The following is a 112,320-nucleotide window of genomic DNA, read 5'->3' as shown; positions in this document are numbered from 1 at the left end:
CGAAACCCGCGTGGTGCCCGGTGGTTTGACCCGTGTGGCACTGCGTGAAGGCTCCCTGGTGGTGAATTCCTCCCAGGGCGGCGGTACCAAGGACACCTGGGTGGTCGAGGATTGAAGGAAGCTTGCCATGTTAAGTAGAACTGCCTCGGATCTGTATTGGATGTCGCGTTACCTGGAGCGGGCGGAAAACCTCGCACGGATGCTCGACATCAGTTATTCGCTGTCGCTGATGCCGCAGGACGGTCGCGGTGATGGTCTGCACGAATTGGCCATGCCGCTGCTGATTACCGGCACCCTCGACGATTACCTGGAGCGTCACGGCGCGTTGCATGCCGAACGGCTGCTGCACTTCTTCGCCCTCGATGCGGCCAATCCGGCGAGCATCTACAGTTGCCTCGGTGCGGCGCGAGCCAGTGCACACGCGGTTCGCGGACGCATCACGGCGGACATGTGGGAGAACATCAATGCGACGTGGCTGGAGATTCGCGGAATCGCCGAACAGGGTCTCAGTCGCTATGGCATGAGCCGTTTCTGCGAGTGGATCAAGGAACGTTCGCACCTGTTCCGTGGTGCGTCGTACGGCACAATCATGCGCAACGATGCGTTTCGTTTTATTCGTCTCGGGACGTTTATCGAGCGTGCGGACAACACCTTGCGACTGCTCGATGCCCGTTACGAAATGGCTGGCGATCAGGCCGAAGCGGTCAGCGACGGCACGGCCCACGCCTATTACCAGTGGAGTGCCTTGCTGCGTGCCTTGTCGTCATTCGAGGCCTACACCGAAATCTACCGCGATGCGCCGGGCGCCAGACATGTCGCCGAGTTGCTGCTGTTGCGTGCCGACGTACCGCGTTCACTGCGTGCCTGCACCGAAGAGATCGATCAGATCCTCGCGCAACTGCCCGGCGCCAATGGCCGTCCGGCTCAACGTCTGGCGGCAGAGATGGATGCGCGCCTGCGCTACACCGGCATCAACGAAATTCTCGAGGAAGGCCTGCACGCCTGGCTGACCGAATTCATCCCGCTGGTGCGCCAGTTGGGTAACGCCATTCACAGTTCCTACTTGGAGGCTGCATGAGACTTTCCATTAGCCACGAGACCACCTATCACTACGAAGATCAGGTGCGGGCGAGCATCCAGTACCTGCGACTGACCCCCCACGACAGCGAGCGTCAGCACGTGTTGAGCTGGCAACTCGATCTGCCGCGCCCGGTGCGCGCGCAGCTCGATCCGTTCGGCAATATTCTGCACGTGCTGACCATGGACGAGCCGCACGAAGCGATCATCATCGGCGCGCGCGGGCAGGTCGATATCGATGAGCTGCGCGAGGCGGAGCATGAGAGCCAGTCGGCGTTGCCGTTTCTGCGTTTTACCCGGTTGACCGAGGCGGACGAGGCCTTGCGCGCGTTTGCCGAAAAGTCCTGCAAGCAACGGCGCGATCGCACGGCGCTGATTGATTTGATGCACGGTTTGAATCAGCACATGACCTACACGCCCGGTTCGACCGAAGTAGACACCAGCGCGGCGGAAGCTTTCGCCGGGCGTGCCGGGGTTTGTCAGGATCACGCTCACGCATTTTTGGCCTGCGCGCGCAGTCTCGGGATTCCGTCGCGTTATGTGTCGGGGTATCTGTACAGCGAGGATTGCGAGCATCTGGCCAGCCATGCCTGGGCGGAAGCATGGCTGGATGACGCCTGGTACAGCTTTGACGTGACCAATGAGCTGGCGCGGCCGGAACGGCATTTGAAGCTGGCGGTGGGTCTGGATTATCTGGATGCCTGCCCGGTACGCGGCATGCGCCGTGGCGGTGGGTGTGAGCAGATGCATGCGAAGGTGTTCGTCTCGCCGACGCCGATCATCTCCGTCCAGCAACAGTAACGGGCTCACACAAAACCCTTGTAGGAGTGAGCCTGCTCGCGATAGCGGTCTGACAGTTGAATTATCAGTGTCTGACACTCCGCTATCGCGAGCAGGCTCATTCCTACAAGGAAATGTGCTCAGGGCTTAACTTTGCGTCCGGCCATGTGCTGGAGATACCCCACAAGCATTTCCAAATCCCCCTCCGGCAAAACCTCTACCGAAAACCCCGGCATCTTCGCCTGCGGCCACTGCCGCAGACTCTGCGGATCGCGAATGTAACGCTTCAAGAAATCCACGCCGAAATACTCGGTCGGGTTATACGGAATGTTCAGGTCCGGCCCGAATTGCGCGTCCCCCGCGCCGTTTAACCGGTGACACGCCAGACAGTTCTTCTGAAACAGCGCAAACCCCAGATTCACCGGGTCATTCGCCTTCAACGCAGGATCCGGTAGCAGGGCCGGGAAGCGTTCGGCCACGGGTGCCATGCGCTTGATGCTCGCGACCTGGAATGGCCATTGCTCCGGGCTGATATTGCCGGCCTGCGGATCGGTCCAGACCAGATAGAACGGCCCGGCGCTGTGCTTGCCCTCAGACAGCGCTGGCCAGGGCTGAGCCGGATCCTCAATGGCCAGCCAGGCCCGTGCGCCTTTTGAATTGAGCAGCGGCGCTGCAGCCAACTCGGCGGCAAAGCCGTCCAGTGCCACCGCTTGCAGGTGATCTTGCGGTTTGATCCCGGTCAGCAGCGCAGCCACGGGCACGGCGCGATAGGTCATGTCCTTCTTGTAGGACACATCGTTTTTGATGGTGAGGGTTTGTACCTGAGGATGCTTGAGCAATGCCTCTGTCTGCCAGGTGCGGCTGCTTGCGCCCAGTTGCAGATCCAACTGTGCGGCAGACAAGGGCATGCTCAGCAGCATGGCCCCGAACACAATAAGCGCTTTCAAATGGTCGCCGTCCATGTCGTGGGAGTGCGCCAAGGTTGGCACAGCCACGCTGGCCCGGGTAGCGGGCCAGTCACATTTTCAGTGGCGATAAACAGCACCTGCCGCTCGATTCAGCCGATGACCTTGGTCAGATTCGGCAAAATCAACAACAGCGTCGTGGCGAAAAGAATGAGTCCTGCTTGACGAACTTTCGGTTGCTTGAACATGGCTTGACCGCCTTTATTGTTATTTCCTGATGCTTGCCTGCATATCCATGACGGCAAGCGCTGCACTTCCTGTTGAAGAACGTCTGCCTCGGCAAAACCCGACGACCCTGACGTACATGTTCTACATTAGGGGCCACGTCACGCTTGGCTTAGATCCATTTCATATGGAGCGCTTGCCATGTGCGATAAAAAAGGCATGAGGCTTATTGCCAGCTTCTTTGCCGCCCGCTGGCTAGACAACTCGCCGACCTGAACCGGTTCACCTGACAGTTAATGACCGTCCGTCTGAGCGTGTGGGTCAAGCGCATTGAGCACTGTGGTCATTGAATCCATTGCCGCTCGGGCCAAGAGTGGGGACACAAGCAATCACTCCCCGCACAGGTTCGAGGACGTCATGACCCAAGCTTTGATATTCGATGCGTTACGCACGCCCCGTGGCAGAGGCAAGGCCGATGGCGCCTTGCACAGCGTCAAACCGGTGAATCTGGTTGCCGGTCTGCTGACCGCGCTGCAAGAACGCACCTCGCTCGATACCAGTCAGGTCGATGACGTGGTGCTCGGCTGCGTCACGCCGATTGGCGATCAAGGCTCGGACATTGCCAAAACCGCTGTGCAAGTGGCCGATTGGGATGTCAGCGTTGCCGGTGTGCAGATCAACCGCTTTTGCGCCTCGGGCCTGGAAGCGGTCAACCTCGGCGCGATGAAAGTACGCTCGGGTTTCGAAGATCTGGTGGTGGTCGGCGGTGTCGAGTCGATGTCGCGGGTGCAGATGGGCAGCGACGGCGGCGCCTGGGCGCTCGATCCGCAGACTAATCTGCACAGTCATTTCACTCCGCAAGGCGTCGGTGCCGACCTGATCGCTACGCTTGAGGGTTTCAGTCGTCACGACGTCGATGCCTACGCGCTGCACTCGCAGCAGAAAGCCGCACGGGCGCGGGCTGACGGTTCGTTCAACAAGTCGTTGGTGTCGGTGCAGGATCAGAACGGCATCATCCTGCTCGACCACGATGAGTTCATCCGCGCTGAATCGACCCTTGAAGGCTTGGGCAAGCTCAAGCCGAGTTTTGAAATGATCGGCCAGATGGGTTTCGACGCCACGGCGTTGCGGGTCTACAGCCATGTCGAACGAATCAATCATGTACATACACCGGGCAACAGCTCCGGGATCGTCGACGGTGCTGCACTGATGCTGATCGGCTCCGAAGCCAAAGGCCGGGCGCTGGGGTTGCAACCCCGGGCGCGCATTGTCGCCACGGCGGTCACCAGCACTGATCCGACCATCATGCTCACCGGCCCGGCACCGGCGACGCGCAAGGCACTGGCCAAGGCCGGGTTGCGCGTTGAAGACATCGACCTGTTCGAGGTCAACGAGGCGTTTGCCTCGGTGGTGCTGAAGTTCATCAAGGACATGGCCGTCGACCCGGACAAGGTCAACGTCAACGGCGGCTCGATCGCCATGGGGCATCCGCTGGGCGCCACCGGTTGCGCGATCCTCGGAACGCTGCTCGATGAACTGGAAGCGCGGCGCCTGCGCTATGGCCTGGCGACGCTGTGCGTCGGTGGCGGCATGGGCATTGCCACCATCATCGAACGCCTCTGAGCCCCGAATTCAAGGAACCTTGTTATGAGCGAAGCCATCCGTTACGAAAAAGGCCAGGACGCCATCGTCGTGCTGACCATCGACATGCCGGGCCAGAGCGCCAATACCATGAACGCCGTGTACCGTGAGGCCATGGCCGCCTGCGTTGCACGCTTGGTGACTGAAAAAGACCAGATTGCCGGGGTCATCATCACCTCAGCGAAGAAAACCTTCTTTGCCGGCGGTGACCTCAACGAACTGATCAAGGTCGGCAAGCCTGAAGCCAAAGCCTTCTATGACATGGTGCTGACCCTCAAAGCGCAGTTGCGCACCCTGGAAACCCTCGGCAAACCGGTGGTTGCGGCGATCAACGGTGCGGCGCTGGGCGGTGGTTGGGAAATCTGCCTTGCCTGTCATCACCGCGTGGCTTTGGAGGATGCATCGGTGCAACTCGGTCTGCCGGAAGTGACCCTCGGCCTGTTGCCGGGCGGCGGCGGGGTGGTGCGCATGGTGCGCATGCTCGGCATCGAGAAAGCGCTGCCTTATTTGCTTGAAGGCAAGAAGGTGCGGCCGCAACAGGCATTGCAGGCGGGGCTGATCGATGAACTCGCAGCGGATCGCGATGAGTTGCTGGCCAAAGCACGAGCCTGGATCGTGGCCAACCCGACAGCGGTGCAGCGATGGGACGTGAAGGGTTATCAGATTCCGGGCGGCACGCCGTCGAACCCGAAAGTCGCGCAGATGCTGGCAATTGCACCGTCGATTTTGCGCAGCAAGACTCAAGGGACGATGCCGGCGCCGGAAAAGATCCTCTGCGCGGCGGTGGAGGGCGCTCAAGTCGATTTTGATACCGCGCACTTGATCGAAACCCGTTACTTCACCGAACTGACCACCGGGCAGATTTCGAAAAACCTGATCGGCACGTTCTGGTTTCAACTCAATGAGATCAACGCCGGTGGTTCGCGGCCGCAGGGCTTTGCGCCTTACAAGACGCAGAAGCTCGGCGTGCTTGGCGCAGGAATGATGGGCGCGGGTATTGCGTTTGTCAGTGCTTCGGCGGGTATTGAAGTGGTGCTCAAGGACGTCAATCTGGCTGCTGCCGAAAAAGGCAAAGCACACTCTGCCGCGTTGCTGGACAAGAAAGTCTCTCGCGGACAGATGGATGCTTCAAAGCGTGATGAGGTGTTGGCGCGGATCAAGCCGTCCGAAAATGATGCCGACCTCGCGGGTTGCGATCTGATCATCGAAGCGGTGTTCGAAGACCGCGACCTCAAGGCCAGGGTCTCTGCTGCAGCCCAGCGAGTTGTTGGCGCCGAAGCGGTCATCGCCTCCAACACGTCGACGTTGCCGATCACCGGTCTGGCGGCTGCCGTACCGGATCAAAGCAAATTCATCGGCCTGCACTTCTTCAGTCCGGTGGAAAAAATGCCGCTGGTGGAAATCATCAAGGGCGCGCAGACCAGCGATGAAACCCTCGCGCGCGGTTTCGATTTCGTTGTGCAAATCAAGAAAACCCCGATCGTCGTCAACGACAGTCGCGGCTTCTTCACTTCGCGGGTGTTCGGCACCTTCACCAACGAAGGTATTGCCATGGTCGGCGAGGGCGTGAGTGCGCCGATGATCGAGACCGAAGCGCGCAAAGCCGGGATGCCGGTCGGACCTCTGGCGATCTCTGACGAAGTTTCCCTCAGCCTGATGAGCCATATCCGTCAGCAAACAGCCAAGGACCTACAGGCAGAAGGGAAACCGCTGATTGAGCACCCGGCCTTTGCCGTGATTGACTTGCTGCTCAACGAATACAAGCGTCCGGGCAAAGCGGCGGGTGGCGGTTTTTACGATTACCCAAGCGGTGCACAGAAACATTTGTGGCCCGAACTGAAGACGCGATTCGAGAAAACCGACGGGCAGATTTCGCCCAAGGATGTGCGTGATCGGCTGCTATTTGTACAAGCCATTGAAACCGTGCGCTGTGTGGAAGAGGGCGTGCTGACCTCGACAGCGGATGCCAACGTCGGCTCGATTTTCGGTATCGGGTTTGCGCCGTGGACCGGCGGTGCGTTGCAGTTCATCAACCAATACGGGGTGAAAGATTTCGTCGCTCGCGCGCAGTATCTGGCTGAGCAATATGGCGAGCGTTTTGCGCCGCCCGCGCTGCTGCTGGATAAAGCAGCGAAAGGTGAAATGTTCTAACGGCAACGAGCATTCCAGGGCTTGCCTTGCCAAGGTGTTTCAGGGCAGGCTCTGGGGTGTTCATTATTCCCATCACGTGTCAGGTATTTTTTATGTCGCTACGCATCTGCATTCTGGAAACCGACATCCTGCGTCCGGAACTGGTCGATCAATATCAGGGTTACGGGCAGATGTTTCAGCGCCTGTTCTCGCAGCAACCGATTGCCGCCGAGTTCACCGTCTACAACGTGATGCAGGGCCAATACCCGAGCGACGACCAGACGTTCGACGCGTATCTGGTCACCGGCAGCAAGGCCGATTCGTTCGGCACTGATCCGTGGATTCAGACCCTCAAGCAATACCTGCTGACGCGTTACGAGCGCGGCGACAAACTGCTCGGCGTGTGCTTCGGCCATCAACTGCTGGCGCTGCTGCTCGGCGGCAAGAGTGAGCGCGCCACGCAAGGTTGGGGTGTCGGCACCCATAACTACAAACTCGCGGCCAAGGCGCCGTGGATGAGCCCGGTGCGTGAGGAACTGACACTGCTGATCAGTCACCAGGATCAGGTCACAGCGCTGCCGGAAAACGCCACGGTGATTGCTTCCAGCGATTTTTGCCCGTTTGCGGCTTACCACATCAACGATCAGGTGTTGTGCTTCCAGGGCCACCCGGAATTCATCCACGATTACTCGCGTGCGCTGCTGGATCTGCGTCAGGAAGCGTTGGGTTCGCAGATCTACAGCAAAGGCGTAGCCAGTCTGGAGCAGGAACACCATGGCGCTACGGTTGCGGAATGGATGATGCGGTTTGTCGCGCACAAGCCAGAAACTGTCTAAGGCCAAAAGCTTCGCGAGCAGGCTCGCTCCCACATCAGATTTTCGGTGCGCCACCGATCAATGCGGGAGCGAGCCTGCTCGCGAATGTTCCAGACAACTCGGTCCGCTCTACAACCACCCGGACTTCTTGAAGCTCGCCCACAAACTCACGCATCCCACCGTAATAAACCCCAGCACACCGAAGTAGCCATAGTGCCAACTCAGTTCCGGCATGTTCTGGAAGTTCATCCCGTAAATCCCCGCCACTGCCGTCGGAAACGCCAGAATCGCCGCCCAGGCAGCAAACTTGCGCTGCACCACGCTTTGCCTTGAAGCCTCGAGCAACACACCGATCTCGATGGTCTGGCTAGCGATATCGGCCAGTGTGCTCAGGTCTTCCATCTGCCGGGTTACGTGGATCTGCACATCGCGGAAGTACGGGCGCATGTTCTTGTCGATAAACGGGAAGCTCAGCTTCTGCAGTTCCTCGCCAATTTCGACCATCGGCGCCGCGTACCGGCGCAGGCGCACGACATCGCGGCGCAAGCCATGCAGCTTCTGGATGTCACGCTCGTTCAACGCGCTACACAACACGTTGCGTTCCAGTTCATCGATTTCGGCATGAATGGCTTCGCCCACCGGTTGGTAGTTCTCGATGACGAAATCGAGCAGCGCATACAGTACGAAATCTTCCCCGTGTTCCAGCAAGAGCGGGCGTGCCTCACAACGTTGGCGGACATGGGCGTAGGACGCCGAGTGACCGTTACGTGCCGTGATGATGTAGCCCTTGCCGGCAAAGATGTGCGTTTCGATGAACTGCAGAACGCCGTGTTCGCGGATGGGCGAGTAGGTGACGATAAACAAAGCGTCGCCAAAGGTTTCCAGCTTCGGCCGACTGTGTTTTTCCAGGGCGTCTTCAATGGCCAGTTCGTGCAGGTTGAACTGACGTTGCAGATTGGACAGCTCCTGAGCGTCCGGCTCTTCCAGACCGATCCAGACAAAGTGACCGGTTTTCGCGGCCCAGGCGGCGCCTTCGTCGAGGGTAATATTGGTGACTTTCTTGCCTGCGCTGTATACCGCAGCAGCAACAACTCGACCCATGGTGGTGATTCACTTCTTCTTGGCAGGTGGCAGGGAATACAAGGCTTCAGCTTAGCCGTGTCGCTGCTTGAGAGTCAGTGAAATCTGTACAGTTCACCGGGCAAAAGAAAACCCGCACAGGGCGGGTTGTCTTCTTAGGCGGCTTGCAGTTGCCGGTCCATCGATTCAATGCACTCGCGCATCTGCTCGCGGCACTGATGGATGAGCATGGGCATGTCATCCATGGTCAATCCGACTGTAGGAATCGCCGGCAGCGAGCGTATGAGGATTTTCCCGCTGCGCCAGCGATTCAGGCGCATGTGCTTGATGTAGCTGCTGACGCAAACCGGAACGATCGGCACACCGGCGGCAATCGCCATCTGGAACGCGCCTTTTTTGAAGGGCAGCAATTCTTCGCCGAGATTGCGCGTGCCTTCCGGGAACACCCAGATCGAGGTGTCTTCGTTCTGCAAGGTATTGGTAGTGGTGAGCATCGACTGGCGCGCCTTGTGCGCATTGCCACGGTCGATCAACACATTGCCGGCCAACCAGAACAATTGCCCGAACAACGGAACCCACTTGAGGCTCTTCTTGCCAATGCACACGGTACGACGCGGCACTACGTTGCCGAACACGAACAAGTCATAGTTGGACTGATGGTTGGCGATGATCACGCAGCTGTCAGGTTTGTTCATCAATCCACTGACATCGGACTTCACCCGTAAACGCAAAATACACATTGCCGGCAGCGCGTAGAGGCGGGCGCACAGTCGGCTGTTGTCCGGATTGAACGGGCGGCAGATCCCGAGAATCACTCCGAGCACGCCGGCCAGAATAAAGTGCAGGCCCATCAATAACATACGAAACACGAACAGCATTTTCAGGCCCCACCGGGACAAAAGGTGGCGCAGTGTACGGATGTGCACTGTTTTCGGCAATTGCCACTATAGAGTCCGGAGATAGCCGATGTTTAAGCGCATGTTTCCGAATGGAGGGTCAGACCTGTCCTAGAGCGGCCGCAGACTTTTAAACCAGGCGCGCAAGAAAAAGCCCGACACGACGGTCGGGCTTTTCTTGAAGAGATAAACGGGTGGTTAACCCAGGTGTTCCTGATCCTGGATGATCGCGTTATCCAGGGTTTCCAGCAGCGCCTTGCGTACTTTCAACTTGGTATTCTTGTGCGCGAGCATGTTGATCTTCTTCAACTGACGCGCAGCGGCGAGGGCGGCAGCTTGCAGCTCCTCGGCGGCAACCACCTTGTCGAGGAAACCGGCATCTACAGCGCTTTGCGGATCGAACATCTCGCCGTTGATCACCGAGCGGTGGAACGCCGAGCGACGCAGACGATCACGCGCCAGTTCGATACCGGCGTGGTGCATGGTCATACCGATCTGCACTTCGTTCAGACCGATGCTGAACGGTCCGTCGACACCGATACGGTAATCGGCAGACAACAGAATGAAAGCGCCCTTTGCCACGGCATGACCTGGGCAAGCGACGATCACCGGAAACGGGTGGGAGAGCAGGCGACGCGCCAACGTCGACCCCGCAGTTACCAGTGCCACCGCCTCTTTAGGGCCGGCAGTCATCACTTTCAGGTCATAGCCGCCGGACAGAATCCCCGGCTGACCGGTAATGATCACGATGGCACGATCAGTTACCGCCTGATCCAGCACCGCGTTGAATGCCGCAATCACGTCCGGAGAAATGGCATTGACCTTGCCGTTGCTCAAAGTCAGGGTCGCGATACCGTCTTCGAGGTGGTAGGAAATCAACTCACTCATGACGCTATTCCTTGTAAGAAAGATGGGCAGACGTTACCCACCGCCGCAGGCCAGGTAAAGCGCCGTGACTGACCCGCCAGTCACCGTTTCCCGGCCCGTCCAGCGTGGCGAGGCGTTCTGCTTCTATATAGAAGGGCCGCGCCCACCGAAGATTGGCCGGTTTGCCATGGGCTGCCAGCGGGCAAAACGACTTTTTCTCTTAACCGCATGAAAATTCTGAAAAAAAGTTTGCCATCGCAAAAGCTTTCGACTACATTAGCGCGCCTCGACAGACAGAACATGTTTGAAGAGATACGGTGAAGTGTCCGAGTGGCTTAAGGAGCACGCCTGGAAAGTGTGTATACAGGAAACTGTATCGAGAGTTCGAATCTCTCCTTCACCGCCACATTCAGTAAACGCAAACCCCTGATTTTCCTAGAGAAATTCGGGGGTTTGTGGTTTTTGGTGTCTGAAAAAAGGCCATATGGGACTGAGATGGGACTGGTGCGCTATTTTGGTGCGAAAGTAGAGCCGCCGAATGGTGGCTGATCGTCGCCAGCGATACGATGAGCTAGCCTTTTGCGAACCGAACTCCAAGGACGACTTTCATGCCATCTGATTCTGATTCCAACGTTGCCGCGGCAGATGCTCTGACATTGCTTCTACATAACCAGCATGCCCTGGCGGCGGCGATCGAGGAGGTCACCAAATGGCTTTCAGAAAATGGTGTAGGGGACGTTGCCGATAACGCGCTCGTGGCCATCGAAACCCTCGACACAAATGCCAAAGCGATCACTGAAGCAATTACCCGACTACGGCAGTCTTAGGGGCTTGCGCCATTACGCACCATGAAGGGTTGGCACAACATGGAAGGCATATCCGGTTCGACCGTTTTATTGATCTGGAAACATCCATCGAGTAACTTCTCGCCCTTCACGAAAGGCAGAAAACGGCCAAAAGCAGTCGCCCGGGATTGCCGTCTTTCGACCGATAGCAGTCCTCGCCGGAATCGGCTTCGATGTCTAGTACAAGGACACACTAAATGAGCTTGCTGACCACTTTTGGGCCTCTCGAAGATATTCCCCTAGACAACATCGAGAAGCTAAAGGAAATACTCATCCGGTCTGACAAGAGCAGAATGCTTGAAGGATTGGTCATTGAGGCTGTGTTCAATGAGTACCTCGGCAAGCTGGTTGCTCAAGGAATCGATATTTTACCGGTTTCTCTCGTAAGGACTCTGACGGTAAAGGAAAATCAACAACAGAAATACGTAAACTCTTGGTGGGTGTGGGACCACTCCGAGACCGGTCAAGCAGCAGCGGATCTGCGCCATCGTCTTGCCCCTTCGTCCGGTCGGATTGAGTTCCTGTTTGATTGCTACTACGACGAGATGAGACGTGATTTCTTCATTAAGAAATGGGGAGAGCAAACCAACATCCCTATTCAGTCTTTCATGATGAAAAAGCGAAAGCAGTCGTCTCCCCAGTTCAGTACTCCAGCGGATTCGGTGATTGACGAGAATCGATCTCAGCAGGCCTTCTGGGCCGGTCTTTCCAGCCACTATAGCGATGATCTCTTTAAGCAGGTCGTCCTTCATCGGCTGTTTAAAAACTGTGCGATACAACCTTTTTTCGAAGGTGTCTGGGATATTGACAGCTTGGCGCGATGGCCAGACAACTCTCTCATGCAGTTAGAGGTGAAGCACAAGTACCCACGTATTGAGAAAACCTCCGAGAAACTCTTTTTTGGCATTAACATTGGTCAGTTGCAAGTAATGCAGGATTTGGCACGTCGAGGAATCAAGACGCTGCACATGATAATGGTGAAGCCTATCTGGGACAAAAATCTTGGGACGGGCTATCTCCTAAACAGCATTGGAAACCGGAAGAACGTATTGCTGTTGGCAAAGTTATTAGATGAAGGTACGTTGCGCGAGATTCGATCCAGGCCGTCATGGAAGACGGGAGAAGAGCAGTCCTTCACCGGCAAGAATGAACAGAAGGTCCGCTACGTTGGCGCGTCTGAGTTTCAACTCCTTGGCACGCTTGATGATCCAGTTGACGCTGTGGCAAGAAACATCGCCCTTGCCGCCACAGGCGCCCTCAACCAGCCTGTCACTGATGAGCTTTTGCGTGATAACCAGATTCAGCGGTAAAAATAGCGGAGACAGATCACGATACTGATGCTGGTGAGGGAATCCTAGGAGGAATCTGATGGCAGCAAGTGACTGCTTCTGGCCGTTTGCTGCCAGTTACGACAGGCAGCAATAGGCGAGAAGCGGACTTCACTCAAGAATAGGCCCGATGGAATGGAGCTAGCCGGCGTGTCGGACCCAACGGACTTTAGTTCCTGTCGATCCATCTAATCGCTGTATAAGGTTTTTTTCCCGCATTCCAGAAAATACTGACGTCGCTTGCTCTGAGGATAGAATGCCTCCGAGATCACGCAGTTGAGCATTATTTATGGAGCCGTGATTATCAATGAAACCCAAGACCAACTCCTCAACAGGTTTGTTCGCCTTGTAATATAGGGTAACTACAACATAGTTGCCAGACTCTTGAACTACTGGATTTACCAATCCCCATCCGTTCATTTTCTGAAAAGCAGTATTCATCCCCTCGCCCAAATCTTTGTTCGGCATACTGCCATACTTTGAAAGTAGGCGAACGATTTTGGGATTCCTAGAAGATCGATTATCAAGGATGTTCTCAACGGTCACCAATCCAGGTAACCGGCCGGGACTTTTAAATTCAACTCTATTGTTGAAGACGCTTACTAGTACGTTGTCAGATATGGAATAATCTCGATGAATAACCGAGTTCACCAAAATCTCCCAAATTGTCTCGTCGGGGAACGATATTGGCTGATACCCATCTATTGTCCAAGCAAAGCACTTCTGCAGGAAACTCTTGATGATTTCGAAAGATTGCAGTATTTGCTGGTGCAATGAGGCTTCAATACTAACGTTGTCTGAAGTCAAAGCATCTCGATCAATTTCATCCTCTTTAGTGTCATACCTAACAATTCTGATGGCGCATTGATGTGGCATCATCGATGAAGGGTTATCACCAAATAGGAGCACTGATGAGGCTTTGGGAACCCAAGACTCGTCATGAACTAGATGTTCTTGAAGTAGAAAATCCAATGGGTCTTTATTTGTTATCGGCAACTGATATAAGTAGTCTCCTAGTGCAGCGCTTTTTTCAATATCGTCTACTCTGGCAGTTATAACGTCCATATCTTCAGCCGAGACAGTGCCTTTAGCATGCGCCAGCTCCATTAGCTTAATGCTGCCTTTAACAGGAAGCGATTGCGCGCCTTTCCTTACGTAGACCGTTTTGTCCGCTGTTTCATGAACCTTAAGTCCTTTATTTACGCTAATTTTAAGAACGTATGCTCTAGACATGGATTTTCGTTTCAAGAACGTAAATCTAAAATCTACAGAAGGATTCAGAGATACTATTGACTCAATGTGTTGATTATAAGCTTCACGTGAGTCAGCTCCAACCCAGCGTTTAAGCGGGTCTGGGTCAACTTTCTCGTCAGCGATACCGATAAGAACATCACCACCATCTGAGTTAGCAAAGGCCACTACAATTTTCTGAATGCTTGCGGGTTTTACCTCGAAGGCTTTCCTGTCGAAAAAGTCACCCTCATCTTCCGTGCAATAAGAAAATGCCTCTACATCGTCGATTTCCCGCAGCATATAAACTCCATGTTTTTTTGATTTGGTTCTTTTAAGAAACTCAAACGTGAGTGACCTAAATGATATCAAAAAGACTTCTTTCTCGGAAAATCTTGATTACCACCAAAAGATTCAGGAGGTAGGATGGGTTGAAGCCTGTTCATTCATCCAGTATTTATTTGAGGTTTGATGCACAGATTGAAATGCTCATGACGAGGATGCTGGGTGCACCGAATGTTCATTTTTGTCAGATTCAGCCTTAAGGTAAGTGCCCGCTGTTGGCCGACACCGGTCGCTTGCCGATGTCCGCTTCTGGCCGATAGCGGCCTTTGAAGACTGATACGTGGAATTCCAGCCTATGTTCAATCGGCCCCCACACCTGGCTCAGGTGTGGGGGCCTTTTTTTGTGGCCGTGGAAGCCGGTCCCCCCAGGGCTGGTCTACCATTCCCTCGATATCTGGTTGATCCCTGGACGTGGGAGTACGCATGACTGATGCATTGGCGGCACTGAAACTGCCGAACGCAGTGGAGGTGCAAACCCTGAAACTGCTGCACCAAATCGAACTGGCGCACACGGCTGACGACCTGTTTCGCGCCAGTGATCGTGCCGAAGGGTTTGTGCTGGGCCTGGAGACGGTCAAGGTGCTGAAAGCGGCCAGTATCGAAGGTTTGTATAAGACCTTCGAGGCAGCGGCCACGGCGCGGCGTCAGGAACACGAGCAGTGATCGGCGAAGGTATTCACGAAGAGGTGTTGCGCGCCCTGGTCGAACAACACGCGGTGCGCGAATGCCTGGTGGCCAGGATCAACGGCGGCCCCGACTGGGGCCTGTCGATTCGCCTGGGTGGCAGCGGCGCACGCTGGGTGCCGGTGCGCTCGCGACGTGAGTCACTGCGCACCTGGGCCAGCTTGACCGCCGTGGGACGTTTTGCCGACAGCGTGGGCCTCAGCGGATTCAATGTAGAGCTGTAACCGGTGACAGCTTCAAGGCCATTTGCAACATCCCCACCACGTCGGGTCCGTCTTCATTGATCCACGTCCCATAGTGCTGACGGATCATGTTGCCGTTGGTATGGCCCATCTGTTCGGCGATCCAGTCGATCGACGCCACCCCCGTGGTCAGCAACTGGCTGGCGTAGGTGTGCCGGCACTGCCCGGGGCCGCGATAGCGAACGCCGGCGGCGAGCAAATGCGCCTTGAAGAAGCGATCGCGCACCACGAAGTCGTTGGCGTGCGGCAGGCCACTTTTGGTATTCAGGAACACAAAGTGCAGTTTGTGTTTCCGCACCGTCTTGTTATCCCGCTCGACCACCTCTATGGTTTCCGCCTTGCGGTGGCGCGTCAACGCATCGATCTGGCGCAGGGCGTCCCACGCCGGGGCCAGCAGGCGCACGCGACGTGTCGATCGGCGGGTTTTCGTCACGCGGTACGCGCCGCGCACCTTGGACCGGCGAAAGGTCACGGTGCCTTGCTCCAGGTCCACGTCCTCCCATGCCAGCGCAATGGTTTCCGATACCCGTGGCCCCGCCCAAATCATGAATTGAATCATCAGCAGCTCCTGCGTCCGATTGGTGGGTGTCTCAAGAATCTGCTTTATCTCCGCCCTGGTGAACGGGTCCGGCGCTTCCGGATCGGGTAATCGCACAAACAAACCCTCTGTCGGATCATGAGCCACCTTTTTGCGAGTGCGGTACAGCCGAAAGACTTGGCGCACGTTACTGATGACGTCCCGGATAGTCTTGTTCTTCAGGCGCTTCGACAGCGTGTCCTGCACCCACTCCTGCAAATCCAGATGATCGATCTGGTCGATCTGCACCTTGCCCCAGCGCGGTCGCACATGTACCTCGGCCTTATTGGCATATCCCCGATAAGACGTCGCAGCAACGCTGTTGCTTTTGATCTTCAGCCACAGGTCGAGGTAGTGACCGAAGGTGTTCTCGACCAAGGTGGCCGAATCAGGAAAGTGCCGGCTGTAATTGAAAGTGCCAGCCTTGATCTCGTATTCAATGATGTTGACCAAGTGCGCGGCCCGCTCCCGGTTGGCTGCGGTATTCCCGCCGGGTAAAAGCTCCCGGTACCGCTTGCCGTTGTAACGAAAATAGACCCGCACCGAATTGCCACGGGCCTCTACGCCATGTGCCATACACGTCCCTACACGATGAACTGAACCACTGATCAGCAGAGCAAAAGCAGAAAGGCCCAACATCGGGCCTTTCTGTGTTGCCGTAGGTTGGAGTGTTGCTGATCAGTCCTGACGAAGTAACCAGAACAATCCGGCGCTTTTTCTAGGTGGAGAAGGGATGCCGGACCGGGCTTCCTCAGCTCTGCGGAGTGTCGCAATTACTTGCCGTGCTTTGCTGCATTTGCGGTGGTTGCCGTGGGCGCGGGATTTGCCACATTGATCACAGACGCCGGTGAGGTCCAGATTCCAGGGAAACGATTTTCTTCTCTTCATCGTGTCCCCCCGATCACAGCCGAAACGATTGAAGCGTTAGGTGAGGCTGACTTTCGGATTCAGTCTGGGAGCTGCCGGCGTCCGGCGTTTCGCAAACAAACCGATGCCGAGGTCGATTGGCCAGGGTCAGGGCGCTTTCCAGAGAATGTGCGGTTCTCTCGCATAGCTCGTAGGCGTCCCCGCTAACCCATTGCTGGACAGGAATTACCTGGCAGTCGAGGCGGGATGCGTCGGTGCACAGGTATAAAAACAACAAAGCCGTTGCCTGCATGGTGCTTCTCCTTTGGGCGACCGAGAATTGCAGTTCCCAATCGCCCGTCATTCAAATCAGCGCGCGTAGCGCCGTGGCTTGTTCTTCTTCGCTTCTGCCCGTACCGCCATCAGCTCAGCCCACTCGGCAGACTTGCGCTGCTGTCGGATCCGACTACAGGCCTGATGCTTGCGGGTGGATCGGGCTTTGCCGCAGATGTCGCAGCAACTGGGGAGGTCAAGCCGATGGCTCGCCATGGGCGGGCGTGTGCGTGCCACAGAATTGGCTAAGGGTTGCATCAGGCGTCCCCCAGCAAAGCGCGGGTGAGGGCGTTGCGCTCGCTCTGGCGAGTCAGCTTGTTCAACGGCTGCACACTGGTGCGACCATTGCGAAGCTTGACGATCGCCGTTGCGCTGTCGAATTCAGCAATCTTCCCTTCGCGAACGCTGAAACTGACGCTGTGCCCGGTGCTGCGGGCAGCGACGAAAGTCACGTCGTCGCCGACTTTGAAGGCGTTCGTGGTAGCCTCTATGCCGCTGCCACTTGGGTTTTGTGCTTGCATGGTGCTTCTCCTTTGGGGTGGTCGGTGTCGAGGGGTTGCAGCCCCTCGGCACCAATTCTTTTCGGCATGAACTCGTTGTTCAGCCGGCGCGGCGAGCCAGGTGAATCGCCAAATCCTCCAGCTGCTCGCTCCCAGCGGCCTCCCTCTGCCACTGCAAAACCTCATCGATCTGTTTGCTCGAGCAGTCATCGACAAGCAGCGTCCGCTCACCGCGCTCTAGCCTGACTTCCATGATTCCGAGCAGGCCGTGATGTGAATACGCATCCGCATGAATGATCCCTGCCTGTTTGCCTTCAGCCAGTTGCTGGGCCTCGATCGATCTCAGCTTCGTCGTCTTGCCCGTGCCGGCGTCGCCGGTTATGACGTGTACTTGCATGGTGCCTCTCCTTTGGAATGTGCCCAGCGTTGCAGCGCTGGTTGCGGTTTACGCGCTCTGAAAAATCCAGCAGCGCACGGTGGTGGGTTTGTTGAACATCGCGTTGCCGGCGGCTTGTGAGGCGCGCACGGCGCTGTAAACGGCCTTGTTGGATTCCAGCCATTTGTGGCTGCGGCTGTTGATCAGCAGCCCGCGCAAGGTTTTGAGGTCGGCGAGGTTCTGCCGATGCTCGCTGGCCTTCTCGGCGAACTCGTTGAGGTTGATCGCGATAAGTTTCGGGTCGGTGCTGTGGTTGACCTGCGGGCCTTCGCCCAGGCTTTCGAGGTATTCGTAGACTTCCCAAAATTCGGCAACCAGCGGGTGGTCAGCACTGATCGCGGCTTGCCGCTCCAGCGCCATGACCATCAGTGCCTGGTGCGTCGTGGCGACGTGGTTGTCATCGAGCGGGCAGACCAGGCGCAGGCAATCGACCAAGGCCATCAACTGGCTGTGGTTCTTGATGATCCGTTCCACTCGGATTTCTTTGAGCCGGCGCAGTTGCTGTTCATGAACGAGCACGCGTTCGGCGAACTTGGCCATCACCTGGGCTTCGGCACGAACGGCCAGCAACAGGAAGTGACTCAGTTGCTCGACCGGGATCAGGTTCAGGTTGTCAGCGGCTGCGCGGCTCTCGGTGGTGACTTCCGGACGCGCAAAGTGGGATTTGATAATCCGGGTCAGGATCGCTTCGGACGCGCTGACATCGGCGTTCTGGCTGATCGCAATCGCGCCCCGGAATGGTGGTTCGTACGTCTCGTTGCCGCTGGTCTTCATGCCTTTGGTGCCGAGCGTGCCGCCGCCATAGAAGTCTTTCAGCTCGTCCCAGTCGAAGCCCTTGGCGTGTGCCTTGTCCGGTTCGTTGCGATCGCCTTCGATCAGCACGACCGGCATGTTGGAGACTTGGCCCATGGCGCGCTGCCGGCCGGCACGCGTAGATTTCGACGGGTCAAAACCTTCATGCTCGCGGCCGAGTAGTTTCCACAGGAAAGTCAGCAGTGTGGTCTTGCCGGCGCCGGCTTCACCGGTGACCTCAAGGAACGGAAAGGACTTGTACTGCGCGCGGATCTGCTCGGCGAACAGCGAGCCAAACCAAAACGCGAGGGCGACGATGCCCTTGGCGCCAAAGCACAGCCACAGCATCGGCAACCAGTCGGTGCGGTACTGCTTGCTGTCGCGCTGAATGTGCATGGCGATCGACTTCTGCAGTGTCTTCAGCCGCAGCTTGCCGAACTCGAAAAAGTCCTCCTTGTTCACCACGCTGACAATGCCGCCGCGTACCGCGAGGTCGCCAAAGACGTAGCAGCCGTGCAATTTGCTGTAGCCGATAAAGTCGATGGTCTCGACGGTCTTCAGGCCGAACAGCTGATCCTTCATGATCTTGTCGAGTTGCTGCCCGCTGCCGGTGAACACGGCGCCGGCGGCCATGCTGAGCAAGCGTTTCTTGAATTCGCTGGCGGCCGCGACCTGGCCACCGGTGAAGGTGTTCTTCACGCTGCCACTGTCGTGCGGGAAATCGACGCGGAAGTAGTACCAGGATTCGTCGGTGACTTCGTTGCGCTGGAAATACAGCGCTTGCGGGTAGCAGTTGGCGATTTCCACCACGCCGCCGCATTGGCGCAGGGCCTTGTCGCGCCGCTGTTTATCGTTCAGCAGCTGGTCTTCGTGCCGCTCGGAAGACTCCAGCGCCTGCATGGCTTTGTTGAATTTCTCCAGATCCATCTTGAACCAGTAGAGCCGGCTGTCAAAGCCGAAGTGAAACTCGTGGCGCTCGCGCCATTCGTACATCAGCACGCCTTTCTCTGACGCGCTTTCGGCGATCAGCAAGGCACCGTGGTAGCGAGCGGTGGCCAGATCCTTCTCGATCTGCTCGGCACGTTCGCTCTCGCCGTCGATGAAAGCCCAGCGCTGATGCAGATCGTTCCAATCGACCTTGCGGCTGTCCGACTGCGGGATCTGCGCTGCTTCGCACTCGTAGCCCAGGGCGCGAGCCTGACGCACCCAACGCTTGGTGTATTTGTGCGCGCCGGGTTCGTTGTCCAGTGCCCAAATAAGCTTGGGCAATTTACCGCCGCGCAGGCGTGCCAGCTCTTTCAGAGACTCTTCAGGGAAGAAGGCCGACGACATCGCCGACACCGCCGCAATGCCGTTATGCACCAGAGCGATGGCGTCGAAGATGCCCTCGACAATCCACAGCTCTTTGACGTCCAGCAGCTCGACACATGGCGGGCACCACCAATACCCACGTGGGCTATCGCCAGGCTTGAAGCGCGCTTTCATCTTGCCGAACCGGTGCGGCCGGTCGATCAGGCGTTCCCAGTAGCCACCTTTCTCCAACGCAAAACGCACCGTCGCGCTGCCGGCATTCAGCTCGCCGGAGAAATACGTTTCTTGCGTAAACCAGCCTTGAATCAGATCGAGGCGAAAGCCACGGGCAAACTCCAGATAGGCACGGGCGGTGGCGCTGGGGTGTTGCTCGCTCGCCGGAGCGCGCTTGCTCCAGTCTTCGAACAGGTCTTCGTAGATTTCTTTAACGTGCCAGGTCTGGCCACACTTGCCCCGGCCGCAACGGATCATCCATGGGTCATCGTGGAAGGCGTACAACTCCTTTTTCTTGCATGCCGGGCATTCGCCCTGGCGCATGTATTTGCCGGCTTTGTGTTTGAGTCCGTAGTCGGATTCAAGGCGTTGCAGAATGTCGGCGCGCAAATCGTGTTTCATGTTCATCGGGGCTTACTTCACTTCGCCGAGACTGTGTTTAAGGGCGCCAATCAGGCGTTTTTGCGCGGCCATCACCGGGAAGGCCGACAGCAGCGAGCCGTGCCGTAAACCCTCGGGGATCATGCGAAAGCGATCGTCATACCAGTACTCGTTGAACTGCATCGAGTACTGGGCGCGCAGTGCCTGGAGCAGGGCTTCGGCCTGTGCACGGGGCAGTTTCGCGGTGATGGCGATGTCGATTTCCATGATCCACCTCGGATTTCAGGCAAAGCTCACCCAAACCCACGGGAAGCGGGGCAGGGCGGGGTGTTTAAAAAGGGGTTACTGAGGGTGGTGCTTGTGCGCGGAACCGCGCTGGGCGAGCAGGCTTTGGGGCAGCAGCCTCGCCGGTACCGGGTAGCGCAGATCGGCACGGGTGTCGATCAAGTGCACGACCGTGCAACCGGGGCTGTTGCCCCAGTCCACGCCGATCCACTTACGCTGATTGATCACCTGCAGTTCGGTCCAGGCGTTGTGCACCAGTCGCTCCGCCATGAAGACAGGCACCTCCAGCGACGTGGCCAAGTGGCGAACGCAGTTTTCATAGAGCAGGTCCGAGTCCACCAGGTACTGCGCTTCGTGCCGTTGCAGGTAAGCGAACGCGGCACGTTGCATGCTGCTGCGGTAGTCGTGGGTCAACTGATCGTGATTCATTGCGCACACTCCATTTCCATTTGGTCGAGCAGGTCGGGTTGATCGTTGGCGGTCTTCATCGCGGCGCGGCGCAGGGCAATGTCGGCGATGGGCAAACGCACCGATGGGTTGGCCATGCCGCTAGGACTCATTTCGTGAGTCATTTCGAACTCGGCACGCACTGACCAGCCGCAGGCCTCGTTGGTGCATTGCAGATAGGCCACCCGCAGGAAAATGTGTGTGCCTTCGCTGGTGCGGATACGCATGCGACCGAGGCAGTGCGGGCAGACGAGTTTGTAGGTACTCATGGCCGATTCCTTCAGAGCGTTTCTGCCGCTTCGAGCGCGATATTCAACGGTGTGATCGCGTCGCCGATGGCGATCCTGATGTCACTGCCTGAGAGCGAATCGTTGGTGGTCGCGACGATTTCTTTTAAGGTGTTCAGCCGCTGCTGGGCACTGGCCAGCAGGTTAATCAAATGTGTTCTGTTTACTTCGGAGATGTAGGTCATGGCGACTCACTCAAAAAAGGATGTTGAAAGCTTGTTGCAGCGCTTGCAGGAGCGGAATGACGCACTGGTCGCAATCATGCAGGGCCGCGAAGTTCCTAAGCTGACTGCTTCGGGTGAGGTGCCTGGGCTGATCGTAAGCGCCGAAGACATTCGGTTTGCCGTCGACGACGTTGCAACAGCGTTGAAAGAGATCAAGGCACGGCTCGGCAAAGGCTGAGTACGTTGGCTCATGCTGAAACCCCGCGACCATGTAGCTGGATGGTCGCCAGCACTTCGGCGTAGCGGGCGGACATGTAGTGCACCAGAGCGTTGATGATTGCTTGGGCTTCGCAGGACTCAATGACACCGTCGTCGAGTGCTTTGGCAATGATCTGATCAACCATTCCGCGCTTGGCGGCGGCTTTGACTGACCGGTTGTACAGCTCGACGTTGTCCAGATCCGCCGACGCTGTCAGCGGGACGAACATGCCGCCGTATTTGGCTGCGATGTAATCCGGCAGGAAGGTCGTTCCTGCTACCTGTTCGAGACGATGAATGTGATCATCACTCAGCGGGCGACTACCGGCGTTTTCATAAGCTTGGTTGTCGAACTTTTTGAGTGGCATGCCGAGGTCTGCGGCAGCGTAAATTCGGCCACCTTCGTATGCGCCGATCACTGCGCTTACGACATCCTTTCGGCTTGCTAGAACTGGGCGTTTCATCTTCTGGTTTCTCCTTGGCTTCGCCGGCCCTACAGTTGATCAACAGCCTCAGATTCATTTGGCTTTGCATTGGGATCGACAAGGATTCCGGGCAGCACTTCTTTCCCTATCAATCGGGAAATGTCTCTCAGGATGCTGAACGACAGGCGTCCACGTGGCAGCGAGTCATGGCCGGCCCACCGTTGAACCACTTGAGTAACCGTGCGCGGTTCGTAGCCGTGGCTGATTGCGAACTGGCGGAAGTTGCTTCCGTTCTCAATCAGCCGCGCCTGGATCTGGCGCTTTTCCATGGCTTGGCTCATGGTTGATGTGTTCCTACTTGGTTAAGATGTACCTGTTTGTTCGCAGTATACGCACCCAAACGAGTGCGTCAACCGGATCATATGAAAAAATGAGTATAGCCACGCGCCTGCGCAGTGTTCTCGACCACAAAGGCTTGTCGATAAAGGAAGCCTCTGACCTTGTAGGAATTCCCTACAGGACGCTACAGAACTATCTTCTTGATGAGCGGGAACCCAATGCGAAAGCTATGGGTGCTATTCGTACCCATTTGGGTATAAGTGTGGATTGGTTGCTCACAGGCGAGGGATCTATGTTTCACGGTGTGTCGGTCGAGGGGGTAGGTCCTGAGTCGGCAAACATGCAAGAGAAGGCCATGCTTGAGCTGTTTCGCTCCCTGGGCGATGCGGGCAAGCGGGAGATACAAAGCGCTGCTGAGGAAAAGAAACGCTTAATGGATGTCGAGCAGCGCCTCAAGGATTTGACTGAAGCCCTTGCCGATTCTAAAAGGCCAGCATAGTCTGTACCCATTAGGCACGGATTAAATAAAACAGTTTGAGTTGTATCGTTGATTTTTGCATTTGTGGTGCGAACAAAAGGATGCAAGAAAAATTCCTGACTGTTCGTTTAGTTTTAAAATTTAAAATTAATCGATTATAAAAGAGTACTTATGGATATCCCTCTTATCTCCTCGATTTACGTTGAAAAGTTGTTTGGATTGTATTGTTACAGGTTGCCCGAAGCGGGAGCGCTAACCAACGCTTCAATTTTGTATGGAGATAATGGTGTTGGGAAAAGCACTATTCTACGCTTGGTTTTTCATTTGTTATCATCTGCGACTGATCGCGGACATCGTAATGCACTTTATAACGCACCTTTCGGAAGGATTGAGGTTCTTCTCGATAGTGGTGTTTTGTTAAGTGCGGCGAGAGAGGTTTCAGAGGAAGGAGAGTTTTATGAAGGGCTAAACAAAGGATTGGTTCTGACTATTCATAAAGATTCGCAGCTCTTGGGGGAATTTGTTTTTGATCCAGAAAAGCGTAATAGAGCGGAATATGTTAGTCGCGGCGATATAGGCCAGTCGGTGAGTCTCGAATCTATTAATGTTGAATGGGTTCATAATGTAAAAAGAAATTCCTTCTACAAGAAGGGTGGCGTTAGGCTAGGAGATTCAGATAACTACGTCCACAGCAAGCAGGCTTACATGGATGCATTGGCTACCCATGCTCCTACGATGTTCATACTAAATGCTGATCGACGATTGGACTGTGATGCGGTTTCGGATCCTAGCGATGAAGTAGAGCTTCGGCGAGTGATGAGATTCGAAGAGCCAAAGCGCATTAATGATCTGGTTGTACGCTCCCGAGAAATAGCATTGTCTCAGGCCTTGAACTCTGCGGCAAAGTGGGTTTCGGCAAAGACACTTCAAAGTGTTAATCTAGGTGCTGAAAATGTCCATACCGTATATGTTAATGTATTAAAGCATTTGGTTTCGACTTCTAATCCCAACTCTGAAGAGGCAGTTCCGAAGACTGAGGATTTGCTAAAATTGATTTCCGAGATCGAGACGAAGACTGCTGAGCTATCGGTTTACGGTTTGGCCGCTCCTCTATCGTTGTCAGAATTTAGAAAATCATTAAGTGCAAGGGCACGGCCTAAGAGAGTGTTGGCTGCTGGTTTACTTAAGCCCTATTTAGATAGTCTAAAGGGGCGAATTGAAGCAGTTATTCCTATTTATACCGTTCTTCACAGGTTTATTGGAATTGTTAATGATTTTTTAACCGATAAAGATATCGAGTATAAAGTTGGTAGTGGTTTTAGGATTATTAGTACCCATGGGGGGACGCCTTTAGATGCTGGAAATCTGTCGTCTGGAGAACAGCAGTTGCTGCTGTTGTTTTGTTATGTCCTGACTGGTAGGGATAAAGCCTGCGTCTTTATGATCGATGAGCCAGAAATTTCATTGAATATTAAGTGGCAGCGTAAACTGGTGAGGACGCTTTTGGAGGTGACGGAGGGGGCTAATATACAATTTGTTTTTGCGTCACATTCGATTGAGTTGTTAGCGCAGCATAAGGATCGAGTGGTTAAGGTGGTAAATAAAAATGGCCAATGAAACTCGTCGCAGCATAGAGGAATTATTGGCTAGATACGAACTTGAGCCCGAGTTAAGAGATATATATGTTGAGGGGCAGTACGATAAGGATATCTTTTCGGTGTGCTTAGGCGGAGTAGGTAATTTTTCTGAGGTTATCTATGATGTTGGTACTGTTAATGTCCCAAGTGAATTGCTTGCAGAATTTAATCTTACAAATGGAAATAAGCAGCGTGTAATTGCTTTGGCTAAAAAGCTGTCGGTGCTTGATTCAGAATGCGTATTTCGTTGTATAGTGGATAGGGACTTGGATCATTGGTTACAGGGGTTGGAAGATGTTCCAAGGCTCAAGTGGACGGAACATACATCAGTTGAGTTGTATTTTTTTACTAAAGAAATAATTTCACATATCCTGTTAACCGCTACACGCTCTAAGATCAAGGATATTGATCTTTATATGTCGTCCCTGACTGAGGTTTTGAGGATGATGTATGCAATGCGCTTGGTCGATAAAGAGCTTAACTGGGGGCTGGAGTGGCTGGAACCTGCCAAGCAGTTATCCGAATTGGCTGGAGCGGTTCAGTTTAACTCTGAGATATATGTCCGCAATCTCCTGGCAAGTAATAAAAAATCGAAAGAGTCTTCCTTGTTCAATGAGCGTCTTATCGTTTGGATGGAAAGGCTTAACGGTGACCCTCGAAGCTATATGCGTGGTCATGATTTAGTTTTTCTTTTAGCGTGGACGGTTAAAGAGTTCAATGGGGTGAAGGAATTTCAAAGTCAGGTGGCAATGGAGCGAGCTTTTGTGCTGGTTGCAGACAAGGCTCCGGATTTGTTAAGTCTCGTCAGATAGCTCAAAAACTCAGAATGGCTGAACCGTGCGGTGTAGTTCTCGCTTCACTGCACGCTTGGCTGTCTTCTCTGTCGAATACAACCACCGCAATCGCCTTGGCTTACTCTGATCTCCAGCAGTCACTGTCTTTTCTTTTCCGGTTTTCTGGTCGCGATAATACGCAATGATTCCTGTGAAATCCCCCTTGTTCTCTTCTGCCAAGTCTTCAACGGTATCTTCCGGCAACTTACTTTCCAGCTCCAAACTGACGGTGTAGCCATTGTCCGCACTGAGAGTGTGCTGAACATTCCCGCCGTACCAGATGATTTCGTCGATCTCAGGCTTTACACCTTCCAGCGTATAGGTCAGCTCAGGTATCAGATCCGGTCTGCCCATCGCCAGGGAATAGCTGAGCGTCGCGCTGCCACGTTGCAGTCGGTTGAACTCGGCCCGCGCGGCGCGCAGGGCAGACTGTCGGTCGCTGTAGGTGTGGCGCAGATCCTTGAGGTTTTCGCCGCCACCGGCGATGGCTTCTTGTTTCTTAGCGCTGTTCACATCGTAGAAGTAAGCGCGCACGCCGTCGTAGCTATCTCGGTCTGCTTGCAGGTAGCGGTGCTGGTCGCCGTCGGCGCGGGTAAGCGTGATGTGGGGCAGCTCGGCGCCGCTGGCGGTCTTGCCGCCGCCGGCCGGAAGGCACAGCAGGCAACCAGCTTTGACTGTGACCACGGCGTCGAACTCTTCGCCGACACGGCTGATCAGATTGGCGTCGGATTCGTTGGCCTGGTCCAGTTGAAGGATGGGCAAGCCGTCGAGGGCGCCGGCGATGGTTGCGGTCAGGCCGTTGCCCAGGGCGATATCGCCCAGCACGTCGCCGAGCGTGGTGTTGCTCCAGCTGCGTTCGCGCTTGGTCTTGAGGCCTTTACGCAGGTCGGCCGAGCGAGCGCGAATACTCAGCACGTCGGGCGCGCCGGAATGCTCGGTTTCATCAACGGTGTAGGTGCCCTTGTCGACCAACCCCGTATCACTCCAGCCCAGCCACAACCGAACCACCGCGCCCTTGGGCGGGATGGCGAGCAGTCCGTCGTGGTCGCTGAGGGTGATGCTCAGTTGATCGGCCTCAATACCGCGATTGTCGGTCAGGTCGAGGCTCATCAGGCGCGGGCTGATCAGTTGGGCGATGTCATTGCCGTCCACGGTGATACGGAACGCCGGCACCGGGTAGGCGGCCTCGCGCTTGTAGCGCTCGATGGTCTTGTCCAGAAAACCGGTGACGCGGGAGAGGGCGGCGTCGATCACAGCAGCGCCCTCATGATGCTGACGCCGGCGCTGGTACCGGCGCCGATCAGGTCGATACGATCGTCATCGATGCGCTTGAGGCTTAGGGTGAATTCGATGCGGCGTGGTGTACCGTCGCGGAAGAAGATTGTCTTGGTCTCGCTCAGACTTTCGATGATCCACAGCCCATAAATGCGGCCGCTGCCTTCGACCATGGGCCATGCCTTGCCGGTGTTGGCCATCAAGCGCAAGGCGTCGAGGCTGAGGGCGCTGCCGGCGAGTTCCGGCAGGATGATGCCGGGCAAGGTGATGGAGTCATCACCACGGCCGACGAACTGGCGAGCCGGCGCGGCGCCGACGCGGTTGCTGCTGGCGTGGCGCCATTCGGTTTGGCGTTGCAGTTCCTGGTAGGCGGCGGTGGAGAGGCTGAAAACGAACATGCCCAAGGCAAGCATCATGGCGGGTTACTCCAGGTCGGACAGTTTGCTGCGCTGGCGGGCGCTCTTTTCGCTGGAGACGCGGGCCAACTCGGCGCGCACGGCGCGGGCGATGGCGCGCTCATCCATGCCGGGCGTGGTGTGGATGTTGATTTCGTAGGTGTCGTGGCTGTCGTAGGCAGCGGCCGGTGCCGGACTGATAGGCGCGCGATTATCGATCGACACTGAAGAGGATGCGGCGGCGCCGGTCGGCAACTGCGGCAGCCCGATGGCGCCGAGCGGGCCAGCTACGGCGCCGAGCGCCCGTTGCCCGGCCGACACGACTTGTTTGCCCATGTCAGTGATGGCGCCCAGCGGGCCATCCTGGCCACCTTGCAGACCTTGGGTCAGCCCGGCCATGGTGAAGCCGCCGAGCGCGGTGAACACGCGGGACGGGCTGTGGATGCCGAGCTTTTCCTTGAACATGTTGATGGCCGAATCAGCGATAGAGCTGACGGCATTCGTGATCTGCCCCAACCCCGCGAGCAGTCCGTTGACCAGGCCGTTGACCAGCATGTTGCCGAACTCGGTAAAGCGGCTCGGCAGATCTACGCCGAGGTAGCTCAGTACGCCAGCGAAGGCCTGGTAGATCAGGCCGATGGGGCTGAAGTTGGCGAGCGTGTTGAGGATGCCGCCGATACCGCCACTGAAGCCGGCTTTGATCTCAGTCCAGGCGTTGCTGAAGTAGAGTTTCACCGCGTCCCAGTTGCTGTAGATCAGGTAAGCCGCACCGGCGAGCACGGCAACGACTGCACCGATGGCTAGCGCCACCGGGTTGGTGGCGAGGCCCCACAGTGCAATGCTAACCGTTCGCAGGGCGGTTACCAGTGCGCCGCTGAGTGTGCTGGCCAACGTGCGAAGGCCTTGGCCCAGCATGGGGAGGGAATTGCGGGCCAGACCGGTGATGGTGGGGGCGAGCTTTTGCATGATTCTCAGCGTGCCACCACCCTGCATGCCAAACATCGCCATGCCGTAACGAATAACGGCAAACGGGCCGAGCAGGCTGGCCATCCCGATGGCCAAGCCACCGAAAACGAACGACAAACCCGCGACCAGCGCCACGACTTTGACCAGGCCACCTGCAAGTTTCGGGTTTTCCCGCGCCCAGGCGCCGACGTTGTTGGCGACTTCACCGAGGGTGTTGATCAGCTCTTTCAAATCCGGGGCAACAGCCGCGCCGAACTCGGCCATCGCGTTGGTGAAGCTGCCTTCGGCGGCTTCCATGACGTTGGTCAAGGTGCTGAGTTGTTCATTGACGCGGGTACGCAAGTCGGCCTGGTTCTGGAGCTTCTGCTGCACCTCTTTGTAACCCGCCAGCCCCTTGTTCATCATGGTGTTCAGGGTGGTCATGGTTTCCGAGTCATCACCAAACAAGTCCTTGATGGTCTCGGTACGGTCTTCGTCGTTCAGCCCCTTGAGCTTTTCGACCTGGGCGAACAGGTTCTCCAGCCCGGCGAAGTTGCCTTCCTTGTTGGTGAAGCTGAATTGAATCTTCTGGCCCTTTAGCTGGCGGATCTTGTTGACGTCGTCGACCTTGTCCTTGTTCAAGCCCGCCTGAAAGATTTTGCGGAATGCGTTACCAGCGGCGCCGCCTTCCATGCCGGCCTGATCCATCATTATCAGCAGCGGGGCCAGTTCATTCGCGGCCTCGATCCCTGACTTCTTGATGGTGTCCATCACCGGAGCAATTTTGCTGAAGCCTTGGAGCATGTTGGTCGAGTCGACGCCCGAGTAGAAACCACGCTGTATGGTGTCCATCAACGCCATCATGTCCTTCTCGGAGGTGCGCGTGGCGTCCTGCATCTTGGCCGCGAACTCGGCGGCTTCGGCCACCGGCATTTTCAATTGCACGCCCAGATACGCGGCAGCTTCGCCGGTACCGCCGAGGATGCTTTGCGCGCTGAGACCTTGGCGCCGAAGCATGGTCATCATTTCTTGAAAATCAGCGGTGGTACCAGGCAAGCGGTCGCCGAGTTTGGTGGCGAGGTCGGTGATCTTCTGGAAGTCCTCGGCCACCTTGCCGGTGTTGTCCATCATCGACACTTTCAGCTGTGTGGCTGAGTCTTCGTTCGGTGCAAATGCGCCCACGGCTTTGGCCAGCGGGCGGCTGGCCGCGTAACCAACGCCCAACCCGGCCGCACCGTTGACCGCCATGTCACTCGCAAGGCTTTGCGTCTTCGCCAGTTTGGCGCGTTCGGCGGCCATGCGTTTTTGCTGGGCATTCAGCGCGACCAGCCGTTTCCCTTGTTCGCTGATCGTGGTGTTGGTGGCGCCGATCTGCTCGCGCAGTTGGCGTTCGTGGGTGCCGAGGTCTTTGGTGCTGATCCCTGCGCTGTACAGCTTCGAACGCAGGGTCTGCAACTGTTCGGACTGCTGCTGGTGCTGCTCCTTGAGCCGCTGAGCCTCACGCACGGCGGTGCGAAAATCCTTGGCCAGGGCCTTGGTCGGAACGCCTGTGGCGGCAAACTGCTGACTGAGCGCGCGCACTTTGTCGCGGGCTGAGGTGAGGGCGGTTTCGGTCTGCTCAGCGGCGGTGCGCTGGGTCCGCCAGGCGCTGACGTCTTTCTGCTGGGCGTTGAGTTTCTTGAGGCGGTCGCGCGCGTCCTTGAGTGCGCGCGCCGCGCCGATGCTGCCCTTGTCGATGGCCTTCAGGGGGCCGCTCGCCCGGTCAATCGCATTGAGCAGGACCTGAAGTTTTAGATCATTCGCCATCGGTGGAGCTCCGCACCTTGGCGCGCTCGCGCCAGTCCATCAGTTCTTGCAGGCAGAGCTGATCCATATCAGCCGGTGCCCAGTGAAAAACCACGGCCAGATCGGCCATGGCGTCCTCTACGCAACGAGGGAGGCGTCCGTCCTCACCGACTTCTGCAACAAAAAATGCGCGACCTTGTTGCCGCAGGCGAGCAGGTCGGCCGGGTCCATGCCGGCGGCTTCTGTGGCGGTGATGCTCGGCGAGGTGATGCGCGGCAGTACCTTGAGCAGGGCGGCGACATCGAGGTTCAGCAGATCCACCAGGTGCACACCGCGCAGCTCACCGGAACACGGCTTGCGCAGGGTGAGGCTGTCGATTTGATTCTTGCCGCGCAGGATCGCGGTATCGAGGATGACGGTATTGTCATCGACTGCCGGCAGGGCTTCGGTATTGGTTTCTTCGGTGTTCATGTGCTGCTCCAGGTAAGGGATTTAGGGAATGGTTCAAAGGCCGATGGCGGAACGCTGTTTCTCCAGCATGTCCACGCCGTTGACCTTCTCGATGAAGTTGAGCAAGTCGATCTCGATGATGTCTTCGTTGTCGACGATCAGCTTGTAGTAGCTGCACGTCGTGGTGATGCTGTGTTCGGTGTCTTCACCAGGTGCCGCGTCGCCCATCTCGATGGTTTCGTGACGGCCGCGCACGATGATTTCCACGGCGCTGATTTCGCCGGTGTCGTCCTGCTGGAACGAGCCGGCAAAGCGCAGCTGCACGCCGGACGCGTTGACGCTGCCAAATTGTCGAAGCGCGATCAGATCCAGCCCGCCGGTTTTCCATTCGAACTGGATGCCGTCGTCGGAGAAGCCGAGGTCTGCCTTGACCGGGCCGTTCATGCCGCCGCCGCGGTAGCTTTCCATCTTGCGACCGAGCGGCGGCGGGGTGACGCTTTTGGCAACGCCCTGGTAGGTGTTGCCGTCGTTAAACAGGTTCATGTTTTTGAGTTTGCGAGGCATGGCCATGGCGTTGGTCTCCGGGGTACGAACTCCCCCGCAGGGGAGCGCCGATTCAGGCGTTCACTTTGCTGGCGAACTGGATCAGGTAGCGGTCGGTGATGCGCTGGCGGAGGGTCAGGTCTTCCAGCGGCGGCACGGGCGTGTAGTCATAATCGAGGTAGAGCTTGCCGGCCTTGAGCGTGTCCTTGTCGTTGATGTCCTCTGGATACCAGCAGTCGCCGCCGATCAGGTAGCCGCTGCCGACCATTTCGCGAAACTTGGCTTTGATGCTCTCGATCATGTCGCGCACCAAGGACGGGTGCATTGGCTTATCCACGGCCCACATCTGCGCTTCGGCCATGGTGTCGGCCAGAATCTGCGCGGTGCGGGTGTAGTTCTCGAAGGCGAACAGCGGATCGTCGCTGCACGTGCGGCTGCCCCAGAAGCGGAAGCCGCCTTCGTTGATCAGGGTGGTGACTTCGTTGCCGTTGAGGTAATTGGCATCGGTGGCCGGGTTTTGTAGATCCCAGAACACGTCGGCGCTGATGCCCGTGACGCCGTTCACCGCGACGTTGGAAAGGGTTTTGTGCCAGCCCACTTCCTGATCGATCTTGGCGCGCAGGCCGAGTGCACGGGCAACGGCCGAGGCCTTCACGGTGGTGCTGGTGACGGTGTCCCAGTTCTGGAAGTCTGGCCAGATCACCATGACTTCCCGGGCGCCGAAGTTCTCGCGATAGGCGACGGCTTCTTCCTTGGTTTTGCAGTCCCAGGCACTGACGTAGGAGAAGGCGCGCAACTGCTGGGCAATGCTCGCCAGCGCCGTGGCCACGGGTTGGCTGTCTAGACCTGGCACGCCGAGGATGCGCGGCACCATGCCGACTTTGGCCTTGGCGGCGAGCAACGCTTTCATGCCGGTGTACTTGCCGTCGGCGGTGGTGGTACCGATCAACGCGCTGGCCGTTTCCGCCTCGGTGGCGCCTGCTTTGACGCGCACGACGATGGTGTAGGGCTTGGTCTGGTCAGCGATGGCTTGCAGGCTGGCGGCGAGGGTGCCGGTGGTACCGGCTTTGCCGACGGCGGTCTGCACATTGGTGAGCAGCACCGGCGTGTCGAGCGGGAAGACGGTAGCGTCGGCATCGTCGGCCGTGCAGACCATGCCGATGACGGCGGTGGGGATGGTGCGAATGGGGCGGGTGCCGTCGTTGAGTTCGAGCACCCGCACGCCGTGGAGATAATCGGCCATGGTTTTGCCTGCGCAGTAAATGGGATGACAGTGCACAGGCTGCCGCGCGCGCGCCGGATGGGCGAGCGTGCGGGCTTGTAGTAAGAGGAATTACAACGTGTCGAGTATTACTGAGTGTTCTCGGCAAGCCATTCAGGCTCGGTAGGTCGGTGCTCAATCAATGGAAACTGCGTGCCTTGTGGCCAGTCACGAAGCTGACGCCGGTATGCCTGCAACTCGGTGTACTGCTCTGCTGATAGAGTGGTGGAGTCGCCTTGCTCGACCTCATCGCGGTGACGTGATACCAGCGGATCGGTAAGTGTCAATTGCCCGTCGCGCCAAGCACGCTCGATTGATTCCAGCGCTTCGACATCCAGCGGCGGCGGATCTATCGCAACGGGATAACCGTCAGGATCAGGGATAATCAATTTCCCATCACTCTGCGCGGCTACAAGGCCTGCGTGAAGTTCATCTGTGATTTCCCTGGCACCGTTCGGAATGGTGCAGCCTGGACTTCCCATTTGCCCATGAATGTCCGAGTCAAAAAAACCACCCCGAGTATCATCGATACGACTGTAAAACTTGCCCATGTTCAATACCCGATAGCCATGTAGTCAAAGTAAAAGTTGGCGTTCGCTCCACGGGAAATAGTGGCGCCCGACTTGTCCCGTCCATTGTGTGAGTACGCAGATCCACCGGTTTGCCAGGGTGTCAGTACCAACGCGACACACGCATTGGGAAATGAAACAGGAAAAGTTAGTGGGATCGTTGCCGCATTCGACGCGTTAGAGACATTCCCCGCCTTAATGATCAGCCCCGGTAGCTGCTGATTCGCAGCACCAGTGCCCATCACCGCGGCAAATTCCGGCGCGTACTTCAGCGCCGCAACACCTTCCTCAAACACATAGTTTGTGTCGCCGCACGCAATCACGCCGTTTGATTGCATGGGAATGGTGACGCTGTTCAGGCTCCTTGCCAGCGCGACAATGATGTCCGCACCCTGTCGAGTCACCACGACATCACCGGTCCCGATATTCTGAATGTAAAACTTCGAGCCGCTAGGACTTGCGCTCAACAACGGCAGCGTGAGGGTTGCCGGTCCAGTCACGACAATGCGGCGACCAGCCAAAGTCGGAGACAGTGCAGCAGTCGGTGCATTGATGCTAGTTTGCCCACTGAAATTGCCCAGCGCCCGCTGCACAAATGCGGCATTGACCGCTAATAAGCTGGCGTCGAACTGGGCAGGCGTGGGTACGGTTGGTGTACCCAAAAATGCCGGAGAGTACAGTGCCGCGAGACCGTAGGTGACGTTTTGAAATGTCAGCGACGTGGTACCCAGAGCAATCGTCCCGTCAGTGATCAACTGCCAACGGCTGTCGGCCAAGGTCGCACCCTGTTCGACCGATACCAACAGCGCCGACGTTACTTCGGCACTGCTGTCCGCATCCGCTGCACGCACCCAACCTGCCTGTGCCGCCACCCAAATGCCGTTGTCCTTGGCGGAGGTTTGGTTTTTCACCAGCACCCTGTCACCTGCTGCCAACGCGACGCCGTCTATGGTCTGCAACCCTGTCAGCGCGATGTTGGCGGTGGTAGCCACCCGCACTGACTGTTTGTTATCGAGCTTGTATAGCTCTTCCAGAATTTTCGTATCGACGTATTCACGAGTTGCCAGTACCACTGACGGATCGATCTTCAACTGAATGTTCGACGTGCCGCTGGTGATGATGTGCATCCGCACGACCTGGTTACGGCCGGAACCTTGTGCGAGCAATGGCTTGTAGCTTGGCGCTACGTTGGCGACGGCCGAGAACACACCATCTTTGTCTTCGAGCGCCAGTTCGCGGATCCACCACCCGCCGACGTCAGGAGGAAGAACCAGTTCGGCGATAAGGACATTGTCGTCGGTCGGCGAAACACGCAGCTGATTGAGCTGGGCGCGGTACCGCTGATTGATCAGCTTGGTCTGCGCGGGGCTGGGTACCGGATCGGTGCCGTTGGCATCACCGATCAGCATGTAACGCGGCTCCCAAGGAATGCCGAGGGCGTCGCAGTTGGTTTTCTTGGCGGCGCCCAGCGTCGTCAGCATGCCGCCGAAAATAGAGTTCTGATCAATCATGGGGGTACACATCCAGTTCGTCGAGGGTGAAAAGACTCACGCCGCTGTAACTCCGGACGGATACGTCGATGTCCGGGTTGTTCCAGGGATACACGTCGATTTCGTCACCGTCGTAAACGGCGAACCCAACGAATGCGTCGAGCCGGGTTTCAAGAATGATGTCGAGGCCGGTGAGGTGGCGGGTGAGGGGTTTGGCGTCGTCGATCAGCCACACCAGCTCCTGATACATTGCCTCGGTGATGCCGGAGTCGAGGACGCCGATGCGCAGCGTGAAGGTGCCCGGTGTACCAGGCGGCACGGTCTGCCACCATTCCGCGACCTCGATCAGGTAGCCGAGCGGTTCAACGACGCGCCGAAGAGCGCTGATAGTGCCCTTGTGGGAGTGCACGTAGTACGCGGCACGGCAGGCGGCACGCTTGGCGGCTTCTGACCATTTGCTGTCCCAGCGATCGACCGAAAACGCCCAGGCCAGGTACGGCAGTAAGGGCAGGGGGCATAGGTCAGGGTTGTAGAGCGTGCGCAGTGGAATCGGCACGCGCTGGATTGCTGCCAATGCCTGTGCGGCTTGGCGTTCCAGTGGTGTCGAGTTGCCTGGTAGAAGTGGCTGGTAGGTCATCACTCAACCCCCAATGTCAGTTCTACGCTCGTGCAATACGGCGCCTGGTACTTGGTGGCGACGATGTCTTCCCAGTCTTCCAGCACTACTTTGCGCACGCCCTCGACGTGCAGCGCGGCATGCACGATGGACTCGGAAACCTCCAATGCTAGGCGCCGGCGCTGATGCACAAACTGGAGCAACTGGGCTTCGGCTGCTGCGAGGACCAATTCAGTTTCGGGACCGTTGCTCAGCGGGTAAATCTTGGCTTTGATCTGGTAATTGATGATCTCCGCACCCTGAACGGTCAGGCGATCCGCGACGGGGCGGCGGTCGTCGTCGCTGAGGTACGTTTTGACCTTGTCGAGCAGTGCCGGCGACGCGGTGCCGTCGCCCAGCACGGATTGCACGGTGACTACCGCTTCGGCCGGCGCGGGGCTTTCGGCGGTGGCATCAGCGACTTGGCCGTCAGCGGACCGGGCGTGAAAGATGTAGCTGTTGCGCGGGCCGGCGGTGCTGAGGCCTTCCCAGGCCATTTGTGCACGCTCGCGCAAGCTGTCGTCGCTTTCCATCAGCTTGGGGAGGGGCGGTACGGCTGTCGGGTTTGCAGCTTGAATGACCAGCCGCTTCACGTTGAAGTTGGCGGCAAGCTGTTCGAGGTCGGTGCCCTTGGCCAGGGCGAGCATATTGGCAACGGATGCTTCATTGACCCGCTGACGCCAGACAGTTTCGCGGTAGGCGTTTTCCTCGAGTAATTTGGTCAGCGGCTCCGATTCCATGTTGAGCCGGGCGGCAATCTCGGCTTGTTCCTCGGCGGGCCAGAGGCTGACGGCGTAGGCCTTTCGCTCGGCGAGAATCTGCTCGTAGTCGATCTGTTCGACGATCTGCGGCGCCGGCAGTTGACCGAGGTCGATAGCGACGAAAGTGTTCATACGCTACCCCCCAATTGCAGAGGCACGCTCAGGCTCAGCGGTTGGTTGTTGTCGACAATGGTGCCTTCAAATTCCAGCAACGCCTGGCCCTGAAGGTTCGCGCCGATGAACTGGATACGGCTGAGGCTGATACGGGTTTCCCAGCGCATCAGGGCCATGACGGTGGCGGCGTACACCTGCAATAGGGTGAAGTCGTTGAACGGCTGATCCACCAACTCGGGGAGTAGGCTGCCATATTCGCGGCGCATGACGCGGGTGCCTATACGAGTGGTCAGGATGTCGGCAATTGACTGGGCGATATGTTCGACCCGGCCGAGGGCCGCGCCGGTTTCTCGGTTCATCCCGGTTTCCCCGTTTTCGCGTTGCCTGGCATGACACCGCCGTGCAGGTGCTTAACCAGACTGATGCCGGCCGCGATGACATCTTCGGACACGGTGACCATACCGGTGACGTTCTGGTTGCCGGTCTGGGTGTAGTCGCCCTCGTGGGTGATCGGGCCGACGATGAGGATGCCGCCCGTGCTGGTCAGGTTGGTGGTACCGCCGTCGGCCAGCTTGGCGTTGAGGTGGTGGGCGACGCTGTCGTACTCGATGACGGTGCCGTCGCGGTAGGTGCAGCGGTGCAGGCCTTCGCGGTCGCCGTTGGCCGGGATGTTGTCGCTGAACAGGCCGGTCAGGACGATGCCGTTTCCGAGCTGGCCGGAGGGGCTGAAAAGGATGATCTGCTCGCCTTCGGTGGGTGGGTTCCATTCGCGGTCGGCGCCGGCTCGGGCGGCTACCCATGGGAGCCAGCCGGTGGTGAGTGATCCGGTTTTGACCTGCACACGCGGGGGCTTCATCTGGACGGCAGCGATGGTACCGAGGCGGATGAGGTTTTCGATCAGGCGGGCGAGGGTGGCTAAGTCGTTCATGCATGGATCATGATTGACACGCGCGTATGACACTCGTTGCGGAGCCTGTATAGGCGGGACCTACAAAGATTTTTATGACGTGATCATCTCGGATCACAATTCAGTAAACTACAGCTGATCGTCCGAGAAACTCGAAGCGTTTAAGCATAAGGAGATGGATATGGATAAAAGGTACCAAGTATTTGTAAGTTCTACCTATACGGACTTGAAGGAGGAAAGGCAGGCTGTAACTCAGACATTGATGGAAATGGATTGTATTCCAGCGGGTATGGAGTTATTTCCTGCCACTGATTCCGAACAGTGGGAGTTCATAAAGAAAATAATCGACGATTGTGATTATTATCTGTTAATTATTGGTGGTCGTTACGGTTCAATTAGTTCTGAGGGTGTTAGTTATACGGAAAAGGAATATGATTACGCTGTCGAGAAAGGCATAAAGATTGTTGCTCTTATTCACGGCAGTCCAAATAAGTTGTCCCTCGAAAAATCAGAGGGCACTGAGGAGGCAAGAGAGAAATTAGAGGAATTTCGAAATAAAGCGTCTACGGGAAGGCTTGTGAAATATTGGCAGGCAGGAAGTGAGCTGCCAGGGCTTGTCGCTTTGAGCCTCACAAAAACGATAAGGTTGTTTCCCGCAGTAGGTTGGGTAAGAGCAACTGAAGGTTCGAGCGAACAGCTCTTGAAGGAAATTAATCAGCTTCGAAAGGACAATTCCTCTCTTGTCGCACAGATAGCGAAAGTCAAATCGGTGAAGGAGGCTGTTTATAATGTCCCTGATTTGGCCGGTCTGGACGATTCATTCAAGTTGTCGGGGACTTGGTTCAATGGATCTAGAACGCTGGGGTGGGACGCCACGCTGAGCTGGAGGGAAATTTTCTTCTACGTTTCTCCTTATTTGGTTAAATATTATGAGCAGAGTGCTGTGAAAGAAGTTCTCCGCGCTGCCGTAGTTTCTCAGTTTGACCTGCCTTCACGATCCAATAAACTAGATGATCAAGCTTTTCAAACAATAGCCATTCAGCTTCAAGCACTGGGCTATGTGAAAGTCGACGTGATGAAAGCAAGTGACGACAAAACGTACTCTTTTTGGAAGCTTACCAGCGATGGGGAAAGAGCGATGGTTGAGTTGCGAGCGATCAAAAAGCAACCTACTGGGAAGGTCGACGAGAAAACTGACTAGCCGAGTAATAATTTAGGCGGAAAGTCAGCATTCTCTGACAAGTCACGGAAACATGAAGTGATGGAGCAAGCTGTCTCTTATCAAATCGAGATCCATCTCGGTAAAACCGAGTAATGCACGGGACTGATATGTCGTATCCGGTGCGGTTGGTTCCGCACGATCCTTAAGTCCGTGCTGGTGCACCTTGGCTATCCGGGCTACTCGCCCGGTGAAACCGACGCTGATAGCATTACTATCACCATGCATCTGTAGAAAGCTAGCCGTGCGCAATTTCTGAAACATCTTCACCTTCCGCTTCACCCGCCCTCGCTTCCCGCGCAGATTGCGCTGTTTACGCGGGGCATACCTGCTGCCGTCTGGGTTTTGCTGCGCAAGGATTCGCCGCTGCTGGCTGCGGCGTAATGCTCGACCAACGCTCCGAGCCAGTTTGTTGCGCGCCGCCGGTTCAAGCTGCCCAAGCAGCCCCGCCGCCCAATCCTCCAGCGTTTCCAGTCGATCGGTCATTTCGGCAGCACCCATTCGCTACCGGTACCCTGTGCACCAGGTATCCAGTTCGGATCAAGAAAGTCAGCAGCCCGTTGCGGCTCACCGGGATGGCGAATGGTGGTGTTGCCCTGTTCATCCTTGCCCACCACTACACGCTCCGTCAGCGGCAGGGTCAGGCTCATATCCACTTTGCTGTTGTCGAGAATGTCAGCCTCGAACTGAATGCCGTCTGCGGCCTTACTCAAGTTTTCCAGCAACTCGGACTGGTGGACGCTCAACCAACCGAGCAGCGGCAGCATGACGCTGTCAGGATGCCCTGCGAAGTCGGTGAGGATGACCTGCAAATCGAAGCTGTACTCAAAAGACATCGTCTGCGCGGCTGTACAGCGGATCTTGCCGTTGTCGATGAAGATCAACAGTCGGTCGGGGTTGTGCTTGAGTTCGCCCACGGTGGCGAGCAGATGCGCCTTCAGGCTGTCGGGCTTGTTCATGGTCGGGCCTGCTGGTGTTGGTAAACTATATCCACTTGGCTCGCACAGTCTGCCCAAGCGGCCTCGACGCGATCTTGATCGGTGAGCTGATCACCGTTACTGCGCGGGCTGGTCGCCGGCAGCGTGCACGGCACGACGGCCGGACAACCACTGACGATAAGCGTCGGCGCCGGTGAGGGCGGGGCGTTCGCGCAGCCGGCGAGCAGCATCAGGCAAAAGCTGGGCAGCCCAATTGCGTAGATCGACGTTTTCACGTTTCAGAGCCTCTATGGTGAGTTCGCGCTTTGCCAGGCCTTGGCGCAGCTGATCCTGTCGTGCGCGCAGGGTGGTCTGGGCGTTGCGTTCTTTTTGCAGTGTGTCGCGCAACGCGTTGGCGTTGGCGAGGTTGCGTTCGGCTTGTTCTTGAGCGCTGCTGGCATCTTTTTCGGCCAGTTGTGTGTCCTTGTTCGCGCCGCTGATGCGCAGCTCCTGGCTCCAGATCAGCAGCCCCAGCGCTGCAAGCAATGCAACGCCGAGCAGGGCCTGCCGCAACGTACTCACGCCCGGTACCAGCCAAGCTGATTCATGTCGCCGATGTCCATGTGTTGGATTGGGCCGCGAATGATGATGACTTTCCGCTGAGGATCTTGGATGCGAAGCGCGTCACGTAGCTGCACCATGTCTTGCTGATCGCTGTTTTCTGGCACGACCAGCAGATCACCGTCCTGCACATTCAGCCGTTGCACCTCGTCGAAGTCGATCATGCCGCCACCGCCTGCCCGCAACCGCAGTCGTCGTGCCGCTCGTAAGCGCGTTGGAGTTTGATGTCGTACAGGTTTCGCTGGTAATTCGGTCCGTTGTAGAGCTTGGCGAACTCGGCCCATTTGCGGCTCTTCAGCGCCTTGTGCAGCACCGGGTCGGTTTCGATGAAGCGGACGAACGCGTCGAACTGCTGCGATTCCCCCGTGCTCATCGCGGCGACGAAGTCCTGCACGCTGCTGTAGCCCAAGCGCTGCCAGTGAAAGCCCATGATTTGGAACGCGCCCCACGATGCGGATTCCAGCGCGGCGGTGTCGTCGATCAGGCGAGCGGTCGCCAGGCGCTGGTGTTCGACGCTACCGCCGGCATAGCCGCCGGATTTCGGATTGACGATGGCCGGGTTGGTTGTGGCCAACTGATCAGCGTGGCGTTTGAGCGCAGCCGGATCGTCGCCTTCGTGGCGAACCTTCGCCAGTTGGCGATACATGATGTGCCGTTCGAACAGGATCACCGGCTTGCCGTTGTCGAGGAAACCACTGCCCTTCGATTCGACTTCATTGACCGCGTAGACGCTGGCCAGCGGCACGCCGAGACGTTCGGCAGCGTTGACCAGGTCGGTGTTCTTCAGCAACTGCTGGCAGTCGGTGCCAGCGAGCGCGTCAAGTGTCTTGTTGCCGGCGACGCCATCGGCTACCAAACCAACCTTGAGTTGATAGGCGCGCACGGCGTTCTCCGTGGCATCGCCATAATCGCCATCGACGTCCAGTTTTGCGCCGTGTTGGTTGAGGGTCTTTTGCAGATTGCGCACCGCTTGCGAGCGGTCACCGTGGCGAAGTGTGGTCATAGTTGCTCTACCTTGCGGTTGAAAATCTTCTTGGCGGCCGCGCGCGTGCCCTCGACGCCGAGCAGTCCGATCACACCGCCGAAGAACGGCGCAGTAGTAGCCGGAATCCCCAACAACGACAGCCCATGACTGGCGGAAAGAGCGAGTGCGCCGCACAGGGGAGCCTCGATCACCATGCGGCGCACGGTGCCTCCGCCATAGATCACGCGAAGGCTTGCAATGACCACGGCCAGCAGGCCGGAGTAGATGGCGGGCCAGTTCTGTTCGAGCCAGGCGGCGAGCCAGGCCCAGGTATCGGGACGGTCAGGCATGCGTTTCATTCCATGATCCAGAGTGGTTGGGTTCAAGGGCGTGGTGCGGGCGGTTCAGTCCCATAGGTTCACCATCTGCCGTTGCGGGGCGGCGGCTTGCGCTTCGGGCATTTGCACCAGAAGGCCTTGCGGCAAGGTCGGGCCGTGATCGGCAAGGCCGGGGTTGGCTTCGAGTACCGCTTCGGTCACGCCGGCGGTGCGGCCGTAGTGACGCCAGCACAGGGCATCGACGGTGTCGTTTTGTTGGGCGCGGATGCTGACGGTCATCAGATCAGCTCCACGGTGGTACGGCCGAGGCCGAGGAAGTCGCGTACGGCCCAGCGCTGGTCGCGGCGCAGTTCGTCGATGCTCGGTGTCAGCTCTTCGGCGTTTTGGTTGCCGCTGTTGGTGCTGTCGTAGGAGCGGTAGCGCTCGCAGATCTCCGCGCCGGTCGCGGCATAGATCGCTCGTTGGTAGAGGTGGACGAGTTCAGACTTGTCCTCGATCTGCTCGGCCGGTACGTCCGCAAGAGTGTCGTAGCCTTCGGCCTGCTTGGCGCGGCGCCATGCGGCGAACTCGCGGTTCACGCTGATGGCGGCGGCGATGGTCGCGGTTTCCAGACGGATCGGCGTGACGCTGGAGTCGATGCGCAAAGTGCCGCGCACGTCGTCGAGGTCGATCGATGGCCAGAAGGGGTCGGTGTTGATGTGGCCGCTGGGGGCCGGAGTAGTGCTGCCGCCCGCTACGAATCCGCTCATGAATCTGCGCTCTGTTGTAGGTCGCCGGTGGTCGGGGCTTCATGTTCAGGAGGAGCGGCCTGGCCGATCCGCCCCGAGCCGGCGGGGTGCGTGGGGACGCTCGGTTAGCTGCCAGCGGCAGCGAGTTTGTTGAGCAGGCGTTCGGCCCGCTCCAGATCCTTTTTGCCACCGCAGGCGTCGTGCAGGTCGATGGCTTTTTTCAACAGGTCGATGCCGGCTTGCACCTGGCCCGGTTCGCTGGGCTTTTCGTCGGTGATGCCTTCGAGTGTTGCGCGCCCCATGGCGAGGAACAGCTTGGCGCGTGCCTGGTCGGGCATGTCTTCGGCGTCGGTCAGCTCAGCAGTGCGGTGCAGGATGGCCAGGTCGAACGGCTCGCCGACCTTCTGCGCCTTGAATGCGGCGGTCGCGACCTCTTCGGCGACCAGACAGCCCAACGTGCGGGCGAAGCGGTCCGGCATGACCATCTTGTGTTGCAATACGTACTGGGCAATGTCGAGGCCACCGTGGAAGTCGCCGGCATCGAAGCGCCAGACCATGATGGTGGTCAGCACCTCGTCCTGTGCGCCTTGGCCGGCGTCCAGCACGCCTCGCACGTAGGGGATGTACTCAGGCAGGAGCTGACGTTTGAGTTCGGCCTTGCCTTGGTTCGACTGCACCTGTTTCAGGCGCAGGCGGTCTTGCAGCAGCTGGTTGAGCTGATGTTCGTAGGCCGTGGCGCCGGCCATGGTCTGCGTGGGTTCGGTCGCTGCCGCCTCAATGGCGGCAGTGACTCGCTGGAAATGCTGCTTCGCGAGGCTGCTGGCCATGGCTTATGCCCCTTCAAGCTCGATGTTTTCGACCAGGCAGCCGAGGCCGTAATCCTCAACGACATAGGCGTCATTGCTGGATTCGTAGTTCTCGACGCGGTTCTTTTCCGGCGCTTCCTTCACGTAGCGACGGCGTCCGCCGATCTGCCAGTAGATAGCGAGGTTGCTCAGCGTGGTGATCAATGCAGCGCCGTCGGGCACGTATGGCACTTCGACCGGTTGCTTACCGCCCATGCGCTTTTGGGAAAGAATCATGTCGGTCGCCAGTTTTTCGGTGGCCGGTTGTTCCTTGTTGATCAACGGGAAGTATTTGTCGTGCACCAAATTGCTGCCGAGGATGACGACGATGCCCGGATCCTTGCGGTGCCACGGGTCGATGAGGTTGGCAATTGCGTCGTACACCAGCGCGTCGAGGTTGTTGTAGTCCGCTTCTGCACCCGTGCCGATGACGATCTTGCCGGGAGCCTTACCGTCCTTGAGCACGCGCGCCGAGGCGTTGTTGCGGTACTGCTGAAGCCAGCCGATGTTGACGTCCTGCAACAACGGGTTGGCTTGGCGGTCAGTGGTGGCGGCAGCGCTGACGCCGTTGAAGCCAACCATGATGCGATCGAGGGCTTGGCGCTTGAGGATCGCGTCGCGCAGGCGTGCCTGGAAGTCGGGGAACTTTGCCCAGGCGTCGAGCTGCGCGTAGCGGATCGCGGTGTCAAAGTCGGTGTGCTTGGCTTCGTAGCCTTTCTTGTCCAGCGACGACACATCGCGAGGCTGACGCACGCCATTGCCGGTGGTGTCGGTGCGGCCGGCGATGGTGCTGCTGACGCCAAGGCCAACTTTTTCGCCTTGCAGCTCATCGACGCCGATGATGCCGATCTGGCCGAGGAATTCGCTGGATTCCTGCATGCGGGTTTCCAGCGTTTGCTGCACGGTCGGATCGACCGCGAAGGTGGCGGCAGTCGAGGACACGCCATTGAGGCGCGCCAACTGGCTCAGATAAGCGTTGAAGTGTTCGCGAGTGTCGTTACGCATGAATATCGTCCTTCGTGGGTCGGGGCTGTGGGTGGGCCGGCTGTCAGCAGTCAGTCATGACCTGGGTGTCGCCACCGGTGACCGGAGGGCGCTTCTTCTGGTTGTGGTCTTGGGTGTTCGAGAGCTTGGCCTTCAACTCGGTGAAGTCTTTGCTCAGTTGATCCAGCCGGGTATTCAGGCCGGCCGAGAACTTCTTCTCGGCGGCCAGTTGGTCCGGCAGGTCCTTGACGTGCTCGGCGACGGCTTCGACGGCTTGGCTGATCTGCGAGAACTCGGCGTCATCCTTGGCCTGTTTACCGCCGAGCAGGATTTGCACCTTGCTGAACAGCTGAGCGCCGAGGCTTGGTTTGTCCTCGATTTCTTCAAAGGTCAGCTCGGTTTCCAGCGCTTCGGTGAACATCGAGGTCGCGGAGTAGTGGCGATCCTTGAACGGGTTGGCGTCTGGCTTCTGCGCGGAGAACGCCAGAACATCGGTGCCGAGACTGGCCGGGGAGTCGGTTACTGCGAGCCCGACGATGTACGCCTCGACGGTATCGGCAAAGCTGTCGTCGATTTCGATGGAGGTGTAAATCTTCTGCTTCGCCTTGTTCATGGCGATCAGATCGGACGTCGGCTCAACCTGGGCGAACAGCGCCAGCTTCTTCTGGCCGTTGATGTCCACTTCTTCGGTCTTCACGGCCAACACGTCGCCGTAGGCCTTGAATGGGCTGTCCGGCATCACGCTACGGTAATGCTCCAGCCAGATGCGAGCGCCGTAGGTGGACGGGTTGAAGTTTTTCGCAGCCTGTTCCAGCCAGGTACGTTTGATGATGCGCTTGTCGGAGGTAGCGCCCTCGACGGCCACGCGGAACCAGTTGCTGCGAAATTTCTTCATGCCGGAAATCCTCATTGCTTGGGGCGCCTGCTGTTGGGTGAGCAGTGCGTTGCGATGAAGGGCATGGTCGTGACGCGCGCGAGTTGCGGCAATGAGGCGGGACTGTAGGGCAGGGCGGTACAAGGGGCAGCGCTATTGAGTCTCGGGCGCGGGCGGCAGCATCGCGGCCATGACTACGACCGAACTGCTGCCCATCGATCCCCGCCGCCAATCCAAGTTTCTCTACTGGATGGGTTGGCGCATCTGCGAGATTGCCGAGGCTACGGGCGAAAAGGAAAAAACGCTACACAGCTGGAAGGCCCGCGATGAGTGGGACCGGGCCGACAACGTCGAACGCATCGGCGGGGCACTGGAAGCGCGCTTGGTGCAACTAATCCTCAAAGAGGGGAAAAGCGGCGGCGATTTCAAAGAGATTGATCTGCTGCACCGGCAGTTGGAGCGGCAGGCGCGCATCCAGCGCTTTCAGGGTGGCGGTACCGAAACCGACCTCAACCCGAACCTGGCCAAGCGCAACGCCGAGCCGAAGAAGAAGGCCGTCAAAAACGAGATTGATGAAGACCAGATCGAGCTGCTGCGCGAGGCCTTCATCGATGGCTGTTTCGACTATCAGAAAGACTGGTACCGGGCTGGCAATCAGCGCACCCGCGTCATTCTCAAGAGCCGGCAGATCGGGGCGACTTACTACTTCGCCCGCGAGGCGTTCATCGATGCGCTGGAGACCGGGCGCAACCAGATTTTCCTGTCGGCCTCGAAGAACCAGGCCTATCTGTTCCGGGGCTACATTCAGGCGTTCTGCCGCGAGATTATCGGCGTCGAGCTGACTGGCGATCCCATCGTCTTGCCCAACGGCGCCGAGCTGTTTTTCCTCGGTACGAACGCGCGTACCGCCCAGGGCTATCACGGCAATTTCTACTTCGATGAGTTCTTCTGGACGTTCAAGTTCGAGGAACTGAACAAGGTCGCCTCCGGCATGGCGATGCACAAGAAGTGGCGCAAGACCTACTTTTCCACGCCATCGAGCATGGCCCACGAGGCGTACACCTTCTGGACGGGTGAGCGCTTCAATAAGGGCAAGCCGGCCGCGCAGCATACGAAGGTGGACGTATCCCACGGGGCGCTCCAGCAGGGGAGGTTCTGCGAGGATCGGTTGTGGCGGCAGATCGTCACGATTCTGGACGCGGAGCGGGGCGGCTGCGGCCTGTTCGACATCGAGGAGCTGCGCCGCGAGTACAGCCCCGAGGCATTCGCCAACCTGCTGATGTGCGAGTTCGTTGACGACGGTGCGAGCATCTTTCCGCTGACCCTGTTGCAGTCGTGCATGGTGGACAGCTGGGTCGAGTGGGCCGAGGACTACAAACCCTTCGCCATGCGCCCGTTCGGGGACCGTCAGGTCTGGATCGGTTACGACCCGGCCGAGACGGGCGACTGCTCCGGCATGGTCGTGGTCGCGCCGCCGTTGGTGCCGGGAGGCAAGTTCCGCATCCTTGAGCGCCACCAGTTCCGGGGCATGGACTTCGCCGCGCAGGCCGCGTTCATCAAGAGCCTCTGCGACCGCTACTGGGTGACGTACATCGGCATCGATGTAACCGGTTTGGGCAGCGGCGTGGCGCAGCTGGTTCGCCAGTTCTTCCCGGCGGTGACCACCTTCAGCTATTCCCCCGAAGTCAAAACCCGCCTAGTGCTCAAGGCCTATGACGTGATCCACAAGGGCCGGCTCGAATTCGACGCCGGCTGGACGGATATGGCCCAGTCGCTGATGGCGATCCGCAAAACCGTCACCGCCGGCGGACGCCAGTACACCTACACCGCCGGCCGCAACGACAACACCGGCCACGCCGACCTGGCTTGGGCACTCTTTCACGCATTGCACCACGAACCGCTTGAGGGGCAGACCTCTGCCAACACTGGGCGTATGGAGATTTACTGATGACCGAACAAATGGCCAACCAGACGTTGCCCGCGACCACACCCGCTACAGGCGCCGGGACCCAGGTGTTTTCCTTCGGCGAGCCGACGCCGGTGCTGGATGGGAGGGAGGTTTTCGATTATCTGGAGTGCTGGTTCAACGGGCGGTGGTATGAGCCGCCGTTGTCGCTGGATGGGCTGGCCCGGTCGGTGGGGGCGAGCGTGCATCTGCATTCCGGGTTGATGTTCAAACGCAATCTGTTGAGCAAGACTTTTATCCCGCACCCGCTGTTGTCGCGGGCTGCGTTTGAGCAGTTTGCTTTGGACTTTTTGTGTCTGGGCAATGGTTACCTGGAAGGGCGCCGCTCGCGATTGGGTGGGGTTCGGAAGCTGGAGACGCCGTTGGCCAAGTACATGCGCGCCGGGCCGGATGGGATATTTTACCAAGTGCGGGGGTGGAAGGATGAACACGCGTTTGAGCCTGACAGCATTTTTCATTTGCGTGAGGCAGATCTGCACCAGGAGATTTATGGCTTGCCGGAGTGGATCAGCGCTTTGCAGTCGGCGCTTTTGAATGAGTCCGCAACCCTTTTCCGACGCAAGTACTACGAGAACGGCAGCCATGCCGGGTTTATCCTTTACATGACTGATGCGGCGCAGACAGAAGCGGACATCGATGCATTGCGCAAAGCACTCAAGGAATCGAAAGGGCCGGGGAATTTTCGAAATTTGTTCGTTTACTCACCGACTGGGAAGAAGGACGGGATCCAGTTGATCCCCGTCAGCGAGGTGGCGGCGAAGGATGAGTTCAACTCGATCAAGAATCAGACACGGGATGACGTGCTGGCCAGCCTGCGCATCCCACCGCAGTTAATGGGCATCGTTCCGCAGAACGCCGGTGGGTTCGGGTCGATCAGGGAGGCGGCACAGATCTATGCGGCGAATGAGCTGGAGCCGATTCAGACGCGGATGGCCCAGCTAAACGACTGGTTGGGTGAGGAGATTATGAAATTCAAAGCCTACGAAGTAGGTGGGGAAGCGTAAAGCATCCACGTATCAAACGATGCGGCGCCTCTACAGGCGGTCTTTTCTGTCGTTATACGATTACATTTTATTATGTTTCGCTATTCGCATCCCTTTCAGTGTATTTTTTCAGGAGATAAAAACGTCTTGGTTGGGAAGTGTTCTTTTGCTATCTCCCACGTTTTTTTGCGCATTTCATGATTTGAGTCTAGGTTCTTGCAAAGCAAGTCGTATGTTACTTCGGTGAAGTTAATCGCGCTGTGATAGATAAGTGATCCAATGGTTTCTTTGAGTTTTTCTGGGTCTAATTGGCATCCGCTAATCTTATGCTCCTCAAACGCTGGTTGAACTTTTTCAACATCAAAGCTGCTTTTTAGTTCCATGCTTAAGATAGTTTGCTCGAAACGTTCTTGCTCTATTGTCAAAAATAGCAAGTGTCGCGTTTTGCTAGCGTCGGTTAGGAAATTCAAGCTTTCAAAGTCAATTCTGGCATCTTTGTAGCTCGGAAATTTCATAGCTCGCATAGAAAATGCACGTTCGATGTTAGATTGATACTGGTCAAGGACTTTTTTCATCTGAAACATAGCATTATATTGCCTTGTCAAGGTGAATAGGCATGTATCAAATGCATTTTTTTGTTTGTTGAGCTTTGAGTTTTTCTCCTCATATTTTCTAAATCGATAGGCAAAATACGAGCCGAAAAAGGCGCCAATTCCGGCAGAGAAAAATGGCCAGACTTTATCTGCGCTCGGTGAAATAGTCTTGTCGATTGCAAGACTTGAAAAATACCATAGGCTGAGAGTTGCGAGGCCTGTCAAGATCCCCATCCAAATGGGGTCATAACTTCTTATATTTTTCATTATAAACCTTGTCCTTTTGTTGGTTAGTTGGCTTTTTTTTCAGCTTCATCACAAAGCCTTTTCCAACGCATGTTGAGCAGTCTTCATTTTCTCCAAACCGATCATTGCATAAAGGGCAGATGCAGAATCTTGATAGCTCAATAAATGAGCGAAGCCTTGCGAAAGTATGAAGGTAGCGACACTCACGGGCAATCTGCGCGACATCGATCAAAGTCCGATAAATGTCAGGATCATCGAGCGGTTCATAGGTTTTGCCGTCGATCATGCGCGCTGCCTCAATCAACCTGTACCGCAGTCCATCAGGCATCGTCAAAACTAGCCCATCGATCCTACCAAATTCCCCGCTCATGCTCAGAGCAAGGTCAGCCCCATCCGCACTCGGGTAAACCTTTCCGTCGTAGGTATGTGTCGACCCCGGACGTTCGGCGGACACCTCATTGAAGATAGATCGGCTGATTGTCCCCAGCAGCTCGCCTGTGTAGTACTCCAAAACGTCGTAGGTCGAGGATCCCCGATAACGGTCTGGCGAATCCTGAAGCTCCTCTACGGCGTGCCAGTACGCCGCATCGGCCATCTCATTCATATCAAACTGCTGCAGCTGGTCAATCAAGCCTTCTGTCGCGAGCCTCGCTGCCATTGAGTGGAGCGTTTCACGGTGCGCTTCTGGGTTCTGCATTCGGAAGTTACGGTCGTCGAGGGTTGAGCGCCATTGCTGAAGTCTGAGCGCCTTGGCCTGGTCGAAATTCATGAGCTTCAATCACTGTACGATTACTGGTTGTTTGTACAGTATTGGAGTCGAGATGGGGACGCGAGCGCGAGGCGACGAACTGCTGATAATTCATGGGGGGGTGACGTGCAACAAGCCGCGCTGAGGAAGCCTGCTCACAGATGGCGCGCGCCGTCGTCCCCCCACCTCGCCTGCGGGCTAAATTGGTCTTATTTTCCGCAGTCCTGCGATCCGCTGAGCGCAGCCACGGCTGGGCTTTGTGAGACTGAATGAATGAGGCAAAAAGCCTGCGAATCCCTGCGAAGGATCGGGCACCCGATGCGTTTCCCAGGGTCGTTGGTTCGTCAGACATGAGGCACCGTCAGGCGCTGAATTTCAGGAGCGCAGTCGGAAAAAAGTAATGTGGCAATTCGGATATCGGTGGATCGCTGAAAGCCCCGTATTCATTGGCTTTGCTGGATTACTTCAGAAAGTAATTTTGAGTAATGAAAAAGGTAATGTGAGCGTAAGTGACTGATTTATAAGGGGTGGATAAATCAAAAAATTACTTCCTTAAAAGGTAATAACCTTACCTCTACATTACTTAAAAATTACCTTGTGCCGATCCCTCGCAGGCCAGTCAAATAAAGGCTCTCAGGCCGGTCAGTTGATTAAGTTACTGAAATTACCTTTTTCCGATGCCGCTCCCGAAAAAAGGGATACCCCTCCATGGCCCTTGGCTTATTCGACTGCCGCACAAACTCATGGGACCGCCGTGGGACCGCTTGCGCGCTAACTATCGCCCTGAAACCCTTATAAACCGGGGGCCGATGTCGCGAAAATCGCAATCGGGCGGTTTCGAATCTCTCCTTCACCGCCACATTCAGTACACAAAACCCCTGATTTCGAAAGAAGTCAGGGGTTTTGTGGTTTCTGGCGTCTGGATTTTATTGGCAGCGGCGTGAAGTCCGCTTTGAGCCATTACAATCGCGAATTTATTCCTCCGTATAGGGACGACATCCATGATCATTTCCACCACTCATACCATTGAAGGTCGGCAAATCACGGCATACCTGGACATTGTCAGTGCCGAGTCGGTGCAGGGCGTCAATGTGATTCGTGACATGTTCGCCGGTATGCGCGATTTTTTCGGCGGACGTTCGCAGACGCTAGAGCGGGCTTTGAAGGAGGCGCGTGTTCAGGCCACCGAAGAAATCAGGGAGAGGGCGCGTGCTTTGCAGGCGGATGCAGTGGTCGGGGTGGACTTCGAGATCAGCATGCCTGGCGGGAAGGGCGGGATGGTTGTGGTGTTTGCGACGGGGACAGCGGTGAAATTGCGCTGAATGTCGATCGCTGGTCATGTGAGCCCATCCAGATAATGGATGGGCTCTTTTTCTACGCCATCAGCCCTGTGGCTTGAGGATTACGGTGCCTCTCGAGTCGTAGGTCAGTGGTGTGTCGATGGCGACAAGAGTAGGCGTGTCCGAAGGTTGGCTCGGTTGCGCTGGCTCGCTTGGATGGTAAATGACACCAGGCTGCAGAATCGGCTTGTCCGGATACTTGATGGTGATTTCACCGGAAGCGATCTTGTCCTTGAGCAGTTCACCCCCGGCTTTGCCGGCAGCGATTTGTTCGTCCGTGAGCTTTACGACGGGTAGGTTCTGGAATCCGTTGATTTGCATGTTCTCTCCTTGAGATTCATTTGTATGAAAAAGGGCAACGGCCTGTCGGCAGAATTCTTTAGCAAAGCAAGACCAGCGGTTCGTGGTCGAGTTTAATTTTTTTGAGGCCACTCGTCGGGCGCCAGCTAATCTGAATCACAAGTCCAAGAGTGACCAACTAGTCTCAAAAGCATTGGAGGTCGATATTTTTCAGGCAAAACGGGTTTTGCCGGTGTCGATCTGTTGCGAAGGGGCGAAGATATGACTGATCCGTATATCGAAGACGATGGCGCTGAATTTTCCTTCAACAACTGCGTACGGTGCGGCCAGACTGAGTATCAGTCTGGATTTGGCGAAGATCCAGTGCAGATCGGCAAGATCAAATCCACGGCACCCAAGGGACCGAAGGCGAAATTTCTCCCCAAGGTCACCACGCGAGCCAGAAAATAATCTTTGTCTGAATAACCCCGTCATCGATCGGGGTTTTTTTATGACTGTGCGTTTGAAGAAATTTCTTACATTCGATGGCGGCAAAAATCAATTTGCTTTCACAAACTTTTCACGTCTGCCGCAGTAGGGTGAAGCCATCCGTTAGAAAGCAAGTCTCCAGCCCGTCTCCCCAGCGGGCTTTTTTTTGCCTGTCATAAAACCTTTTGCAGAATCGCTGTCCAATCGGCGCCATGTGCGCGAAGCCTCTGATTTCGTCTGGACTTTTGCGCGGCGACGGCATTAAATCCCGGCCCTTTTTGTCATCCCTATTTTGAGGTTTACGTCATGCGTTTAACACTGCCCGCTCTGGTTCTGGGGCTTCTGGTTGCTCAAGGTGCAATGGCTGCCGGTGATGGCACTGCGGCGCTGGGCGGTGGTTTGGGTGGCGCGCTGGGTAATGTCGTCGGCCAGAAAATGGGCGGCAGCACTGGCGCGGCCATTGGTGCTGGCGTAGCAGGCGCGGCGGGCAGCGCAGTGGCGGCGCGCAAGGGTAGCCGCACCAAAGCGGCGATTGGCGGCGGTGTCGGTGCAGCCGGTGGTTCGGTGATCGGCAACAGCCTGGGCGGCAAGACCGGCGCGACCATTGGTGCAGGCTTGGGTGGCGCAGCTGGCGGCGCAGTGGGCAGCAACTTGTCCAAAGGACACAAGCGTCACTGAGACTGATCGTTTGTCAGAAAAAGCCCGGCTCAATGTCGGGCTTTTTCATGGCTGAACGTTTTCCCGGTTTGCGTCTCCAATCTCACATAGGCCCATGTCTGGGCGGACTGTCCCGCTTCGGGAACTGTGAGGTTCATATGCGCTTGTCATTATCTGCACTGTTTTTCGGTTTGCTGGTAGCACAAGGGGCGATGGCCGCTGGTGATGGCACCGCCGCTGTGGGTGGCGGCCTGGGCGGCGCGCTCGGCAATGTGGTCGGTGGACAACTCGGTGGCAGTACTGGCGCAGCGGTAGGTGCAGGCGTTGGCGGCGCGGCCGGCAGTGCCGTCGGGGCGAACAAACGCAATCGAACCGAAGCCGCCATTGGCGGTGGTCTCGGCGCGGCGGGCGGCTCGGTCGTCGGCAACAGCCTCGGCGGCTCGACCGGTTCGACCATTGGCGCTGGGTTGGGCGGCGCGGCCGGTGGTGCGGTCGGCAATAACCTCGGTGACGATGGCGGATCTCATTCGGGTGGTGGCCACAAGCACAAGAACAAGAACAAACATAAAAACCGCCATCATTGATGGATGGTTAAACGGAAACCCGGCATTTTGCCGGGTTTTTTGCATTCACTTGTCGGACTCCGGAACGATTGGCTGTAAGGCCTTTCGAACGTTATACACGCCACGAAATGATGAGGTTTGCCATGACTCCCGAAACTGAAGGCAAGGAAGAGAAGGGTTCGAGTGGATTGCCGTTTATCAATGACCCGGGGAATGAAGATCCGGGCTCACTGATGGATGATGCGACGGTGCCGCTGAATGATTCGGATGAGGCGGATATGGAGTATGAAGAGGATGAGGATGAGCAGTGAGCGTAATTATTAGATTCACACCTGCTTTTGGCGTGATCGCCGATTTTTTGGGGCCTGTTTTTCTCAGGCCCTTTGTGAGGTTCGAATAATACTTGCGACTCAGAATGAGACGTCAATTCTTTCGGCAGTGATTTTGACGAACTGTCCGTTGAGGTGCGGGTATTCGAAATGAATGCCTTGATCCGCGAATTCAATTACAGACCGGAAAGAGTCCCCATCCATGTAACCATAGATATCACACGAAAACCCATCGTCTAGCATCTCGATACGTGGTTCTTCATGTTCTGCTTTTATGATGATTAATTCGTCAGGCAAGACCATTTCGAATTCGGCCTCATAATTTCTTCCTTCTTCAATGACTGATGGACAGTAACCTGCGAAGCATCGGATGCTCACACTTTGAACGCTAAGCACAATCAATTCTTCGATGATTGGATCGATTTCAATTATTTGTACGAGATATCTCTTAGTCATGGGCCGGCCTCACTGTTTTATCCTTCGCATCGCCATTTATCGTTCGCCATAATTCCTTTCCGCTTTTTGCGTGAAGGGTTGTGATTTCATTGTTTTGATTTGTTCCCAAAAAAGCGAATTTAGCCTCTCCCTTCCGGTTGTTTCCCATAAGTTTCAGATAGCCTGATCGGGTCTCACCCTTGTATTTATACTCAATTCGTGTGCCATGATTTACCAAAAATCTGGCCATGCTTAAGTATTCTTCTTTGCTCTCGGTTTTGAACTCTGAACCATGCTTTTGAAAGTGGTCATCAAGTTTATCTTCGCTACCAAAATCTTTTGGTGGTGATCTTGTTGTTGGAAGTCTAGGTTCACCGTCATTTACTTTAGCGCCGCTGACACCTCCCGGCACCTCACAACCAGGTTTCTTCGGCGGTGGACAATTGGAACTCAACCCCAACGGATCCACCCACCCCGTCGGGTTCGGCACGTACTGGTACTGATTCAGCCCACCCGCCAACTTGATCGGATCTGGCGTCAGATACCGCCCCAGCCTCGGGTCGTAATACCGGTGCCGGTTGTAATGCAGCCCACTTTCCGCATCGAAGTACTGTCCCTGAAAGCGCAGCGGCTGGTTCAGGTAGTCGTCGCCGGCGAGGGTCAGTGCGGCGATTTTGCCGTAGGCGTCGTATTGCGCGGACCAGACGATGTCGCCGCTGTAGTCGGTGAGTTCCTGCGGGGTGCCGAGGTGGTCGAGTTGGTAGTAGAAGGGGCAGGCTTTTTGCGGGCCTTTGCCGTCGAGCAAGGCGAGCGGGCGGAAGGTGCCGGGTTCGTAGACGTAGCTGCGGTATTCGTTTTCGCTGCTTTCGGCGACGAGATGCTCGCCTTGCCAGAAAAACTCGGTGGTCTCGCCGTTGACGGTTTTGCTGATGCGTCGGCCGAAGGCGTCATAGCGATAGCTGGCGGTTTGGCCGTCGGGGCGGGTCAGGCCGATCAGGCGGTGCTGGCTGTCGTAGCGGTATTCGGTGACCAGTGTCTGCGCGCGGCCACGGCGTTCGCGGATCAGGTTGCCGAAGGCGTCGTAGTCGTAGTGGCGGTCGCCCTGCATGAGCAGGCGGTTGCCTTTGATCTGGCTCGGACCGGGGCGGTCCTGCATCAGCAGGTTGCCGGCCGGGTCGTGGGCGAAGCTTTCCGGCAGTTCGTCACGTGAGTGGCGTACGCGGATGAGGCGGTCGAGGGCGTCGTAGCCGTAGGTGCGCTGGCCGTGGCGGCTGTCGGCGATGTGTGCGAGATTGCCGTTGGCGTTGTAGGCATAATCGCGGCGGAACAACGCATCGCGCTGATGGCCTACGGCGTGGGCGAGTAATCGGCCCTGATCGTCGTAGGTATATTCGCTGAGCAGCAAACCCTGCTGGCGTTGCCGTTCGCGTCCGGACTGATAGACATGACGGGTCAGCGGCGTGCCGTTGAGGTCGATGTCGGTCAGCGCGCCACCCTTGGCGTGGCGGTAGTCGAGCACGCTGTTGTCCGGCAGGCGCATGCGCTTGAGCTGGCCGCAGGCATCGTAGCGGTAACGCAGGGAGCCCCAGCCTTGATGCTCGGTGATCAAGCGGTCCTGGCGGTCGTACTCGAAGGCCAGCGGGTGTTGCTGGCCGTCGTCGACCCCAATCAAACGGCCGAGGCGGTCGTATTGGTAGGTGACCTTGATGCCGTCGGGCAGGGTTTTGACGAGCAACCGGCCTGCGCCATCGCGCTCATAAGCAGTGAGCAAACAAGAGCCGTCATCACCGAACTCGGTCTTTTCCAGCAGATGCCCGTTGAGGTCATAGGCATACGCCGTGCGCCGGCCATCAAAACCGCTTTCCTGGCGAATCAGCCCGGTCGGCGTGTAATCCAGCCGGTATTTTTCCCCGGACTCGTTTTCAATCTCGGTGAGCAGCAGTTGCGCATGGTCGTAGCGGTACTGCACCTGCGTGCCGTCGGGGTTGATCCGCCGCGAAACCAGGTGCAGATCGTCGTCGTATTCGTAGCGGGTGATGCGCCCGAGTTCATCGCGCTCGGCAGTGACCTGACCGTAGGCGCCGTAGCTGTAAGCACGGGTATTGCCGGTAGGAGATGTCGTCTGGATCAGTCGGCCAACCGCATCCCAATGCTGACGGGTGACTGCACCGTGTTCGTCGGCGGTTGTGGTCCGCCGCCCCAGCGCGTCGTAGGAAAAGCGCCGCACGCCACCGTCGGGCAAGGTCTCTTCAATGAGTTGGCCGAGGGCATTCCAGACCAGCCGATGCCGGCTGCTGTCCGGGTAACGGATCGACAGCAACTGCCCACGGGTGTCGTAGTAGTAATGGGTGACCTGGCCATCGGGATCGACCGCTTCGGTGACATCGCCCTCGGCATTGCGCCGGTAGATCCACACCGCGTCACCGCGAGAGCGTTTATGCAGGAAACCGTTGCGATACTCGTAGGACGTTGGCGCGTCAGCCGGCGGAATCAGCGCGCTCAGCCGTCCGACCTCGTCGTAGCTGTATTCGGTGACCGCCCCCAAGGCATCCTGCTCGGCAATCAACCGCCCCGCAGCGTCATAGGCCTTGAGCTGCTCACCACCGTCGGCTTCAACCTTGCGCACCAGCCGTGCACGCTCGTCGTGCACGTACGTCTCTTCGGTGCCATCGACGTAATGCACTGCGACACTGCCGTCGTCGTTCCAGACGTAACGCGTGTCCATCTGCGAGAACGACGCCCAGTGGCGCACGCAACGCGCAGCCTTGCCCGACCGTTCCCACTCCCAGAAGAAGCTCGCGCCGCCCGCCAGTTGCCGCTGCAGGATTACGTGAGCGTCGTCGTAGTCGTAGCGCTCGCTGTCGCCGACGGCGTTGGTCGCTTCGATCAGGTGCCGGTAAGCGTCGTAGCGGTAACTGATCAGCGCCTGTTCGGTACTCCAGGCACCGTCGCGAAACACCTGGTAATCCACACCAACCAACTGCGCGCGGTCATAGCGCAACAGCAGCGAACGCCCGGCGCCGTTGTCCAGTCGCTGCACCCGGTCAGAGCGATCGCGCTGCACCGTCAGACGGTTGCCATAGCTATCGCTGATCGCCGTCAGCCGTCCTGCGCGAAAGTGATAGAACCGCGCCGTTTCCCCGGCCAGCGCGAGGATCAGCTCTTCCGGTTCATCACCCAGAAAGATCGCCGCCCGCGACAGACTGTTGTGAATCGCCGGTCTTTCAACGCTCGGCAACGGAAATCGAGTGCGCCGGTTTTCGTGATCGACCCAAACAACCTCATCAGCGAAAAACTCCAGCCGATGTGCCAGCGAATGACTCCAGCCAAACCCCAACCCGACATCGATTTCGGCGGCACTGCTGCGATACAACCGCGTGAACTCAAACGGCAACACGCCATCAAGCACCGCATCGCTCAGGGTCAGCAGTTCTTCGCCGGTGACCATCGACACCGGGCAGCCATTGGTGCAGGTGAAGGGCACGCAATCAGCGCTGTCGCCGTTAGGATTTTTCGCCTGATCCGGCGAGTCGTCGTGAGGCTCATGCCGTTCCATTCGGCTCGAAGCGCCAGGCTTGTCCCGCACCACAGGCGCCGGATTCGGCACCGTCAACACCAGCGAATCGGCCTGACGAATGTTCAGCGGTATCGACGGTGTCGGTTTCAACTCAACGTCACGCGCGTGAAACATCAGTGGCTTCAACGCGCCCGCGTGTCTATTCAGCTCCGGCGCAGAAGTCAGTTCCGCCAACCGCAACGCGGATGCCGCCAACCACTCTCGAGCCCGGGGCGACTTGATCTTCGCCAGCACTTTGCTGCTCAAACGCAGTGGCACGCCGACGCCACCCGACAACGACGTCAGCAGAAAACCGATCAGCAGTTCGGCCCGCACCTCGGCCACCACTTCAGCCAGATACTGCGGCGGCAGCATCTTCAGCCAACTGGTAAACGCGGCCAGATGAATGAACAGCAGCGGTTCGTCACTGAGGACCAGCAGACCGTTGGCAATGGCGTCGCTGGAGGCATTCAACAACGCCTCAAGCTCGGCCTCGCTGAGGTATTCCAGAAGTTTTGCGCTGTTGGCCTGCAAGTCGGCGAGGAGGGCAAAGAGCTGTTTGATGTCATCCCAAACGCCGTTCAGGGCTTGCTCGAACCCGCGCCAGTCGACCTGTTGCAACTGACCGTAACGCTCAAGAAACCCGGCGCTGGAAAACTCCGTCCATTGTGGTTGAAACCCTGCCCACTCAGAGCGTAGCCAGCCCTCCAGGCCTGCAATGACACCTTGATAAGAGGCATACAGAGCACGCACATGGTCGGTGGAAACATCGGGAAAGAAGGTGATGCGATAACGCTGGCCCCGATCGCAGTCGGTCACCTGCAGAATGCCGCTGGGGCCGATGGTGTAATGCAGCGCTTCGCCGAAAGTCAGCACGCCGCCGACATCGGCAAGCACCGGCTCGAGGGTCACCGGGGTATCGCCAATCGGCACAAACCGCGCGGCGTCGAACATGTGCACCAGCGTCAGCGCCCCGCTGGCCGGGCACATGACCACCGATGAACTGAGCGGCTGGCGCGACTTGATCGGCGCGCTGAGGCGCACGTCGTTGCCGACAGTAAACACCTGCTCGACATCCAGCGCGGTCCCGGTCCAGAACTGCTCGGCCCAAGCGTCGTAGTGGTTCAGACACAGGCGAAACTCGCGGATCAGGTGTTCGAAGTCCGGCTCATCGGGATTCAAAGCAGCAACAACGAGCAGGCCGATGCTGTTGTTCAGGACCAGAAGCCGATCGGTTGGAAGCATTCGCAGTCTCTCGCGCACATCAAAAAGGTGCGGGGACTTTGCGGGGGATCAATCAGGAAAGAAGTCGGGCGAGTAGGTGTTATCTGTAGGATGTTTCGCTAAATATCCGCGAGTAGTTCATCGCCCAACAAACATTGCCCGTTGCTCAATGTCCGTCGCGCTCGTTATGCTGCTGAACCCTTTAATCAGATCCGCGTAGCGGCACCAACCGTGCCGCCCGGGATGTCTTTGTTAACGGATCCGATGATGAATGCACCGCTGAAGGCGTTCGGCCCGATCAAGGCCGTGATTTTCGATATGGACGGTTTGCTGCTGGACACCGAGGGCATTTACACCGAAGTCACCTCGCTGATTGCCCAGCGTTACGGGCGCACTTTCGACTGGAGCATCAAGCAGAACATCATTGGTCGCGGGGCCAACGATCTGGCGAACTACGTGGTGCAGGCACTGGATCTGCCGATCACCGCCGAAGAATTTCTGGTGATTCGCGAGCCGCTGATGCGCGAGCGTTTTCCCACCGCACAAGCGATGCCGGGTGCCGAAGAGTTGATCCGCCATCTCAAGGCGCACAACATCCCGATTGCCGTGGGTACCAGTTCCTCGCGTCAGTCGTTCGGCCAGAAAACCACGCTGCACCGCGACTGGTTCGCGCTGTTCGATTTCATTGTCACGGCAGACGATCCGGAAGTCGGCGCGGCGAAACCTGCGCCGGATATCTTCCTCACCGCCGCCCGACGTCTCGGTGTCGCGCCTGAAGATTGTCTGGTATTCGAGGATTCACCGTTCGGCGTGACCGCAGCGAAAGCCGCCGGCATGACCGCGATCGCCATTCCGGACGCAGCCATGGCCGATGAAAAGTACGCACACGCTGACGGGATTCTTCGTACGCTGAAAGCGTTCACGCCAAGTGCTTGCGGCTTGCCGGCGCTGGAATGGGCGTAAACATCTGACACAAAAAAACGCCGCCCCTCTGTAACAAGAGGGGCGGCGTTTTTCGTTCAGTCGACTCAGATAAATCAGGCGCCGAAACCACCGTCGATGGTCAGGCTGGCACCGGTGATGTAGCCGGCTTCCGGACCTGCCAGATAAGCGACGAAGCTGGCGATTTCTTCAGCTTTACCGTAACGCCCGACCGCCATCAACGGGATCAGGCTTTCGGCGAAGTCACCGTGTGCCGGGTTCATGTCGGTATCCACCGGGCCAGGTTGCACGTTATTGACGGTGATGCCGCGTGGGCCAAGGTCGCGGGCCAGACCTTTGGTCAAACCGACCAGCGCCGATTTGCTCATCGCATACACACCGCCACCGGCGAAGGGCATGCGGTCGGCGTTGGTGCTGCCGATGTTGATGATGCGCGAACCTTCGCCCATGTGTTTGGCGGCTTCCTGCGAGGCGATGAACACGCTGCGAATATTGATCGCTACGGTCTGGTCGAAGTCTTCGAGTTTGAATTCTTCCAGTGGAGCAACGGCCAGCACACCAGCGTTGTTGACCAGAATGTCGAGGCGGCCAAAGGCTTCGACCGTGGCGCTGACGGCGTGGCGGATGGCGGCGGCATCGGCGCTGTCGGCCTTGATCGCCAGGGCTTTGCCGCCGTTGCTGGTGATGCTGTTCTGCAACTCTTCGGCTTTCGCCGCGGAGCTGACGTAAGTGAAGGCTACTGCAGCGCCTTCAGCGGCCAGACGTTTGACGATGGCTGCGCCGATACCACGGGAACCGCCTTGAATCAGAGCGACTTTGCCGCCGAGGTGTTGAGTGGTCATGTTCGATCTCCAGAGTGTTCAAGGCGGGAGTGCCTTGGTGTTGGTGGCGAGTATCGGCGTAGCATCGACAACTGTGTAGACCATGATTGCTATAGTCTGTGTAAACCAGAAGTTTATAGTGGCGATCATGGAAACCTTCAGCAGCATTGAATGCTTCGTGCGCAGTGCCGAAGTCGGCAGCTTTGCCGAGGCCGCACGACGCTTGAGTCTGACCCCGGCAGCCGTCGGCAAAAGTGTGGCCAAACTCGAGGTTCGGCTCGGCGTGCGGCTGTTCCAGCGTAGTACACGCAGCCTGACACTGACCGAGGCCGGACAACTGTTTCTGGATCAAGTCAGCGGTAGCCTGACCACCATTCAAAATGCCGTGGCCAATCTCTCCAGCGTCGAAGGGCTGCCGGCGGGAACGCTGAAAGTCAGCATGGGCGCCGCGTTTGGCTGTCTGCATATCGTGCCGATGCTGGGTGAGTTTCTGCAGCGCTACCCCGCGATCAATCCGGACTGGCATTTCGATAATCGACAGGTCGATCTGATCGCCCAGGGCTTTGATGCGGCCATCGGTGGCGGTTTCGAACTGCCGCAAGGCGTGATCGCGCGCAAGCTGAGCCCGGCGCACCGGATATTGGTCGCGTCTACCGACTATTTACAGGCCCATCCGCCGATCATCGAGGCGGATGACCTTAATCATCACGACGGCATTCTGATCCGCTCGCCGCAGACCGGACGCGTGCGTTCCTGGCAATTGACCGGACGCAATCCACAGAACTGTCAGCCGTTGATGCTCAAGGCGCGGATGACCATGAGTGATTCCGAGGCCGCTTGCAGGACAGCAGCACAAGGCTTGGGCATCGCGCTGGTGAGCATGCCGTTTGCGGTCGGGTATCTGGAGGCGGGGACGTTGCAGCGAGTGCTGCCGGAATGGTTTGTCGATGATGGCAACATTTCGATTTACTACGCCGAGCATAAGTTGTTGCCGGGCAAGACTCGGGCGTTTGTCGATTATGTGATTGAGCAGTTTGCGGAGCAGGGGTTGGCGCGGCGGTTCAGTGCTATCTGAGCAAGGTATCAGACCGAGGTGTGGCCTTCGCGAGCAGGCTCGCTCCCACATTTGGAATGCATTTCCCCTGTGGGAGCGAGCTTGCTCGCGAATGGGTCGACTCGGTTTTCGCTGATGACCTCAGCGGGCAAACCGCCCCGGCCAGCCAATGATGTTCTTCGGCCGTGGCGTTGCATAAGTCCGCACTTTCGACGTCGACAAGCGCAAGCGCACCAGCGATTCCGCAATCGTCACCGCTGCTGTCACCCCGTCCACCACCGGCACGCCAGTGCGTCGACGAATCTGTTCATCCAGCCCGGCCATGCCACCGCAACCCAGGCAAATCACCTCGGCTTTGTCCTGCGTCACCGCCAGTTCAGCCTGATGCACGATCGCTTCCAGGGCGCGTTGTGGTTCGTGCTCCAGCTCTAGAACGGCCAGACCACTGGCCCGAACTGAAGCACACCGATCCCACAAACCGGACAATTTCAGCCGGTCCTCGATCAGCGGCACGGTGCGATCCAGCGTGGTCACCACCGAATAGGCATGGCCGAGAAACATCGCCGTACTCGCTGCTGCATCGGTGATATCCACCACCGGCACATTGAGCAATTCCTGCAAACCTTCACGACCATGCTCGCCGTAACCGGCCTGAATCACTGCATCGAACGGCTGATCGTAGGACATCACCCGATCCATTACCGCGATGGCCGCCAGATAGCTTTCGAAGTTGCCTTCAATCGAGTCGGCACCGAAGTACGGTGTCAAACCGACGATTTCGGTACCGGGTGACGCAACAGCCTGCGCCGAGCGGGCGATGGCTTCGGTGATGGATTCGGTGGTGTTGACGTTGACCACGAGAATACGCATGGGGAAATCCTTATAGCGGGCAGTTCTGCGGCCCGAAGTCCGGGCCGCGAGGGAGTTAATGGCAGACGTTGTCGACAGCGATCGATTCGCCGCTGATGTCGGCGTAGTGCGGTTGGCGTTTGGCGATGATCAGATAGAGCATTCCGGCGATCCCGGCGCCGATCAGCCAGGAGAACGGCGAGACATTGTGGAAACCCGGGACCAGCGCCAGGACGATGGCAATCAACGCCGCAGGAATAAACGCCGCCACCGCGCGGAAATTGACGCCTCGGCTGTAGTAATAGGCGCCGTTGGGATCTTCGCTGTAGAGCTGCGGCACGTTGATCCGGCCTTTGCGGATCAACCAGTAGTCGACCATGATCACGCCGTACAACGGGCCGAGCAGGGCGCCGAGGCCAGACAGGAAGTACACGATCACCAACGGGCTGTTGTAGAGATTCCACGGCAGGATCAACACGGCGATGGTGGCGCTGATCAGCCCGGCGCGGCGGAAGGTCAGGTACTTCGGCGCCAGGTTGCTGAGCACGAAGGCCGGGGCGACGAAGTTGGCCATGATGTTCACCGCCACGGTGACGATCAGGAACGCCAGGCAACCGAGTACCAGAAAGAAGGTGTTGGGAATCGAGGCAATGATCTCGGTCGGGCTCTCGATGATCCGGCCATTGATCTGAAATTGCGCACCGCACAGCAGGACGGTAATCGCAGCGAACACCAGAATATTCACCGGCAAACCCCAGAAGTTTCCTACCTTGATGGTCTTGCGGCACGGCGAAGAGCGGGCGAAGTCGCAGAAATTCAGAATCAGCGTGCCGTAGATCGCCAGCCACAACGCGCCGCCAGCAAAAATGTTGCGCCACATCTCGCCACCGGTCAGCGGTTCGCGGATCGACCAGGCGATGGTCGCGTCCGCCTGGAAGTACATCCACGCGGCGAGGGCGGCCACGGTCAGCAGAATCACCGGCCCGGCAAACGCTTCATAACGGCGAACCATCTCCATGCCATAGGCCAGAATCGCCAGTTGCACGAACCAGATCGCCACGAAGCACACCCAACCCAGCGTCGACAGGCCAAGAATCGAGTCGTGGTCGTACTCGGCGAAGCCCGGATGCACGGCAGTCAGCAGTACGCGGAAAACCACTGACGCCAGATACGTCTGAATCCCGAACCAGGCAATGGCGATTACTGCCCGGATCAGTGCAGGAATTTGCGCGCCGTGGATGCCGAAACTGATCCGGCTGATCACCGGAAACGGCACGCCGGTTTTCTGCCCCATGTAACCGGACAGGTTCATGAAGAAGTACACCAGCGCCGCGCCGATCCCCAGCGACAGCAGAATCTGCCAGCCACCCAGACCCAGGGCGTAGAGGCCGATGGCGAACGAGTAGTTGGCGATGTTGTGCACGTCATTCGTCCACAGGGCGAAGATGCTGTATTTGCCCCAGCGCCGACCTTCGGCCTTGGTCGGCGCGAGATCATTGTTGTGCAGGCGCGGACTGAGTTGTAACGGCTCGCTCAGACCGTCATGAGGTAACGGTTGAGCGGGGACAGAGGCGGGCAGATTCAGCGCGATGTTGTTGGAGAGACTTGTACGCATTCCGGCAGGCTCCTGATGTTCAAGGCTGCGATGACTGTGCATAAGCCGTCAGGCTCGACAAATCTTCGTCGCAGCAGTGAAAGCATCACTGGTTACGGGGCATCTGCAGCCTGTACGGGATAGGGCGCTTCAGGCTTGCGGATCGAAAGTGGTTTTATGTTTTGCAGTTTTGTATACAAAACATGTATGCACCAAAGCCAGATTTGTGCCAGTTGCGGATCTATAGGCGGCCGTGTTCATTTCGAAAAGTTATCGATGAGTGCTAAGTCTTTGAAATTGGCTGGTTAAAAATTGACCGTTCGAACAGGTATTTATTTTTGGCGGGGGATTTTGATAGCGGGCGGAGGCGAGGTGTTTTTGGCAGGGATGTAACTTTTCAGGGCGCTGAAAGTAAAAAGTGCACACATAAATGGCACCGATGGTGACATTCGTGTGTACACATTTCTGGAGTCCTACAAATCCATGCAGGAGTGAGCCTGCTCGCGATAGCGGTGTATCAGCCAAAAAATTCATCGACTGAGACACCGCTATCGCGAGCAGGCTCACTCCTACAGGGGGAAATCAGCGCGGCAGGGAGTTACGCTTTGCTAATGATATTCCCGGCATGCAACCCGCATTCTTTCTGCGTCGCCTCTTCCCACCACCAGCGGCCTTCGCGCTCGTGCTGGTTCGGCAGGACAGGGCGGGTGCACGGTTCGCAGCCGATGCTGATAAAGCCGCGCTCATGCAGGCTGTTGTACGGCAGCTCGAGCATGCGGATGTAACCCCAGATCTCTTCGCTGGTCATCTGCGCCAGCGGGTTGAACTTGTACAGGGTGCGCTCCGGGGTGGAGAACGCGGTATCGATCTCCATCACCGCCACGGCGCTACGAGTGCCCGGGCTCTGGTCGCGGCGCTGGCCGGTTGCCCAGGCGTTGACGGCGGACAGTTTGCGCCGCAAAGGTTCGATCTTGCGGATGCCGCAGCATTCGCCGTGGCCGTCCTTGTAGAAACTGAACAGGCCTTTTTCCTTCACGAACGGTTCCAGTTTCGTGTAGTCCGGCGACACCAGTTCGATGTCGATCTTATAGTGCTCGCGTACCTGATCGATGAAGCGGTAGGTCTCCGGGTGCAGACGGCCAGTGTCGAGGCTGAACACCTTGACGTTCTTGTTGAGCTTCCAGGCCATGTCCACCAGCACCACATCCTCGGCGCCGCTGAAAGATATCCACAAGTCATCGCCGAACTCGGCAAACGCGAGTTTGAGAATGTCTTGCGCGGATTTGTTGGCATAGGTCGTGGCGAGTTCCACGACGTCGAACGTTGCACTCATCAGGGCGGCTTCCTACAGGTCGGTGGCGCTGGGCGCTCTATATGGGGCTGATGGTAACAAAAAGCTGCACGGCTCGGGGGCCTGCCGTGCGTTGCGCGTCTGCCTGTGAGTCGCTAGAGTTCGGCATCGCTCGACTCAAATAATCAATACAAACGGGAGTGTCTTGTGGAAATTGCTTGCCTGGATCTTGAAGGGGTGTTGGTGCCGGAAATCTGGATCGCCTTCGCCGAAAAAACCGGAATCGAATCCCTCAAGGCCACCACCCGGGACATTCCCGATTACGACGTGCTGATGAAGCAGCGTCTGCGCATTCTCGATGAGCACGGTTTGAAGCTTTCGGACATTCAGGAAGTGATCGCCACACTGAAGCCGCTGGACGGCGCGGTGGAGTTCGTCAACTGGCTGCGCGAGCGCTTTCAGGTGGTGATTCTGTCGGATACGTTTTACGAGTTCTCACAGCCGCTGATGCGCCAGTTGGGCTTCCCGACCTTGCTTTGCCATCGTCTGATCACTGACGAAACCGGGCGGGTGACCAGCTATCAGTTGCGTCAGAAAGATCCCAAGCGCCAGTCGGTGCTGGCGTTCAAAAGCCTGTATTACCGGGTGATTGCGGCGGGGGATTCGTATAACGACACGACGATGCTGGGCGAGGCGGATACGGGGATTCTGTTCCACGCGCCGGAGAATGTGATTCGCGAGTTCCCGCAGTTCCCCGCGGTGCACACCTTTGCCGAGTTGAAGCAGGAATTCCTTAAGGCCTCAAACCGCGACCTCAGCCTGTAAACCCAACCACCTGACGATCATTCCCACGCTCTGCGTGGGAATGCCTCAACGGACGCTCCGCGTTCGGCTTTGGATGGGACGCGGAGCGTCCCGGGCTGCATTCCCACGCGGAGCGTGGGAACGATCATTACTCAGAGGTTTTGCAGGGTTTCGAGGAGGATTCTGACTTTGGTGATCGACTCCTGATACTCAGCCTGCCAATCCGAGTCAGCGACAATCCCGCCACCGCCCCAGCAACACACCTGCCCATCCTTGACCAACAGACTGCGAATCGCGATGGAGCTGTCCATCTCGCCGCGCACGTCCAGGTACAGCAACGAGCCGCAATACAAGCCGCGCCGGGTCGGCTCCAGTTCATCGATGATCTGCATCGCACGAATCTTCGGCGCGCCGGTGATCGAGCCGCCGGGGAAACTGCCGGCAATCAAATCCAGTGCGTCGCGATCATCGGCCAGTTCACCGGTGACGCTACTGACCAGGTGATGCACGTTCGGATAGCTTTCCAGGCTGAACAACTCCGGCACCCGCACCGAACCGATGCGGCAAGTGCGGCCGAGGTCGTTGCGCAGCAGGTCGACGATCATCAGGTTTTCCGCACGATCCTTGGGGCTGGCCAGCAGTTCGGCGGCGTTCGCGGTATCTTCGGCTGGCGTCAGGCCACGCGGGCGAGTGCCTTTGATTGGCCGGGTTTCCACCTGACGCTGGCTGACTTTGACGAAGCGCTCCGGCGACAGGCTCAACACGGCGCCGCCGTCGGGCAGGCTCTGGAAACCGGAGAACGGCGTTGGGCAGGCCTTGCGCAATGCGCAGTAAGCCAGCCATGGGTCGCCCTGGCACGAAGCGCGGAAGCGTTGGGCGAAGTTGACCTGATAGCAGTCGCCGGCCTGGATGTAATGCTGAATGCGTTCGAAGGCTTGGCGGTAGTTGTCAGCCGAGAGATCGGCGGTCATTGGCTGGTTCAGTTTGAACGGCGCCATCAACTCGACAAGCGGCTGACTGAACAGCGCGATCAGCCGCTGTTTCTCGCTATCGATCACGGATGGATGAAACACCAGTTGGCTGCTGGCCGTCTGGTGATCGCTGATCAGTGCCCAGGCGTACAGGCCAAAACGTGCATCCGGTAATTGCAGATCATCGCGGGCCTGGCTCGGCAGGTTTTCCAGATGGCGGCCGAAGTCGTAGCTCAGATAGCCGATCAAACCGCCGGCGAAGGGCAGGTCGAAACCCGTTGGCAAATCAGCTTCGCCGAGGCGATTCAGATTGTCGCGCAGACGCTGCAGGAAGTGATCGCCGCTTTCGTCCGGCATTACCGCCAGTTGTTCCAGCGGCCAGGCGCTGAGCAGGTCATAACGGCCACGGTCGGCACTCGGTCGGCCGCTGTCGAGCAGCACGGCGCCAGGCGCGTTGCGGATGGCCGCGAAATAGTCGGCGGGATTGGCGCGGTAGGGCAGCGGGTGTACGGAGCAGGTCAACATGGGCGGGGCAGATCGGCCGTTGAGGCGGGGTGGGGATTGTAGTCCTCTCTCGGCTGTCAGATCAAAATCAAAAGCCTACCCCCTCACCCCAGCCCTCTCCCCCAAGGGGGGCGAGGGGGAAAGGGAGCAGATCGGGGGCTTTTCAAAACTTGGGTTCGGCTCGATATCTTGGGGGATGGAGCCGATCTGCATGCTTTTCAAGGCCAGGGTTCGGCTTGATATTTTGGGGGAAGGGAGCAGATCTCCATGCCGTTCAAGCCTGAGTTCGACTCAAGACGTTCAGGTCGGCGTACCTCCAACATCCACCTCGGTCAGTCCCCTCTCCCTTTGGGAGAGGGTTAGGGTGAGGGGCTCTTCAGCTTTTAGCCCTCGACAGCAGGAATATGCCCAAACATTTCCTGGGTAAACGCCACGCGCTCTTCAACCGATTCCGTCACCCCACGCGCCTTCAGCTCTTCCAGACGCGCTTCAACCGCGTGCGTGCGCAACGTCAGCCCACAGTCATTGGCGATCTGGATATTCAGCCCCGGCCGCGCATTCAGCTCCAGAATCAGCGGACCTTTCTCCTGATCGAGCACCATGTCCACGCCGATATAGCCCAACCCGCACAGCTCATAACAGCCCGCGGCGAGTTTCATGAAACCGTCCCAGTAGGGCAGTTGCACGCCGTCCACCGCGTTGGTGGTGTCGGGGTGTTTGGTGATGATGTTGTTCAGCCAGGTGCCGCGCAGGGTCAAACCGGTCGCCAGATCGACACCCACGCCAATCGCGCCCTGGTGCAGGTTGGCCTTGCCGCCCGACTGCCGGGTCGGCAGGCGCAGCATCGCCATCACCGGATAACCCATCAGCACGATGATGCGGATGTCCGGCACACCTTCGTAGCTGATGCTTTTGAAGATCTGATCCGGAGTCACGCGGTATTCGATCAGCGCCCGGTCACGATGGCCGCCCAGCGAATACAGGCCAGTGAGGATGCTCGAGATGTGATGCTCCAGCTCTTCGTGGGCGAGGATTTTGCCCGATACCGTGCGATAGCGACCTTCGAAACGGTCGGCGATGACGATGATGCCGTCACCGCCAGCGCCTTGGGCCGGTTTGATCACGAAGTCGCTGCGCCCGCCGATGATCTCGCCGAGCTTGTCGATTTCCTTTTCGGTGGAAATCACGCCATACAGCTCTGGCACGTGAATGCCGGCCGCGATGGCGCGCTCCTTGGTGATGATCTTGTCATCGACGATCGGGTACAGGCTGCGCTTGTTGTACTTGAGCACGTAGTCGGCGTTACGCCGATTGATGCCCATGATGCCCCGCGCCTCGAGGGCCTTCCAGGTCTTCCAGAAACCGAACATCAGGCGTCAGCCTTCTTCAGGAAAGCCTTGAAACGCACCAGTTCGGTCAGGCGGTAGCCGCGATAGCGACCCATCGCCAGCATGAAACCGACCAGAATCAGCAGGATCGCCGGGAAGGTGAACACGAAGTACACCAACTCAGGCACGGTCATGATCAGGTGCGCCAGAGACGCGGCGAACAGCGTACCAATCGCGACTTTCATCGCATGGCTGGCGCCGCGCTCTTCCCAGGTGATCGACAGGCGTTCGATGGTCATGGTCAGAATCACCATCGGGAACAGCGCCACCGACAGACCACGTTCCAGCCCGAGCTTATGGCTGAACAGGCTGATCGCCGCGATCAACACCACGACAAAGGTCAGCACCACCGAGAGTCGCGGCAGCATTTGCAGCTTCAGGTGTTCCAGGTACGAACGTAGCGACAGACCCAGCGCGGTGATCACGGTAAACAGCAGAATGCCGAAGCCCAGCTGCGTTTCGCGGAAGGCGAGGGCGATCAGTACCGGGGTGAACGTGCCGAGGGTCTGCAGGCCGATCAGGTTGCGCAGGATCAGGATCACCAGCACACCGATCGGGATCATCACCATGATCATGAACGTCTGTTGGGTCTGCAGCGGCAGGCCGTACAGCGAGTATTCGAGGAAGTTGGCGTCGGTGTTTTCGTCGGTCAGCTTGGCCAGACGAATCGCGTTCATCTCGCTGTTATTCAGGCTGAAGGTCACGTTGGCCTTCTTGCCGCCATCGACGGTGATCAGGTTCTCATCGCCGGTCCACCACAGCAGACGGTCGGTCGGCAGGCCTTGTTCGCCGGTTTCCGGATTGAAGTACAGCCAGTCGTTGCCGTTGAAGCTGCGCAGCCACAGTTCAGGCGTTTGCGGCTGGTCGGCGACGAGGCGGATGGTGTGGACTTTTTCCACCGGCACGTGGGCGATGGACAGCAGCAGTTCAACGATTTTGGCTTTGTGCGGCGTCGACGGATCGCCGGCCAGCAGCAGTTTCACGTTGTCGTCGTTAACGTTGTTGACGCGTTTGATCGCCTCGCCAATAAACGTTTCGACGTCGGCGGAATGCTGGCGGATCGGCGCGAGCAGGGCTTCGGCGGCGATTTTCTCCGGGCCTTCGATGACCATGCTGTCGCGGAAGGTCGGGCCTTTGATCTTGGATTTTTCCGCGGTGTAACGCTTGGTCAGCACCAGACGGTAATAAAGCGTCTGATTCCCTTTGGCCCGGCGCGCCGACCAGGTGACCTTGCGGTTGCCGTCGACGCGGTTCACGGCGACGCCGTAGTTATTGGAGATAAAACTCTCGTTGAGGCTGACGTAATCGCGGCTCAACGGCGGCACGAACATCTGGATCTTCACCGGATCCTTGGTGCTGGCGACGAATTCGACCTTGGCGTCGATGTTCCACAAGTCGTCGGTCGCATCTTCGGTCACCGGGATGCCGAGCACGAAAATCTGATAGGCCGTAACCGAAACGCCCAGGAGCACCAGAATGGTGATCAGGATTTTCAGGTGGAAGGTTAGAGAACGCATGGAAATTACTCGGCGGTATGAGCGGCGATGGTGCAGGCGGGTTTGCCGGCAGCGTATTTAAGACTGGGGTCGACCAGCGCGTCGAAGCGTTTCAGCGCCTCGGAGCCAATCAAAAGCGGGTATTGGAACGCACTTCGGTCGGTCAGGTTCACTTCGATGCTGCGCAGCGCTGATCCCATGCAGATATCCAGCTCGATCACCGGACGGGCGGTGTACTTCTTGCCTTCTTCCGGGTCGTAGTCGCCGGCGCGGCGCTTGATCTTGCTGACCCGCGCCAGCGGCCGTTCGATCGGGTGCGAATGCGCGGCGTCGATGGCCAGGTAGAAGCGTACCCAGGACTCACCGTTGCGTTTGAAGCGTTTGATGTCGCGGGCACTCAGCGAGGCGGTTTTCGCCCCGGTGTCGAGTTTGGCCGCGACTTCCAGATTGATGCCGTCAAGCGAAGCGTATTCGTTGAGGCCGTACACGGTTTTTTCCCCCGCGGCGGCGAGGCCGGGCAGGCAAAACAGGGCAAAGAATGTGGGAAAAGGCTTGAGTCTCATAAATCCTGGTGCGCAGCGTTCCGTTTTCGGTTCAGGTCCTTGGCAAAACTTGCGCAAGGCCCTTCGTGTGCCTATCAGCTTTTTATGACAAGCCGTACAAATGGCCAGCAAATGCGGGCGGCATTCTAGCACGGTGGGTTTATGGCGCCAGCGCCTGCACCGGTCTATAAAAGATCAAAAGATCGCAGCCTTCGGCAGCTCCTACATTGGATTTGCGTGCGCCCTGTAGGAGCTGCCGAAGGCTGCGATCTTTTAAGGTTATTAGACGATTGTCGACAATGTCTATTTATCCTTTGACTGATGCGGGCGAATTGGCTAGTTTTTGCCGCATTGGATTTAAAGGTGTCGACAATCATGCTGGATCAACTCGATCCCCCGGTCATCAGCGGCGACGATTCCGAGACGCTTTCGGAAAACGTCTTCCGACGCATTCAGGCGGCCATCGTCAAAGGCGAGATCGCCCCGGGCAGCAAGATCTCCGAGCCGGAGCTGGCGCGCACTTACGGCATCAGCCGTGGGCCATTGCGTGAGGCGATTCATCGCCTGGAAGGTCAGCGCCTGCTGGTGCGGGTACCGCACGTCGGCGCGCGGGTGGTGTCGCTCAGCCACGCCGAACTGCTCGAACTGTACGAAATCCGCGAATCCCTCGAAGGCATGGCCTGCCGTCTGGCGGCCGAACGCATGAGCGTCGAAGAAATCGACGAGCTGCGCCGAGTGCTGGAAACCCACGAGCGCGACGCCGCGTTTCAGGCCGGCGTTGGTTATTACCAGCAGGAAGGCGATTTCGACTTCCACTACCGGATCATCCAGGGCAGCGGCAACCGCACGCTGACGCAGATGCTCTGCGGCGAGCTGTATCAACTGGTGCGCATGTACCGCATCCAGTTTTCCACCACGCCGAACCGCCCGCGCCAGGCCTTTGCCGAACACCACCGGATTCTCGATGCCATCGCCGACCGTGACGGCGAGCTCGCGGAATTGTTGATGCGCCGTCACATCGGCGCCTCGAAACGCAACATCGCCCGTCATTACCAGGACGGCGCCCACAATAAGACAGCCACTGAACGAGGTGAGTCATGAGTTCCAAGCACAGCACTCCAGGCCAGCGTTTCCGCGATGCGGTCGCCAGCGAGCACCCATTGCAAGTGGTCGGCGCGATCAACGCCAACCACGCGCTGCTGGCCAAGCGCGCCGGTTTCAAGGCGATCTACCTGTCCGGTGGCGGGGTGGCCGCAGGTTCCCTCGGCGTTCCGGATCTGGGCATCACCGGTCTGGATGACGTGCTGACCGACGTGCGGCGGATCACTGACGTTTGCGATCTGCCGCTGCTGGTCGACGTCGACACCGGTTTCGGCTCGTCGGCGTTCAACGTCGCGCGCACGGTCAAGTCGATGATCAAGTTTGGCGCGGCGGCGATTCACATCGAGGATCAGGTCGGCGCCAAGCGCTGCGGCCACCGTCCGAACAAAGAGATCGTCAGCCAGCAGGAAATGGTCGACCGCATCAAAGCCGCCGTCGATGCCCGTACCGATGACAGCTTTGTAATCATGGCGCGTACCGATGCGCTGGCGGTGGAAGGTCTGGAGTCGGCTCTCGATCGCGCAGCGGCGTGCATCGAGGCCGGCGCCGACATGATCTTCCCGGAAGCCATCACTGAACTGGAGATGTACAAGCTGTTCGCCAACCGCGTGAAAGCGCCGATCCTGGCCAACATCACCGAGTTCGGTTCGACACCGCTGTACACCACCGAGCAACTGGCCGGCGCCGACGTGTCGCTGGTGCTGTATCCACTGTCGGCGTTCCGCGCGATGAACAAGGCTGCGGAAAACGTCTACACCGCGATCCGTCGCGACGGCACGCAGCAGAATGTCATCGACACCATGCAGACTCGCATGGAGCTTTACGATCGCATCGATTACCACACGTTCGAGCAGAAGCTCGACGCGTTGTTTGCCGCGAAGAAATAAAGATCAAAAGATCGCAGCTTGCGGCAGCTCCTACATGAACCGCATTCCCCTGTAGGAGCTGACGAGTGCAATGAGGCTGCAATCTTTTCGCCACACTCCCTAACAAATTCAAGATTGGAGAAAACAATGGCCGAAGCAAAAGTACTCAGTGGCGCCGGGCTCCGTGGCCAGGTTGCCGGGCAAACCGCACTGTCCACCGTGGGCCAGGCCGGTGCCGGGCTGACCTATCGCGGCTACGACGTGCGTGAACTGGCAGCCGATGCACAATTTGAAGAAGTCGCGTACCTGCTGCTGTACGGCGAACTGCCAACCCAGGCGCAACTCGACGAATACCAAGGCAAGCTGAGCAAGCTGCGCGACCTGCCGCAAGCGCTGAAAGAAGTGCTCGAACGCATCCCCGCCGACGCCCACCCGATGGATGTGATGCGCACCGGTTGCTCGTTCCTCGGCAACATCGAACCGGAGAAAGACTTCTCCGAGCAGCGTGACAAGACTGACCGCTTGCTCGCCGCGTTCCCGGCGATCATGTGCTACTGGTATCGCTTCAGTCACGACGGCAAACGCATCAATTGCGTCAGCGACGAGCCAACCATCGGCGGCCACTTCCTGCATTTGCTGCACGACAAGAAGCCAAGCGAACTACATGTCAAAGTGATGAACGTTTCGCTGATCCTTTACGCCGAGCACGAATTCAACGCCTCGACCTTCACCGCACGGGTTTGCGCATCGACCCTGTCCGATCTGTATTCCTGCGTAACAGCCGCTATTGGTTCGCTGCGCGGCCCGTTGCACGGCGGCGCCAACGAAGCGGCGATGGAAATGATCGAGCGCTTCTCGTCGCCGGAAGAGGCGATCAAAGGCACCCTCGGCATGCTCGAGCGCAAGGACAAGATCATGGGCTTCGGCCACGCGATCTATAAGGACAGCGACCCGCGCAACGAGGTGATCAAGGGCTGGTCGAAAAAACTCGCCGATGAAGTCGGTGACAAGGTGTTGTTTCCGGTTTCCGAAGCCATCGACAAGACCATGTGGGAGCAGAAGAAACTGTTCCCGAATGCCGATTTCTACCATGCCTCGGCGTACCACTTCATGGGCATTCCGACCAAGCTGTTCACGCCGATCTTCGTCTGCTCGCGCCTGACTGGCTGGGCTGCGCATGTGTTCGAACAACGCGCCAACAACCGCATCATCCGTCCAAGCGCCGAGTACGTCGGCGTTGAACAGCGCAAGTTCGTGCCAATCGAACGTCGCTGAAATGGTGGGTTGACCCGATCCTTGAAACCACCGCAAATCCCTGTAGGAGTGAGCCTGCTCGCGATGACGGACTGACATTCACCATCGATGTCGACTGATCCACCGCTATCGCGAGCAGGCTCACTCCTACAAGGGACGGTGTGAATCTTGAGTCTGGCGTCAGCTCACCCTTTGCAACCACCGTGACCCGAGTCCTGACCCGATGAACACAGCATTCCGCAAAACCCTGCCCGGCAGCCCTCTGGATTATTTCGACGCCCGCGCGGCGGTCGAGGCGATTCAGCCCGGCAGTTACGACACCCTGCCGTACACCTCCCGCGTGCTGGCGGAAAACCTTGTGCGTCGCTGCGACCCGGCCACGCTCACCGATTCCCTCAAACAACTGATCGAACGCAAACGCGACCTCGACTTCCCGTGGTTCCCGGCGCGTGTGGTCTGCCACGACATTCTCGGCCAGACCGCGCTGGTCGACCTTGCCGGCCTGCGCGACGCCATCGCCTTGCAGGGCGGTGACCCGGCGCAGGTCAACCCGGTAGTGCCGACGCAATTGATCGTCGACCACTCGTTGGCAGTAGAAGCGGGCGGTTTCGACAAACAGGCGTTCGAGAAAAACCGCGCCATCGAAGACCGGCGCAACGAAGACCGTTTCCACTTCATCAACTGGACCAAAAAGGCCTTCAAGAACGTTGATGTGATCCCGCCGGGCAACGGCATCATGCACCAGATCAACCTGGAGAAAATGTCTCCGGTGATCCAGGTGCGTGAGGGCGTGGCATTCCCTGATACCTGTGTCGGTACCGACAGTCATACGCCGCATGTCGATGCTTTGGGCGTGATCGCTATTGGCGTCGGCGGCCTCGAAGCCGAGAGCGTGATGCTCGGTCGCGCGTCGTGGATGCGTCTGCCGGAGAGCGTCGGCGTCGAACTGACCGGCAAGCTGCAACCGGGCATCACCGCCACCGACATGGTGCTGGCGCTGACCGAATACCTGCGCAAGCAGAAAGTCGTCGGAGCATGGCTGGAATTCTTTGGCGAAGGCGCGGCGGCGCTGACCCTCGGCGACCGCGCAACCATCTCCAACATGGCTCCGGAATACGGCGCCACGGCGGCGATGTTCTACATCGACCAGCAAACCATCGATTACCTGAAACTCACCGGTCGTGAAGACCAGCAAGTGCAGTTGGTCGAGCAATACGCCAAGCTCACCGGCCTGTGGGCCGACAGTTTGAAAGGCGCGCAATACGAGCGCGGTCTGACTTTCGATCTGTCGTCGGTGGTGCGCAACATGGCCGGGCCGAGCAACCCGCACGCCCGCGTCGCGGTGGCGGATCTGGCGGCCAAAGGCATCTCCGGGCAGTGGGAAAACGTGCCGGGGCAAATGCCCGACGGCGCGGTGATCATCGCCGCCATCACCAGTTGCACCAACACCAGCAACCCGCGCAACGTCATTGCCGCCGGCCTGCTCGCGCGCAACGCCAACAAGCTCGGCCTGACCCGCAAACCGTGGGTGAAATCCTCGCTGGCGCCGGGTTCGAAAACCGTCGCCCTGTACCTCGACGAAGCAGGGCTGACCACTGAACTGGAGCAGCTCGGTTTCGGCGTCGTCGCCTTCGCCTGCACCACCTGCAACGGCATGTCCGGCGCGCTCGATCCGCTGATCCAGCAAGAGATTATCGACCGCGATCTGTATGCGACCGCTGTGCTCTCGGGCAACCGCAACTTCGACGGCCGCATCCACCCGTACGCCAAGCAGGCGTTCCTCGCGTCGCCGCCGCTGGTAGTCGCTTACGCGATTGCCGGGACCATCCGTTTCGATATCGAAAAAGACGTGCTCGGTGTTGTGGACGGCAAGGAAATCCGCCTCAAAGACATCTGGCCGAGCGATGAAGAAATCGACTCGGTGGTGAAGTCTTCGGTCAAGCCTGAGCAGTTCCGTCAGGTCTACATTCCGATGTTCGCCGTCCACGAAGACACCGGCCCGAAAGTCACGCCGCTGTACGACTGGCGCGAGATGAGCACCTACATCCGCCGTCCGCCGTACTGGGAAGGCGCACTGGCCGGCGCCCGTCCGCTGAAGGGCATGCGCCCGCTGGCGGTGCTGCCGGACAACATCACCACCGATCACCTGTCGCCATCCAACGCGATCATGCTCGACAGCGCCGCCGGCGAATACCTGGCAAAAATGGGCCTGCCGGAAGAGGACTTCAACTCTTATGCAACCCACCGTGGCGACCACTTGACTGCGCAGCGCGCGACCTTTGCCAACCCGAAATTGTTCAACGAAATGGTCGTGGAAAACGGCAAGGTCAAACAGGGTTCGCTGGCGCGTGTCGAGCCGGAAGGCAAAGTGATGCGCATGTGGGAAGCCATCGAAACCTACATGGAGCGCAAGCAGCCGCTGATCATCATCGCCGGCGCCGATTACGGCCAGGGTTCGTCCCGCGACTGGGCGGCGAAAGGTGTGCGACTGGCCGGTGTCGAGGCGATTGCCGCAGAAGGTTTCGAGCGCATTCACCGCACCAACCTGGTGGGCATGGGCGTGTTGCCGCTGGAGTTCAAGCCGGGCACCGACCGTCACACGCTGGCCATCGATGGCAGCGAAACCTATGACGTAATCGGCGAGCGCAAACCGCGTGCGGATCTGACGCTGGTGATCCATCGCAAGAACGGCGAGCGCGTTGACGTGCGGGTGACCTGCCGTCTGGATACCGCTGAAGAAGTGTCGATCTACGAGGCTGGCGGCGTGTTGCAACGCTTCGCTCAGGACTTCCTTGAAGAGTCGGCGGTTGCCGTTTAAATCAACTGATGCGGGCATGGGATTTTAAGTCCCATGCTTTCGGTAAGGAGCAATATGGCTCACGCACCACAGATTAAAATCCCCGCCACCTACATGCGCGGCGGCACCAGCAAAGGCGTGTTCTTCAGCCTCAAGGATCTGCCCGAAGCGGCGCAGATTCCAGGCCCGGCTCGCGACGCTTTATTGCTGCGCGTGATCGGCAGTCCCGACCCCTACGACAAACAAATCGACGGCATGGGCGGCGCGACTTCAAGCACCAGCAAAACCGTGATTCTGTCGAAAAGCATCAAGGCTGATCACGACGTCGATTACCTGTTCGGTCAGGTCTCCATCGACAAGCCCTTTGTGGATTGGAGCGGTAACTGCGGCAACCTCTCGGCAGCGGTCGGTTCGTTCGCCATCAGCAACGGTCTGGTCGATGCCAGCCGCATTCCGCACAACGGTGTTGCGGTGGTGCGCGTGTGGCAGGCCAACATCGGCAAAACGATTATTGCCCACGTGCCGATCACCAACGGCGAAGTGCAGGAAACCGGTGATTTCGAGCTCGACGGCGTGACCTTTCCGGCCGCCGAAGTGCAAGTCGAATTCATGGACCCGGCGGCAGAAGAAGAGGGCGGCGGCGGTTCGATGTTCCCCACCGGCAACCTCATCGATGAGCTGCAAGTGCCGGGTGTTGGCACGTTCAAGGCGACCATGATCAACGCGGGTATCCCGACGATCTTTGTCAACGCCGAAGACATCGGTTACACCGGCACCGAACTGCAGAGCGCGATCAACAGCGATCCGCAAGCATTGCAGATGTTCGAAACGATTCGGGCTTATGGCGCGTTGCGCATGGGGCTGATATCGAATCTGGATGAAGCGGCGAAACGGCAACATACGCCGAAAGTCGCGTTTGTTGCCAAGCCTGCGGATTACGTGGCGTCCAGTGGCAAAGCGGTTGGCGTTGGGGATGTCGATTTGCTGGTGCGCGCGTTGTCGATGGGCAAGTTGCACCACGCGATGATGGGCACGGCGGCGGTGGCGATCGGGACGGCGGCAGCGATTTCCGGCACCTTGGTCAACCTTGCAGCGGGTGGCGTTGAACGTAATGCCGTGCGCTTCGGGCATCCGTCCGGAACGTTGCGCGTTGGCGCTGAAGCCAGTCTGGAGAACGGTGAGTGGGTGGTGAAGAAAGCCATCATGAGCCGTAGCGCGCGTGTCCTGATGGAGGGTTACGTGCGCATTCCCGGTGACTCTTTCTGATTCGAGATCTTTTACCCTCATCGGAACGCCGCCCGCCCAGCCCTCTCCCAAAGGGAGAGGGGGCCGACCGAGGTGTCTGGGGTTGTACATCGACCTGAAAGATCGAGTCGATTATGGATTCAGGGGCTGATCGAGGTTTTTGAAATTATGCATTGACCCGATCGATTATGGATTCAATGGCGATCGTTCACGTCGGTGAACCTCTAAAGCATCCCCCAATCAGTTCCCTCTCCCTCGGGAGAGGGCTAGGGTGAGGGGCCCCACCCACTGAAGAAACACCAAACAAGCAGGCACCCCAGACCTGCAATCAACCAAACCCGCCAAGCCCTGAGGAAGACCGCACCACTCATCATTCCCGCACAGGAGAACCGCAATGAGCGCCAACGTCGACCTGAACAACCGTCCCGACTACGACCATGTCCTGCAGGACATCGCCGATTACGTCCTCACCTTCAAAGCCCCCTCTGCCGAAGCCCTCGACACCGCCCGCAATTGCCTGATGGACACACTGGGCTGTGGCCTGCTGGCGCTGCGCTTCCCCGAATGCACCAAACACCTTGGCCCGATCGTCGAAGGGACGGTGGTTCCTTACGGTGCGCGGGTCCCCGGTACCTCCTATCGCCTCGACCCGGTCAAAGCCGCGTGGGACATCGGCTGCATCGTCCGTTGGCTCGATTACAACGACACCTGGCTCGCCGCCGAGTGGGGTCATCCATCCGACAATCTCGGCGGGATTCTTGCGGTGGCTGATCACCTCTCACAGAAGCGTCTGGCCAACGCTGAAGCGCCGCTGACCATTCGCGATGTGCTCGAAGCGATGATCATGGCCCACGAGATTCAAGGCGTGATCGCTCTGGAAAACTCCTTCAACCGAGTAGGACTCGATCACGTCATTCTGGTGAAAGTTGCTTCAACCGCTGTCACCGCCAAACTGATGGGCGCCAATCGTGAGCAACTGTTGTCGGCGTTGTCTCACGCGTTTGCCGATGGTCAGGCGCTGCGCACTTACCGGCACGCCCCAAACGCCGGTTCACGAAAATCCTGGGCGGCGGGGGATGCGTCGAGTCGTGGCGTGCGTCTGGCCGATATTGCCCTGCGCGGCGAGATGGGCATTCCCGGAGTGCTGACTGCGAAACAGTGGGGTTTTTATGACGTGCTGTTCAGCCACACCAACAGTGATCTGGCATTGAAACCCGAGAACAAACGCGCCTTCAGTTTCTCGCGGCCGTTCGGCAGTTACGTGATGGAAAACGTGCTGTTCAAGATCAGTTTCCCCGCCGAATTCCACGCGCAGACGGCCTGTGAAGCAGCGGTGACACTGCACCCGCAGGTGCGCAATCGTCTGCATGAAATCGACCGGATCGTCATCACCACTCACGAATCGGCGATTCGCATCATTTCCAAAGTCGGGCCGCTGGCCAATGCCGCCGACCGCGACCACTGCATCCAGTACATGACCGCCGTGCCGCTGGCGTTCGGCAATCTGGTCGCCGAGCAGTACGAAGATGATTTCCACAAGGCGCACCCGATCATCGATGTGCTGCGCGAGAAAATGGTTATCGTCGAAGATCCGCGTTTCACTCGCGAATATCTGGAGGCCGACAAACGCTCGATCGCCAACGCCGTGCAGGTGTTTTTCAAGGACGGCAGCAGCACCGACAACGTCGTGGTGGAATACCCGATCGGTCATCGCCGCCGCCGTGTCGAGGGCATTCCGTTGCTGGAAGACAAGTTCAAAGCCAACCTGGCCACGCGTTTCACCGGCCAGCGCAGCGGCGAAATCTTCGCGTTGTGCAAGGATCAGACGCAGCTGGAGTCCACCCCGGTAAACCGTTTCGTCGACCTATTTGTGATCTGACGAAAAACCTGTAGGAGCTGCCGCAGGCTGCGATCTTTTGACTTTGATTGTAAAAAACAAGATCAAAAGATCGCAGCCTTCGGCAGCTCCTACATGGACCGCGTACGCCATTTTTCGATGGGCAATTTGGTGATCGCAAAGCCGCTCAATAAAATCGCCGAATAGATCATCAGCTCCCGGGACAGGGTTTGTCCCTCGTACCAGGCGCCGATGATCACGGCAAACACCGGGAAAATGATAAACACGAACGACAGGATGATTGGGCTTAGGCGTTTAAGCAGCAAAAAGTAAACGATGAATCCGCCGACCGAGGCCACCAGCCCGAGATAGAACAGGGCGGCCCACGAGCGTGTTGTCACTTGCGCAAACACCGGCGTTTCGACGCTCAATCCGACAATAAATAACATCGCTCCGGCAATGCCGATCGGCAGCGTGTTGTAGGTAATCACGCTGATCGCGCTGCCATGTTTTTTCGTCACCACGTAACACAGCGCATGCATCACCGCCGCACACAGAATCGCCAACACGCCAAGCCATTCGGCCTGATCCAGATGCAGACCCTGGCTGCGAATAATCATGAACAGACTGCCGAAACCGATCGCGATACCGAGCATTTGCGACGGGTAGATTTTCTCGCGCAGAAACAGCGCGGAAAACAGCAGGATAAACACCGGCATGCAACTGAACAGCAGCGCTGTCAGGCCGGACGACACGTGCATCTCGCCATAGTTGAGCAGGTAGTAGGGCAGACTGAAATACGACAACGTGACGAACACAAAAAACCAGCGGCTTGGTCGAGGAAACAACAGCGGTTCCTTGCGCAACAGCGCAAAGCTCAGGAACAGCGGAAAGGCGATCAGAAAACGCAGGCCGGCAGCGGTCAGCGGCGGCACGCTTTCCACCGCGATCTTGATCCCCAGCCACGTCGTACCCCAACTCAGGCAGACGATCAGAAACAGCGTGCTGGTGAGCAATCCGGCGAGCCAGGGTTTGCTGATGTTCATCGGTGTGCTGACGGCGGTCGACATGCGGCGTGCTCCGAACGGTGGAATTGACCTGATCGTGGAATCGGTCTATTTCTGATTGAACCTGTTTTCAGCACGCTATTCGGGGCGAGAATGACTGTCAAAGTAAGTATTGCCATGGTGTCAATCCTCCGCGACGGCCTCGCCAATGGCGTCGGCGTGAAGTACAAACGCTTGGCCGATGCGGTCGCACAGGCCATCGACGAAGGTGTGATCGATACGGGATGCAAGTTGCCGCCCCACCGATTGCTGGCTGACAGTCTGGGCGTGACCATCGGCACTATCAGCCGTGCTTACGGTGAACTTGAGCGTGTCGGATTGGTGGTTGCTCGCGTAGGAGATGGCACCTATGTGTGTCAGCGCGGGATGGAGCGGCCGCAGGACAAAGGCTTTCGTAATGTCAGCGATGAGCCGTCAGCCTGCTTCGACATGAGCCGCAATCAGCCGATGCCAGGACAAGAGGCGGCGTTCATGAGCCAGAGTCTCCAGGACCTGGCGAGTGATCCACGGGTGTTACAGCAGTTGACTGGATACACCGCTGAAGGTGGGCTGGCACGGCACCGCTTGGCGGGGGCGGTCTGGTTGCAGCACGGGACGTTTGTCCCGCATGTCGATCAGGTGTTGTGCGTCAACGGCGGCCAACATGGTCTGTTGTGCGCGTTGATGGGTTTGCTCAAGGCCGGCGACACCGTTGTGACCGAGCATTTGTCCTACCCGGGATTGATCGGCGTCGCACGTCAGCTCGGGATAAAACTCATTGGCGCGGCGATGGATGACGAAGGACTTGTGCCGTCGGCACTGGAAGAAATCTGCCGTCAGCATCGCGTTTCTGCACTGTATTGCACCCCAACGATCCAGAATCCTACAGCCGCTGTGATGTCGATCCCACGGCGCGAGGCGATTGCCGATATCTGCCGCCAGCACAATTTGCTGATTATCGAAGACGAAGCCCATGCGGTTCTGGATCGTCAGCGCCCGTTGCCGCTGAGTTATTTCGCGCCGGAACGTTCGGTGTTGATCGGCAGCCTGAGCAAGGCTGTTTCTGCCGGATTGCGCGTCGGTTACCTGCACGCGCCGCAAGCGTTGATCGGGCGTTTGAGTGCCGCCATCCGCGCAACGTGCTGGATGGCCAATCCGTTATCGATGGAAGTGGCCAGTCTGTGGATTGAAAGCGGTATGGCCGAGCGTTTGCTGGACGAACAGATCAGCGAGATCGCTCGGCGCAAGGCTTTGGTGGCACCTGTTCTGCAAGGCTTGAACTACAAGACTCACCCTTACAGTCCGCATTTCTGGGTGCAAGTGCCTGAGCTGTGGCGGGCGTCGCAGATTGCAGCGGAGTTGAAGGAGAACAACTATCTGGTGGCCACCGCTGAGGCGTTTGCGGTGGGGCATGCAGCGGTGCCGCAATTTATTCGGGTGAGTGTGTGTAATGCGGTGGGGGATGATCGGTTGTTGCTTGCAGGTTTTGAAGCTTTAAGCCGGGCACTGACAGAGATCGTTTAATCGTTCATCGCGAGCAGGCTCACTCCTACAATGAATCTCTGTCGTCCACATGATCTGTGCCCGCTGAAGATCAACTGTAGGAGTGAGCCTGCTCGCGATAGCGGTCGCACAGACACCAGCAATCTACTTGAAGCGCCGCTCCACACCTTTCTCCACCAGAATCTTCGCCGAAATCTCTTCCACCGAAAAATGCGTGGAGTTGATGTTCGGGATGTTCTCGCGGCGGAACAGATTCTCCACCTCACGCACTTCGAATTCGCACTGGGCGTAGCTCGAATAACGGCTGTTGGGCTTGCGCTCATTGCGGATAGCGGTGAGGCGGTCCGGGTCGATGGTCAGGCCGAACAGCTTGTGCTGATGGGCGCGCAGGGCCGTTGGCAGGGTCAGGCGCTCCATGTCGTCTTCGGTCAGCGGATAGTTGGCCGCGCGGATGCCGAACTGCATGGCCATGTACAGACACGTCGGCGTTTTGCCGCATCGCGACACGCCCACTAGTATCAAATCGGCTTTGTCGTAATAGTGCGTGCGCGCACCGTCGTCATTGTCGAGGGCGAAGTTCACCGCCTCGATGCGCTCCATGTAATTGGAGTTGTGCCCGATCGAGTGGGACTTGCCGACGGTGTAGGAAGAATGCTCGGTCAGTTCCTGCTCAAGCGGGGCGAGGAAGGTCGAGAAAATATCGATCATGAAACCATTGGAGGTTGCGAGAATCTCACGGATGTCCTGATTGACGATGGTGTCGAAGATGATCGGGCGGAAGCCGTCGGTTTCGGCGGCTTTGTTGATTTGTTGTACCATGGCCCGCGCTTTATCCACGCTGTCGATGTACGGTCGCGTGAATTTGCTGAAGGTAATGTTTTCGAACTGCGCCAGAAGGCTTTGACCCAGGGTTTCGGCAGTGATGCCGGTGCCATCGGAGATGAAGAAAGCAGATCGTTTCATTTGCACCTTGGGCCTTAAGCTAGTAACGAATCTTGGATATGATAGGCGCGATTTGTCGGCCGCGATTGGCCCGCATTCTCACTTATTTTCCAGGTCCAGGCCATACAACCGGCCAAGGCTCCCCCGGGCCGCCGGTTTCTGAGCTTTTCCAACACAGTTAGTGGAGAGATCACCTTGGTAGAGTACGTAGTTTCCCTCGATAAGCTCGGCAAACACGATGTTGAGCATGTGGGGGGCAAGAACGCATCCCTGGGCGAGATGATCAGTAACCTGGCAGGCGCCGGTGTTTCGGTCCCCGGCGGCTTCGCCACGACGGCTCAGGCTTATCGTGATTTCCTCGAACTGAGCGGCCTCAACGACCAGATCCACCAGGCCCTCGACGCGCTCGACGTTGATGACGTCAACGCCCTGGCCAAGACCGGCGCGCAGATCCGTCAATGGATCATGGAAGCCGAATTCCCTGAAAAACTGAATGCCGAAATCCGCACCGCGTTTGCCGCGCTGTCGGCCGGCAACCCTGACGTGGCCGTGGCCGTGCGTTCTTCCGCCACCGCCGAAGACTTGCCGGACGCCTCGTTCGCCGGTCAGCAGGAAACCTTCCTGAACATCCGTGGTGTGGAAAACGTTATCCGCGCCGCCAAAGAGGTGTTCGCTTCGCTGTTCAACGACCGTGCGATTTCCTACCGCGTGCACCAGGGCTTCGACCACAAACTGGTCGCCCTGTCGGCTGGCGTGCAGCGCATGGTGCGTTCGGAAACCGGCACTGCCGGCGTGATGTTCACCCTCGATACCGAATCCGGTTTCCGTGACGTGGTGTTCATCACCGGCGCCTACGGCCTGGGCGAAACCGTCGTACAAGGCGCGGTCAACCCGGACGAGTTCTACGTGCACAAGGGCACGCTGGAGGCCGGTCGCCCGGCGATCCTGCGTCGCAACCTGGGCAGCAAAGCCATCAAGATGATCTACGGCGACGAGGCCAAGGCCGGTCGTTCGGTCAAGACCATCGACGTCGACAAGGCTGACCGCGCGCGTTTCTGCCTGTCCGACGCTGAAGTCAGCGAACTGGCCAAGCAAGCGATGATCATCGAGAAGCACTACGGCTGCCCGATGGATATCGAGTGGGCCAAGGACGGTGACGACGGCAAGTTGTACATCGTGCAGGCGCGTCCGGAAACCGTGAAAAGCCGCACCCAGGCCAACGTCATGGAACGTTACCTGCTGAAAGAAACCGGCACCGTGCTGGTGGAAGGTCGTGCGATTGGCCAGCGTATCGGCGCCGGTAAAGTGCGCATCATCAAGGACGTCTCCGAGATGGACAAAGTCCAGCCGGGCGACGTGCTCGTTTCCGACATGACCGACCCGGACTGGGAACCGGTGATGAAGCGCGCCAGCGCCATCGTCACCAACCGTGGCGGGCGTACTTGCCACGCAGCGATCATCGCTCGCGAGCTGGGCATCCCGGCAGTGGTCGGTTGCGGCAACGCCACCCAATTGCTGAAGGATGGCCAGGGCGTGACCGTGTCCTGCGCTGAAGGCGACACCGGTTACATCTTCGAAGGCGAACTGGGCTTCGACATCAAGAAGAACTCCGTCGACGCCATGCCGGAGCTGCCGTTCAAGATCATGATGAACGTCGGCAACCCGGATCGTGCCTTCGACTTCGCGCAACTGCCGAACGCCGGTGTCGGCCTGGCTCGTCTTGAGTTCATCATCAACCGCATGATCGGCGTCCACCCGAAAGCGCTTTTGAACTACGACGGTCTGCCGCAGGAAATCAAAGACAGCGTCGACAAGCGTATCGCCGGTTACAACGACCCGGTCGACTTTTACGTCGACAAACTGGTGGAAGGCATCAGCACCCTGGCGGCGGCGTTCACGCCGAAGAAAGTCATCGTGCGCCTGTCGGACTTCAAGTCCAACGAATACGCCAACCTGATCGGCGGCAAGCTGTACGAGCCGGAAGAAGAAAACCCGATGCTGGGCTTCCGTGGCGCTTCGCGTTACATCAGCGAATCGTTCCGTGACTGCTTCGAACTCGAATGCCGCGCGCTGAAACGTGTGCGCAATGAGATGGGCCTGACCAACGTCGAAATCATGGTGCCGTTCGTTCGTACCTTGGGCGAAGCGAGTCAGGTCGTCGATCTGCTCGCCGAAAACGGCTTGAAGCGCGGCGAAAACGGTCTGCGCGTGATCATGATGTGCGAGCTGCCATCCAACGCGATCCTTGCTGAAGAATTCCTCGAATTCTTCGACGGCTTCTCGATCGGTTCCAACGACCTGACTCAGCTCACCCTGGGCCTGGACCGCGATTCCGGTATCATCGCGCACCTGTTTGACGAGCGTAATCCGGCGGTCAAGAAGCTTCTGGCCAACGCGATTGCCGCGTGCAACAAGGCCGGCAAGTACATCGGTATCTGCGGTCAGGGTCCTTCGGACCACCCGGATCTGGCTAAGTGGCTGATGGAGCAGGGCATCGAAAGCGTGTCGCTGAACCCGGATACCGTGCTGGAAACCTGGTTCTTCCTCGCCGAAGGTCAGACACCGGCTTAAAGAGTATGTGAACGGCCCGCTCCCACAGGGGGCGGGCCTTGAGATTCAAGTAGGGCGGGCTCCTGTAGATGCCGCCCTTTTTTGTGCAAGAGCATTATGCAAAGCAGCAGCAACTTATTTCCTGTCGCCCTGATCAGCGCCGAACGGCGTGGTGATCTGAGCGAAGACGTGTATCGACTGAAACCCGGCAACAGTCCCGACTGGTCCGTGGAAATCGCTGTGACCCGCTTGGGCATGGCCGATGACACGGCGCCTCGCGGTGTGCCGGTGATTTTGCTGCACGGCAGTTTTTCCAATCGACGCTTCTGGTTTTCACCCAAAGGCCTGGGCCTGGGCGCATATCTGACGCGACTGGGGTTCGACGTTTGGATTCCGGAGATGCGCGGTCACGGCCTGTCGCAGCGCAATGAGGAATACCGACGCAACCGTGTCGCCGACTATGCCCGTTACGATCTGCCGGCGATTGCCGCATTCGTGCGAGAGCAGAGCGGGCAGATTCCGCACTGGATCGGCCATTCGCTGGGCGGCATCACCTTGGCCGCGGCGCTCGGTGGCGAATACCTTGGCGAGCCTGCCGTAGCTTCTGCGGCGTTTTTCGGTACTCAGGTCAGCCGCACCTATTGGCCGCTGAAAATCCCGCCAGTGGAGTGGAGTGGGCGCTTTATTCTCAAGCGCTTCGCGCAACTGTCGGGTTCGCGCCTCAAGCGTGGCCCGGAAGATGAGCCGATCGGCCTGGCGCTGGAAAGCATGCGCTGGTACGGCTTGTTCGGCCGTTTTGGCGACAAGGACAAGGATTGGTGGGCGGGTCTGGCGGACGTCAAGGTGCCGGTGCTGGCAGTGACGGCGGCGGGGGATCATCAGGACCCGGCCTGGGCCTGTCGCAAACTGTTCGAACAGATCGGCTCCGAGCACAAGCAATTCGTCAATCTGGGGCGCGAACAGGGTTTCACCGATAATTTCGGTCATGTTGAAATGTTGGTGAGCAAAGCGGCGCAGAATGAAGTGTGGCCCTTGGTCGCGCGCTGGTTGAACGATCAGCACACGCCGTTACTGGGCGAGAAGCCTGATCTGGCTGCTGCGGTCTGAGACGGGGCTGGGTAAAGGGCATTTCGTAAAGGTCGGCTTGCGGCTAAGATATGACGAATTGTGCGGTTCTGGTCATATTCGGTGGCAGTTTAGCGATTACGTTTCAGCGTTTGTTCAGGTTCATTCAGCGAACATTCAATGAGCTAAGGTAAACAGCGACCACCGGAACTCGTCTCTTCAGAACGCGGCATCCTTGATCGTCTTGCTTTTTACAGGAGTTTTTCGATGAACCATTACCTTACGCCTGACCTGTGCGACGCCTATCCGGAGCTGGTGCAGGTGCTGGAACCGATGTTCAGCAATTTCGGCGGCCGTGATTCGTTCGGCGGCGAAATCGTGACCATCAAATGCTTCGAAGACAACTCGCTGGTCAAGGAACAGGCTGAGCTCAAGGGCAACGGCAAAGTGCTGGTGGTCGATGGCGGCGGTTCGCTGCGTCGCGCGCTGCTGGGTGACATGATCGCCGAGAAAGCCGCTAAAAACGGCTGGGAAGGGCTGGTGATCTATGGCTGCATCCGTGACGTCGACGTCATTGCGCAGACCGATCTGGGCGTGCAGGCGTTGGCCAGCCATCCGATTAAAACCGAAAAGCGCGGCCTCGGTGACCTCAACGTCCCGGTGACTTTCGCCGGTGTGACGTTCCACCCGGGCCACTACATTTATGCGGACAACAACGGCGTGATCGTCTCGCCGAGTCCGCTGCAGATGCCTGAATAAGATTTTCGACAAGGGATGCGGATGTTCGAGGAAGAAAACGCGCAATGGGGGCTGGTGCATGCCCTGGTGCTGGACGGAAAAGGCGGTGCGCGTTCGATAGCCCGGACTGAGCTCGACGATTTGCAGCTGCAGGCCCATGAAAGCCTGTGGCTGCATTGGGATCGCAGCCATCCGCAAACGCAGACCTGGCTGCGCAAATCCAGCGGTCTCAATGAATTCACCTGCGATCTGCTGCTGGAAGAGAACACTCGACCGCGCCTGTTGCCGTTGCCGGATTCCGAGTTGCTGCTGTTTCTGCGTGGGGTCAATCTCAATCCGGGTGCAGAGCCGGAAGACATGGTCTCGGTGCGGATTTTCGCTTCGGCCCAACGGGTGATTTCCCTGCGTTTGCGCCCATTGCGCGCCACCGATGAATTACTGGTGCAATTGGCGGACGGCAAAGGCCCGAAAACCTCGTCTGAACTTATCCTTTATCTAGCGCAGTTCCTCACCAACAAGGTGCAGGATCTGGTCACTTGCCTCTCGGAAATCGCCGATGAGGAAGAAGAAAAAATGGATGCCGACGAACGGTATACCCCCGAGCATGGCGCCATTCTGCACATCCGCCGCCGGGCCGCTGGGTTGAAGCGTTTTCTTGCGCCGCAGCGGGATATTTTCGGACAACTGACGCGGATAAAACTGCCGTGGTTTGTCGATGACGATGCCGATTACTGGAACGAATTGAACAACAGCCTGACCCGCTATCTCGAAGAACTCGAATTGACCCGAGAGCGCGTGGGGCTTGTGCTGGAGGCCGAAGACCGGCGGTTGAGCGAGCGCATGAATCGCACGATGTACCGCTTCGGGATCATCACCTGCATCTTTTTGCCGATGAGTTTCATCACCGGTCTGCTGGGCATCAACGTCGGCGGAATTCCGTTCTCCAGCAGCCCATATGGTTTCCTGATCGCCTGCTTGACGGTACTCGCCTTGGCCTTCGGTCAGTGGTGGTTATTCCGTCGTTTGCGCTGGGTCTGAACATGGCGCATGTGACCCGACCAAATCTGCCCGCGTCTTTCACAGACATCACGAGAGGTGCGTATGCACGATCCGTTTGAACAGTCTTTGCGCGACATGCTCAACGCTTCGCCGTCCAGCCGCGACGACGATGCATGCCTGGGCCGCGTACTCAAAACCGCCAACCGCCAGGTCGGCGCCGGTGATTTGTTCAGCCTGCTGGGCCGCTGGCTGCCCGCGCTGATGATCGCCCTGAATAACGGCTCGGCCCATGTCTCGCCGGTTTCCCGTCGTAAACCTACCGCTCGCACTGCTGATAAGGCTGATTGAATATGGAACTCGACCTCTGGACTCAGAGCCTCGTCACTGCAATGACTGCGTTGTGGACCAAAGTAGCCAACTTCATCCCGAACCTGTTCGGCGCACTGGTCGTGCTGCTGTTGGGTTTCGTTGTGGCCAAGCTGCTCGATACCTTGCTCTCCAAGCTGCTCGCCAAACTGGGTCTTGATCGCCTGATGGGTGGTACCGGGCTGACCAAGTTGATGTCGCGTGCGGGGCTGCAAGTTCCGATTTCAACGCTGATCGGTAAAATCGTTTACTGGTTCGTTCTGCTGATTTTTCTGGTTTCTGCAGCAGAATCCCTTGGCCTCGAGCGAGTTTCGGCTACGCTGGATATGTTGGCGCTCTATTTGCCGAAAGTATTCGGCGCGGCGTTGGTGTTGCTGGTGGGTGTTTTGCTCGCACAACTGGCCAACGGGCTGGTGCGCGGGGCGGCAGAAGGCGTAGGCCTGGACTACGCTTCGGGGCTTGGGCGAATTGCCCAGGGGCTGGTGATCATCATCAGCATTTCGGTCGCGATCAGTCAGCTTGAGGTCAAGACCGACCTGCTGAACCATGTGATTGTCATCGTTTTGATTACCGTTGGTCTGGCCGTTGCGCTGGCCATGGGTTTGGGAAGCCGGGAAATTGCCGGTCAGATTCTTGCGGGAATCTATGTGCGTGAGTTGTATCAGGTTGGGCAACAAGTGCGTGTTGGCGAGGTCGAAGGCCAGATCGAGGAGATCGGCACGGTTAAAACCACATTGCTGACCGATGAGGGTGAGCTAGTCTCTCTTTCCAATCGGATCCTGCTGGAACAGCATGTGAGTAGCCGCTAATCCGGCAAACCCTGCTAATGTATGCCGCCGCGAAATGCCAGCTGATGCTGGTCGCGGTGGACATTGACCTGACTGTCGGCACGACTTGTTTTGAATAAAGCCCAAACGCTATCCACGCGCTACGACCCCCGCGAGCTCTCTGATGAGGAGTTGGTCGCGCGCTCGCATACCGAGCTGTTTCACGTAACGCGCGCCTATGAAGAACTGATGCGGCGTTACCAGCGAACATTATTTAACGTTTGTGCGAGATATCTTGGGAACGATCGCGACGCAGACGATGTCTGTCAGGAAGTCATGTTGAAGGTGCTGTATGGCCTGAAGAACTTCGAGGGGAAATCGAAGTTCAAAACGTGGCTCTACAGCATCACGTACAACGAATGTATTACGCAGTATCGGAAGGAACGGCGAAAGCGTCGCTTGATGGACGCATTGAGTCTTGACCCCCTCGAGGAAGCGTCCGAAGAAAAGGCGCCGAAACCCGAGGAGAAGGGCGGGCTTGATCGCTGGCTGGTGTATGTGAACCCGATTGACCGTGAAATTCTGGTGCTTCGATTTGTCGCAGAGCTGGAATTTCAGGAGATCGCAGACATCATGCACATGGGTTTGAGTGCGACAAAAATGCGTTACAAACGTGCTCTAGATAAATTGCGTGAGAAATTTGCAGGCATTGCTGAAACTTAGTTCAGCGCAAATATCTCTTACGTGTAGGCAAGTTCTGATAGACTTGCCGCCGAGTTGTCCCCCGGTTTGCGGGACTGCTTCACAATCACCAGATGGGGATTTAACGGATGAAACTGAAAAACACCTTGGGCTTGGCCATTGGTTCTCTGATTGCCGCCACTTCGTTCGGCGCTCTGGCACAAGGCCAAGGCGCAGTTGAAATCGAAGGCTTCGCAAAGAAAGAACAATTCGACAGCGCTCGTAACTTCAAGAACAACGGCAACCTGTTCGGCGGTTCGATCGGTTACTTCCTGACCGACGACGTTGAACTGCGTCTGGGCTACGACGAAGTGCACAACGTACGTTCCGACGACGGTCGTAACATCAAGGGCGCGAACACCGCTCTGGACGCTCTGTACCACTTCAACAACCCAGGCGACATGCTGCGTCCGTACGTATCGGCTGGTTTCTCCGATCAGAGCATCGGTCAGAACGGTTCCGGCGGTCGTAACCGTTCCACCTTCGCCAACGTTGGCGGCGGTGCCAAGCTGTACTTCACCGAGAACTTCTACGCCCGTGCCGGCGTTGAAGCTCAGTACAACATCGACCAGGGCGACACCGAGTGGGCTCCTAGCGTTGGTATCGGTGTGAACTTCGGTGGCGGCTCCAAGCCTGCTGCTGCTCCAGTTCCAGCACCAGCTGAAGTCTGCTCCGACAGCGACAACGATGGCGTTTGCGACAACGTTGACAAGTGCCCGGACACCCCAGCCAACGTAACTGTTGACGCTGACGGCTGCCCAGCAGTTGCTGAAGTTGTTCGTGTTGAGCTGGACGTTAAGTTCGACTTCGACAAGTCGGTTGTGAAGCCAAACAGCTACGGCGACATCAAAAACCTGGCTGACTTCATGAAGCAGTACCCATCCACCACCACTACTGTTGAAGGTCACACTGACTCCGTCGGTCCTGACGCTTACAACCAGAAACTGTCCGAGCGTCGTGCAAACGCCGTTAAGCAAGTTCTGACCAACCAGTACGGTGTTGAATCGTCCCGCGTTCAGTCTGTTGGCTACGGCGAATCCCGCCCAGTTGCTGACAACAAAACTGAAGCTGGCCGCGCTGTAAACCGTCGCGTAGAAGCGCAGGTTGAAGCTCAAGCTAAGTAATTAGCTGCCGCTCTGAGAAAAGCCCGGCTTAGGCCGGGCTTTTCTTTGTCTGCGATTTGGCTTTGCAGTTTTAAAAGATCGCAGCCTTCGGCAGCTCCTACATGAAATCTGCATACGTCCTGTAGGAGCTGCCGCAGGCTGCGATCTTTTGCTCTTCAACAATGGCTGCCACCGCACCAATTACCAAAATCGCCGGGCTTTTCAGCCCAAACCTGAACGCATCAGCACTCATGCTCGCCAGATCACTCCGGCATTCGCGCTGCTCTGGCAACGACGCATTCTCGATCATCGCCACCGGCGTATCCGCTGCCATCCCGCCCGCCAGCAACTGATCGCGAATCTCGCCCAGCTTGGCCACCCCCATGTAAACCACCAGCGTTGTGCCGCCCTGCGCCAGTGCCTGCCAGTTCAACTGGCTGTCATCCTGAGTATGCGCAGTCACCAGCGTCACCCCGCGTGCGACCCCACGCAACGTCAGCGGTATATCGCACTGCGTCGCCCCGGCCAGCCCGGCGGTGATGCCATTGACCAACTCCACCTCGACGCCACGCTCACGCAGCCAATGCGCCTCTTCACCCCCTCGACCGAAAATGCACGGATCGCCACCCTTGAGCCGCACCACACACTTGCCGTGGCGGGCATAGCGCAGCATCAGTCGATGAATGAACGCTTGCGGTGTCGAGCGGCAACCACCGCGTTTACCCACGGCAATGATGCGCGCATCAGGGCAGTGCTCCAGCACCGCCTCGTTGACCAGATCATCGATCAGCACCACGTCGGCCTCGCGCAGAGCGCGCACCGCTTTGAGGGTCAGCAGTTCCGGATCGCCGGGGCCCGCGCCTACCAGCCAGACTTTTGCATTCATGCTGCTTTCCTCATCAGATGATGGCGACCGGCTGCAACTCGGCAGCCAGCAAACGCTTTATTTCCGGGACGCACGAACCGCATTGCGTGCCGCAACCCAAATTGCTTTTCAAGCCTTGCAGATCCAGCCCTTGGCGAATACCGGCGCAGACCGCGTTGAGGCTGACGTTGTTGCAGTTGCACAGGGTCTTATCCGCAGCGATCTGCGCCCCGGCACTGCCCGGCGGCGCACTCATCGGTGCCAGCAACCAGCGCCGCAGTTGTTCGTCGGCACGGCCTTCCAGCCACAACCCTTGCAGCCAATGCCGGGCGAGGGTTTCGCCGGCCAGGCGAATCGCGGTGATTCGGCCGTTTTCAATACGCACGCGCTTGCCAATGGCCCGGCGCGGATCGTCATAGGCCAAAACCGGACCGTCGATCAGCGACAGGCATCGGTCGATTTCACTGAGCAATTGCGCATCCGGTGCCTCGCTGCTGGCAGCGCGTATCAGCAATGCCGATCGTTCACGTCCGACAAGGCTGAGGCTAACGTAGGAAAATGCCTCACAGAGCGGTCGTAGCGTCTCGAAGTGCCGTTGAACATCACCTTCGATCAGTGCGAAAAGCTGCCACGGCAGATTGACCGGTTCCAGGCGCACGCCGCTGTGTTTGAGTTCCGGTTGTTTCGACAAAGGATCGAAGGCCGGCAGGGTCAGGCTGTTCACGCCGCCCTTGAGGAAGCGATCGCCCCAGTGCATCGGTAGAAACGCTTGTCCCGGACGTACGCTGTCATCACTAGCGACCGCAACAATTACCGCGCCGCGACGACTTTTCAGATTGACCAGATCGCCCGGCTGCAAACGATGCCGGCGCATTTCATCTGGATGCAGGCTCAACACCGCTTCGTTGACATGCCCGAACAGTTGCGCCGCCGTACCGGTGCGGCTCATACCGTGCCATTGATCACGCAAGCGGCCAGTGATCAACGTCAGTGGAAAGCGTGCATCGCGTTGTTCTTTGGCGGCACGATACGGGTCGGCGATGAATTGCGCGCGCTCGTTGGCGGTTGGGAAAATCCCGTCTTCGTACAGTCGTGGCGTTCCTCGCCGCGCTCCGACAGGGAAGGGCCATTGCTGCGGTCCGATCTCGTCGATCAGCGCGTGACTGATCCCGGACATATCCAGATCCCGCCCACGCGTCAGCCCTTTGAACTCATCGAACAGTTGTGCAGGTTGGGTGAAAGTAAACAGGCTCGATGCAGAGGGGCGCAGACGTTTCTCCAGACGCTGCGCGAAATCTACCGTAATCGCCCAATCCGGCCGCGCCTCACCCGGTGGGAGAATGGCTTTGCGCACGTGGGAAATGCGTCGCTCGGAATTGGTCACCGAACCTTCTTTCTCGCCCCAACTGGCGGCGGGCAGCAGCAGATCGGCGAATGCTGCGGTTTCAGTCGTGCGAAAGGCTTCTTGCAGAACCACAAACGGGCAAGCTTCCAGCGCCGCGCGCACCGCACTCTGATCCGGCATCGATTGCGCAGGGTTGGTGCAGGCAATCCACAACGCCTTGATCTTGCCGCTGCGCACTTGCTCGAACAGTTCGATGGCGCTGAGACCAGTGCTTTCCGGCAACCGATCAACGCCCCAATAAGCCGCCACTTCAGCGCGGTGTTCAGGGTTGGCCGCGTCTCGATGGCCCGGCAACAGATTCGACAAACTACCGGTTTCGCGCCCGCCCATGGCATTCGGCTGACCGGTGAGGGAGAAAGGTCCTGCACCCGGACGACCGATTTGCCCGGTGGCCAAGTGCAGATTGATCAACGCGCTGTTTTTTGCGCTACCGGCCGTGGACTGGTTCAAACCCATGCACCACAACGACAGAAAACTCGGCGAAGTGCCAACCCATTCGGCGCATTGCTGCAGTTGCTCGACGCTGATGCCGCATAACTGTGAAACCATTTGCGGGGTGTAATCGCGCACCAGATTCTTCAATTCGGCGAGGCCATCGGTGTGCGCCTTGACGAAGTCGCGATCAATCCAGTCTTCCCACAACAGCAGGTGCAAAATCCCATGGAATAAAGCGACATCGGTACCGGGCAGAATCGCCAGGTGCAGATCGGCGAGGTCGCAGGTGTCGGTGCGTCGTGGATCAATGACGATGACTTTCATCTGCGGGCGGCGGGATTTTGCTTCCTCCAGCCGACGGAAAAGTACTGGATGGGCATAGGCCATGTTACTGCCGACGATCATCACGCAATCGCTGAGCTCCAGGTCCTCATAGCTGCACGGCGGGGCGTCGGCGCCGAGGCTGCGTTTGTAGCCGACCACGGCTGAAGACATGCACAGGCGTGAATTGCTGTCGATGTTGTTGGTGCCAACCAGTGCCCGTGCAAGCTTGTTGAAGGCGTAGTAGTCCTCGGTCAGTAACTGGCCGGAGATATAGAACGCGACGCTGTCCGGGCCGTGTTCGGCGATGGTTTCGGCGAACACGTTGGCGGCATGTTCCAGCGCAGTGTCCCAATCCGTGCGGCTGCGCGCCAGGCCTTTGCCCAAACGCAGTTCCGGGTACAGCGCGCGGGCCGCGAGGTCGCCGGTCAGGTGCAGGGTCGAGCCTTTGCTGCACAGTTTGCCGAAGTTGGCCGGGTGCGCCGGATCGCCGCTGACGCCGAGGATGCGCTCGCCGTCATGCTCGATCAGCACGCCGCAGCCGACCCCGCAATAACAGCAGGTCGAGGCGGTCGTCTGGCGGTTCATCAGATGGCGTCCCGCAGAGCCAGTTGCACACGACCGTTTTCGACTCGCGCTGGGTGATGGTGCGCGCAACCGATGTCCGGCGCCTGCGCCTCGCCGGATTGCAGGTCGATCTGCCAATTGTGCAGCGGACAGGCCACGCGTTTTCCGTAGATCAAACCTTGTGACAACGGCCCACCCTTGTGTGGGCAGCGGTCGTCGAGGGCGAAAACTTCGTCGTCGCTCGTACGAAAAATCGCAATGTCACCTTTCGGCCCGGCAATGATTCGCGAACCGAGGGTATTGATCTCGTCGAGGGCGCAGATATCGAGCCAGTTCATGCCGGCACCTCCAGATTTTTCACGGGGATTACGTCGAATTCTTTCTTCAGTTGCGGCTGCGCCAGACGTTCTTTCCACGGATCCTGTTCGAACGACAGGGAGAATTGCAGGCGTTCGTTCAGCGCTTTGCGGCGCTCCGGGTCTTCCAGCACGGCTTTCTTGATGTGTTCCATGCCGACCCGTTGCAGGTAGTGCACGGTGCGCTCGAGGTAGAAGGCTTCTTCGCGATACAGCTGTAAGAAGGCACCGTTGTATTCGCGCACTTCTTCGGCGGTTTTCAGCTTGACGAAGAATTCGGCGACTTCGGTTTTGATCCCGCCGTTACCGCCGATGTACATCTCCCAACCGGAGTCGACGCCGATGATTCCTACGTCTTTGATCCCCGCTTCCGAGCAGTTGCGTGGGCATCCGGAGACAGCCAGTTTCACTTTATGCGGCGACCACATGTTGAACAGGTCGTGCTCAAGCTCGATGCCCAGTTGTGTCGAGTTTTGCGTGCCGAAGCGGCAGAACTCGCTGCCGACGCAGGTCTTCACGGTGCGGATGGATTTGCCGTAGGCATGGCCGGACGGCATGTCGAGGTCTTTCCAGACGCCGGGCAAGTCCTGCTTCTTGATGCCGAGCAAATCGATGCGCTGCCCGCCGGTGACCTTGACCATCGGCACGTTGTACTTGTCGGCCACGTCGGCAATCCGTCGCAGTTCCGAAGGATTGGTCACGCCGCCCCACATGCGTGGTACCACCGAGTAAGTGCCGTCCTTCTGGATGTTGGCGTGTGCACGTTCGTTGATCAGGCGCGATTGCGGATCGTCCTTGGCTTCGCCGGGCCAAGTGGAAATCAGGTAATAGTTGAGGGCCGGGCGGCACGTTGCGCAGCCGTTCGGCGTGCGCCAGTTGAGGTAGCTCATGGTGCCGGCGATGGTCAGCAGATGCTGCTCGCGAATGGCTTGGCGTATCTGCCCGTGATTGAGGTCGCTGCAACCGCAGATGGCTTTTTCGCTTTTCGGTTTGACATCCGCTGCGCCGCCGACGGTGTTGATCAGGATCTGCTCGACCAGCCCGGCGCAGGAGCCGCAGGAGCTGGCCGCTTTGGTGTGTTTCTTCACCTCATCGACGCTGAACAGGCCGTGTTCCTGAATGGCTTTGACGATGGTGCCTTTGCACACGCCGTTGCAACCGCAGACTTCGGCGGTGTCGGCCATGACCATGGCTTTGTCCTGGCCCTGATGTCCTACGTCGCCCAAAGCATTTTCGCCAAACATCAGGTGATCGCGGATCTCGCCGATGGCGTGATTCTCACGAATCTGTCGGAAATACCAACCGCCATCTGCCGTATCGCCGTACAGACACGCGCCGACCAGCACGTCATCCTTGATCACCAGTTTTTTGTACACGCCGCCGATCGGGTCGGAGAGGGTGATGGTTTCCGTACCTTCGCCGCCCATGAAGTCGCCAGCGGAAAACAGGTCGATGCCGGTGACTTTGAGTTTGGTCGAGGTCACCGAACCCTGATAACGGGCGAAGCCCAGTTGTGCGAGGTGGTTGGCGCAAACCTTGGCCTGCTCGAACAGTGGCGCGACCAGACCATAGGCAATGCCACGGTGGCTGGCGCACTCGCCGATGGCGTAGATGCGTGGGTCGTAAGTTTGCAGGGTGTCGTTGACCAGGATCCCGCGATTGCACGGGATGCCGGCCTTTTCCGCGAGTTCGGTGTTGGGGCGAATACCGGCGGCCATCACCACCAGATCGGCGGGGATAATGTCGCCGTTCTTGAATTGCACCGAGCCGACCCGGCCATTGCCGGCGTCATGCAAGGCCTGAGTCTGTTCGCACAGACGGAAGTGCAGGCCACGGGATTCAAGGGCGCTTTGCAGCAGTTGACCGCTGGTTTTATCGAGTTGGCGTTCCAGCAACCATTCGCCGATGTGCACCACGGTGACGTGCATGCCGCGCAACATCAGGCCATTGGCGGCTTCGAGGCCGAGCAGGCCACCGCCGATGACCACCGCGTGTTTGTGGGTTTTCGCGGTGTCGATCATCGCCTGGGTGTCGGCGATGTCGCGATAGCCGATCACGCCGTGCAGGGTATTGCCGGGGATCGGCAAGATGAACGGTGTCGAGCCAGTGGCGATCAGCAGGCGATCGTATTCGGCTTCGGTGCCGTCCTCGGCGATCACCCGGCGTTTGACCCGGTCAATCTCCACCACTTTGCGGTTGAGCAACAACTTGATGTTGTTTTCCAGGTACCAGTCGAGGTCGTTGAGCACGATCTCCTCGAAGGTCTGCTCACCGGCCAGCACCGGCGAGAGCAGGATGCGATTGTAGTTGGTGTGTGGTTCGGCGCCGAAGACGGTGATGTCGTACAGCTCGTTGCTCAGCTTGAGCAATTCTTCGAGGGTGCGGACCCCGGCCATGCCATTGCCGATCATCACCAGTTTGAGTTTTTTCATCAGGTTCTCCGGGAGCTGCGGCTGGCCTCTTGTGGGCAGTCAGGCCTTGCTCGACAAATTTTGCGCAAACAAAAAAAGGCGTCCCGCTAGTTGCCTAGCGAGGACGCCTTTGTCCTGGTCCCGTTCTCTCGGGAAGCGCAGCCTTCGTCGTTGAAGGTTGGGCTTTATGTGTGTGCTGAGTGGGCTAATGCAGTGGTTGTGCCAAGTGGGAACAGTGGCGGTTTTATTGGGGTTTGGCAGGTTCTGAGGGTGATTTTTTGCACTGAATCGAGGCGGGTTGCTCGTTCGTGGGGCGCTCAGGTAGATGGATTTGTGGTGATTGGGCTGACGTCATCGCGAGCAGGCTCACTCCTACAGTGGAACGCGTTTCGAATTGTAGGAGTGAGCCTGCTCGCGATGGCCGCGACGCGGTGTCAGTGATGAAACAACAAAACCAGAAGCACCAGATTCCCGAGCAACGCCAGCAATGCCATCGTCCGCCAGACCTTCAGCGGCTCCCGCTCCAATAACGGTCGAGGCCGCACACTCAAACTCTGCCGCTCGCCCTGTTCCAGCACCAACAACCACTCTTCAGCCGTTTCAAACCGTTGTTGCGGATCCGCCGCCACGCCACGCTGCAGACTCTGCGCCAACCATTCCGGCAGATCAGGCCGATAGCGACTGGCAATCACCGGCAGACCAAATCGCGGCCGTTGAAACGCTTCAATCTCGCCATAAGGAAAATGCCCGGTAAGCAGGAAATACAGGGTCACGCCGACTGCATACAAATCCTGCTGCGCACTCGGCGGATCACCGCGAAACGCTTCCGGGGCGATGTAACTTGGGGTTCCGGGCAGCGTTGACGGCGCGTCTTCGGACAAGCCCGGGCAATACGCCAAGCCAAAATCCAGCAGGCGTAACTCGCCGTCGTCACCCCAATGCAGGTTTTCCGGTTTGATGTCCCGGTGCAGAATCTGCCGCCGATGCAAAAGCCCCACCGCGCGCAGCAGGCGCTCGGCGATATCCTGCCATTGCGCCAGCGGCAATGGGCCGGACTGCTGAAACAACTGAGCCAGCGTTGTCCCGGAATATTCGCGCATCACGTAGTACAAATGCTGACGCTGCTGGCAGGCATGGACTTCAGGAAAGTGCCGGCCGGCCACGCGTTTGAGGAACCATTCCTCGGACAGCAGCGCTTGCCCGGCGCGAGGATCATCGCTGGAGCGCGACGGCAGGGTTTTCAACAGCCATGCCTGGCCTTGTCCATCGACAACCCGATACAGCAGCGATTGCTGACTCTGAGCGACAATCCCCTGCACCTGCCAGCCTTCGAAGGATTGGCCAGGTTTCAGCGGCGGCGGCAGGGGCCATTGCTGCAAATAAATCAATGCATCGCCGATATTCGCTTCACCCAGTGCATCGACGCGCACTAGCAATGCACTGGCATTGTCCTGACTCCCCGCCAGATGCGCGGCATTGACCAGCGTCTGCGCGGCGCTGTGCAGATCCGGCTGATCACGCAGAATCGCGGCAATCGCGGTATCGCCCAGCGTCGACCAGACTCCGTCACTGAGCAGCACAAAGCTTTCACCGTCACGCAGCTCACCGTCGAGGAAATCCAGCACCAGATGCTGATCCAGCCCCAATGCACGCTTGAGCACATGCTGCATGCCCGGCTGCTCCCAGACATGATCCTCCGAGATCCGCTGCAAACTATCGTCGTGCCAGCGATACACCCGGCAATCGCCGACGTGGGCGAGGGTAAAACGCCGACCGCGCATGACCAAAGCACTGACGGTGGTGAGCAAGGGTTGGCCACCGCCATTGGCCTGCAACCAGCGATTTTGCGCGAGCAGCAGTCGGTCCAGTGCCTGCGCCACGCTCCAGGTTTCCGGTGTGGCGTAGTAGTCGAGCGCCAGCGCCTGCAAGGTCGAACGCGCAGCCAGTCCGCCATCGGCACACTGGCTGACGCCATCAGCGATAGCGAACAGATAGCCCTTGCTCGCCGCCAGCGCCGGAGCGGGCGTGACCAAGCGCAAAGCGTCCTGATTCTCCGCACGCGGGCCGGTGGCGCTGGCTTCGGCAAAACTCAGTTGCAGGGCCATCGACGCTTCAGACCCGCGCCGCCGTCACCGCCGCCGAACCCCAGGTGGTTCTCCAGCGACGCTTGACGCCGTGCAGGCCAAACCACGCCAACACGCCGAGGCTGGCGAACAACCACAGGGCCAGTTGATAACTGCCGGTGCTCTGTTTGATCGCGCCCATGCCGGCGGCCAAGGCAAAACCGCCGATGCCGCCGGCCATGCCGATCAGTCCGGTCATGACGCCGATTTCCAAGCGAAAACGCTGCGGCACCAGTTGGAACACCGCGCCGTTGCCTGCCCCTAAACCGAGCATGGTGCAGACGAAAAGTGCCAGCGCCGCGTAGGAACTCGGCAGGTTGAAACCGACCGCGGCGATGCAGACGGCGGCGACGGTGTACATCGCCAGCAGTGTGCGGATACCGCCAAAGCGATCAGCCAGTGCGCCACCCAGCGGTCGCATCAAACTGCCGCCGAACACGCAGGCGGCGGTGTAGTAACCGGCCGTCACCGGACTCAGACCGTATTGATCGTTGAAATAGCCGGGTAGGGCGCTGGCCAGACCGATGAAGCCGCCGAAGGTCACGCTGTAGAAAAACATGAACCACCAGCTATCGCGGTCGCCCAAGGCTTTGAAGTAGTCAGCCATGGCTTTGGCTTTCGGCCGCTCAGGGGCGTTTTTTGCCAGCCAGGCGAACAATACCAACGTCAGGATCAACGGAATCAACGCGAAGCCGAAGACATTGCTCCAGCCGAACGCAGCCGCCAGTACCGGAGCGAGCAGTGCGGCAAATACGGTGCCCGAGTTGCCCGCACCGGCGATGCCCATGGCTTTGCCCTGATGCTGCGGCGGGTACCACTGCGACGCCAGTGGCAGAGCGACGGCAAACGATGCGCCAGCCATGCCGAGGAACAGGCCGAGTATCAGCGCCTGCTCGTAGCTATGAATGCCGATTTTCCAGGCACCGAACAGTGCGCAGATCACGATGACCTGGCCGATCAGCCCAGCGGTTTTCGGCGATAGCCGATCGGCGAGCATGCCCATCACAAAGCGCAGCACCGCGCCAGCGAGGATCGGCGTGGCGACGACGAGGCCACGTTGTTGTGTGGTCAGGTGCAGGTCGGCGGCAATCTGCACCGCCAGCGGGCCGAGCAGGTACCAGACCATGAAACTCAGGTCGAAATAGAGGAAGGCCGCGAACAGAGTCGGGGTGTGGCCGGATTTCCAGAAGCTTGAATTCATCGCGCACCTCAGCTGAAAAGAGTCTCGAAAGGAGTCATGCAACAGCAGGTGGGGCGCCGCCACGGCCGCACCACCGACCCCGGGCTGTGGGGCCAAAACGCAAAAACGCCGCTACCTGATGCGCCGGTTGGGGCGAACGGGTGAGCGACGTCTTTGTCGTGGGTGGGGCAACCGCCGTTGGTTACCTGTGCGTTTTACTTAGCGAGATTTGTGCCAACAGGCGGAAAATCAAAAGCCCCTCACCCTAGCCCTCTCCCAGAGGGAGAGGGGACTGATTGGGGGATGCTCGAGAAGTACGCCGACCTGTGATTTTCTGCTGTGAATCCATAATCGACTCGGTCTTTCAGGTCGATGTTTGACGCCAGACACCTAGGTCAGTCCCCTCTCCCTATGGGCGGTCCGACGTTTCGGGAGGGCTAGGGTGAGGGGCTTTTCAAGCGTTCAGTACTTTCAGCCAAGCAACTCACTCATCGCAATAATCTGCTCCGCCACCTGAATCAGCTTTTGCTGCCGGCTCATCGCCTGGCGCCGCATCAGGGTGTAAGCCTCTTCCTCATTGCAGTCCTTCATCTTCATCAGCAACCCCTTGGCCAGCTCGATGCGCTTACGCTCAGCCAGTTGCTGATCACGCGCCTGCAACTGCGCCCGCAAGGCCTGATCACTCTCGAAGCGCGCCATTGCTACATCGAGAATCGGCTGCAGACGCTGTGCATGAATGCCTTCAACGATGTAGGCGCTGACCCCGGACTTGATTGCCTGGCGCATCACACCCGGATCATGCTCATCGGTAAACATCACAATTGGCCGTGGCTGGTCGCGGCTGACCAGCACGACTTGCTCCATGACATCGCGGCTCGGTGACTCGGTATCGATCAGGATTACGTCCGGGCGCACCGTTTCGACGCGCGCGGGCAGGTCGATGGTCAGGCCGGACTCGTCGATCACCTCGAAACCGGCTTCAGTCAGCGCGGCTTTCAGGCGACCGACTTTTTTCGCCGTGTCATTGATCAGCAGAATGCGCAACATGTTCGCGGTCTCCTGTCAGCGGCGGGCGAGAAGGGGAGCGTCGTCGTTCAACGCATGCAGTTTGAAGCTGCGCGCGTAAGCGGCCGGGTCGCTGCCGTCCCAGATTTTGCCGTCGAGCAACTGGCTGCTGCGCATGTCGGTGCCCCACGCCGCCACGCCGACAGCGGTGGCGGCGTCGCGGTAGATATCCAGTTGCTGAACCTGGCGGGCGACGGCGAGGTAATCCGGATCTTCGCGCAGCAGCCCCCAGCGGCGGAACTGGGTCATGAACCACATACCGTCCGACAGATACGGCAGATTCACCTCGCCGTTGCCGTGAAAACGCAGCGCGTGCGGATCCTGCCAGCGATTGCCAAGGCCATCGGCATAGTCACCGAGAAAACGCGGCTCAATGCACGAAAGCGGAGCGTCCAGATATTCCGGCGCGCTGAGCAACTGCGCGGTGCTGCGGCGGTTTTCCGGACTTTCTTCGATAAAGCGACTGGCTTCAAGGATCGCCATCACCAGCGCCCGTGCCGTGTTCGGATACTGCTCGACAAATTCACGGGTGCAACCAAGGACTTTTTCCGGGTGATCGGGCCAGATGGTCTGACTGGTCGCGAGCGTAAAACCAAGATCCTGCTGCACCGCGCTGGCCGCCCATGGTTCGCCGACGCAAAAACCATCGATGCGTCCGGCTTGCAGATGCGCAACCATTTGCGGCGGCGGCACCACCACGCTGTCGACATCCTGTAACGGATGAATGCCCTGACTCGCCAGCCAGTAATACAGCCACATCGCATGAGTGCCAGTGGGAAAGGTCTGGGCGAAGGTGAGTTTTGCGCGGCTTTGGTGCACGTGGCGGTCCAGCGCTTCAGGACTGGTCACACCAATGTTCTGCAGGCCGTGGGACAGGTTGAGACTTTGACCGTTTTGGTTCAGCCCCATCAACACCGCCATGTCGCTCGACGCCCCACCGCCAATGCCCAGATGCACGGCGTAGATCAGACCGTACAGACTGTGGGCAGCATCCAGTTCACCGCTGACCAGTTTGTCGCGCAGGTTGGCCCAGGAGCTTTGGCGCTTGAGATTCAGGGTCAGCCCGTAAGGCTGGGCAAAGCCTTGTGTGGCAGCAACGACAACCGATGCGCAGTCGCTCAACGCCATGAAACCGAGGTTGATTGCAGTCTTTTCCGGAGCATCGCTGCCATTGACCCAGGCCAGTGGCCCTACCGAAGGTTCATTCATACACCGCCACCTCGAAAAAAAACGCCGCCGCGGACTTTGCGCAGGCAAAACCCGGGACGACGCCATTGTCCTTGCCCGCCTGCCGTCATTGGCCTGCGCGCTGATAGTCAAGGAGGGTGCAAGGCATATGCCACTGCCAGTGATTTGCGCGTGCGCCTCGCGCGGCAGGTCGATGCCCGGCTATAATCGCCGCCTCTTTTCGCCGCCCGAGTCATTGCCGCCCATGTATTCCCTGGCCCGTCAGCTGTTGTTCAAACTTTCCCCGGAAACCTCCCACGATCTGTCGCTGGATCTGATCGGCGCGGGTGGGCGTTTGGGCCTCAACGGCTTGCTGTGCAAGGCGCCGGCGAAGAAACCGGTGACGGTCATGGGCCTCGAGTTTCCGAACCCGGTAGGTCTGGCGGCCGGTCTGGACAAGAATGGCGCGGCCATCGACGGTTTCGCACAGCTGGGTTTCGGTTTTGTTGAAATCGGCACCGTGACCCCGCGTCCGCAGCCGGGCAACCCGAAACCACGGATTTTCCGCTTGCCGGAAGCCGAGGCGATCATCAACCGCATGGGTTTCAACAACCTCGGTGTCGATAACCTGCTGGCGCGTGTGGCCGCAGCGAAATACAAAGGCGTGCTGGGCATCAATATCGGCAAGAACTTCGATACCCCGGTTGAACGCGCGGTCGACGACTACCTGATCTGCCTGGACAAGGTTTATGCCCACGCCAGCTACGTCACGGTCAACGTCAGCTCGCCGAACACCCCGGGCCTGCGCAGCCTGCAGTTCGGCGATTCGCTCAAGCAATTGCTCGCGGATCTGGCCACGCGCCGTGCCGAACTGGCCCTGCGTCACGGCAAGCATGTGCCGCTGGCGATCAAGATCGCGCCGGACATGACCGATGAAGAAACTGCGCAGGTCGCCCAGGCGTTAATCGAAACCGGCATGGACGCGGTGATCGCGACCAACACCACCCTCAGCCGTGTTGGCGTTGAAGGCATGGAGCATGGCGACGAGGCAGGCGGTTTGTCTGGCGCGCCGGTGCGTGAGAAGAGTACGAATACCGTGAAGGTGCTGGCCAGTGAATTGGCGGGGCGGTTGCCGATCATTGCGGCTGGCGGGATTACCGAAGGCAAGCATGCGGCGGAGAAGATTCTCGCCGGTGCGAGCCTGGTGCAGATCTACTCCGGCTTCATCTATAAGGGCCCGGCGCTGATTCGCGAATCGGTAGACGCGATCGCCGCCTTGCGCTGATCCATAGACACCACTGTTCCCTTGTAGGAGTGAGCCTGCTCGCGATAGCTTTCTTTCGGTCACTTCATCAGCGACTGACAGACCGCTATCGCGAGCAGGCTCACTCCTACAGGTTTTGTGTATGGCACAGATAATGTGACAGGCATAAAAAAGGGCTCCTCGAAGGAGCCCCTGGGCCGCAGCCCGCCGTCCGGGAAGGACGTGCATGGTAAGTCGTTACAAATTCAGATTGTCGTGTCGGAATAAGTGCCCTGTGTCAGCCGACGGCGTGAAGTTCGTTGAGTCTGTGGATTCCCGCAGTGCCGGTCATACCGTCCCAGTTGTCGCCGCGTCCTTCTCGCCAGCCGTTAATCCAGGCTTGACGTACCGACGGTAGAGTAAATGGGCAAAGCTCACGGGATTTGCCACCAACGCCATATTGATATCCGCGCAAAAATGCTCTTTCCAACGGATCACGCTTAAGTCTTCTCATAGGGTGTTTCCCTCACTTGTTGACTGTTTTGTATCGCGTTGACCTCAACTGAGGTCTGGCAGAAAAAACCTGCCATGGTGCGGCTCGCTGCCGGCGTGGCGAGCCAAGGTGTTGACGCCGTTGCGACGTCAACCTGTGTTCAGTTCTAACCAATGAGTCACACCGAGGGAATGATCGTTTTGTCATAAGGACGTAACGAAATTAGTGCTACAGCCATAAGTAACGACGGGTTTCATGCACGGTTTTTCAGCAAACCCCGGTATGATCGGCCCCGCGCTGGATGATGGGGTTAATTCTTTAGTGAGAATGACCCACGTTTGCGCTGGGGTATAAAGCGACGAAGGGTCGCTTTAAGACTTTTTGTTTCATCAACTTTTTTATCTGTCCCGGCATCTAAGCTCTTTTAACCCGAGCAGCGGGGATGGAACGGCACACCTTCGTGCCACGCGGGCGCTCTTTTAGAAAAGCGCCTGATTGAAAACCGGATCGGCAATGCGTTGCCGATTCACTAGCCAAAGGCTCTGGAAATACCATGTCCGACCGTTTCGAACTCTTCCTCACTTGCCCTAAAGGCCTTGAAGGCCTGCTCATCGAGGAAGCCGTCGGGCTTGGCCTTGAAGAAGCGCGCGAGCACACTTCCGCCGTGCGTGGCATGGCGACCATGGAAACCGCTTATCGCCTGTGCCTCTGGTCGCGTCTGGCCAACCGCGTGCTGCTGGTGCTCAAGCGTTTCCCGATGAAAGACGCTGAAGACCTCTACCACGGTGTGCTCGACATCGACTGGCAGGATCACATGCTCAGCGATGGCACCCTGGCTGTTGAATTCAGTGGCCATGGCTCGGGTATCGACAACACCCACTTCGGCGCCTTGAAAGTCAAAGACGCCATCGTCGACAAACTGCGCACCCCACAGGGCGACCGTCCGTCGATCGACAAGCTCAACCCGGACCTGCGCATTCACCTGCGTCTGGATCGCGGCGAAGCGATTCTTTCCCTTGATCTGTCCGGCCACAGCCTGCATCAGCGCGGTTACCGTCTGCAGCAGGGCGCTGCACCGTTGAAGGAAAACCTCGCGGCGGCGATTCTGATCCGTTCCGGCTGGCCGCGCATTGCTGCCGAAGGCGGCGCGCTGGCTGACCCGATGTGCGGTGTCGGTACGTTCCTCGTCGAAGCCGGCATGATTGCCGCCGACATGGCGCCGAACCTGCGTCGTGAGCAGTGGGGCTTTACCGCGTGGCTCGGTCACGTGCCGGCACTGTGGAAAAAACTCCATGAAGAGGCCGTCGAGCGTGCCGCTGCCGGTCTGGCCAAGCCACCGTTGTGGATTCGTGGCTACGAAGCTGATCCGCGTCTGATTCAACCGGGCCGCAACAACGTTGAACGCGCCGGCCTGAGCGAGTGGATCAAGATCTACCAGGGCGAAGTGGCGACTTTCGAGCCGCGTCCGGATCAGAACCAGAAAGGTCTGGTGATCTGCAACCCACCGTACGGCGAGCGTCTCGGTGACGAAGCCAGCCTGTTGTATCTCTACCAGAACCTCGGCGAGCGTCTGCGTCAGGCCTGCCTGAACTGGGAAGCGGCGGTGTTCACCGGCGCGCCGGATCTGGGCAAGCGCATGGGTATCCGCAGCCACAAACAGTATTCGTTCTGGAATGGCGCGCTGCCGTGCAAACTGCTGTTGATCAAAGTGCTGCCGGATCAGTTCGTCACTGGCGAGCGTCGCACTCCGGAACAGCGTCAGGCCGAGCGCGAGCAAGCCGCTTACGATCAGACCCCGGACGAGCCGCAAGAACGCAAGTTCAACAAGAACGGCAACCCGATCAAACCGACGCCGGCTCAGGCGCCAGTGATCGAGCAGCCGCGCTTGAGCGAAGGCGGGCAGATGTTTGCCAACCGTCTGCAAAAAAACCTCAAGGCCATGGGCAAGTGGGTCAAGCGCGAAGGCATTGATTGCTACCGTGTCTACGATGCCGACATGCCCGAGTACGCGATGGCGATCGACCTGTACCACGATTGGGTGCACGTTCAGGAATACGCTGCGCCGAAGTCCATCGATCCGGAAAAAGCCTCGGCGCGCATGTTCGATGCCTTGGCCGCCATTCCGCAGGCGCTGAACGTCGACAAGAGCCGCGTGGTGGTCAAACGCCGCGAACGCCAGAGCGGCACCAAGCAGTACGAGCGTCAGGCTGCGCAAGGCAAGTTCAATGAAGTCAGCGAGGGCGGCGTGAAGTTGCTGGTCAACCTCACCGACTACCTCGACACCGGTCTGTTCCTCGACCACCGGCCAATGCGCATGCGTATTCAGAAAGAGGCCGCCGGCAAGCGCTTCCTCAATCTGTTCTGCTACACCGCGACCGCCAGCGTGCACGCGGCCAAGGGCGGCGCGCGCAGTACCACCAGCGTTGACCTGTCGAAAACCTACCTCGACTGGGCGCGTCGCAACCTGTCGTTGAACGGTTTCTCCGACAAGAACCGTCTGGAGCAGGGCGATGTGATGGCGTGGCTGGAGAGCAGCCGCGACGAGTACGACCTGATCTTCATCGATCCGCCGACCTTCTCCAACTCCAAGCGCATGGAAGGCATCTTCGACGTGCAGCGTGATCAGGTGCAGTTGATCGACCTGGCCATGGCGCGTCTGGCGCCGGGCGGTGTGCTGTATTTCTCCAACAACTTCCGCAAGTTCCAGTTGGAAGAAAACCTCGCCGAGCGTTACGCGGTCGAGGAAATCAGCGCGCAGACCATCGATCCGGATTTCGCCCGTAACACCAAGATCCACCGCGCCTGGAAAATCACGGCTCGTTGACGCTTTGCGCAATTGGATCCACAGAGCCTTGATTTTTAAAGGCTCCGTGGATCTGCCCGCGCTAGCTAAATTAGTGGCTAATAGCTATAACTCACACACGGTCAATGGGGTTTTCCCGTAAATGCTGGCGTAGTGAGTTGTCCTTATGTCGTTGCACCCCGTGCGCCCAAAGATTCTGGGTTTTATCAGCGAAGACGTCTCGGCCTGGCTGGTCGCGGTGCTGGTATTGCTCGCCGGCGGGATTCTCACGGGGCTGCTCGCCTGGGCCACCCTCAATCAGTTTCAGCAACAAACCCGCCAGCGTTTTCAGCTGCTGACCAACGAACGTTACACCCGCATCGAAGAACGCTTTCAGGACCAGGAGCAACGCCTCGACGGCCTGCGCCGCTTCTTCGCCAACTCTGAATCGGTGTCCCGCACCGAATTCGACGGTTACACCCAACCCTTATTGATGCGTACCCAGGCCTATTCGTTTGCCCTCAAGGTCAATGGAGCCGAGCGCGCCGCATTCGAGCAGCGGGTGCGTGATGAAGGCCTGAGTAACTTCACCTTGCGTGAACTGAATGCCCAAGGCGAGCTGCAACTGGCTGGCGTGCGCGATGAATACGTGCCGGTGCTCTACAGCCAGACGCAAAGCCGGCTCGGCTCACCGTTGGGTTATGACCTGCTCGCGCAACCCTTGCGTCGTGACACCCTGCAACGGGCCGACAAGCTCGGCGGACTGGCGGTGTCGCAACCGATGCACCTAGTCAGCATTGAGCCGTCCTACGCGCGCGGCGTGCTGCTGGTGGCGCCCGTGAGTCACAGTGGCGAGCAGCAATCCTTTGGCTACGTCATGGCGGTGATCAGCATGCGTCAGTTGCTGGCCGACGGTTTGCCGGACGCTTTCCATGACTATCTGTCGGTGCGCATTCTCGACATGTCGACCAATGATCAGCACGAAGTATTGTTCGAGTCGACCAACGAGCCGGCGCCGAGCGACCTGTCGGCCACGCGGTTACTGCGCATGGCCGATCACGACTATCAGGTCGATATCTTGCCGAGCGACGCCTTCGCACAGGCAAATCATTCGTCGGTCGGCAGCGTAATCATCCTCGGTGGCTTGCTCAGTCTGCTGCTCAGCGCCTTGCTCTACGTGTTGGTCAGTCAGCGTCAGCGCGCCTTGCGCATGGTCGAACTGCGCACCCAGGAGCTGCACGCCAGCGAACAGGAATTGCGCGGCACCCACGGTCAGTTGCGCGGCGTGTTGAATGCGGCGACGCAGGTGGCGATCATCGCCACCGACTTGCGCGGGGTGATCAACACCTTCAACCCCGGCGCCGAACAAATGCTCGGCTACAGCAGCGCCGATGTCGTCGGGCACATGACCCTGGAAAACCTGCATCTGCCCCGAGAACTGACAGCCCGCGCCGCCGAGCTAAGTGCGCGTTACGGTAAAAGCATCCCGACCTGCCACGCGATGTTGGTCGAGGGCGGCGAAGTCGGTGGCCACGAGGCTCGCGAATGGACGCTGGTACGCAGCGATGGCAGCCATATTCCGGTGAACATGCTGGCCACCCCAGTGCTCGATGAGCAGGGTTTGTGGGTCGGACATCTGGCGATCTGCATCGACATCACCGAGCGCAAGCGCGTGCACGAGGTGCTGGCGGCGCGGGACGTGTTGCTGAAGAAACTCAGCGCGCATGTGCCCGGCGGCATCTATCAGTTCAAGATGGAATTCGATGGGCGCTTCAGTGTGATCTACGCCAGCGACGGCATCCGCGAGATCTACGAACTGGAGCCGGACGTGCTGCTGTTCAACGCCGAGGCGATCTTCACGCGCATTCATCCACAGGACGTCACCCGTGTGCGCTCTTCCATTCGCGCTTCGGCCGACAGCCTCAGCCCGTGGCGCGAAGAATACCGCGTGCAATTGCCCGAGCGCGGCTTGCGCTGGGTGCGCGGCGAAGCGACGCCGGAAGAACTGCCGGGCGGCGGCGTGCTGTGGCATGGCTATATTTCGGATATTTCCGACCTGAAACGTGTGGAAGAAGAATTGCGCGCGCTGTCGGTGACCGATTCGCTGACTGGTATCCACAACCGCCGCTATTTCCAGGAACGCCTGACCACGGAAATGGCCCGGGTCGAGCGCGGCGGGGGCGAACTGTCGGTGATTATGCTCGACATCGACCATTTCAAACGTATCAACGATCAGTACGGTCACGCTGTGGGCGACCGGGTGCTGCAAGCGGTGTGCGAGCGCATCGGCCATCGTCTGCGGCGTACCGATGTGTTCTGTCGGTTGGGCGGCGAAGAGTTCATGGTGCTGTGCCCGGACATCGACGGCGAACACGCGTACATGTTGGCGGTTGAGTTGTGGCAGGGCTTGCGCAGTGCGCCGGTGGATGTGGTCGGCGTGGTCACCGCGAGTTTCGGTATCGCCAGTTGGCGACCGGGGGAGGGCGCGGATGCGCTGTTGCTGCGGGCGGATTCGGGTGTGTATATGGCAAAGCAGCGCGGGCGTGATCGTGTCGAGCAGATGAGCTGACTTCAATACAGCGCAACCCTGTGGGAGCTGGCTTGCCAGCGATAGCGTCATTTCAGTCAGCATATTCAGTGACTGACATTCTGCAATCGCTGGCAAGCCAGCTCCCACAGGTTTTTGTGGTGTTGCTTGAACTGCGTTACAAAACCGAAGCGGTCTGCGCCAGTTTCGGCTGTTTGTACAGATCCAGCAGCACCTGATCCAGCACCGACGATGCACCAAACGGCGCCTTGTCGTTGAGGATCGCTACCACCGCCCAGGTATTGCCATTCACGTCGCGGCTGAAACCGGCAATCGCCCGCACGGTGTTCAAAGTACCGGTCTTGACGTGCGCCTCACCGCGCATCGCCGTGGTCTTCAGACGCTTGCGCATGGTGCCGTCGGTGCCGGCGATCGGCAGCGAGCTGATGTACTCGGCGGCATACGGGCTGTGCCACGCCGCTTGCAGCATGCTCGCCATCTCGCGGGCGCTGACCCGTTCTGCGCGAGACAAACCGGAGCCGTTTTCCATCACCAGATGCGGTGCAGTGATGCCTTTCTTCGCCATCCACTGACGCACTACGCGCTGCGCTGCCTTGGCGTCATCCCCGTCGGCGTCGTTGCGGAAGCGCTGGCCGAGGCTGAGGAACAGCTGCTGGGCCATGGTGTTGTTACTGTATTTGTTGATGTCGCGGATGATCTCCGCCAGATCTGGCGAGTAGGCACGAGCCAGCAGTTTGGCGTTGCCCGGTGTCGAGGCCAGACGATCCTTGCCTTGAATGCTGCCGCCCAGCTCTTTCCAGATCGCGCGCACTGCGCCGGCGGTGTAAGTCGCGTGGTCGAGCAGCGACAGATAAGTCTGCGAACTGCAGCCTTCGCCCAACTGGCCGGCCACGGTCACGGTCACGCTGCCATCGGCTTGCGGCACGGGGTTGTAGCGCACGCCGCCGGTGCATTGCTTGGAGGGCAACGCCTTGACGGTGTTTTCGATGCGTACGCTGGCGATTGGCGGCTCAACCGAGATAAGCACCCGGCCGTTATCGTTGCGGGCAACAAATCGCAGGGCTTTGAGGTTGACCAGCAACGAATCGGGTTTGACCAGGAACGGCTTGTTCTCGTCATTGCCGTCATCGTTGAATTCCGGCAGCACTGGCTGCACGAAGAAGTTGCGGTCGAGCACCAGATCACCGGTGATCTGCGTCACGCCGTTGGCGCGCAGGTCGCGCATCAGCAGCCAGAGTTTTTCCATGTTCAGTTTCGGATCGCCGCCACCCTTGAGGTAGAGGTTGCCGTTGAGAATGCCACCGTTGAGGTCACCGTCGGTGTAGAACTCGGTCTTCCACTGATGGTTCGGGCCGAGCATTTCCAGCGCCGCGTAGGTAGTCACCAGTTTCATGGTCGAGGCCGGGTTGACCGACACGTCGGCGTTGAACACGGTCGGCGTGCCCGGGCCGTCGAGCGGCACCATCACCAGCGACAGGGCGCTGGGCTGCAATTTGCTCGCCTTGAGGGCTTTTTCGACATTCGGGGTGAGGGAGGTGTTGATGGTGGCAGCAGAAACATTCAGGGCCAGTGGCAGAAGAAGGCCGGCGAGAAACAGTGGACGCAACGATTTGATCATATGAAATAAAACCCTACAGCCGAGGGGAAAAAAGACGAGGACATGGATGAAAAGGTCCTCAGTGGTCACGAAAGTGTCGGCATTATGCCCCAAGGTGTAACCGATTGTGCCGTCCTCGGGGTGGCGATTCGTTGATTTTTTTACAGACGGTCGGCCGCTGTGTCCAGAGAGGCGGGCAATCGATTGCTTAAACTGGTAAAGTGCCCGCCGTATTTACTTAAGAGGATTGTTCCAATGGCGACTAACCGTTCCCAGCGTCTGCGCAAAAAACTGTGCGTTGATGAATTTCAAGAGCTGGGTTTCGAACTGAACCTGGACTTCAAAGAAGACTTGTCCGAAGAAGCCATTGACGCTTTCCTCGAAGCATTCATCAAAGAAGCCATGGAAGCCAACGGTCTGGGTTATGTTGGCGGCGACGACTTCGGTCTGGTATGCCTGCAGAAGCGTGGCTCGGTCAACCAAGAGCAGCGCGCTGCCGTTGAAGCCTGGCTGAAAACCCGCTCCGAGCTGACCAAGTATGAAGTCAGCCCGTTGCTGGACGTTTGGTATCCGGAAAAGCCGATCAACGCGGCTAAGTGATACTGAAAAAAACGGCGACCTGAGGGTCGCCGTTTTTTTTCGTCTGGTGTTTGGGGGTTCGGTTTGGGATTTGCGGTGAGTCTACCCCTCATCGGAACGCCGCCCGCCCAGCCCTCTCCCCCTGGAGAGGGAGCCGACTTGTGGGCTTTTCAAAGCCTGAGTTCAACTCGGTATCCCACGTCGGCGTATGTCTTCCAAACACCTCGGTCAGTCCCTCTCTCTCGGGGAGAGGGTTAGGGTGAGGGGCTTTTGACCTCAGGCTTTACGCCAATTCAAAATCACCAGCGTCAAAACCCCCGCGACAAT

110 protein-coding genes, 1 tRNA gene and 1 pseudogene (2 of these 112 only partly in view) are annotated in these 112,320 nt (G+C 58.3%); 45 read left to right on the top strand and 67 right to left on the bottom strand.

From position 1 onward, the window contains the following. The 3 genes in view from ACM6IN_RS26000 to ACM6IN_RS25990 are tightly spaced (at most 12 nt apart) and all read left to right on the top strand, a layout consistent with a single transcriptional unit that may run on beyond the window. On the top strand, positions 1-115 hold the end of the coding sequence (locus tag ACM6IN_RS26000) for a circularly permuted type 2 ATP-grasp protein (protein WP_007914061.1). Its footprint begins 1,295 nt before the window's first position; only the last 115 of its 1,410 coding nucleotides appear in the window; its start codon lies off the left edge, out of view; the stop codon is at positions 113-115. Between the two features lie 12 nt (positions 116-127). Continuing rightward, positions 128-1,078 (top strand): alpha-E domain-containing protein, encoded by a 951-nt coding sequence (locus ACM6IN_RS25995; protein ID WP_007914063.1) that lies wholly within the window; start codon positions 128-130, stop codon positions 1,076-1,078. Further along, positions 1,075-1,878 carry a transglutaminase family protein gene (locus ACM6IN_RS25990; RefSeq protein ID WP_007914065.1) on the top strand — a complete coding sequence of 268 codons (804 nt, stop codon included), beginning with the start codon at positions 1,075-1,077 and terminating at the stop codon, positions 1,876-1,878. Before ACM6IN_RS25995 ends, ACM6IN_RS25990 begins: the two co-directional genes overlap by 4 nt. Positions 1,879-1,997: 119 nt before the next feature. Here ACM6IN_RS25990 and ACM6IN_RS25985 read toward each other — a convergent pair whose 3' ends face one another. Beyond that, on the bottom strand, positions 1,998-2,819 hold the full coding sequence (locus tag ACM6IN_RS25985) for a c-type cytochrome (protein WP_007914067.1): 822 nt from the start codon (positions 2,817-2,819) through the stop codon (positions 1,998-2,000). Between the two features lie 585 nt (positions 2,820-3,404). Here ACM6IN_RS25985 and ACM6IN_RS25980 point away from each other — a divergent pair. From ACM6IN_RS25980 to ACM6IN_RS25970, 3 genes are all read left to right on the top strand, one after another. After that, a complete protein-coding gene (locus ACM6IN_RS25980; protein ID WP_414916955.1) occupies positions 3,405-4,610 on the top strand; it encodes an acetyl-CoA C-acetyltransferase in 1,206 nt (401 codons plus the stop codon). 24 nt (positions 4,611-4,634) lie between these two features. Further along, a complete protein-coding gene (locus ACM6IN_RS25975) occupies positions 4,635-6,779 on the top strand; it encodes a 3-hydroxyacyl-CoA dehydrogenase NAD-binding domain-containing protein (RefSeq protein ID WP_095114353.1) in 2,145 nt (714 codons plus the stop codon). Positions 6,780-6,871: 92 nt separating this feature from the next. Further along, positions 6,872-7,594 carry an amidotransferase gene (locus tag ACM6IN_RS25970; protein ID WP_007914071.1) on the top strand — a complete coding sequence of 241 codons (723 nt, stop codon included), beginning with the start codon at positions 6,872-6,874 and terminating at the stop codon, positions 7,592-7,594. Between the two features lie 108 nt (positions 7,595-7,702). Here the strand turns inward: ACM6IN_RS25970 and ACM6IN_RS25965 are convergent, their stop codons facing one another. From ACM6IN_RS25965 to ACM6IN_RS25955, 3 genes are all read right to left on the bottom strand, one after another. Beyond that, entirely contained in the window at positions 7,703-8,674 is a 972-nt protein-coding gene (locus ACM6IN_RS25965) for a magnesium and cobalt transport protein CorA (protein ID WP_007914072.1), read from the bottom strand. Positions 8,675-8,808: 134 nt separating this feature from the next. After that, entirely contained in the window at positions 8,809-9,531 is a 723-nt protein-coding gene (locus ACM6IN_RS25960) for a lysophospholipid acyltransferase family protein (RefSeq protein WP_095114354.1), read from the bottom strand. A gap of 216 nt (positions 9,532-9,747) precedes the next feature. After that, positions 9,748-10,437 carry a crotonase/enoyl-CoA hydratase family protein gene (locus tag ACM6IN_RS25955; protein WP_414916954.1) on the bottom strand — a complete coding sequence of 230 codons (690 nt, stop codon included), beginning with the start codon at positions 10,435-10,437 and terminating at the stop codon, positions 9,748-9,750. A 295-nt stretch (positions 10,438-10,732) separates the two neighbouring features. Between ACM6IN_RS25955 and ACM6IN_RS25950 the strand changes: the two genes are divergently transcribed. The 3 genes from ACM6IN_RS25950 (at position 10,733) to ACM6IN_RS25940 (ending at position 12,571) form a co-directional block, all read left to right on the top strand. Further along, positions 10,733-10,822, top strand: a tRNA-Ser gene (locus ACM6IN_RS25950). A gap of 202 nt (positions 10,823-11,024) precedes the next feature. Then, positions 11,025-11,243, top strand: coding sequence for a hypothetical protein (locus ACM6IN_RS25945; RefSeq protein WP_414916953.1), 219 nt, complete (start codon positions 11,025-11,027; stop codon positions 11,241-11,243). Between the two features lie 215 nt (positions 11,244-11,458). Further along, entirely contained in the window at positions 11,459-12,571 is a 1,113-nt protein-coding gene (locus ACM6IN_RS25940) for a hypothetical protein (RefSeq protein WP_414916952.1), read from the top strand. A gap of 159 nt (positions 12,572-12,730) precedes the next feature. Here ACM6IN_RS25940 and ACM6IN_RS25935 read toward each other — a convergent pair whose 3' ends face one another. Then, positions 12,731-14,122, bottom strand: coding sequence for an RNA-binding domain-containing protein (locus ACM6IN_RS25935; protein ID WP_414916951.1), 1,392 nt, complete (start codon positions 14,120-14,122; stop codon positions 12,731-12,733). 465 nt (positions 14,123-14,587) lie between these two features. On the opposite strand from ACM6IN_RS25935, the gene ACM6IN_RS25930 reads away from it, so the two are divergent. After that, positions 14,588-14,827 (top strand): hypothetical protein, encoded by a 240-nt coding sequence (locus tag ACM6IN_RS25930; protein WP_414916950.1) that lies wholly within the window; start codon positions 14,588-14,590, stop codon positions 14,825-14,827. Continuing rightward, the gene (locus ACM6IN_RS25925; protein WP_108224699.1) at positions 14,824-15,072 is read left to right on the top strand and encodes a hypothetical protein; all 249 of its coding nucleotides are present in this window, start codon (positions 14,824-14,826) and stop codon (positions 15,070-15,072) included. Before ACM6IN_RS25930 ends, ACM6IN_RS25925 begins: the two co-directional genes overlap by 4 nt. Here the strand turns inward: ACM6IN_RS25925 and ACM6IN_RS25920 are convergent. The 9 genes from ACM6IN_RS25920 to ACM6IN_RS25880 all read right to left on the bottom strand — a co-directional run bounded on the left by ACM6IN_RS25920 (position 15,056) and on the right by ACM6IN_RS25880 (position 21,683). Continuing rightward, on the bottom strand, positions 15,056-16,243 hold the full coding sequence (locus tag ACM6IN_RS25920) for a tyrosine-type recombinase/integrase (protein WP_414916997.1): 1,188 nt from the start codon (positions 16,241-16,243) through the stop codon (positions 15,056-15,058). The two genes, ACM6IN_RS25925 and ACM6IN_RS25920, sit on opposite strands and share 17 nt — an antisense overlap. 639 nt (positions 16,244-16,882) lie before the next feature. Next, positions 16,883-17,104 carry a hypothetical protein gene (locus ACM6IN_RS25915; RefSeq protein WP_350483616.1) on the bottom strand — a complete coding sequence of 74 codons (222 nt, stop codon included), beginning with the start codon at positions 17,102-17,104 and terminating at the stop codon, positions 16,883-16,885. After that, the gene (locus tag ACM6IN_RS25910; RefSeq protein WP_414916949.1) at positions 17,104-17,367 is read right to left on the bottom strand and encodes a hypothetical protein; all 264 of its coding nucleotides are present in this window, start codon (positions 17,365-17,367) and stop codon (positions 17,104-17,106) included. The genes ACM6IN_RS25915 and ACM6IN_RS25910 overlap by 1 nt, the downstream gene beginning before the upstream one ends. Positions 17,368-17,446: 79 nt before the next feature. After that, positions 17,447-17,743 carry a hypothetical protein gene (locus ACM6IN_RS25905; protein ID WP_414916948.1) on the bottom strand — a complete coding sequence of 99 codons (297 nt, stop codon included), beginning with the start codon at positions 17,741-17,743 and terminating at the stop codon, positions 17,447-17,449. Positions 17,744-17,791: 48 nt separating this feature from the next. Next, a complete protein-coding gene (locus ACM6IN_RS25900; RefSeq protein ID WP_414916947.1) occupies positions 17,792-20,506 on the bottom strand; it encodes a bifunctional DNA primase/helicase in 2,715 nt (904 codons plus the stop codon). 6 nt (positions 20,507-20,512) lie between these two features. Next, a complete protein-coding gene (locus tag ACM6IN_RS25895) occupies positions 20,513-20,746 on the bottom strand; it encodes a hypothetical protein (protein WP_086793340.1) in 234 nt (77 codons plus the stop codon). 75 nt (positions 20,747-20,821) lie between these two features. Further along, entirely contained in the window at positions 20,822-21,193 is a 372-nt protein-coding gene (locus ACM6IN_RS25890) for a hypothetical protein (RefSeq protein WP_258448566.1), read from the bottom strand. Continuing rightward, positions 21,190-21,480 carry an ogr/Delta-like zinc finger family protein gene (locus tag ACM6IN_RS25885; RefSeq protein ID WP_038979812.1) on the bottom strand — a complete coding sequence of 97 codons (291 nt, stop codon included), beginning with the start codon at positions 21,478-21,480 and terminating at the stop codon, positions 21,190-21,192. Before ACM6IN_RS25885 ends, ACM6IN_RS25890 begins: the two co-directional genes overlap by 4 nt. An 11-nt stretch (positions 21,481-21,491) precedes the next feature. Continuing rightward, positions 21,492-21,683 carry a hypothetical protein gene (locus ACM6IN_RS25880; RefSeq protein WP_414916946.1) on the bottom strand — a complete coding sequence of 64 codons (192 nt, stop codon included), beginning with the start codon at positions 21,681-21,683 and terminating at the stop codon, positions 21,492-21,494. 31 nt (positions 21,684-21,714) lie between these two features. Between ACM6IN_RS25880 and ACM6IN_RS25875 the strand changes: the two genes are divergently transcribed. Beyond that, positions 21,715-21,900, top strand: coding sequence for a hypothetical protein (locus ACM6IN_RS25875; RefSeq protein ID WP_414916945.1), 186 nt, complete (start codon positions 21,715-21,717; stop codon positions 21,898-21,900). A gap of 10 nt (positions 21,901-21,910) precedes the next feature. On the opposite strand, the gene ACM6IN_RS25870 is transcribed toward ACM6IN_RS25875, so the two are convergent. Both ACM6IN_RS25870 and ACM6IN_RS25865 read right to left on the bottom strand, forming a co-directional pair. Then, entirely contained in the window at positions 21,911-22,384 is a 474-nt protein-coding gene (locus ACM6IN_RS25870) for a YmfL family putative regulatory protein (protein ID WP_414916944.1), read from the bottom strand. Positions 22,385-22,413: 29 nt separating this feature from the next. Beyond that, complete coding sequence (locus tag ACM6IN_RS25865) at positions 22,414-22,674, bottom strand: hypothetical protein (protein ID WP_169843734.1); 261 nt, start codon at positions 22,672-22,674, stop codon at positions 22,414-22,416. Positions 22,675-22,775: 101 nt separating this feature from the next. Between ACM6IN_RS25865 and ACM6IN_RS25860 the strand changes: the two genes are divergently transcribed. From ACM6IN_RS25860 to ACM6IN_RS25850, 3 genes are all read left to right on the top strand, one after another. Beyond that, positions 22,776-23,183 carry a helix-turn-helix domain-containing protein gene (locus ACM6IN_RS25860; protein ID WP_414916943.1) on the top strand — a complete coding sequence of 136 codons (408 nt, stop codon included), beginning with the start codon at positions 22,776-22,778 and terminating at the stop codon, positions 23,181-23,183. 150 nt (positions 23,184-23,333) lie between these two features. Next, positions 23,334-24,779: an AAA family ATPase gene (locus tag ACM6IN_RS25855; RefSeq protein ID WP_414916942.1), complete on the top strand. Its 1,446-nt coding sequence runs from the start codon at positions 23,334-23,336 to the stop codon at positions 24,777-24,779. Continuing rightward, positions 24,769-25,611 carry a hypothetical protein gene (locus tag ACM6IN_RS25850; RefSeq protein ID WP_414916941.1) on the top strand — a complete coding sequence of 281 codons (843 nt, stop codon included), beginning with the start codon at positions 24,769-24,771 and terminating at the stop codon, positions 25,609-25,611. Before ACM6IN_RS25855 ends, ACM6IN_RS25850 begins: the two co-directional genes overlap by 11 nt. Before the next feature lie 9 nt (positions 25,612-25,620). On the opposite strand, the gene ACM6IN_RS25845 is transcribed toward ACM6IN_RS25850, so the two are convergent. The 13 genes from ACM6IN_RS25845 to ACM6IN_RS25785 all read right to left on the bottom strand — a co-directional run bounded on the left by ACM6IN_RS25845 (position 25,621) and on the right by ACM6IN_RS25785 (position 36,803). Then, entirely contained in the window at positions 25,621-26,886 is a 1,266-nt protein-coding gene (locus ACM6IN_RS25845) for a phage late control D family protein (protein ID WP_414916940.1), read from the bottom strand. Then, positions 26,883-27,323: a phage tail protein gene (locus ACM6IN_RS25840; protein ID WP_150694807.1), complete on the bottom strand. Its 441-nt coding sequence runs from the start codon at positions 27,321-27,323 to the stop codon at positions 26,883-26,885. The genes ACM6IN_RS25845 and ACM6IN_RS25840 overlap by 4 nt, the downstream gene beginning before the upstream one ends. Before the next feature lie 6 nt (positions 27,324-27,329). Then, positions 27,330-30,053 carry a phage tail tape measure protein gene (locus ACM6IN_RS25835; RefSeq protein ID WP_414916939.1) on the bottom strand — a complete coding sequence of 908 codons (2,724 nt, stop codon included), beginning with the start codon at positions 30,051-30,053 and terminating at the stop codon, positions 27,330-27,332. Then, positions 30,043-30,162, bottom strand: a complete 120-nt coding sequence (locus tag ACM6IN_RS25830; RefSeq protein ID WP_414916938.1) for a GpE family phage tail protein — start codon at positions 30,160-30,162, stop codon at positions 30,043-30,045. Before ACM6IN_RS25830 ends, ACM6IN_RS25835 begins: the two co-directional genes overlap by 11 nt. A gap of 8 nt (positions 30,163-30,170) precedes the next feature. Next, positions 30,171-30,503, bottom strand: a complete 333-nt coding sequence (locus ACM6IN_RS25825; protein ID WP_414916937.1) for a phage tail assembly protein — start codon at positions 30,501-30,503, stop codon at positions 30,171-30,173. A 33-nt stretch (positions 30,504-30,536) separates the two neighbouring features. Beyond that, on the bottom strand, positions 30,537-31,052 hold the full coding sequence (locus tag ACM6IN_RS25820) for a phage major tail tube protein (protein WP_095189078.1): 516 nt from the start codon (positions 31,050-31,052) through the stop codon (positions 30,537-30,539). A gap of 46 nt (positions 31,053-31,098) precedes the next feature. Continuing rightward, entirely contained in the window at positions 31,099-32,268 is a 1,170-nt protein-coding gene (locus ACM6IN_RS25815; RefSeq protein WP_160769741.1) for a phage tail sheath protein, read from the bottom strand. A gap of 107 nt (positions 32,269-32,375) precedes the next feature. Further along, positions 32,376-32,837: a phage tail assembly chaperone gene (locus ACM6IN_RS25810; protein ID WP_414916936.1), complete on the bottom strand. Its 462-nt coding sequence runs from the start codon at positions 32,835-32,837 to the stop codon at positions 32,376-32,378. Positions 32,838-32,839: 2 nt separating this feature from the next. Then, entirely contained in the window at positions 32,840-34,366 is a 1,527-nt protein-coding gene (locus ACM6IN_RS25805; RefSeq protein WP_414916935.1) for a phage tail protein, read from the bottom strand. Further along, positions 34,359-34,982, bottom strand: a complete 624-nt coding sequence (locus ACM6IN_RS25800) for a phage tail protein I (protein ID WP_414916934.1) — start codon at positions 34,980-34,982, stop codon at positions 34,359-34,361. The genes ACM6IN_RS25805 and ACM6IN_RS25800 overlap by 8 nt, the downstream gene beginning before the upstream one ends. After that, positions 34,982-35,893: a baseplate J/gp47 family protein gene (locus tag ACM6IN_RS25795; protein WP_414916933.1), complete on the bottom strand. Its 912-nt coding sequence runs from the start codon at positions 35,891-35,893 to the stop codon at positions 34,982-34,984. The genes ACM6IN_RS25800 and ACM6IN_RS25795 overlap by 1 nt, the downstream gene beginning before the upstream one ends. Next, complete coding sequence (locus ACM6IN_RS25790) at positions 35,890-36,234, bottom strand: GPW/gp25 family protein (RefSeq protein WP_414916932.1); 345 nt, start codon at positions 36,232-36,234, stop codon at positions 35,890-35,892. The genes ACM6IN_RS25795 and ACM6IN_RS25790 overlap by 4 nt, the downstream gene beginning before the upstream one ends. Continuing rightward, the gene (locus tag ACM6IN_RS25785) at positions 36,231-36,803 is read right to left on the bottom strand and encodes a phage baseplate assembly protein V (protein WP_414916931.1); all 573 of its coding nucleotides are present in this window, start codon (positions 36,801-36,803) and stop codon (positions 36,231-36,233) included. Before ACM6IN_RS25785 ends, ACM6IN_RS25790 begins: the two co-directional genes overlap by 4 nt. Before the next feature lie 160 nt (positions 36,804-36,963). On the opposite strand from ACM6IN_RS25785, the gene ACM6IN_RS25780 reads away from it, so the two are divergent. Further along, positions 36,964-37,983, top strand: coding sequence for a DUF4062 domain-containing protein (locus ACM6IN_RS25780; RefSeq protein ID WP_414916930.1), 1,020 nt, complete (start codon positions 36,964-36,966; stop codon positions 37,981-37,983). A gap of 42 nt (positions 37,984-38,025) precedes the next feature. Here ACM6IN_RS25780 and ACM6IN_RS25775 read toward each other — a convergent pair whose 3' ends face one another. The 12 genes and pseudogenes from ACM6IN_RS25775 to ACM6IN_RS25720 all read right to left on the bottom strand — a co-directional run bounded on the left by ACM6IN_RS25775 (position 38,026) and on the right by ACM6IN_RS25720 (position 44,293). Further along, complete coding sequence (locus ACM6IN_RS25775; protein ID WP_414916929.1) at positions 38,026-38,487, bottom strand: phage virion morphogenesis protein; 462 nt, start codon at positions 38,485-38,487, stop codon at positions 38,026-38,028. Further along, positions 38,484-38,960: a phage tail protein gene (locus ACM6IN_RS25770; RefSeq protein ID WP_414916928.1), complete on the bottom strand. Its 477-nt coding sequence runs from the start codon at positions 38,958-38,960 to the stop codon at positions 38,484-38,486. The genes ACM6IN_RS25775 and ACM6IN_RS25770 overlap by 4 nt, the downstream gene beginning before the upstream one ends. Next, a pseudogene (gene lysC / locus ACM6IN_RS25765) lies at positions 38,957-39,142 on the bottom strand (Rz1-like lysis system protein LysC); the annotation flags it as partial. The gene ACM6IN_RS25770 and the pseudogene lysC, both read right to left, overlap by 4 nt. Then, entirely contained in the window at positions 39,057-39,500 is a 444-nt protein-coding gene (lysB, locus tag ACM6IN_RS25760) for an Rz-like lysis system protein LysB (protein ID WP_414916927.1), read from the bottom strand. The pseudogene lysC and the gene lysB, both read right to left, overlap by 86 nt. After that, on the bottom strand, positions 39,497-39,703 hold the full coding sequence (locus ACM6IN_RS25755) for a hypothetical protein (protein WP_414916926.1): 207 nt from the start codon (positions 39,701-39,703) through the stop codon (positions 39,497-39,499). Before ACM6IN_RS25755 ends, lysB begins: the two co-directional genes overlap by 4 nt. After that, complete coding sequence (locus tag ACM6IN_RS25750; protein ID WP_414916925.1) at positions 39,700-40,542, bottom strand: N-acetylmuramidase domain-containing protein; 843 nt, start codon at positions 40,540-40,542, stop codon at positions 39,700-39,702. Before ACM6IN_RS25750 ends, ACM6IN_RS25755 begins: the two co-directional genes overlap by 4 nt. Then, positions 40,539-40,862 carry a phage holin, lambda family gene (locus ACM6IN_RS25745; RefSeq protein WP_414916924.1) on the bottom strand — a complete coding sequence of 108 codons (324 nt, stop codon included), beginning with the start codon at positions 40,860-40,862 and terminating at the stop codon, positions 40,539-40,541. Before ACM6IN_RS25745 ends, ACM6IN_RS25750 begins: the two co-directional genes overlap by 4 nt. A 45-nt stretch (positions 40,863-40,907) precedes the next feature. After that, entirely contained in the window at positions 40,908-41,120 is a 213-nt protein-coding gene (locus ACM6IN_RS25740; protein ID WP_414916923.1) for a tail protein X, read from the bottom strand. Beyond that, the gene (locus ACM6IN_RS25735) at positions 41,120-41,590 is read right to left on the bottom strand and encodes a head completion/stabilization protein (protein ID WP_414916922.1); all 471 of its coding nucleotides are present in this window, start codon (positions 41,588-41,590) and stop codon (positions 41,120-41,122) included. Before ACM6IN_RS25735 ends, ACM6IN_RS25740 begins: the two co-directional genes overlap by 1 nt. A 104-nt stretch (positions 41,591-41,694) precedes the next feature. Continuing rightward, complete coding sequence (locus ACM6IN_RS25730; RefSeq protein ID WP_414916921.1) at positions 41,695-42,396, bottom strand: terminase endonuclease subunit; 702 nt, start codon at positions 42,394-42,396, stop codon at positions 41,695-41,697. A 3-nt stretch (positions 42,397-42,399) separates the two neighbouring features. Beyond that, complete coding sequence (locus ACM6IN_RS25725) at positions 42,400-43,419, bottom strand: phage major capsid protein, P2 family (protein WP_414916920.1); 1,020 nt, start codon at positions 43,417-43,419, stop codon at positions 42,400-42,402. 43 nt (positions 43,420-43,462) lie between these two features. Then, complete coding sequence (locus tag ACM6IN_RS25720; RefSeq protein WP_414916919.1) at positions 43,463-44,293, bottom strand: GPO family capsid scaffolding protein; 831 nt, start codon at positions 44,291-44,293, stop codon at positions 43,463-43,465. 169 nt (positions 44,294-44,462) lie between these two features. Between ACM6IN_RS25720 and ACM6IN_RS25715 the strand changes: the two genes are divergently transcribed. Next, positions 44,463-46,220, top strand: coding sequence for a terminase ATPase subunit family protein (locus ACM6IN_RS25715; protein WP_414916918.1), 1,758 nt, complete (start codon positions 44,463-44,465; stop codon positions 46,218-46,220). Between the two features lie 11 nt (positions 46,221-46,231). After that, complete coding sequence (locus ACM6IN_RS25710; protein ID WP_414916996.1) at positions 46,232-47,242, top strand: phage portal protein; 1,011 nt, start codon at positions 46,232-46,234, stop codon at positions 47,240-47,242. A 95-nt stretch (positions 47,243-47,337) separates the two neighbouring features. On the opposite strand, the gene ACM6IN_RS25705 is transcribed toward ACM6IN_RS25710, so the two are convergent. Together ACM6IN_RS25705 and ACM6IN_RS25700 are read right to left on the bottom strand one after the other, a co-directional pair. Then, the gene (locus ACM6IN_RS25705) at positions 47,338-48,081 is read right to left on the bottom strand and encodes a hypothetical protein (protein ID WP_414916917.1); all 744 of its coding nucleotides are present in this window, start codon (positions 48,079-48,081) and stop codon (positions 47,338-47,340) included. Further along, on the bottom strand, positions 48,059-48,829 hold the full coding sequence (locus ACM6IN_RS25700; protein WP_414916916.1) for a hypothetical protein: 771 nt from the start codon (positions 48,827-48,829) through the stop codon (positions 48,059-48,061). The genes ACM6IN_RS25705 and ACM6IN_RS25700 overlap by 23 nt, the downstream gene beginning before the upstream one ends. Before the next feature lie 980 nt (positions 48,830-49,809). Here ACM6IN_RS25700 and ACM6IN_RS25695 point away from each other — a divergent pair. Beyond that, the gene (locus tag ACM6IN_RS25695; protein ID WP_007914076.1) at positions 49,810-50,130 is read left to right on the top strand and encodes a YbjQ family protein; all 321 of its coding nucleotides are present in this window, start codon (positions 49,810-49,812) and stop codon (positions 50,128-50,130) included. A gap of 60 nt (positions 50,131-50,190) precedes the next feature. Here the strand turns inward: ACM6IN_RS25695 and ACM6IN_RS25690 are convergent, their stop codons facing one another. After that, entirely contained in the window at positions 50,191-50,469 is a 279-nt protein-coding gene (locus ACM6IN_RS25690; RefSeq protein ID WP_414916915.1) for a hypothetical protein, read from the bottom strand. A gap of 240 nt (positions 50,470-50,709) precedes the next feature. Between ACM6IN_RS25690 and ACM6IN_RS25685 the strand changes: the two genes are divergently transcribed. The 4 genes from ACM6IN_RS25685 (at position 50,710) to ACM6IN_RS25670 (ending at position 52,447) form a co-directional block, all read left to right on the top strand. Then, complete coding sequence (locus ACM6IN_RS25685) at positions 50,710-50,898, top strand: hypothetical protein (protein ID WP_095114355.1); 189 nt, start codon at positions 50,710-50,712, stop codon at positions 50,896-50,898. 324 nt (positions 50,899-51,222) lie between these two features. Then, on the top strand, positions 51,223-51,594 hold the full coding sequence (locus ACM6IN_RS25680; RefSeq protein WP_007914079.1) for a glycine zipper domain-containing protein: 372 nt from the start codon (positions 51,223-51,225) through the stop codon (positions 51,592-51,594). Positions 51,595-51,731: 137 nt separating this feature from the next. Next, positions 51,732-52,157: a glycine zipper domain-containing protein gene (locus ACM6IN_RS25675; protein WP_095124920.1), complete on the top strand. Its 426-nt coding sequence runs from the start codon at positions 51,732-51,734 to the stop codon at positions 52,155-52,157. Between the two features lie 122 nt (positions 52,158-52,279). Further along, a complete protein-coding gene (locus ACM6IN_RS25670; RefSeq protein WP_007914082.1) occupies positions 52,280-52,447 on the top strand; it encodes a hypothetical protein in 168 nt (55 codons plus the stop codon). Positions 52,448-52,546: 99 nt separating this feature from the next. Here ACM6IN_RS25670 and ACM6IN_RS25665 read toward each other — a convergent pair whose 3' ends face one another. Beyond that, the gene (locus ACM6IN_RS25665; protein WP_095114356.1) at positions 52,547-52,921 is read right to left on the bottom strand and encodes a hypothetical protein; all 375 of its coding nucleotides are present in this window, start codon (positions 52,919-52,921) and stop codon (positions 52,547-52,549) included. Continuing rightward, positions 52,914-57,701, bottom strand: coding sequence for an RHS repeat-associated core domain-containing protein (locus ACM6IN_RS25660; RefSeq protein ID WP_414916914.1), 4,788 nt, complete (start codon positions 57,699-57,701; stop codon positions 52,914-52,916). Before ACM6IN_RS25660 ends, ACM6IN_RS25665 begins: the two co-directional genes overlap by 8 nt. Before the next feature lie 246 nt (positions 57,702-57,947). Between ACM6IN_RS25660 and ACM6IN_RS25655 the strand changes: the two genes are divergently transcribed. Further along, entirely contained in the window at positions 57,948-58,643 is a 696-nt protein-coding gene (locus ACM6IN_RS25655; RefSeq protein WP_064116942.1) for an HAD-IA family hydrolase, read from the top strand. 74 nt (positions 58,644-58,717) lie between these two features. Here ACM6IN_RS25655 and ACM6IN_RS25650 read toward each other — a convergent pair whose 3' ends face one another. Further along, positions 58,718-59,464 (bottom strand): 3-oxoacyl-ACP reductase family protein, encoded by a 747-nt coding sequence (locus ACM6IN_RS25650; protein ID WP_414916913.1) that lies wholly within the window; start codon positions 59,462-59,464, stop codon positions 58,718-58,720. A 127-nt stretch (positions 59,465-59,591) separates the two neighbouring features. Between ACM6IN_RS25650 and ACM6IN_RS25645 the strand changes: the two genes are divergently transcribed. Further along, positions 59,592-60,518 carry a LysR family transcriptional regulator gene (locus ACM6IN_RS25645; protein ID WP_414916912.1) on the top strand — a complete coding sequence of 309 codons (927 nt, stop codon included), beginning with the start codon at positions 59,592-59,594 and terminating at the stop codon, positions 60,516-60,518. 120 nt (positions 60,519-60,638) lie between these two features. On the opposite strand, the gene ACM6IN_RS25640 is transcribed toward ACM6IN_RS25645, so the two are convergent. The 3 genes from ACM6IN_RS25640 to ACM6IN_RS25630 all read right to left on the bottom strand — a co-directional run bounded on the left by ACM6IN_RS25640 (position 60,639) and on the right by ACM6IN_RS25630 (position 64,273). After that, positions 60,639-61,367, bottom strand: a complete 729-nt coding sequence (locus tag ACM6IN_RS25640; RefSeq protein ID WP_007916448.1) for an aspartate/glutamate racemase family protein — start codon at positions 61,365-61,367, stop codon at positions 60,639-60,641. A gap of 55 nt (positions 61,368-61,422) precedes the next feature. Beyond that, positions 61,423-62,961, bottom strand: coding sequence for an NCS1 family nucleobase:cation symporter-1 (locus ACM6IN_RS25635; RefSeq protein WP_414916911.1), 1,539 nt, complete (start codon positions 62,959-62,961; stop codon positions 61,423-61,425). Between the two features lie 577 nt (positions 62,962-63,538). Further along, on the bottom strand, positions 63,539-64,273 hold the full coding sequence (locus tag ACM6IN_RS25630) for a phosphoadenylyl-sulfate reductase (RefSeq protein ID WP_414893405.1): 735 nt from the start codon (positions 64,271-64,273) through the stop codon (positions 63,539-63,541). 165 nt (positions 64,274-64,438) lie between these two features. Between ACM6IN_RS25630 and thrH the strand changes: the two genes are divergently transcribed. Then, positions 64,439-65,056 carry a bifunctional phosphoserine phosphatase/homoserine phosphotransferase ThrH gene (thrH, locus tag ACM6IN_RS25625; RefSeq protein WP_414916910.1) on the top strand — a complete coding sequence of 206 codons (618 nt, stop codon included), beginning with the start codon at positions 64,439-64,441 and terminating at the stop codon, positions 65,054-65,056. A 131-nt stretch (positions 65,057-65,187) separates the two neighbouring features. Here thrH and pabB read toward each other — a convergent pair whose 3' ends face one another. From pabB to ACM6IN_RS25605, 4 genes are all read right to left on the bottom strand, one after another. Continuing rightward, positions 65,188-66,531, bottom strand: a complete 1,344-nt coding sequence (gene pabB, locus ACM6IN_RS25620) for an aminodeoxychorismate synthase component I (protein ID WP_007916442.1) — start codon at positions 66,529-66,531, stop codon at positions 65,188-65,190. A gap of 362 nt (positions 66,532-66,893) precedes the next feature. Further along, positions 66,894-67,880: an alpha-L-glutamate ligase-like protein gene (locus ACM6IN_RS25615; RefSeq protein WP_095189425.1), complete on the bottom strand. Its 987-nt coding sequence runs from the start codon at positions 67,878-67,880 to the stop codon at positions 66,894-66,896. Next, positions 67,880-69,415 (bottom strand): inactive transglutaminase family protein, encoded by a 1,536-nt coding sequence (locus tag ACM6IN_RS25610; RefSeq protein ID WP_007916437.1) that lies wholly within the window; start codon positions 69,413-69,415, stop codon positions 67,880-67,882. The genes ACM6IN_RS25615 and ACM6IN_RS25610 overlap by 1 nt, the downstream gene beginning before the upstream one ends. 5 nt (positions 69,416-69,420) lie before the next feature. Then, positions 69,421-69,957 (bottom strand): ATP-dependent zinc protease, encoded by a 537-nt coding sequence (locus ACM6IN_RS25605; RefSeq protein ID WP_007916436.1) that lies wholly within the window; start codon positions 69,955-69,957, stop codon positions 69,421-69,423. 357 nt (positions 69,958-70,314) lie between these two features. Here ACM6IN_RS25605 and ACM6IN_RS25600 point away from each other — a divergent pair, with 357 nt between their 5' ends. The 6 genes from ACM6IN_RS25600 (at position 70,315) to prpD (ending at position 79,078) form a co-directional block, all read left to right on the top strand. Beyond that, entirely contained in the window at positions 70,315-71,037 is a 723-nt protein-coding gene (locus ACM6IN_RS25600; RefSeq protein ID WP_172828118.1) for a GntR family transcriptional regulator, read from the top strand. Further along, entirely contained in the window at positions 71,034-71,924 is an 891-nt protein-coding gene (gene prpB / locus ACM6IN_RS25595; RefSeq protein ID WP_007916432.1) for a methylisocitrate lyase, read from the top strand. The genes ACM6IN_RS25600 and prpB overlap by 4 nt, the downstream gene beginning before the upstream one ends. A gap of 126 nt (positions 71,925-72,050) precedes the next feature. Next, positions 72,051-73,178: a 2-methylcitrate synthase gene (prpC, locus tag ACM6IN_RS25590; protein ID WP_150652924.1), complete on the top strand. Its 1,128-nt coding sequence runs from the start codon at positions 72,051-72,053 to the stop codon at positions 73,176-73,178. A 202-nt stretch (positions 73,179-73,380) separates the two neighbouring features. Beyond that, positions 73,381-75,975 (top strand): Fe/S-dependent 2-methylisocitrate dehydratase AcnD, encoded by a 2,595-nt coding sequence (acnD, locus tag ACM6IN_RS25585; protein WP_414916909.1) that lies wholly within the window; start codon positions 73,381-73,383, stop codon positions 75,973-75,975. A gap of 54 nt (positions 75,976-76,029) precedes the next feature. Next, positions 76,030-77,220: a 2-methylaconitate cis-trans isomerase PrpF gene (prpF, locus tag ACM6IN_RS25580; RefSeq protein ID WP_414916908.1), complete on the top strand. Its 1,191-nt coding sequence runs from the start codon at positions 76,030-76,032 to the stop codon at positions 77,218-77,220. A gap of 373 nt (positions 77,221-77,593) precedes the next feature. Then, positions 77,594-79,078: a 2-methylcitrate dehydratase gene (gene prpD / locus ACM6IN_RS25575; protein ID WP_123374756.1), complete on the top strand. Its 1,485-nt coding sequence runs from the start codon at positions 77,594-77,596 to the stop codon at positions 79,076-79,078. Positions 79,079-79,167: 89 nt separating this feature from the next. On the opposite strand, the gene ACM6IN_RS25570 is transcribed toward prpD, so the two are convergent. Further along, positions 79,168-80,082 (bottom strand): DMT family transporter, encoded by a 915-nt coding sequence (locus ACM6IN_RS25570; RefSeq protein WP_185051897.1) that lies wholly within the window; start codon positions 80,080-80,082, stop codon positions 79,168-79,170. A gap of 114 nt (positions 80,083-80,196) precedes the next feature. Here ACM6IN_RS25570 and ACM6IN_RS25565 point away from each other — a divergent pair, with 114 nt between their 5' ends. After that, positions 80,197-81,606, top strand: a complete 1,410-nt coding sequence (locus tag ACM6IN_RS25565; protein ID WP_414916907.1) for a PLP-dependent aminotransferase family protein — start codon at positions 80,197-80,199, stop codon at positions 81,604-81,606. A gap of 123 nt (positions 81,607-81,729) precedes the next feature. Here the strand turns inward: ACM6IN_RS25565 and ACM6IN_RS25560 are convergent, their stop codons facing one another. Continuing rightward, on the bottom strand, positions 81,730-82,548 hold the full coding sequence (locus ACM6IN_RS25560; RefSeq protein WP_007916411.1) for a pyruvate, water dikinase regulatory protein: 819 nt from the start codon (positions 82,546-82,548) through the stop codon (positions 81,730-81,732). A 174-nt stretch (positions 82,549-82,722) separates the two neighbouring features. Between ACM6IN_RS25560 and ppsA the strand changes: the two genes are divergently transcribed. The 8 genes from ppsA (at position 82,723) to ACM6IN_RS25520 (ending at position 90,877) form a co-directional block, all read left to right on the top strand. Further along, positions 82,723-85,098 (top strand): phosphoenolpyruvate synthase, encoded by a 2,376-nt coding sequence (gene ppsA / locus ACM6IN_RS25555; protein ID WP_007916410.1) that lies wholly within the window; start codon positions 82,723-82,725, stop codon positions 85,096-85,098. A gap of 96 nt (positions 85,099-85,194) precedes the next feature. Beyond that, positions 85,195-86,184, top strand: coding sequence for an alpha/beta fold hydrolase (locus tag ACM6IN_RS25550; RefSeq protein WP_095111821.1), 990 nt, complete (start codon positions 85,195-85,197; stop codon positions 86,182-86,184). Between the two features lie 225 nt (positions 86,185-86,409). Next, the gene (gene rraA, locus ACM6IN_RS25545; protein ID WP_414916906.1) at positions 86,410-86,901 is read left to right on the top strand and encodes a ribonuclease E activity regulator RraA; all 492 of its coding nucleotides are present in this window, start codon (positions 86,410-86,412) and stop codon (positions 86,899-86,901) included. A gap of 21 nt (positions 86,902-86,922) precedes the next feature. After that, positions 86,923-87,918, top strand: coding sequence for a zinc transporter ZntB (locus ACM6IN_RS25540; protein ID WP_007916404.1), 996 nt, complete (start codon positions 86,923-86,925; stop codon positions 87,916-87,918). Between the two features lie 63 nt (positions 87,919-87,981). Continuing rightward, a complete protein-coding gene (locus ACM6IN_RS25535; RefSeq protein WP_007916402.1) occupies positions 87,982-88,227 on the top strand; it encodes a hypothetical protein in 246 nt (81 codons plus the stop codon). A 2-nt stretch (positions 88,228-88,229) separates the two neighbouring features. Next, positions 88,230-89,054, top strand: a complete 825-nt coding sequence (locus ACM6IN_RS25530) for a mechanosensitive ion channel family protein (protein ID WP_007916401.1) — start codon at positions 88,230-88,232, stop codon at positions 89,052-89,054. 90 nt (positions 89,055-89,144) lie between these two features. Further along, the gene (gene sigX / locus ACM6IN_RS25525) at positions 89,145-89,735 is read left to right on the top strand and encodes an RNA polymerase sigma factor SigX (RefSeq protein WP_011333251.1); all 591 of its coding nucleotides are present in this window, start codon (positions 89,145-89,147) and stop codon (positions 89,733-89,735) included. A gap of 107 nt (positions 89,736-89,842) precedes the next feature. Further along, positions 89,843-90,877 (top strand): OmpA family protein, encoded by a 1,035-nt coding sequence (locus tag ACM6IN_RS25520; protein WP_007916399.1) that lies wholly within the window; start codon positions 89,843-89,845, stop codon positions 90,875-90,877. A gap of 97 nt (positions 90,878-90,974) precedes the next feature. Here ACM6IN_RS25520 and cobA read toward each other — a convergent pair whose 3' ends face one another. From cobA to ACM6IN_RS25480, 8 genes are all read right to left on the bottom strand, one after another. Then, on the bottom strand, positions 90,975-91,742 hold the full coding sequence (cobA, locus tag ACM6IN_RS25515) for a uroporphyrinogen-III C-methyltransferase (protein ID WP_007916397.1): 768 nt from the start codon (positions 91,740-91,742) through the stop codon (positions 90,975-90,977). A gap of 13 nt (positions 91,743-91,755) precedes the next feature. Next, positions 91,756-94,470, bottom strand: a complete 2,715-nt coding sequence (locus ACM6IN_RS25510) for a molybdopterin-dependent oxidoreductase (protein WP_414916905.1) — start codon at positions 94,468-94,470, stop codon at positions 91,756-91,758. After that, the gene (nirD, locus tag ACM6IN_RS25505; protein ID WP_095111819.1) at positions 94,470-94,787 is read right to left on the bottom strand and encodes a nitrite reductase small subunit NirD; all 318 of its coding nucleotides are present in this window, start codon (positions 94,785-94,787) and stop codon (positions 94,470-94,472) included. The genes ACM6IN_RS25510 and nirD overlap by 1 nt, the downstream gene beginning before the upstream one ends. Then, positions 94,784-97,237 (bottom strand): nitrite reductase large subunit NirB, encoded by a 2,454-nt coding sequence (gene nirB / locus ACM6IN_RS25500; protein WP_414916904.1) that lies wholly within the window; start codon positions 97,235-97,237, stop codon positions 94,784-94,786. Before nirB ends, nirD begins: the two co-directional genes overlap by 4 nt. Positions 97,238-97,650: 413 nt before the next feature. Further along, positions 97,651-99,321: a protein kinase domain-containing protein gene (locus tag ACM6IN_RS25495; protein WP_414916903.1), complete on the bottom strand. Its 1,671-nt coding sequence runs from the start codon at positions 99,319-99,321 to the stop codon at positions 97,651-97,653. A gap of 7 nt (positions 99,322-99,328) precedes the next feature. Further along, positions 99,329-100,540, bottom strand: coding sequence for a nitrate/nitrite transporter (locus tag ACM6IN_RS25490; RefSeq protein ID WP_095111816.1), 1,212 nt, complete (start codon positions 100,538-100,540; stop codon positions 99,329-99,331). Positions 100,541-100,990: 450 nt separating this feature from the next. After that, positions 100,991-101,566, bottom strand: a complete 576-nt coding sequence (locus ACM6IN_RS25485; RefSeq protein WP_007916390.1) for an ANTAR domain-containing response regulator — start codon at positions 101,564-101,566, stop codon at positions 100,991-100,993. A 15-nt stretch (positions 101,567-101,581) separates the two neighbouring features. Beyond that, positions 101,582-102,793 carry a CmpA/NrtA family ABC transporter substrate-binding protein gene (locus ACM6IN_RS25480; protein ID WP_007916383.1) on the bottom strand — a complete coding sequence of 404 codons (1,212 nt, stop codon included), beginning with the start codon at positions 102,791-102,793 and terminating at the stop codon, positions 101,582-101,584. A 223-nt stretch (positions 102,794-103,016) separates the two neighbouring features. Here ACM6IN_RS25480 and ACM6IN_RS25475 point away from each other — a divergent pair, with 223 nt between their 5' ends. After that, positions 103,017-104,036: a quinone-dependent dihydroorotate dehydrogenase gene (locus ACM6IN_RS25475; protein ID WP_007916374.1), complete on the top strand. Its 1,020-nt coding sequence runs from the start codon at positions 103,017-103,019 to the stop codon at positions 104,034-104,036. Positions 104,037-104,292: 256 nt separating this feature from the next. On the opposite strand, the gene rmf is transcribed toward ACM6IN_RS25475, so the two are convergent. Beyond that, positions 104,293-104,508 carry a ribosome modulation factor gene (rmf, locus tag ACM6IN_RS25470; RefSeq protein WP_003223300.1) on the bottom strand — a complete coding sequence of 72 codons (216 nt, stop codon included), beginning with the start codon at positions 104,506-104,508 and terminating at the stop codon, positions 104,293-104,295. Between the two features lie 532 nt (positions 104,509-105,040). Between rmf and rlmKL the strand changes: the two genes are divergently transcribed. Both rlmKL and ACM6IN_RS25460 read left to right on the top strand, forming a co-directional pair. Beyond that, positions 105,041-107,311: a bifunctional 23S rRNA (guanine(2069)-N(7))-methyltransferase RlmK/23S rRNA (guanine(2445)-N(2))-methyltransferase RlmL gene (gene rlmKL / locus ACM6IN_RS25465; protein WP_414916902.1), complete on the top strand. Its 2,271-nt coding sequence runs from the start codon at positions 105,041-105,043 to the stop codon at positions 107,309-107,311. Between the two features lie 145 nt (positions 107,312-107,456). Continuing rightward, positions 107,457-109,838: a diguanylate cyclase gene (locus ACM6IN_RS25460; RefSeq protein WP_414916901.1), complete on the top strand. Its 2,382-nt coding sequence runs from the start codon at positions 107,457-107,459 to the stop codon at positions 109,836-109,838. 136 nt (positions 109,839-109,974) lie between these two features. Here the strand turns inward: ACM6IN_RS25460 and dacB are convergent, their stop codons facing one another. Next, positions 109,975-111,435, bottom strand: coding sequence for a D-alanyl-D-alanine carboxypeptidase/D-alanyl-D-alanine-endopeptidase (gene dacB, locus ACM6IN_RS25455; RefSeq protein ID WP_007916366.1), 1,461 nt, complete (start codon positions 111,433-111,435; stop codon positions 109,975-109,977). Between the two features lie 234 nt (positions 111,436-111,669). On the opposite strand from dacB, the gene ACM6IN_RS25450 reads away from it, so the two are divergent. Further along, entirely contained in the window at positions 111,670-112,014 is a 345-nt protein-coding gene (locus ACM6IN_RS25450) for a YggL family protein (protein WP_414916900.1), read from the top strand. Positions 112,015-112,269: 255 nt separating this feature from the next. Here the strand turns inward: ACM6IN_RS25450 and ACM6IN_RS25445 are convergent, their stop codons facing one another. Further along, positions 112,270-112,320, bottom strand: the end of a protein-coding gene (locus ACM6IN_RS25445) for a benzoate/H(+) symporter BenE family transporter (RefSeq protein WP_042704944.1). It continues 1,140 nt past the right edge of the window; only the last 51 of its 1,191 coding nucleotides appear in the window; its start codon lies off the right edge, out of view; its stop codon occupies positions 112,270-112,272.

Source organism: Pseudomonas sp. IT-P395, from assembly GCF_949767675.1.
Taxonomy (GTDB): Bacteria; Pseudomonadota; Gammaproteobacteria; order Pseudomonadales; family Pseudomonadaceae; genus Aquipseudomonas.
Note: the sequence above shows the minus strand (reverse complement) of the source record. Positions and strands in the feature narration are given on the sequence as shown.

Bases quoted from the DNA above. Each gene is read 5' to 3' on its own strand.
- ACM6IN_RS25605 (WP_007916436.1), bottom strand. From the start codon at position 69,957: ATGAGACTCAAGCCTTTTCCCACATTCTTTGCCCTGTTTTGCCTGCCC.
- prpB (WP_007916432.1), top strand. From the start codon at position 71,034: ATGAGTTCCAAGCACAGCACTCCAGGCCAGCGTTTCCGCGATGCGGTC.
- ACM6IN_RS25935 (WP_414916951.1), bottom strand. From the start codon at position 14,122: ATGCTGCGGGAAATCGACGATGTAGAGGCATTTTCTTATTGCACGGAA.
- ACM6IN_RS25660 (WP_414916914.1), bottom strand. From the start codon at position 57,701: ATGCTTCCAACCGATCGGCTTCTGGTCCTGAACAACAGCATCGGCCTG.
- ACM6IN_RS25655 (WP_064116942.1), top strand. From the start codon at position 57,948: ATGAATGCACCGCTGAAGGCGTTCGGCCCGATCAAGGCCGTGATTTTC.
- prpC (WP_150652924.1), top strand. From the start codon at position 72,051: ATGGCCGAAGCAAAAGTACTCAGTGGCGCCGGGCTCCGTGGCCAGGTT.
- ACM6IN_RS25905 (WP_414916948.1), bottom strand. From the start codon at position 17,743: ATGCAAGTACACGTCATAACCGGCGACGCCGGCACGGGCAAGACGACG.
- ACM6IN_RS25640 (WP_007916448.1), bottom strand. From the start codon at position 61,367: ATGCGTATTCTCGTGGTCAACGTCAACACCACCGAATCCATCACCGAA.
- rmf (WP_003223300.1), bottom strand. From the start codon at position 104,508: ATGAGAAGACTTAAGCGTGATCCGTTGGAAAGAGCATTTTTGCGCGGA.
- ACM6IN_RS25870 (WP_414916944.1), bottom strand. From the start codon at position 22,384: ATGAAACGCCCAGTTCTAGCAAGCCGAAAGGATGTCGTAAGCGCAGTG.
- ACM6IN_RS25725 (WP_414916920.1), bottom strand. From the start codon at position 43,419: ATGCGTAACGACACTCGCGAACACTTCAACGCTTATCTGAGCCAGTTG.
- rlmKL (WP_414916902.1), top strand. From the start codon at position 105,041: ATGTCCGACCGTTTCGAACTCTTCCTCACTTGCCCTAAAGGCCTTGAA.
- ACM6IN_RS25535 (WP_007916402.1), top strand. From the start codon at position 87,982: ATGCACGATCCGTTTGAACAGTCTTTGCGCGACATGCTCAACGCTTCG.
- cobA (WP_007916397.1), bottom strand. From the start codon at position 91,742: ATGAATGCAAAAGTCTGGCTGGTAGGCGCGGGCCCCGGCGATCCGGAA.
- ACM6IN_RS25550 (WP_095111821.1), top strand. From the start codon at position 85,195: ATGCAAAGCAGCAGCAACTTATTTCCTGTCGCCCTGATCAGCGCCGAA.
- ACM6IN_RS25795 (WP_414916933.1), bottom strand. From the start codon at position 35,893: ATGAACACTTTCGTCGCTATCGACCTCGGTCAACTGCCGGCGCCGCAG.
- ACM6IN_RS25975 (WP_095114353.1), top strand. From the start codon at position 4,635: ATGAGCGAAGCCATCCGTTACGAAAAAGGCCAGGACGCCATCGTCGTG.
- ACM6IN_RS25710 (WP_414916996.1), top strand. From the start codon at position 46,232: ATGGCCAACCAGACGTTGCCCGCGACCACACCCGCTACAGGCGCCGGG.
- ACM6IN_RS25790 (WP_414916932.1), bottom strand. From the start codon at position 36,234: ATGAACCGAGAAACCGGCGCGGCCCTCGGCCGGGTCGAACATATCGCC.
- ACM6IN_RS25915 (WP_350483616.1), bottom strand. From the start codon at position 17,104: ATGCAACCCTTAGCCAATTCTGTGGCACGCACACGCCCGCCCATGGCG.
- ACM6IN_RS25680 (WP_007914079.1), top strand. From the start codon at position 51,223: ATGCGTTTAACACTGCCCGCTCTGGTTCTGGGGCTTCTGGTTGCTCAA.
- ACM6IN_RS25800 (WP_414916934.1), bottom strand. From the start codon at position 34,982: ATGACCTACCAGCCACTTCTACCAGGCAACTCGACACCACTGGAACGC.
- ACM6IN_RS25990 (WP_007914065.1), top strand. From the start codon at position 1,075: ATGAGACTTTCCATTAGCCACGAGACCACCTATCACTACGAAGATCAG.
- ACM6IN_RS25810 (WP_414916936.1), bottom strand. From the start codon at position 32,837: ATGGGCAAGTTTTACAGTCGTATCGATGATACTCGGGGTGGTTTTTTT.
- ACM6IN_RS25750 (WP_414916925.1), bottom strand. From the start codon at position 40,542: ATGACCACACTTCGCCACGGTGACCGCTCGCAAGCGGTGCGCAATCTG.
- ACM6IN_RS25775 (WP_414916929.1), bottom strand. From the start codon at position 38,487: ATGACCGATCGACTGGAAACGCTGGAGGATTGGGCGGCGGGGCTGCTT.
- ACM6IN_RS25985 (WP_007914067.1), bottom strand. From the start codon at position 2,819: ATGGACGGCGACCATTTGAAAGCGCTTATTGTGTTCGGGGCCATGCTG.
- ACM6IN_RS25960 (WP_095114354.1), bottom strand. From the start codon at position 9,531: ATGCTGTTCGTGTTTCGTATGTTATTGATGGGCCTGCACTTTATTCTG.
- ACM6IN_RS25450 (WP_414916900.1), top strand. From the start codon at position 111,670: ATGGCGACTAACCGTTCCCAGCGTCTGCGCAAAAAACTGTGCGTTGAT.
- ACM6IN_RS25565 (WP_414916907.1), top strand. From the start codon at position 80,197: ATGACTGTCAAAGTAAGTATTGCCATGGTGTCAATCCTCCGCGACGGC.
- ACM6IN_RS25815 (WP_160769741.1), bottom strand. From the start codon at position 32,268: ATGGCCGATTATCTCCACGGCGTGCGGGTGCTCGAACTCAACGACGGC.
- ACM6IN_RS25970 (WP_007914071.1), top strand. From the start codon at position 6,872: ATGTCGCTACGCATCTGCATTCTGGAAACCGACATCCTGCGTCCGGAA.
- ACM6IN_RS25910 (WP_414916949.1), bottom strand. From the start codon at position 17,367: ATGCAAGCACAAAACCCAAGTGGCAGCGGCATAGAGGCTACCACGAAC.
- ACM6IN_RS25670 (WP_007914082.1), top strand. From the start codon at position 52,280: ATGACTCCCGAAACTGAAGGCAAGGAAGAGAAGGGTTCGAGTGGATTG.
- ACM6IN_RS25650 (WP_414916913.1), bottom strand. From the start codon at position 59,464: ATGACCACTCAACACCTCGGCGGCAAAGTCGCTCTGATTCAAGGCGGT.
- ACM6IN_RS25785 (WP_414916931.1), bottom strand. From the start codon at position 36,803: ATGAACGACTTAGCCACCCTCGCCCGCCTGATCGAAAACCTCATCCGC.
- ACM6IN_RS25715 (WP_414916918.1), top strand. From the start codon at position 44,463: ATGACTACGACCGAACTGCTGCCCATCGATCCCCGCCGCCAATCCAAG.
- ACM6IN_RS25720 (WP_414916919.1), bottom strand. From the start codon at position 44,293: ATGAAGAAATTTCGCAGCAACTGGTTCCGCGTGGCCGTCGAGGGCGCT.
- ACM6IN_RS25900 (WP_414916947.1), bottom strand. From the start codon at position 20,506: ATGAACATGAAACACGATTTGCGCGCCGACATTCTGCAACGCCTTGAA.
- ACM6IN_RS25510 (WP_414916905.1), bottom strand. From the start codon at position 94,470: ATGAACCGCCAGACGACCGCCTCGACCTGCTGTTATTGCGGGGTCGGC.
- ACM6IN_RS25740 (WP_414916923.1), bottom strand. From the start codon at position 41,120: ATGACCGTCAGCATCCGCGCCCAACAAAACGACACCGTCGATGCCCTG.
- ACM6IN_RS25540 (WP_007916404.1), top strand. From the start codon at position 86,923: ATGTTCGAGGAAGAAAACGCGCAATGGGGGCTGGTGCATGCCCTGGTG.
- ACM6IN_RS25570 (WP_185051897.1), bottom strand. From the start codon at position 80,082: ATGAACATCAGCAAACCCTGGCTCGCCGGATTGCTCACCAGCACGCTG.
- ACM6IN_RS25475 (WP_007916374.1), top strand. From the start codon at position 103,017: ATGTATTCCCTGGCCCGTCAGCTGTTGTTCAAACTTTCCCCGGAAACC.
- ACM6IN_RS25635 (WP_414916911.1), bottom strand. From the start codon at position 62,961: ATGCGTACAAGTCTCTCCAACAACATCGCGCTGAATCTGCCCGCCTCT.
- ACM6IN_RS25830 (WP_414916938.1), bottom strand. From the start codon at position 30,162: ATGGCCGATCTGGCCGTGGTTTTTCACTGGGCACCGGCTGATATGGAT.
- ACM6IN_RS25755 (WP_414916926.1), bottom strand. From the start codon at position 39,703: ATGATCGACTTCGACGAGGTGCAACGGCTGAATGTGCAGGACGGTGAT.
- ACM6IN_RS25825 (WP_414916937.1), bottom strand. From the start codon at position 30,503: ATGAACACCGAAGAAACCAATACCGAAGCCCTGCCGGCAGTCGATGAC.
- ACM6IN_RS25980 (WP_414916955.1), top strand. From the start codon at position 3,405: ATGACCCAAGCTTTGATATTCGATGCGTTACGCACGCCCCGTGGCAGA.
- ACM6IN_RS25610 (WP_007916437.1), bottom strand. From the start codon at position 69,415: ATGCGTTCTCTAACCTTCCACCTGAAAATCCTGATCACCATTCTGGTG.
- prpD (WP_123374756.1), top strand. From the start codon at position 77,594: ATGAGCGCCAACGTCGACCTGAACAACCGTCCCGACTACGACCATGTC.
- ACM6IN_RS25880 (WP_414916946.1), bottom strand. From the start codon at position 21,683: ATGACCTACATCTCCGAAGTAAACAGAACACATTTGATTAACCTGCTG.
- ACM6IN_RS25820 (WP_095189078.1), bottom strand. From the start codon at position 31,052: ATGGCCATGCCTCGCAAACTCAAAAACATGAACCTGTTTAACGACGGC.
- ACM6IN_RS25460 (WP_414916901.1), top strand. From the start codon at position 107,457: ATGTCGTTGCACCCCGTGCGCCCAAAGATTCTGGGTTTTATCAGCGAA.
- nirD (WP_095111819.1), bottom strand. From the start codon at position 94,787: ATGAACTGGCTCGATATCTGCGCCCTCGACGAGATCAATACCCTCGGT.
- ACM6IN_RS25940 (WP_414916952.1), top strand. From the start codon at position 11,459: ATGAGCTTGCTGACCACTTTTGGGCCTCTCGAAGATATTCCCCTAGAC.
- ACM6IN_RS25855 (WP_414916942.1), top strand. From the start codon at position 23,334: ATGGATATCCCTCTTATCTCCTCGATTTACGTTGAAAAGTTGTTTGGA.
- ACM6IN_RS25955 (WP_414916954.1), bottom strand. From the start codon at position 10,437: ATGAGTGAGTTGATTTCCTACCACCTCGAAGACGGTATCGCGACCCTG.
- ACM6IN_RS25770 (WP_414916928.1), bottom strand. From the start codon at position 38,960: ATGAACAAGCCCGACAGCCTGAAGGCGCATCTGCTCGCCACCGTGGGC.
- ACM6IN_RS25735 (WP_414916922.1), bottom strand. From the start codon at position 41,590: ATGAGCGGATTCGTAGCGGGCGGCAGCACTACTCCGGCCCCCAGCGGC.
- pabB (WP_007916442.1), bottom strand. From the start codon at position 66,531: ATGTTGACCTGCTCCGTACACCCGCTGCCCTACCGCGCCAATCCCGCC.
- ACM6IN_RS25615 (WP_095189425.1), bottom strand. From the start codon at position 67,880: ATGTTCGGTTTCTGGAAGACCTGGAAGGCCCTCGAGGCGCGGGGCATC.
- ACM6IN_RS25805 (WP_414916935.1), bottom strand. From the start codon at position 34,366: ATGATTGATCAGAACTCTATTTTCGGCGGCATGCTGACGACGCTGGGC.
- ACM6IN_RS25485 (WP_007916390.1), bottom strand. From the start codon at position 101,566: ATGTTGCGCATTCTGCTGATCAATGACACGGCGAAAAAAGTCGGTCGC.
- ACM6IN_RS25835 (WP_414916939.1), bottom strand. From the start codon at position 30,053: ATGGCGAATGATCTAAAACTTCAGGTCCTGCTCAATGCGATTGACCGG.
- ACM6IN_RS25695 (WP_007914076.1), top strand. From the start codon at position 49,810: ATGATCATTTCCACCACTCATACCATTGAAGGTCGGCAAATCACGGCA.
- ACM6IN_RS25780 (WP_414916930.1), top strand. From the start codon at position 36,964: ATGGATAAAAGGTACCAAGTATTTGTAAGTTCTACCTATACGGACTTG.
- ACM6IN_RS25495 (WP_414916903.1), bottom strand. From the start codon at position 99,321: ATGGCCCTGCAACTGAGTTTTGCCGAAGCCAGCGCCACCGGCCCGCGT.
- ACM6IN_RS25865 (WP_169843734.1), bottom strand. From the start codon at position 22,674: ATGGAAAAGCGCCAGATCCAGGCGCGGCTGATTGAGAACGGAAGCAAC.
- ACM6IN_RS25530 (WP_007916401.1), top strand. From the start codon at position 88,230: ATGGAACTCGACCTCTGGACTCAGAGCCTCGTCACTGCAATGACTGCG.
- nirB (WP_414916904.1), bottom strand. From the start codon at position 97,237: ATGAAAAAACTCAAACTGGTGATGATCGGCAATGGCATGGCCGGGGTC.
- ACM6IN_RS25690 (WP_414916915.1), bottom strand. From the start codon at position 50,469: ATGCAAATCAACGGATTCCAGAACCTACCCGTCGTAAAGCTCACGGAC.
- ACM6IN_RS25890 (WP_258448566.1), bottom strand. From the start codon at position 21,193: ATGAATCACGATCAGTTGACCCACGACTACCGCAGCAGCATGCAACGT.
- ACM6IN_RS25705 (WP_414916917.1), bottom strand. From the start codon at position 48,081: ATGAAAAATATAAGAAGTTATGACCCCATTTGGATGGGGATCTTGACA.
- dacB (WP_007916366.1), bottom strand. From the start codon at position 111,435: ATGATCAAATCGTTGCGTCCACTGTTTCTCGCCGGCCTTCTTCTGCCA.
- ACM6IN_RS25930 (WP_414916950.1), top strand. From the start codon at position 14,588: ATGACTGATGCATTGGCGGCACTGAAACTGCCGAACGCAGTGGAGGTG.
- ACM6IN_RS25645 (WP_414916912.1), top strand. From the start codon at position 59,592: ATGGAAACCTTCAGCAGCATTGAATGCTTCGTGCGCAGTGCCGAAGTC.
- ACM6IN_RS25665 (WP_095114356.1), bottom strand. From the start codon at position 52,921: ATGACTAAGAGATATCTCGTACAAATAATTGAAATCGATCCAATCATC.
- ACM6IN_RS25860 (WP_414916943.1), top strand. From the start codon at position 22,776: ATGAGTATAGCCACGCGCCTGCGCAGTGTTCTCGACCACAAAGGCTTG.
- ACM6IN_RS25850 (WP_414916941.1), top strand. From the start codon at position 24,769: ATGGCCAATGAAACTCGTCGCAGCATAGAGGAATTATTGGCTAGATAC.
- ACM6IN_RS25745 (WP_414916924.1), bottom strand. From the start codon at position 40,862: ATGAAACGCATGCCTGACCGTCCCGATACCTGGGCCTGGCTCGCCGCC.
- prpF (WP_414916908.1), top strand. From the start codon at position 76,030: ATGGCTCACGCACCACAGATTAAAATCCCCGCCACCTACATGCGCGGC.
- ACM6IN_RS25480 (WP_007916383.1), bottom strand. From the start codon at position 102,793: ATGAATGAACCTTCGGTAGGGCCACTGGCCTGGGTCAATGGCAGCGAT.
- ACM6IN_RS25675 (WP_095124920.1), top strand. From the start codon at position 51,732: ATGCGCTTGTCATTATCTGCACTGTTTTTCGGTTTGCTGGTAGCACAA.
- ACM6IN_RS25885 (WP_038979812.1), bottom strand. From the start codon at position 21,480: ATGAGTACCTACAAACTCGTCTGCCCGCACTGCCTCGGTCGCATGCGT.
- ACM6IN_RS25895 (WP_086793340.1), bottom strand. From the start codon at position 20,746: ATGGAAATCGACATCGCCATCACCGCGAAACTGCCCCGTGCACAGGCC.
- ACM6IN_RS25995 (WP_007914063.1), top strand. From the start codon at position 128: ATGTTAAGTAGAACTGCCTCGGATCTGTATTGGATGTCGCGTTACCTG.
- ACM6IN_RS25560 (WP_007916411.1), bottom strand. From the start codon at position 82,548: ATGAAACGATCTGCTTTCTTCATCTCCGATGGCACCGGCATCACTGCC.
- ACM6IN_RS25965 (WP_007914072.1), bottom strand. From the start codon at position 8,674: ATGGGTCGAGTTGTTGCTGCTGCGGTATACAGCGCAGGCAAGAAAGTC.
- ACM6IN_RS25730 (WP_414916921.1), bottom strand. From the start codon at position 42,396: ATGGCCAGCAGCCTCGCGAAGCAGCATTTCCAGCGAGTCACTGCCGCC.
- rraA (WP_414916906.1), top strand. From the start codon at position 86,410: ATGAACCATTACCTTACGCCTGACCTGTGCGACGCCTATCCGGAGCTG.
- ACM6IN_RS25920 (WP_414916997.1), bottom strand. From the start codon at position 16,243: ATGGCACATGGCGTAGAGGCCCGTGGCAATTCGGTGCGGGTCTATTTT.
- ACM6IN_RS25630 (WP_414893405.1), bottom strand. From the start codon at position 64,273: ATGAGTGCAACGTTCGACGTCGTGGAACTCGCCACGACCTATGCCAAC.
- ACM6IN_RS25520 (WP_007916399.1), top strand. From the start codon at position 89,843: ATGAAACTGAAAAACACCTTGGGCTTGGCCATTGGTTCTCTGATTGCC.
- ACM6IN_RS25840 (WP_150694807.1), bottom strand. From the start codon at position 27,323: ATGATGCTTGCCTTGGGCATGTTCGTTTTCAGCCTCTCCACCGCCGCC.
- ACM6IN_RS25700 (WP_414916916.1), bottom strand. From the start codon at position 48,829: ATGAATTTCGACCAGGCCAAGGCGCTCAGACTTCAGCAATGGCGCTCA.
- ACM6IN_RS25945 (WP_414916953.1), top strand. From the start codon at position 11,025: ATGCCATCTGATTCTGATTCCAACGTTGCCGCGGCAGATGCTCTGACA.
- ACM6IN_RS25490 (WP_095111816.1), bottom strand. From the start codon at position 100,540: ATGAATTCAAGCTTCTGGAAATCCGGCCACACCCCGACTCTGTTCGCG.
- ACM6IN_RS25685 (WP_095114355.1), top strand. From the start codon at position 50,710: ATGACTGATCCGTATATCGAAGACGATGGCGCTGAATTTTCCTTCAAC.
- acnD (WP_414916909.1), top strand. From the start codon at position 73,381: ATGAACACAGCATTCCGCAAAACCCTGCCCGGCAGCCCTCTGGATTAT.